The following is a 110,476-nucleotide window of genomic DNA, read 5'->3' on the forward strand; positions in this document are numbered from 1 at the left end:
AAAGGCGTCCCTCAGCCCGCTGAGCCCCGCCTCCGGCGGGGCGTGCGTGTCAAGGCGGCCGACCAACACCGTGCGGTGGTAGTGACGAAAGGCCGCGTCGAAAAGCCCGTGCTTGTCTGCGTAGGCGTTGTAGATGCTGCCGCTCGAGATCCCGGTCGCCACCTCGAGGTCGCGCACGGAGACGCCGCCATACCCGTGACGACGGAATGCCTCCATGGCCCCAGTCAGGACGGTGGCCTCGTCGAAAGCGCGCGTGCGCCCTGCCTGTTTGTAGGACATGCGTTCTAGAATAGTCGTTTTAAAACTTAAGTCAATCCACACGTTCGCGCCGAACCGTCCGTGTGAAGCCGGGCGGCCAGCTCGACGCGGACCGAGAGTTGTGTTCGCCAAGTCCCTCCGGAAGGCTCGGCCGATGGAGTTCTTCTGCTATCACCGCGATCGGCCGGGGTCGACCCCGCTGCGCATCCAGATGTTGGAGGAGCACTGGTCTTACGCGCGTTCGCCTTCGAGGAACCCGGATATCAGGCGGGCGCCTATCGCGACGTCCTGCTGCGTCGGTGGCACAACGTCTTGGGTCGGACCATGTGGGACTTCACCAGCAGCGGTCCCGGAGACAACCGCTACCTGGTCCTTGGGTTCACCCAGGAGCCAGCTGAGGAATCCGCTGAGCCGACGATTCACGACCACATGATCGCCGCCGGGCCGTTGCTGTCCGACGACGGTTCCCTGGTGCTCGGTGTTGCAGTGCTCCTCGAAGCGACCGACGCAGAAGCCGCCCGAAGGGTCCTGCCCACTGATCGGTACGTCGGGATCGAGGCCCACCAATGGCGGTTCGGCGGTCGACCTGACTGACGTCAGTCAGGCGCGGGCTGGGTCTGATGAGCGGCCGCGAGACGGCCGCGGCGTAGCGCTGAACTGCCGAGGCCAGGGTCCGCTCACAAGACACACCCAGCTGGCTGGAGCCCCTGCGCCGTCACGCGGACACTGTCACCATGGAGCACGCACCGCGTCGCGACGACGGACGACCTGGGGATGCTCGAAGCAGTCATGGACGCCGCGATCAGGGAGCTCCAGCAAGGGTTCCTCTCGCCGGCCGAGATCGAGTCCAGCCGAGCCATCATGGGCATTGACACCCAGCTGATCCAGGACGGGACCTACTACGTCGTGCTCGCGGGAGAAGCGGTCGCCGGGTGCGGCGGTTGGAGCCGCCGAGCCACCTTGTACGGCGGGGACCACACTCCGGGCCGCGACGCGGAGCTGCTCGCGCCCGGCGTCGATGCGGCGCGAGTGCGCGCCATGTACACCTACCCCGCACACGCGCGCCGCGGCGTGGGCCGGCTCATCCTGTCCCTGTGCCAGGAGGCCGCGAAGAAGGAGGGGTTCACACGCCTGGAGCTGATGGGGACGATGTCCGGAGAGCCGCTGTACACGGCATACGGCTTCGTGCCGATCGAGCGAGTCACGGACGACCGCGGAGGCGTCTCGGTCCCGCTGGTCCGGATGGCCAAGCCGATCGACTAGGCCGCTTGGGTCCGCTTCCGCACCGCCACCGGAGGTTGCCGGCGTGCAAGGCTGCGTCACGGAAAATACTTCGGCAGGCGATGTCGAAGGTGAGGGACGTCGTTCGACGTACGGGTGAGTCGGCCACCGAGCAGCGGTGGCGCCGAAGCTGAGGAGCAGAGCAATGCCACGGTTCATGGGATTTGTCAGGATGCAAGAGGGCATCGGCGCGCCGCCCCAGGCGTTGTTCGACGCGATGAACACCTACATCGGAGAGCAGGCACAGAAGGGCCACTTCCTCGACGGTGGCGGTCTGTACGGCACCGAGGACTCCGTCAACTTCGTGGTCCGCAAGGGCGACACGACGCGGGTCGACGGCCCGTACGCCGAGGCAAAGGAGGTCGTCGGAGGATGGTCCCTGTTGCAGTACGACAGCCTCGAGGCGGCGGTCGCCGGACAGCAGGAGTTCGCCGAGCTGCACGCGAAGTACTGGCCCGAGTGCGAGATGGTCGCGACGTTGCGCCAGATCTCGGAAGCGCCGTCGGAAACCGATGGGGCCTGAGCTTCCGCTCAGCTGAGGTCGTGCGGCCGGCCATAGGCTGGCCGCATGGCCCAGACCACCCGCGAGACGATCACCGCCACCTGGCGAGATGAGTCCGCTCGGCTGGTCGGGGCCCTGGCCCGGATGACCCGCGATCTCGACCTCGCGGAGGATCTGGCCCAGGACGCCCTGGTCAGCGCGCTCGAGAGCTGGCCCGCGCAGGGCATCCCCGACAACCCTGGCGCGTGGTTGATGACGGTCGCCAAGCGACGAGCAGTCGACAGCTTCCGGCGCGCCGACAAGCTGCGTCGCAGGACCGAAGAGCTCGGCCACGGCTTGAGGGAGGAGGACAGCATGTCCGACCCCACGACACAGGTGGACTTCATCGAGGACGACGTCCTGCGACTGATCTTCCTGTCCTGTCACCCCAAGCTCACCGCCGAGTCGCGGGCGGCGTTGACCCTACGCCTGGTGGGGGGCCTGACGACCGCGGAGATCGCTCGCGGCTTCCTGGTGGGCGAGACCGCGGTGGGGCAGCGGATCTCTCGGGCGAAGAAGACTCTCAGCGAGGCCGGCGTCGACTTCGAGCTCCCGACCGGCGCGGAGCGCACCGAGCGGCTCGACGACGTGCTGGCCGTCGTCTACCTGATCTTCAACGAGGGCTACACCGCGACCGCGGGCAGCAACTGGATGCGGCCCGAGCTGACGAACGAGGCGATTCGGCTGGCCAGGATGCTCGCCGAGCTGGTTCCGGACGAGCCGGAGGTGCATGGCCTGCAGGCACTGCTCGAGCTGCAGGCATCGCGTGCCTCCGCCCGGGTCGACGCAGCGGGTGCCCCGGTGCTGCTCGATGACCAGGACCGGAGCAGGTGGGACGAGCTCCTCATCCGCCGCGGACTGGCTGCGTTGCATCGTGCGGAAGGCCTCGCCGTACGTGGAAAGCCCGTCGGCCGGTACTACCTGCAGGCCGCGATCGCCTCCCAGCACGCCTGCGCTTCGGAAGCCGCAACGACCGACTGGAGTGCCATCGCGAGGTTGTACGACGTGCTCGCCGAAGCTGCCCCCGGTCCGATCGTGGAGGTCAACCGCGCGGTTGCGCATGGACGCGCTTTCGGCGCTGACTCAGGGCTCGCCATCCTCGAACGCCTCCCCGGAAGCGCGCTGGCCGGGTCGCACCTCCTGCCCAGTGTTCGAGCCGACCTGCTCGTTCGCGCCGGTCGCCATGTCGAAGCAGCCTCGGCATTCCGCGAGGCAGCGTCGCTCACCTCCAACGATCGCGAGCAGTCGCTGCTGCTCGGTCGCGCCGCAGATGCGGAGCATGCGGTCGCGCTCCCGCCCCAGGGGTGAAGCCGGCGGTCACCACTGCGCCTGACGCAAGAATTTCCGGCGCGCAACCCTTCCCCCTGAACAAACCGCGGGTTACGTTCACCCTCCACTTGTCCAGAGAGGCTTTCCTCCATGCGTAATTCTCGGGTTGCCCGGTTCGCCGCGCTCACCACCATCAGTTTCTGTCTCGTCGGCTTGACCGGCGTGGCTCCCGCCCAGGCGCGGGTCGTCGCCGACGTCCAGTGCGTCGACTCCCAGGAGTCCGACTCCGCCCGCGGCGGCCGCGGGCCAGACCACCGCGACGTCTCGGCCGAGGAGCAGAAGCAGATCACCGCGCGCGCCAAGGAGCTCGCCGCGGCAAACACCACGGCCGCCGCGGTCGCTCCAGTCGTCCCGGTCTACGTGCACGTCATGGCCGCGAAGAACGGGATCACCGGCAACGTGAGCGACGCCGCGATCGCCGCGCAGATCGACGTCCTGAACAAGACGTTCGGCGGCACCGAGTCCAGCTCGGCGAGCAACACCGGCTTCACCTTCACCCTCGCCGGCATCGACCGCTTCTTCAACGACTCCTGGCACAAGGACAAGCAGAGCTCCAGCTACCGGAAGCAGACCCGCCAGGGCGGCGCCAACGCCCTCAACATCTGGCTCGTCGACTTCTCCTACCTCGGCATCGCCACCTTCCCGTGGGACTACGCGCGCTCGGGTGCGATCGATGGCGTCCGCGTCAACTACGCCTCGCTGCCCGGCGGCTCCATCGCCAACTACAACCTCGGCGAGACCGGCACCCACGAGGTCGGCCACTGGCTCGGGCTCTACCACACGTTCCAGGGCGGCTGCACCACCACGAACGACGAGGTGAGCGACACCCCGGCCCAGGGCGGTTCGACCAACGGCTGCCCCGAGGGTGCGGACACCTGCAACCTCCCCGGCTTCGACCCGATCCACAACTACATGGACTACAGCTACGACACCTGCTACACGATGTTCACGGCTGGACAGACCTCCCGCATGCAGACGATGTGGACGGCCTACCGCGCCTGACCGCTTGATCACCGGTCCCCCTGACCGGACGTACGAGGAGCCCCGACCGCACGCGGTCGGGGCTCTTCGTCTCGGTCGGCATCAGACGGTCATCCAGTAGCGATTCACCGGGCCACGCTCGGTGTCGCGGACACCTTCGAGGACGCCGCCGCAGCGTTCGAGCGTGCGGGCTGAAGCAACATTGTGCGCGAGACACACGGCCAGGACCCTGTCCACGCTGAGCGCGCCACGCGCCTCGGCGAGCATCTCGCCCAGCGCCCACGTCGCCAGGCCACGACGTCGCGCCGACGGGCGGATGCCATACCCGATCTGGCCGAGGTCGTCGTCGAAGTGGTGCCGCAGGACGATGCCTCCCAGCACGTCCCCGTCCTCCACGATCCATCGGGACGAGCCGTGCGGTTGCTCGGGACACGGGGTGCCAGCGAGATGAGCGAGGCGCGTCCGGTGGTCCACCCACGCCGCGAACCCCTGGGACGAGATCAGGTCGCAGTCCTCGCCGACGCCGAAGCCGTCCTCCTGGGGACCGGGCCCCCACTCGTCCCGACACTCCAGGAAGCGAGCGTGGAGCCTGACCGTCGGCAAGATCAGTTCGGGCACGGGTCATCGTGACAGACAATCCGCGGGCCGCGGCCGCGTGCGGGCTAGTCTGCCCGCCATGACCAGTTCCGACGGCGTACAGATCCGACCCGCCGTACCGGACGACGCCGAGCCCTTGGCCCAGCTTCAGATAGAGGTCTGGGAAGACGCGTACGGCGGCCTGATGCCGGCCTCGGTGTTCGAGCACCGGCGGGCAACCCTCGACGACCGCGTCGACCGCTGGCGACAGATCCTGGACGGGGCCCCATCGAGAACGACCGTCGCAGAGGTCGCGGGGGCGCTGGTCGGGTTCGCCAGCATCGGCCCCCCACGTGACGATGACGTCATTGTCGACGAGGAGCTCTGGGCGTTGTACGTCCTCGCCTCGTGGTGGGGCAAGCGAGTCGGGCACTCACTCTTGGCGGCGACGCTTGCGGACCGCGCCTCGTACCTATGGGTCCTGTGCGGCAACGATCGCGCCATCGAGTTCTATCGGAAGCACGGGTTCACCCCGGACGGCGTGACCCGGCGCGACGATCACGGCGACGAGCTCCGCATGACCCGGCAGCTCTGACAGCGCACCTCGCAGCCGCAGGTGTTCGCACGCCGGTGATTGCATCTGCGTGTGCCCACGCCCGAGGAGATCACCCGAAACCACTCAGAGGGCGAGGTGGTCTACGTCGCCGTGTGCACCTGCACGTCTTCGGGCCCGACTGCCCCGAGCTGGTCCGGCACCGGATGTTGCAGGCTGCCGGCCTCCTCGACTGAGGCTGCGTGAGTCCTAGAGGGAGCGGCGAGCCCACGAGGCGCGGCGCGACTTCGGCGACAGACGCCCTTGGGCCCGCGATGGGTGGTGCGAGGTCTCTACGGGCTAGTCCATATTGGGATGCACGAAGACGCGGCAGACAGTGCCGTCATATTCCTCGCGCCCGACCTCGTCAAAGCCGACCTTTTCCAGCACCCTGGAGCTCGCGTCGTTGCCCACCGCGGCCAGCGCCCGGAGCGGGACGCCCACGGCATGCTCTCGGTGCCAGCCCACAAGAGCTTCGGCGATCTCTGTCGCAAGGCCGAGTCCCCAGTGGCTTCGGCGAACGAGATAGGCAATTCCCCGGCTGTCGGAAGACCCCCCAAACCCTGCCCTGCCCACCAACTGGTCATCGACGTCGGCGAGTCGCCACTTGGTCCATCCACGGGCAGCGTGCTCATCCATGTACTGGTCGATCAGTCGCTCGACCTCCCCGCGCGACTCGGGACGTCCATTGCGGACGAACTCCATGGTCGCTGGATCAGAGTGCACCTCATGCAATGCCGCGACGTCCTCGACGAGCCAGGAAGTCAAAGTCAACCGCGGCGTACTCAAGACGACGTCGCGCTGGGCTCCCGTCGGCATGACCCCGTTCGACATGGCGCCATGCTCGCACGCCGTCAGGTGAGTAGCCGCCCCAGCGAGCACTGTCTGCGGCACGTGGTGCCTTCGGGTGGCAGGCTCTGGCCTCATGTCGGGTCGTTGGTTCAGGCGGCGCTGGGGAGAGTCACCCTCGCGAACGGTGACGTCCGATCTTCGGCATGTGCAGAAAACAAGGTGCTTCGTCGCCCATGGCCCGCAATAGTGACGCGCATGGACTTGGATGCGGCCAGGGAATCCTGGGTCGAAGACGGCTTCGTGATCCTGCCGGGGTATCTCCCAACCGATGACCTTGCCCCGGCCCTGGCCGAGCTTGAGGTCATGTTTCCCTCGGCGAAGGACTTCCACGCCGGCGTGGACCCAGACCGCAATGCGAGGTATGTCGGCGACGAGTTCAACGGCATCGACAGTTACCCGTTTGCGAGCCTCGCGCTCAATCGCATCCCGGTCTCCGACGCACTTGTCTCGCTCGCCGCAACACTGCTCGGCTCTCGCGACATCCGTCTCTACTCGGCCGAAGCCTGGGCGAAGTACGAGGGAGCCGCCGACTACGACCAAGACCTGCACCGCGACTACCTCAACCACACCATTCTTGCGCCTTCCAACGCCCCGGCGTTCCGCCAGGTCGAGGTCTTCGTCTTCCTGTCCGACGTGACCGTTGAACTGGGTGCGCCTCGGATGGTTCCGCGATCCAGCGTCACGGACGACCTGCCCGCGAAGCCCAACTTCTTCCCCCGTACTGACCCGGCCGACGATGACGAAGGATTCGTCGCATCTCCTGGCCGCCCAGACCTGTACGAGACGGAGATCCCGGCGACTGGACCGGCAGGGACCGTCGTTGCGTTCCAGCCCCAGACGGTGCATCGCGGCTCCGGCATCACTGAACCTCGCGGATCGCGGTTCACCATGCACCTCAACTACAGACCTACAGCAGCCGAGTGGGCCCACCGTCATGCCTGGGCTGACCGCAGCCACGATCCGCACTGGTACAGGTTCGTCGAACAGGCCACTCCTCGGCAGCTCGAGCTCTTCGGATTTCCTGCACCGGGCCATCCCTACTGGACCTCGGAGACCCTCACGGGAGTGGCCCAGCGGTATCCCTCCCTCGACATGACTCCTTGGGAACAGGCCCTCTAACTCCACGTTCGACTGATCCGCGGATGGGGAGGCCCGGAGGGCGACCGCGTAGCGGACACCACACAACCCGCCCAGCACTGCGTTGTCCTGCGGGTGGTCACCAGATCACCCCACACGCGGTCGCGCTACCGAACAGTCCGGGGGTCGAAGGACTGCCTTCACCCCGCAACTGTTCGGTAGCGCCGCCACATCGTCAGGCTTGCCCCGAAATCAGACCACACCGTGGCGCGGGCTGACCTCTTCGAAGCGCTCGAGCCGCCGCTGCGCGTCGTCCCCACCCGCGGCCAGCACGCCGGCGACCGGCGCCTCCATCAGCGTCGGGGCCGGGACCAGGCTGTCGTAGACCGATGGCATCCACTCGCACCGGTATCCCGACGTCGGCGACCGAGGAGATCGGCGAGCCAGCGGTCGGTGACCAGAACGATCTCGACATCCCAGGTTTCAGGAGACCCGTGTCAACCGTACGGCTCTGGGCGGTGTCTTTCAGTCATGCGGATCTGGCTGGGTGCAGCGACCTCGATGCTCGTGATCCTTGTCGGTTGCACCAGCGGGGCCAAGGCCGAGCCGACTCGCTCGGCGGCGTTGCCGCACTCGACGTCGAGGCTCAGCGAGAGCCCGCCGACCATTCCTGGCTCCGGGGAAGTGACGATCGCCTTCGCCGGAGACGTCCACTTCGAGCGCCACCTCGCGGACCTGCTTGAGCATCCCGACGACGCGCTCCAGGACATTGCCGGGGTCCTGGGAGCTGCCGATGTCACGATGGTCAACCTGGAGACCGCGATCACCGAGCGTGGTCGACCGGAGCCCAAGGAGTTCCAGTTCCGCACCGGCGCCGGGGCCCTCGATCTCCTCGACGCCGCCGGGGTGGACGTGGTCACCGTGGCCAACAACCACGGCGCCGACTACGGCCCGGTGGGTCTGCGCGACACGCTCGCGGCCAAGCGGGCAAGCCCGATCCCGATCGTCGGGGTCGGCCGCAACAGGCGATCGGCCTTCCAGCCGTTCCGCACGACGGTGAACGGCACCAGGCTCGCGTTCCTCGCCGCGGACACGTTCGCGCTGCAGTCCCACTCGTCGGTGTGGACTGCCGGGAAGAACTCACCTGGGCTGGCAGCCGCGCGCGGTCGAGATGCCACAGCGTTGCGCCGGGCTGTCGAGCGGGCGAGTGCCCGTGGCGAGACCGTCATCGTGTACCTCCACTGGGGCGAGGAGCTGGTGGCCTGCCCGACGCCTCGCCAGGTCGAGCTGTCCCAGCTGCTCGCGGAGGCCGGGGCAGACGTCGTGGTGGGCAGTCACAGTCACCTGTTGATGGGCTCCGGGTGGCTGGGTGATACCTACGTCAACTACGGGCTCGGGAACTTCGTCTGGTACCACGATGCCAGCCCGGAGACCGGGGTGCTCCGGCTCACGCTGCGCGACGGCGCCGTCGTCAGCGACCAGTTCCGGCCAGCTCGGATCCCGCCCGGAGGGGTCCCCCGACCGGTGCTCGGCCATGCTGGCGCGGATGCTGAACAAGCCTGGCGCAGCCTGCGCGGGTGCACCGCACTGAGTGAGCACCCGCCCGGACAGACGCCGACGCAACCGCCGGCGCTTGCGCCGTACGCCGTGTCCATCCAGCGTCTGGGTGCTGCGCGGACGGCCCGTCTCAGCGAGGCCAGCGTCGCCGGGTGCCCGGTCCCGGTCCGCGAGCTGCGCTCACTCCGGCTCTCCTACCTCGGATTCGATGGTCGCGAGCATCGTGGCGAGCTCATCGTCCACCGCCGCTACGCCCGCGACGTCGCGTCGGTCTTCAAGGAGTTGTACGACGCCCGCCGACCCCTGCACCGGATGCGTCCGGTCGAGGCGTACGACGGCGACAACGACCGTTCGCTCGCCGCGAACAACACCTCGGGATTCAACTGCAGACGCGTCAAGGGCACCGACCATTGGTCCGACCATGCCTACGGGGCGGCCGTGGACGTCAATCCCGTCCAGAACCCCTACGTGTTCCCTGACGAGACCCGCCCTCCCGGTGGCTCCGGGTTTGCAGCGCTCGACCGGAGTGCAGGAGCCGTCATGCCCGATGGCGCCATCGCCGAAGGGGATGCGGTGGTCAAGGCCTTCGCCCGGATCGGCTGGGCTTGGGGCGGGCGTTTCAGCGATCCCGATTTTCAGCATTTCTACGCGGACTGAGGCGTGACGTCTGACTCGGAAAAAGGACGGGCTCACGCGCCACGTCCTCGTGTGCCCAGACGCCGCAGAAGCACCAGGCGACGACACCGATCAGTTTCGCGAAGTCCTCCACCGCTGCCCGGTTGACGACGACATCGACCAGGACGGACACGGCCATCATGACCATCCCCGACACGAAGGCGATCTCGACCGGAGTCCAGCGGCGGGCCCGTGACCACATCACTGCCAGCCCGAGACCGGCCACGGCGTACAGGACGAGGAACGGAGTCTCCGGCAGGCCCATGGACGGCAGCACCTCCTCGTGCAGCATCAGGCTGTCGTCAAGGGCGCTGACGCCGCACAGTCCGCCCAGGAAGAGCAGCCGCGACCGTTGCTCGGTCGGTGCGTGCCGACCTGCGTCGACGGCTGCGACGGCGGCGACGACCCACCCCAGCGCCGTCAACCTGCTGATCACGCCGGTCCACCACGGGACCCCGACCACGGCGGTCGCATCACGGGTGAGATCCGAGACGTGCGTGACGTCGACCGACACGAGATCCGCGAAGAGGGCCGCGCCGATCACCAGGACGACGAGGGACGCTGCCACGAGAACCTGCACGCCTCTGCTCACCTAGCTCGGGCCTCCATGGTCAACCCCGTGATCATCTCGCGATGGGGTGGTAGCTGCGGTCATGCCGGCATCCCCCGGCACGGGGACGGTCAGGGTCAGGTGCCAACCCGCGACGGTACCCGGTTGGACTGATCGGTTGGCCACGGACGGGTGCCGGCCGGCCGCAGGGTGGGTGGCACGGAGTTGTCAGCACGGTTTGGGTAGCCGCGCTCGGAGAGCGGCGTCAGGACTCGCTGCGAACCTGACTGCGCTCGTCGGCCACGCGGATCGTCCAGCGGACATCTCGAGCTTCCTACTCGCATCCGGACAGGATGGCGCCATGACGAAGCGACAGTTGGTGAGCTCTGGGGCCCTGTGGGAGCCCGTGGTCGGCTATTCCCGGGCAGTGCGAGTAGGTCAGTGGGTATCGGTGGCCGGCACCACGGCAGCCGGTGACGGCGGCGCTGTGGGTGGTGATGACATCGGCGCCCAGGCGCGCGAGGCGCTGCGTCGCGTGGTGGCTGCGCTGGAGCAGGTCGGCGCTGGACCCGAGCACGTCGTCCGGACCCGCATGTTTGTGACCGACATCAGCCGTTGGGAGGAAGTCGGTCGGGCCCACGGGGAGGTCTTTGGCGAGATCCGTCCTGCCACGTCGATGGTGGAGGTGAGCAGGCTCATCGACCCGGCGCTGCTCGTCGAGATCGAGGCCGACGCGGTCGTCCCGTAGACGACACGGTCGGGCCGATCAAGTGAGGTAGAGCTTGCCGCGCCTGATCTTGAAGGACCGCTGCGGCAACGGCGCCTCGGCCGGACCAGCCACGGCCGAACCGTCGGAGATCGCGAACTTGCTGCCGTGGCAGGGACAGTTGATCCGACGAGCGACCACTGATGCGACCGTGCAACCCGCGTGGGTGCAGGTCGCCGAGAAGACCCGGAATCGGCCACGCCGCGGCTGAGTGACCACGACGCCGCGCCGTGTCACGACGACGCCACCTCCCACCGGGACATCCGCGACGGCGATGACCGCGCGACCGGCAGCCGACGCAGCATCGTCGATGACGAGGGGCCCGACAACCCCCACCGAGGCGGCACAGATCAGGTTGCGACGCGACACGTTGCTCATCGGGTCATGGTAGTGCGCGGAGCCGTCCCGGACGTTCCACTACCGGCAGACGATCGCGGTGCGTTGACCCCCTGGGACCGCCATCGTTCCCCTTGACCGGGGGAGCCCAGCCAAAGTCGGCCGCAGGCGAATCGATGCGGCACCGACGCCTGGCGTAGGGCTACGGGCCGTTTCGAGGTTGACGTGGACTCCCGCGTCCCGGCAGTCTTCGGCCCATGAAGTGAGTGAGGCATGGGACATGCGCGGCCCTACTAACCGGACTGCGCGCCCACAGGGAGTACGCGCTCGACCGCAGATGGCGGTCATGGGTCTTGTTGACCCGTCCATATGCAGCTCACCCTTGAAATGAGGCACTTCGCATGTCTACCAGCACGCCCGCACGCACGCCTGCCCTGCTCCTGATTGGCGCCATGGGAACAGGCAAGAGCGACACGTCTTACCACGTCTTCTCGCGGTTGTATCGAGCCGGCATCCCCACTGCCCGCCTCGACCTCGATGACATAGGGATGTGCCACCCGTCGCCCGAGGACGACCCCGACAACTTCGCCGTGAAGGCGGAGGCCATGGGCGCTGCATGGCGTGTGTTCCGGGACCACGGGGCCAGATGTCTGGTGGTCTCAGGGGGCATCGACAGCCCCGAAGTCATTGACCGCCACAAGGAGCAACTCCCGGACGCGGACTGGACCGTCGTGCGACTGCGCATCGGCACGCAAGAACGTCGTCGTCGCGTCCTCACTCGTGGCCTCCTCCTCGGCTACTCCGAAGAGGAGATGGAGCCGACGGTGGAGGCGGGAGACGCCGATGAGCGCACTGTGGAGAGCCTGAGCCTTCCCGGTCAAGTTGTCGATACGGACGGCCTGACATCGCAGCAAGTCACGGACCTTGTCCTTGCTCGTGCTCAGTGGCCGTCCGCAGCCGAAGCCGCTGAACTGACTCTGGACCGCCAGCCGTGACAACGCGAGGGACACCGGCGACGGACGACACGGAACGGTCCGCACCAGGCGCCCCCACCAGCGCCGGCTCCAAGCGTCCGGTCGCGACCTCCGCGATCAGGCACGTGCTGTTTGACGCCGACGGCGTGCTGCAAGTCATCCCCGGTGGTTGGTACGCCGCGATGGAGCCCTACCTCGGTAGCAGGGCGCGAGAGTTCCTCCACCAGACCTGGAAGGACGAGCTCCCTACGTTGGCTGGACAAGGTGACTACCTGCCGATGCTTGCGTCCACGCTTCTTGAGTATGGCGTGACCGCGCCGGTGGAGGTCGTCCATCGCGACGTATGGCATCGCATCGAGCGGATCGAGGAGTCGTTCACCATCGTTGAGGCTCTGCGTCGCAACGGCTACGGCGTTCATCTGGGCACCAACCAGGAGCAGCATCGAGGCAGCTACATGCGCACCGCGCTCGGCTACGACGACGTCTTTGACACCAGCTGCTACTCCTACGACCTCAGAATCGCCAAACCCGACCCCGCCTTCTTCACCGAGGCCGCTCGCCGGATGGGTGCCGCGCCGTCGACGATCCTGTTCGTCGACGACAGCGTCAGGAACGTCCAGGGCGCGCTGGTGGCAGGCCTCCAGGCCGTGGTCTGGGACATCGAACAGGGTCACGACGCCCTCGTCGAACTGCTCGCAGGCCATGGAGTCGACGCTCGACTGACGGCCTGAGCCCGGCGGTGATGGAACCCACGAGGCGCGCGCTTCGTCTCATACGACCGATGCCGACTTCGGGGGGAACCACGTGGGAAACACCATTGGACGACTCTGTCTGCTGCCAGTTCTTGCAGGTCTCGTCGCGGTCTCGGCCGCCCCGACGGCCCCGACGGCCCAGACGGCCCAGACTGCCCAGACGGCTCCGGGCGTCTTGAGCTGCGAGGGACGGGTCGCCACGATCGTGGCCGACCAGGATCCTGCGACTGAGCTGCACATCGTCAAGGGGACGCCCGGGGACGACGTCATCCTCGGCAGCGACGGGGACGATCTGATCGACGGTGGGACGGGCAACGACGTCATCTGTGGTCTCGGTGGCGCCGACGAAATCATTGGCGGCGAGGGAGACGACCGGTTGTTCGGGGGGACCGACGGTGAAAGGCACGTCGAGGGACACCGGTTCATCGTCGGCGACACGCTGATCCCAGACAACGGCAATGACCACCTCGATGCAGGTTGGGACGCAGAACAGAATTTGTACCGGGGCGGGGAGGAGCCCGACACGATCAACTATTCCAGCGCCACCACCGGCATCGACGCAGACCTGGCTGCCGGCGTTGTCACCGGGCAGGGCTTCGACACGGTCGTCGCCCTTCCGCGCCAGCAGATCATCGCGACTTCCCACGCCGACCGGATCACTGGTAGCGCGAGCAACGAGTCGATCTACGCAGGCGGCGGCGCGGACGTCGTCGACGGCGGTGCGGGCAACGACTCCATCTACCTGGACCGCCGAGGACCTGAATGGACCTACAGCGAAATTGCGACCGACACGGCGACCGACACGGCGACCGACACGGCGATCGGTGGCGACGGCCCCGACGGAGTCTTCACCGACGGCGGCGACGACACGATCAGCACCGGAGCCGGAAACGACGGGGTCAACGCCGTGAGGTCGGCCGGCGAGATGAGGATCGATACCGGCGCGGGCAACGACAGCGTGTACGCCCACAGTGGTGTGCGCATCAAGGGTGGCGCCGGCAGGGACAGCTTCACCTTCGACCGCAGGAGGCTCCGCGGCCAGGTGACGCTCAACGCCCGAGCCGGGACACTCGTCGATGAAGGGCACCTCGCGCTCAGGCTGTCCGGCTGGGAAGCCTATTGGTTCGACACCGTGAGAAGTCCATGGCGTTTCTACGGGAGTCGCCGTGATGAGAGGTTCGAGGCGTACGGCGCCACGCGGGTCATCGCCTTCGGGCGCGGTGGCGACGACGTGCTCCATGGCAGCGACGGCCCTGACCGTCTCGTCGGCGGGACAGGGACTGACCGGGCGTCCGCAGAGGACGGGCGTGATCTGTGCGTCGGCATCGAGGCAGCTCGCGGCTGCGAGATCGTGCGGCCTCATCCAGCTCTGACCAGCTGAGTCTCGGCCTGACGAGAACCGTGTGGTACCACTCACGACATGTCTGAACGCCCTGCCGAGAGCCCCTTGACCGGCACGACGCCGCCGATCGCCACCTTGGTGACCGCCCGGCTCATGCTGCGCGGCTATGAGCCGGGCGACGCGACTCGCGTCCTCGACATCCACCGTCGTCCGGAGGTCATTCGCTGGCTTGGGAATCCCCCGTATGTGCCCATGGCTGAGGTCGACGAAGCGCTGTGCTGGATCGACGACCGACGCCAGCGAGAGACACGCGACCCGCTCGACATCACCCGGGCCATCGTCGTCCGGGATTCAGGCATCGTCGCTGGGACTGTGTCCGTGGCAAGGGCCTACCGGCGCGACGGGGACTTCGTTGGCGAATACGAGGTCGGTTGGCACCTGCACCCCGACTCAGTCGGGTCCGGCTACGCAACAGAGGCTGCGCACGCCTTGCTCGACCACGCATTCAATGGGGGTCTGCCCGAGGTCTGGTGCGGCATGTTCCTCGACAACGAGCCCTCTCGCAGGGTTGCGGAACGGTTGGGACTTCAGTTCATCGGAGTAGGTCCTGACCCCTGGTACGAGGGTGACAGCCGGCTGTACAGACTCGAGCGTGGTCAATGGCTGGGGCGTCGCGGCCTTGAATCATCTCCGGCCGGTGATGCAGAGAGGGACGCGCGGAACTGACTCTGTGTGGGGCCGGCGCATGCATCAAACCGTTGGAGAACCACTACCGCCGCGTGATGAAGTATCCGACATGGCCGTATCAGCGAAGGAAGTCAGAGAGGAGAGTCGTCGTGGACCCGGCGGTCCTGGCTTCTTGCCGTTGCCGCCGCTCTTCCTGCCGCGTGAGGACCAGCCCAGGTCCGAATAGATCTTCCAGGCAGTCCGCTCAGCCATCGTCACGCGGAGCGTGACCGTGCGGGGATCGTCACGCGGAGCGTGACCGTGCGGGGATCGGCTACCTGGACCCACTCGAAACGCGGCTATGACCGGATGGCAGCAGCGCACGCCAAGCGGCTGTTGCTGCCTACGGCTCCCACACGTCGAGCGTGACGGCCGCGATGCTCCCTTCCTTGTTCAAGAAGAGGTCGACAGTGAACCAAGACAGGCAACTGTCGATGGACGACTCTGACGGCTGAACCGACACCCGCCGATGGCGTTCGAAGCCCTGTGGTGCAGGCACAGGTGGACTTGCGCAGTGCGGGTGGTCGCCGGCGGAGACGTGCAAAGCGCCTCCACGGGTTCGGAACGACATGGAGCGAGCCTCGTCAGCGTGACGCTGGATGAGTTCCAAGGCGCTGAAGGGTCCTGTGTAGGCGCGGAAGGAATTGGCGTTGAGCACCCATGCGGACGCTTGAGGGGCATCGGGCGCGTTGAGAGCAGTCCTGAGGTCACGGCTGAGTCCGAGTTGAACCTCCCCAGCGAATGGCAGCCTCCCAGCCGTCTCGGCTGACGGTTGGACGGCGAAGGCGACGAAGTCGCGCATCAGCCTCAGGTCCTCTGCCTTCACTGTGGACTGCGCGGGGGTGGTGCTGGTCTGCCCGGTCGGCTCGGCAGAAGGTGACGCTGAGGATATGCCCGTAGGCGATGGTGCCGACACGGACGGTGTCTGTTGGTCGCTCTCCTCGACATCGGCTGTCCGCGAGTTGCCGCTGCAAGCCGCCAGGAGCAGGAGACTCACACCAAGGACGGCCCTTGTGACCAGTCTCGACATGTATGGCCTCCATCCCCGTAGGGGTGTTGACTGAGCAACAGATAGCAGACGCCCGGTAGCGTGACTCGGTTGTCATCACAAGTACAGGTGGCTAGATCCAACCGACCGATCACCCGCTTCACAAGCATGTCTTGTGCGCTCGCCGCGCTCGCCGCGCTCTCCCGGTGAGCTGTCGGTGTCCGGTAAGGGATCCCTTACTGGGACGCTTACGGAGCTGAGTCGCTTTGGGACGACGACGGTCTGGTCGTCGGCCAATCAGCGTTCCGCGTACGGCCGACTACCGCCGCGTCCAGCCCAGACGCCCGGCGGCACGACCACGGCAGCTGGGGCTGGTGCCGGGGCTGGTAGCCAACGGCGCTGGCTACGCCCGGACGGTCCTCCGGACTCGGTCGTCAAGCAAGGCACAGGCGGCCACCGCGACCATCGCGTTCTCGCAGCGGCCGGGCGCTCGGACGAGGATGGTCTCGCGGTCCTCCCGCACGACCTCGCTGACCCCGGGTGCAAGTGCGACCACGTCGTCCAGGCTCATCGGGGCGTCGTCGTCGTAGTGGGCGCGGGTCTCGTCGCCGAACCACAGCATCCACCTGCCGGGCTCGTCCTCAACTTCCTCCGCCCCCAAGGCTTCGGCCGCCACCAGGTCGGCCACGCCCACCGGTGAGTCGCCCGAGTCCTTGGCCTCGCCTGACGCGGCGAACGGCACGACCTGTTCGGCGACGTCCACGAGGTGCTCACCACACGTGCACCCGTCGACCGCCGGAGAAGCAGGTTCCGGCGACTTCTGAGGGGTGGGGACTCCTGTCTCAGCCGGCGCTTGGGCGGCGATTTCCACGTCGAGGGGCCACGGCGAGGTGTCACCACTCTTGTACACGCCTTCGAGCGTTCTGGAAGCAAGGACGGCCACCAGTCCGAGAGGGTTCACGTCCGCGGTCTCAGGGGCAGTGATGACGGGCCTGTTCTGGTACACGTAGGCGCGGATGCGGTGGTGGCCGACGCTCCACTGACTTGGCGGCACACTGGCGACCATCACGTTGCCCAGGTGTCGACCCACGCCGTCGATGATCCAGATCGTTGACGGCGAGAACTCAATGGGACCACCGACGGTTGATACCCAGCTCGGCAGTGCGTCGAGGTCGCCCAGAGCCGCCATGGTGGGCCTCGGCAAACCCGAGGGGGTGGGCGTCCAGCCGTCCTGCCAGGCCAGCAGCGGTGAGAGCGCCCACCAGATCGGGTCCAGCGACTGAGGGGTCGGGTCGTACGCCAGCCCCGGGTCCGCGCCTTGCTCGCGGAGGGTGTTGGCGAGCCGTTCGCGGCTGGCGTCCATCTCGGACATGAACTGCTCGAAGTACGCCCGCGCCTGAGCGGTCGTCATCTCGTGATAGCTCTGCACCCGCTCAGCCAATCACGAGGTGGGTAGGTGGATGGTGTACGGGATCTTGTTGTAGTCGAGCAGGTCCAGGATGCGTGGGTCGGCCCCGACGGTGTTACTGCGGCCGCTGGGCATGAAGTGCCAGTGCGCGCCGTTCACGTCCACGTTGGTGGCGCGAACGAGCAGCCCGTCCTTGCTGATTTGCGTCGCGAGGCTTGGGGTGTAGCGGACCCAGCCGGTCTTGGCCTCGCGGGCGACATTGCCGGGTAGGACGTCGATGTAGCGTCCGACGCCGATGCTGAGAGTCTGGGAGATGGGGCCGTCGTTCACACGCAGATTGCGGGTGGACCGCCAGACCTGCTTGTCGATGCCCTTGGTGGTGACTTCGAACAAGTCCTCGAGGAAGGTCTCTCCGGCGCGCCACGAGGCGTGGATCGGGGATACCACGCTCTCGACGTGGCCCGCTCGTCGCGTGGCTGCGAGGAGAGCGTCAAGGTCGGTGCCACCTCCGGCCATCCTGATGAGGCCTGCCTCGTCGGCCCCGGCCGTGATCAAGTCGTCCCAACTCTTCTTGAAGACGGTTTGAAGCGCTTTAACCTGCACTCCGCGAGGGACCGCCGACGTGGTCCGGAGCGCGTCGACCCTCAGGGCGCCGGGGGCACCAGATTTGGCGAGATAGACGGCGACGTCGCGCTGCATGCTCAGGTGCTTGGCAACGAACTTCGCGATCTTGCCCACCGCCGCCGTTACGTCACCCCCGATCGGGATGAGTCCCAAGGCGCTGAGCCCGGCTCCGATCCATTCGCCCCGGAGAGCGTTGCCGAGGAGGTCACGTAGATCTACAAGCGGGATTGCCGTGGAGCAGAGGTACCCGGTGAGCCAGGCGAGGGACGCCTTGGACTCGACGAGGTCACCTGCAGCGAACCCCAGGAGGAAGTGCCCTACATAGGTCCACTTGCTGACCTTCTGGTTGTAGTAGAGCGGGTTCAGGCCGTCGCTGAGATGCCAGAACTCGTACTCGTCGCTGAACTCGTCGCCGTCGCTGTTGGCCAGCCACGGGTTGGTACCGATCTCGCGCTCCGCGCCGTCCCCGAGCCCGTCGTTCTCGCTGTCCTTGTCGAACACCAAGGTTTCGTCGTCACGCTCAACGGGGTCGATGATGCCGTCGAAGTCGCTGTCGGCCAGAACCGGATCGGCGCGCAACGCGTGCACCCGCGCCCCGGCCTCGCCAAGACGCCTCAGCGCTCGGATACCGGTCTGGGCCCCGAGCCGGGCGAAGTCAACGAGCTGGCCCACTTCCTCGCCGTCGCTGAGGTCGTCGCCGTCGGTGTCGGCGCTGTGCGGGTCGGTGCGGTACACCCGCCCGTCGGAGGCGAGAATGCCGCTGGTCTCCCGGCAGTCGGTGAGGCCGTCGGCGTCGGAGTCGACGAGGTTCGCCCCTCCGGTGGAGTCCGCGAGCCGTCGGTACACCTCGGGCAGGTTCTCTGCCCGCTTGACGCGGGCGAAGGTTCCGCCGGTGCCGTCCGCGATGTCTCGTAGGACAGCGAAATCCGAGTCGTTTCCAAGGCCAACGGTGTGCACCACGATGCCGGCGTCTCGCGCCTCGCGGGTGAAGTCCACGTTGTAGCTCCCGGCGCCGTCGGCGATCAGGATGGCCCCGCGAACAGCGCCGGTACGACCTCGTGCTCCCAGCTCGTCCAGGGCGACACGAACGCCGGCACCGATCCGAGTCGGCGAACCTTCCGCGTCGACAGTCCGGATGGCCCGCCGCAGGGCGACCCGGTCGCCGGTGAGCTCGGCGAGCAGCGTGCCGTCAGCGTCGAACTCGACCACGGCAGCGCGGTCGCCTGGCACCAGTGAGTCCACGACGCCCCTGGCGGCATCGAGACGCCTGTCGTCGGGGTCGTTCTTCGCCATCGAACCCGAGCTGTCCAGAATCAGTGCGATGTCCAGCTTGCTGGTGCCCCGAGCTAGGCAGGAGTCCGGCTCAGCCCACCTCCTCTCCCAGGCGGCGGTGTCGAAAACGGCGTAGGTCGAGAAGTGCTCGACCGCCACCGACACGGTGCCTGCGGCGGGGTCCACCGTCTGGGCCTCCGCTGCCGGTCGCCACAGGCTCTCGTCCTGGTCGAGGTAGAAGACCCGCGCGTCGTCGCTCGCGACCTGTGCGGGGTCGTACGGCAAGGTGATCACGCCGCCGGTCATCCCCGCAGCGGCCTGCTCGGTGAGCTGGAAGTCGTACGCGGGACCCGCCTGACCGGGGATGCCCGCGGTGGCGGCGGTGGGCGGCACCTCGACGATCCGCGCGTCGTCCACAAGGTCGCCGGTGCCGGTGACAGTCGCCGACACGCCGGCGGGACCCTCGAGGGTCGCCGACACCGTCTCGGCGTCATCACGGATCCCGTCACCGTCGGTGTCCGCCCGGACCGGGGACAGGCCCTGGCGAGGCTCGACGCCATCGACGAGGGTGTCGCCGTCGGAGTCGGCCGTCCGCGGGTCGGTGCCGAGCCGCTGCTCGTCGGCGTCGTCCAGCCCGTCACCGTCCCCGTCGGCGTCAAGCGGGGAGCTGCCGAACCGCTGCTCCTCCAGATGGGTCAGCCCGTCGGAGTCGAAGTCCTCGTCCGCATCGCCCGTGCCATCGGCGTCGGAGTCGGCCATCACCGACGAGGTGAAGCCAAACAGCTCCTCCACCTCGAAAAGGTCGCCAAGACCGTCACGGTCGGTGTCCGCCGAAAACACGTTGCTGCCGACGATGAACTCCACGTGGTCGACCAACCCGTCGGCGTCCGAGTCGCCCGACAACTCGATCCCCAGACCGGCGAACCCGTCCATCAGCTTGCGCCAGCCCGTGGTCAGGTGCGCCAGCGCGGACTGGTCGTTGCCGCGGACCGACTGGGCCTGCTCGTGTGCCTTCGTCGCCTGCGACAGCAGCTGCCCTGCGCGCTCCGCCCGTGGGGCCGGCACGCCGATCGGCTCGGACAGCGCGAGGCGCAGATCGACGAGCGCTGTCGCGACCAGCAGCTCAGCCCCGGCACGCAGCTTCGCCGTCACCGCGCCGCGTTGCTCGGCCGGCACTCCCGACGCGTTGCCCTGGAGGTGCCGGACCAAGGCGCCGGTCGTCACGACCAGACGCGTCCCTGCCGCGAAGCTGTCGCCGCGGACGCCGTCGTGGCTGATCGCCTCGCGCGCCTCCTCCCACGACTGTCGGAACTGCTCACCGCGCGGGTCCATGCCAAGCGCGCCGAGCAGCGCTGCGGCCTCACCGAAGTGGTCGGTCACCCGAACCGTGGGAAGAGCCGGCAGGACGTCAGGTGTCGACGCGACCGACCCAGAGGAGCCGACAGCCGGCGCCACCCCCTGGCCACCCAGAACCGCTGCTGCGACCACCGCAGCCACCGCCAGCCGTGCCGTCGCACCGCGCCGCTTGACCATCAACCTGACCACTCCCCGTCATCCCATTGGACACTGCGTGGCAGGGGATTGGGACTGCGGAGCCGCCCCGCAGACGAATCGAGTACGACGGCGGCTGCGTCTAGACCAGTCGGTTGTGGCACCCGTCGGTTGTCTATGGTTCACGCATGATTTCCCGCATGGTGCGCCCCGGATGAGGCGCCCATCCCATTCGTTTCGAGCACGCACCGCTGCCGCGGTCCTGGCCGCGTCCATGTTCGTGCCCGCCGCTGCCGCTCACGGGGAGACCGTGACGGTCCATGACGCCGTCGGCGATGTCGAGTCGTCCTATCTCAACGACAACGAAGACATCGTTCCGGCACCGCAGTACGCGGCGACAGACATCACCCGGACCGTGGCCTCCTATGGCACGGCGCGGCTGAAGGTCACCGTTCATCTCCGCGACTTGCGCAACGCCTCGGCGCTCCAGGCGTACGTCTGGATCCGGACGCCTCGAGCCCGTTTCGCCGCGTCACTGGTGCGTGGTGGCCCTCGCGTGGTGAAGACCGCCTTCGGCCGTCGGCGCACGGGCGAGGTCGAGTGCGAGGGGTTCTCCGGCACCTACGAAGGCAGGAAGGACCGTGTCACGCTGGTCGTCCCGGCCGCGTGCGTCGACTCACCTCGATGGTTGCAGGTCGGCGTGACAGCCACCGGCTTCGAGGTCGAGGACGCCGAGACGGACGAGTTCGCGCTCCAGCTCGACGACGCCAATCGCGACGGCGACGGTGAGAAGAACATCCGCCTAGGACAGCGCATCCGACGCGGTTGACGGTCAGGCTCTGGCGGACCCAGGCGGCCCAACCCCTCCTGACGGCACCTACCTAAAGCCTCTTGTCGTGGGTGAGAGACAGCGTCACCCGCCCTCCGAAATCGTTCGGAGCACTCACGCTGGCAACGTCTCAGATCGAGAGCAGGGGTCACGCGCTCAGGCGGAACCGATCGTCTCGTAACCCGAATCCTCAGCGGGACCTAGTCTGGTCGGCGATCCGACAGTCGATGCGCTGCCCGTATAGCCCATCCGGACGAATGTCCGGTGAGGGAGCGTGAACTGGAGCTCGGCAAGCGACTGACAGAGGCCCACCGAAACTCGCGACCAACCTCGCGCGGTATGGCGGACCTGCCGACAGACGGATGCCACGGGGACAGGACGGCGGGCAACCATCGCTCGGCTCGTGCGTGGTTCACCATGCGCACGACGAATTCCGCCTTGCGCTTGGTTGGTCACTCCCCGCTGAGGCCCGGGACGGACGTCGAACCGACGAGCTCGAACGTCCAGTCCTGACCAATCACGGCCTTCAGAGTCCGGCTGAGTTCGCCACTTGCCCCCATCCGCTCGTCGTCCGGGCGTGGAGAGGTCAGGAGGGCTTTCGTGCGGTCCAGAGCGTTGCTGATCGGCGCAGGGTGAATCCGGGGAGGTCGTTCATCCGAGCCATGAGGAGCGAGTGCATCTCGGCTCGCCGCTCGGGGGACAACCCGTCGATGAATCGGCCCGATCCGTGGCTGCGACTCCAGCGCCAATAGGTGTCGCCGTCCGCGACCGGTATGGCGACCTCCAGAGTCGTTGCCACGACATCGGTCAGTGGCGAGTCGGCCAGCAGCTCTGCTTCGTCAGCGTCGTTGCCGTGACGACCGACCCCGTCCGACTGGTACTTCCGGAACTCGGCATAGAGATCCACCAACGGGTCCTCCCACGGGTCGGGCGAGCCGTCAGCTCGACCGGGAACAGTGAGCGCGACTTCACCCCCCGGCTTGAGCACCCTGCTGATCTCGCTCATCGCGGCCCAGGGGTCAGCCACGATGTGAAGCGCGAACCCACACGCCACCAGATCGAACGCCTCGTCAGGGAAGTCCAGCCGGCTGGCATCCATGACCGCGGCGTTGATGCTGGGGAAGTCCCGCTCCAGCAGCGCGACCATGCGGGGCGCCCCGTCCACGGCGACGACGTCCGCTCCGTGCTCGAGCAGCGCGGCAGTGAATGCTCCTCGGCCGGCAGCTACGTCAAGGGCACGTGCGCCAGGGTCGACGTGCGTTCGAGCAACTGCCTCTCGGGCGAACGACACGAAGAAGGGCAACACCTCGTCGTACGCATCGGCGACCCCGTCGAAGTGGGCGAGGACCGGGTCTGATGTGTGGTTGTCCATGGTGGACGGGAGCATGTCACTCCGCAGGGTCGGGACGACGAGAAGTGCTGCGCGCGACGTCGAGGTGGTGCGCCATGACCTCGCCCAGCGAGACGGTGTCCACCGAGACGGTCACGATCCTCGCGCCCTCCGCGGCGTAGCGGGCGGCATCCGACCCGTTGTAGGCGTGTACGCCGACGGGCACCCCTGCGGCGACGGCGCGGGCGATGATCGAGGACAGCACGCCGCGCAGGTCGGTCGAGCGATCCTCCCCGGCGAGGTCCAGTGACAAGGAGAGGTCCCCCGGACCCACGTAGATCCCGTCCAGCCCCGGCACGCCCAGGATCGCGTCGAGGTCGTCGAGCGCGGTCGCGGTCTCGACCATGACGATCACCAGCGGCTCGTCGGCTCCGCCGGACAGGCGCCCGATCGACCGCCCACCGGCGGGGGCGTAGCGGGTGGCGGCGACGATCTCGCGAGCGTGCTCGGCATCGCGCACGTTCGGCACGATCACCCCGCAGGCGCCGAGGTCGAGTGGTCGGCCGAGGTCGGCGAACAACGGGCTCCTGGTCCGGACCAGCGGCAGCGCGCCGGCTGCCCTGATCGCCGCGGCGACGCCGGGGAGGTCCGCCTCCGTGGCGGCACCGTGCTGCAGGTCGACGACGACGTAGTCGGCGCCGGTCCGCGCGAGGACTTCAGCGGTCACGACTCCCGGCAGCAGGCTCCACAGTCCATGGCACGGCTGGCCCTCGGACCACCTTCGTCGCAGATCAGCCTCGTTCATCGGGCCACCTTAGGTCGCCGTACGGGCCAGCAGGCCGACCAGGATCCCGTGGAGCTCCTCGACGGCGCGGGGGACGGCGCCGCTCCGGTGGACGAAGGAGGTCCTGCGGATGCCCAGGCCTTGGGTCGTGGGACGGGTGACGACCGGGAACCGAGTATCCACCGCCGCCTGGGTCGCCAGGGTGCAGCCAAGCCCTTCCGCGACGAGGCCGTGGATCATGTTGAGGTCGTCGGTCCTCATCACGATCTTGGGCTCGAAGCCCGCGAGGTGACAGGCGCGACGCAGGACCCGGTCGGACGCCTCGTTCTCGTCGCGACTGGAGATCCAGTCCGCGTCCACGAGGTCGGCGAGGTCGATCTCCGCGCGACTGGCGTAGCTGCTCTCACTCGCCACCAGCACGCGGTAGTGCTCCTCGAGCAGCACCGTGAACGTGAGGTCAGGGGAGGTGAACCCGGGCTCCTCGGCGGAGTCGTAGATCAGCCCCCCGTGGAGGTCACCCGCGTGCAGCTGCTCGACCACGTCGGTGGGTTCGGCCTCGACCACCTCGACCTGGACGGGCATCAGCGATCGCAGCTGGCGGATGGCACGCGGCAACAGCTGCGACCCGACCGAGGCGAAGGTCCCGATCCGGACCGTGGCCAGTCCAAGGTCGCGCTGCGTCGTCACCAGCCGCTCTGCCAGCTCCAGGCGCGCCAGGATCTCCTCGGCCTCGGTGACGAACACGATTCCCAGTGGGGTGAGCCGCGCGCCGCGCGGGTCCCGCACGACCAATCGCGCCTTGAAGTGGCGTTCGAGGGACGCGAGGTGGTGCGCGATGGTCGGGACGCCGTAGCCCAGCGCCTGCGCGGCTCGGGTCAACGACCCGGCGTCGCGGATGGCGACGAGGACCCGGAGCTGCTGGGGCTGGATCACTCATACAGCCTATGTGGGTCCGTCCGATTTCCTGCTATTCCGTAGGAGTTGAGCTGTCCCTAGATTCACGTCGTGACCACCATCGACATCGCGACGTCCGACCTGACTCGTCCCGAAGCCCGCGTCCTCGAAGCGCTCGACGAGCAGCGCCTGGTCGACGAGCTGGTGACCCTGATCCGGATCCCGAGCGTGACGGGCACCGACGCCGAGTCCGAGCTGCAGCACTGGCACGCCCGGGAGCTGTCGAGCCTGGGATTCGACGTCGACGCGTGGAAGCTCGACCTGGCCGAGCTGGCCGCCCACCCCGATCACCCGGGGACGGAGGCGCCCCGGCTCGAGGGGTACGGCGCCGTCGGCGTCCTGGGCCCGGCAGGAATCCCCGAGCTCGTCCTGCAAGGTCACGTCGACGTCGTCCCCACCGGAGACCTGGACAACTGGGACGACCGCAATCCGTGGAGCGGCGCGATCAAGGACGGCGCCGTCCACGGCCGCGGGGCATGCGACATGAAGGCCGGCGTGGCGACCAACCTGGCCGTCGCCCGCGCGCTGGTCACCTCCGGGGTGACGCTCGAGCGGCCGTTCGCCGTCCACACGGTCATCAGCGAGGAGGACGGAGGGCTGGGCGCCTTCGCCACGATGCTGCGCGGTCACCGCGGCCGGGCCGCCGTGATCACTGAGCCCACCAGCGGCAAACTCGTCGTCGCCAACGCCGGAGCCCTGTCCTTTGAGCTGCGCGTCCACGGCCTGGCCACCCACGGGAGCTCACGGCTCGCCGGACACAGCGCCATCGACGCGTTCCTGCCGGTGTACGCCGCACTCCTGGTGCTCGAGCGCGAGCGCAACGCGCACCCCGACCCGCTCTTCGACGGCAACGCATTGCCATACCCGATCTCCATCGGCACCCTCCGCGCCGGCGACTGGGCCAGCAGCGTGCCTGATCTGCTCGTCGCCCACGGACGTCTCGGAGTGCTGTTGGACGAACCACCGAGCAGCGCACGGCACGCCTTCGAACGAGCCGTCGCCGACGCCTGCGCTGCAGACCCCTGGTTGCGCGACCACCCGGTCGAGGTGAGCTGGCCCGGCGGGCAGTTCGCCAGCGGCCGCATCGACTCCCTCCATCCGTTGGTCCACGAGGTTGCGGGCGCCATCCACGCGACCGAGCGACGCGACGTCGCCCTCAGCGCAGCGCCGTACGGCAGCGACCTGCGCCTCTACGCCGGGATGGGCGGCATCCCCACGCTCCACTACGGACCCGGCGACGTCCGCCTCGCCCACGGCCCCCGCGAACACGTCGACATCACCGAGCTCCTCCGAGTGGCGCGCACGCTCGCCCTGCTTGCCGCCCGCCGCTGCGGCGCCCATGTCTGAGCCTGCCTGAGCCACTGGTTCGTCCGCAGCTCCGCCTGGGTCCACAATGACGGTCGTGAAGAAGTTCCTCGACCACGACGCGGCCCTGATCGTGATGGCCGACAAGATGGCTGAGCTCAAGCCGCGTCTCCGTGGCCGGATCCACGCGTGGTCGGTCCCGGTCGTGGTGGCCGCGGGCGCGGTGCTGATCATCCTGTCCCCCTCGGTCGGGACGAAGGTCGGCTCGGGCGTCTTCATCGCCTCCGCGCTGCTGCTGTTCGGCATCTCGGCGATCTATCACCTCGGCACGTGGCAGCCGGCGGTGTGGGCCCTGCTGCGACGGCTCGACCACTCCAACATCTTCATCCTGATCGCCGGCACCTACACCGCCTTCGCCATGCTGCTGCTCGACGGGTCCGCCCGCGTCTGGCTGCTCGCGGGCATCTGGAGCGGCGCCCTTCTCGGGGTGCTCTTCCGGGTCTTCTGGACCAGCGCCCCGCGGTGGCTCTACACGCCGATCTACATCGGCCTCGGCTGGTTCGCCGTCTTCTTCATCCCCGACTTCATCGACGGCGCCGAGCGTCTGAGCACCCCGGTCGCGGTCGCGACGCTGAGCCTGGTCGTGGCCGGCGGCGTGCTCTACACCCTCGGCGGCGTGGTCTATGCGCTGAAGAAGCCCAACCCCAAACCGGGGTGGTTCGGCTTCCACGAGGTCTTCCACACCTTCACGATCCTGGCCTTCATCGCGCACTACGTCGGTGTCTCGTTGGCGACCTACGCGCTGCGCTGACTCGGTAGGTTGGCGTCATGATCCGTGACCTGACCGACGAGGAAGCCCGCGCGGCGCTCGTCCTCAAGTGGGGCATGACCGACCCCGAGATCCTGCCCGCCTGGGTGGCGGAGATGGACTACGCCGTCGCCGACGTCGTCACCGAGGCGGTGGTCGACGCCGTGCGGGTCGGGAAGACCGGCTACCCCGCGTTCGAGTTCGGCAGCGAGCTGGGCCGGTCGTACGCCGACTGGGCCGGTCGGCACCTCGACCAGTCGGTCGACCCCGACCATGTCCTGCCCGTGGTCGACGTGACGGCCGGGATGCGGCTCGCCCTCGACGTACTCTGCGAGGACGCCCCCGTCGTGATGCCGATCCCGGCCTACTCGCCGCAGCTGGAGATCGCGCAGGTCACCGGTCGCCGGCGCGTCAACCTCGTGGTGGACGTCGATGACGAGCGAAGTGGCATCGACCTGGACGCGCTCGACCGGCACTTCGCAGCGGGCGCCCGCACGCTGCTCCTCACCCAGCCGCACAACCCGTGGGGGCGGGTCTTCACCCGCTCGGAGCTCGAGGGGATCCGGGACGTCGTCGCCCTGCACGGCGCCCGCGTCATCAGCGACGAGATCTGGGCGCCGCTGGTCCTGCCGGGGGCCGAGCACATCTCCTACCTCGCCGTCGACGGGACCGCCGAGCACGCTGTCGCGCTGGTGGCCGCCTCGAAGGCGTTCAACATCGCCGGGCTCAAGTGCGCCCAGATCGTCACCGGGGACGACGAGACCCGCGACAAGCTGTTCGCGGTGCCGATGGCTCGCAACGACTCGTGGTCGACGCTCGGGGTGGTGGCCGCGATTGCGGCGTACGGCCAGGGAGACCCGTGGCTGGCGGCGCTCGTGCAGCGCCTCGACGAGCAGCGCACGCTGTTGGGACAGCTCCTCGCCGCCGAGCTGCCTGAGGCCCGGATGCGGCCGGTCGAGGGGACCTACCTCGCGTGGATCGACCTGCGCGCCTACCACCACCGCAACCCTGCACGCGTCTGCCTCGAGCGCGGCCTCGTCCGCCTCTCACCCGGGCACGAGTTCCACCCCGGGGCGGCCGGGCACGTGCGGCTCAACTTCGCGACGTCGCCGGATCGGCTGAGGGACATTGTTCACCGGATGACGACCGCGCTGTCTGCCTGACCCGTGCCACGAACGGGCACAATGGCGGCGTGACCACCAAGATCGCCGTCGTCGGCCTCGGATATGTCGGACTGTCCATGGCGTGCCTGCTCGCGCGCCACAACGAGGTCGTGGCGTTCGACCTCGACGAGGACAGGGTCGAGATGCTGCGCGCGGGTCGGAGCCCGATCCACGACGAGGACGTCAGCCGCTTCCTGGCCGACGAGGACCTCACTCTGACCTTCACGACCGATCCCGCCGAGGCCTACGCGGGCGTGGAGTTCGTCATCATCGCGACACCGACCAACTACGACGAGGTGACGAACTACTTCAACACCCGCAGCGTCGAGCAGGTCATCGGCGACGTCATGCGCCTCGCCCCCGAGGCCACGATGGTCATCAAGTCGACGATCCCGGTGGGCTACGTCGACGACGTGCGCAAGCGGCTCGGCACCGACCAGGTCATCTTCAGTCCCGAGTTCCTGCGCGAGGGTCGCGCGTTGTACGACAATCTGCACCCGGCACGGATCGTGGTGGGCGAGGACAGCTCGCGGGCCCGCCGGTTCGCCGAGCTGCTCCTGAAGGGCGCCGACGCCGACGACGTACCTCTCCTCTTCACCGAACCCACCGAGGCCGAGGCGATCAAGCTCTTCGCCAACACCTACCTCGCCATGCGCGTCGCGTTCTTCAACGAGCTCGACTCCTTCGCCCTCGCGCGCGGCCTCTCGTCGCGGCAGATCATCGACGGTGTCGGCCTCGACCCGCGCATCGGTTCGCACTACAACAACCCGTCCTTCGGCTACGGCGGCTACTGCCTGCCCAAGGACACGCGCCAGCTGCTCGCCAACTACTCCGAGGTCCCGCAGACGCTGATCTCCGCGATCGTCGAGGCCAACACCACCCGCAAGGACTTCGTCGCCTTCGACATCCTCGACCGCCAGCCGAAGGTCGTCGGCATCCATCGGCTGCTGATGAAGGCCGGCTCGGACAACTTCCGCGAGTCCTCGGTGCAGGGGATCATGAAGCGCATCAAGGCCAAGGGCGTGCAGGTCGTCGTCTACGAGCCCGAGCTCACTGCTGACCAGCTCGCCACCGACGGGACGTTCTTCGGCTCCCCCGTGATGGCCGACCTCGACGGGTTCAAGGCCCTCGCCGACGTCATCGTCGCCAACCGGATGGCACCCGAGCTCGACGACGTCCGCGACAAGGTCTACACGCGCGACCTCTTCGGCTCGGACTGACGCCGCTGCCTTTTTGTCGCTCGGGCGGTGCGTGAGCCACATTCCCAGTCCACCAAATGTGGGTGACGCACCGCTGGCGAGGATCAGCGTCGTCGCCCGAACAACCCCGGACGCCGCTCGGGATCGGGAACGGGCCGGTCGACCGGGGGCTTCATCTTCCCCTCGTAGCGCGCGACCTCCCGCTCGGTGACCGGGACCCAGCCGGCCTCCTCGCTGGCAAGCCGGACCAGGCCGTACGCCGCATCGAGACCCTCGTCCGAGAGGGTGCCGTGGACCCGGAGCACCCGCGAGACCGCCGCCGTCCGGTCGACCCGGCCGACGCCCTCGATGACCGCCGCGCCGTCGTGGTGCCGCTCCAGGTCGTCGAGCAGCGCCTCGATCGCGTCCTCCAGCGGCGCCACCGACACCCCGTCGAGCGACAACCGCCAGGGCGACCTGCGTGCGGCGGGCACCTCGGCCCGCAGCTCGACCCGTTGGTCGCTGCCATAGGTCCGGTGCACGATCCGCTGATCGATGTGCGGATCTCCCAGCGGTGACTGCCGTGCGTCCGTGAGCGTCCAGTCGCCGAGCACCACGACCCGGAGGTCGTCGAGCGAGGAGTCGAGGACCGAGTCGACGACCCCGATCACGTCCTGGGCGAGTGCGCCGCGGGCGTCGACGACGACCTCGAGGTACGGCACGTCGTAGCGCCGTCCGCGGCGGTTGCGCTTGGCCCGCATCGTCGGCACGAGGTTGGCCAGGAACGAGTCGTTGTAGCGGTTGATCTGGTCGCGGTGCTCCATCACGTGGGTGCGCCCGAGGTGCCACGCGCGGGACGCGTGCTCCGGGATCAGCGCCCCGCCGGCCTCGGCGAGCCGGTGGCCGAGCTCCATGTCCTCGCCGAGGCGCAGGTCCGTCGCCATACCGCCTGCCGCCGTGTAGAGCGCACGGGTGAGCGAGCCGGTCGCGCCGACGTGTGCGCGGAAGGCACGGGGTCCGGCGAGCGTGAGGTCGTCGGTCCGACGCCACATCCCTTCGACCCACTTGTGGGTCTCCTCGGCGTCCCAGTCCCACGTCGTCGCGATCTCGCCGCTGGCCACGTCGTCGCGGACCATGGTCGTCGGCCGGCCCGCGAGGGGCGCCGGGTCGACGAAGCGCTTGGTCCCCAGCACCACGGCGTAGTCAACCTCGTGGTGCCAACGCAGCTGCGCCTCGAGATGCTCGCGGAAGGCGAGCATGTCGGCATCGAGCCACGCGATCACGTCGCCCTCGCTGGCCAGGGCACCGGTGTGGCAGGCGTTCGCGCGACCCCAGCCCTCGGTCACCCGCACGATGCGGGTGTTCTCCGGGCGTACCTCCGGCAGCTCGACCGGGGCCGGGTTGCCGTCATCGACGACGACCACCTCGAGCAGGTGGGCGGGATAGGTCTGCGCCGCGAGGCCGGCCAGCACGAACGGCAGCGTGGCCTCCGCACTCCAGGTCGGGATCACCACGCTGACGGACTTCGTGGGCGTCCATCCGCCGAGCTCGGTCGCGGGCAGCGAGCGCCACTCGTTGCGGCGTACCAATGGCTGTTTCATGGCAGGTCCGCCGGGTCCAGCTCGAGGTCACTGCTGGCGTGGAAGCCGGGCCACTCGCGCTCGAGGATCTCGGGTCGGCGGAAGGACTCGGGGTCCGACTGCCAGGTGTGTCCCGCAGCCGTGCGTCGCAGGACGTAGCCGAGGCCGTGTGTGCGGTAGATGCGACCGCCGCTGGCTTCGACGGCGTTGAGGAGCTGGGCGTCGACGAAGCGGCGGACGCGCCGGAAGCCGCCCACGCTCCGCAGGACGTGCCGGTCGACCATGATCGTGCCGCCGGCCACGAACCGGTTGTAGATCTCGGTCGGGTGGTTGCGTCGGGCGGTGACGCCGAGCTCCTCGAGGTAGACGAACTCGCTGGGCATCCCCACCACCTCGGCGCCGGTGTAGCGGCGCGCCCGGAGGAGGTCACCGATGGCGTACGGCGAATACCAGTCGTCGTCGTCGACCTTGAGCATCACGTCACCGTCGGCGACGCTCGCTGCGTCGTTGAGCACGTCGCCGAAGAACTCGCCCTTGTCGTGCGCGCGGACGATCACGTCGTGCCCGCCCAACCGGGCGCGGACCTCGTCCTCGGTGACGCTCCACCCGTGGGTCCCGAGGACGACCTGCAGCTCGACCCCTCGCTGGCGGGCGAGCTGACGCATCGCGAAGTCGAGCTGATGGGGACGCACCGTCGCGAGCAGCACGCTCACGCGGGGCTGGGCCACGAACCGGACCCCCGCGCGCTCCGCGAGGCCGGACCGCCAGGCGAGCGTCGAGTGGGTGTCCAACGCGGCCCGTCGGATGGCGACGCTGTGCTCCTCGCGCGCCAGGGCGTCGTCGAGGTCGACGGTCCTGCTCAGTGCTCGAGCCAACGGCTCGCTCAGGTGAGGGTTGGTGCCGGTCGCGACGAGCGGGACCCCTGCCATCGCCAGCCCGGCGACGGTGCGCGGCTCGGCAACCGACAGGTCGATCCGCAGACCCTGGACGTCGCGGAGGTCCGCGATCGCGCTCTCGGTGAGCGCCTGTCCAGGGGCGAGGGCGCGCACCGGCTCGGTCCAGTCCTTGCGCCAGCCGCGCGGGTTGACGACGCGCTCGTCGACCGGTTCCAGCTGGGGGGCCACGACCACCATCGGTGCCCGGTCGATGACGGGGTGGACGTCTGGTTCCGCAGGCGTGGTCGAGAGCACGACGTCGGGCGGGACGTCCCGCTCGGCGTCGGAAGAGGATGCCGGGTCGTCGAAGAACGGGGCTCGTACGTCGAGGCCGTCGGCCGCCTCTCGGCCCGCGTAGCCGACCACCAGCCCGCCGTGCCCGCTGTGCCCGCTGTCGGCGTCGACCGCCTGCCGGGCGCACTCGACGAGCACCTGGTGGGCCGGGACCGGTGCGGCGAACCGCAGCACCGTCAGCACTCCGCGCTCGGCCTCGCGTGCCATGGCGCTGGTGATGGCTGGCCACTCGGGACGAGGCCGCACCACCAGCGGGGCGGTCGAGTCGGTCAGCCAGACCGCGACGACGCGGACCTGACCCAGCCGCGGGACGGCCGATGCCAGGCGACGCAGCGAGGAGCGGTCGGCGGTCATCCACAGGACCGACTTCCAGCCGCGGCCGATGTCGGTGGTCCCCGCCAAGGTGAGGAACGTGGCGCCGTCCGGGGCCAGGTCGGCACTCGACTCGTCGTCGCCGATCACCAGCAGCGGCGGAGGCGAGGTGAAGCCATCGAGGGGATGAGTCACGAAGGAGCTCCCGGCCGCCGAAGACTGTTCGACCTGTCCCGTTCCCGCAGCGACGCGGGTAGTGAGTGCTTGACGAGTGGCCGAGGCTGCTGGCGCAGCCAGGTGCGGGTGACGAAGTCGATGATGTGGACGCCGGGCGGGGCGTCGACACGGACGAGTCCCCCCAGCTCCTCGGGGCGACCCGAGCGGATGGCCTCGTCCACCTCGAACTCGCGCAGCTTGCGGTAGAGCCGGGTGTTCGTGAAGTCCACGCCGTCCTTGCGCCAGTGGGCGTATTCGTCGGCGTCGAGCCACTTGACCTCCACGCAGAGGCCCTGCTGGAGGACGAGGCGCTCGGTGGCGGCCGGATATTCGCGCAGCTCCCAGTCGAAGGCCTTCACGAACGTGAAGTCCGGGCCCATCGGATAGACCCACGGCTCCAGGAAGCGCAGCGAGAGGTCGAGCCAGCCCGTCGACTCGTCGACCACGGTCAGCGGGTGGCGCGGCATCGCCACGATCGTCTGGGTCGACTCGAGCTGCCAGGACAGGTCGCGCAGGATGCCAGACCCCTCGGGGGTGAGGACCATGTCGCCGTCCCACTTCATCGAGTAGCTCGTGCGCACCTGGCTGAAGCACCAGTTGTAGAAGTGTGTCAGCGAGTGGACGCTGGTGGCGGGCGTGGCGAGGTGTTCGCCGCCGGCCCGCGCGACCTGATGGGGATAGCTGAGCCCGGTGAAGCGCTCCGCCGCCCCGCACTGCTCGGCGATCCCCCTCGCCACCTCGAGGGTGCCGTCGTCGGAGCCGTTGTCGACCAGCAGGACGTGCTGGACCGCATCCAGGATCGGCGGCAGCACCCAGGGGAGGTTGCGCGCCTCGTTCTTCACCCGGAAGACGCAGGTGAGTCCCGCAGCGAGCCGCTGGCCGTTGCTCCACGGCCAGGTCACGTCGTAGTCGCTGAGACCCTCGAGCGAGGCGATGTCCGGACGGGACATCAGTCCTCCCGGGTGCGTTGTCTGTTGAGGGCCTTGCGGAGACCACGACGGGCACCTTCGGGCACCAGTGCACGGACAGCGTGGGGCACGCGCTCCACGCCGCGCCCCGGGCCCGCGACCCCGCCCTGTTCCGATGCCTCAAGCTCGCGCCGGGTGGCGATGGCGCCCTCGCGTCGGGCCGCCAACGAGGTGGAGTGGGCGAAGGCTTCGGCGTCGGCGTACATCTCGTCGTAGGCCACGCGGAGCCGGTCGCTGGCCTCGTGCGCATCGGGGGTGTCCCCGCCGTCGGTCGCCAGCCCGTCGAGCACCTGCCACGTCTCCTCCGCCAGGTCCCGCAACGCAGTGGGCACCTCGACGTCGTCCCAGGTCATGCTCACCCGACGCAGGGACGGATCGATGAACGTGTGGACCTGGGCGATGTCGTTGGCCATGGCCGTCTTGACTGCCTGGAGGTCGAAGGCCTCACCCAGGGCGTAGACCGGCTGCGTCCAGTCGGTCAGCAGGTCGGCATACCGCACGAAGCGTCGCGCCTGTCCCCGCGTGGCGCGCTCGGTGTGGAGCATCATGTTGATCCACGCCGCGGTGCGGGTGACATCGCCCTGGCGCTGGTCGTAGTACTTCTTCTTGGAGCCGACCACCTCGGTGACCGGGCGGAGCATGGTGACGTAGGACGAGGTCGCGTCGCACCGGTCGGCGCACGCGCGCCAGAGGCCCATGAACCACGCGGCCCGCGGGTCCTTGATCACCAGCTCGTCGCCGCCGGCGAGGAACTGCGACTCCAGCCACTCCGTCACCCGCTCGCGGGTGGCGTGGTCGGCGCTGAGCCTCCCCGCCTCGAGCCAGGCACGAGGGCGGGCGTCGGACACCTGGACCCCCGAGCGGGCGAGCAGCTCGTGGTGCAGGTCGACGACCCACTGCGGCTCCCCGAAGCCCTTGGGGTTGGTGGCGTCGGCCTCGACCTCGGGCTGCGGCACGTGCAGACCCAGCGTCTGGAGGGCGCCGCTCATGGTGCTGGTGCCGCTGCGGCCCGAGCCGACGACAAACACGACCCGGCGATTCGACATGCGCGGCAGCCTATCGGCCGACGTGGGCACAGCCGCCCCACCCGGACGCAGTACGTTGCCGCTCATGGTCCGACCAAGCGACGCAGAGCTCGAGGAACTGATCGACAGCGTGCGCACCCTCGCGCGAGGACGGTTCCCGGAGGGCGACGAGGGTGCGGCGGGGATGCTGCTGGCCGACGGGGCGATCCTCACCAGCACCGCGCCTGCCGCGTTCAACCCCAGCGTGGAGGTCTGCCACGAGGTCGGGGCCTACTGCGAGGCATACAAGCGAGATGTGAAGGTCGTTGCTTCGGTGTGCCTGCACCGCCAGCCCGACGATCGATTCCTGGTCCTGAGCCCGTGCGGGGTGTGCTTGGAGCGCTTGGCCGTTCACGGGCCGGGCGTGCTGGTCGGCGTCCCTGCGGGCGACGACTCATCGATGGTGTCGTGGGTCGAGCTGCGGGACGCCCATCCGTACTACTGGCGCAGGGTCTTTGCCGACGACACGTCCGGCTTCTGACGGACAATCCGCGCCAGTCGCCTGGCGGGCGGACCAGATCGGGGTATGTATCGCACACTCAGCCCGATCTCGCTCGCCACGGGTCGCCGTCCCAGCAAGCCATCGGCTGACTCAAAGCTGAGTCAATCCGCGGACGACCGCCTCGCACTGTGCGGCCTGGCTCGGGCCCCCCAACTGGCGGCGTACGACAGGGAACCGCCGGGCAGGGACGTCGGCCGCCGCCAGTTCGTCGGCGCGGCCCGTCCGGAGTGGCTCAGCTGGCGGCCGCGGGAGCCTGGGCGGCGATGAGGGCGGCGTACCACTCGAAGGATTTCTTCGGGGTGCGCTCGAGGGTCTCGAAGTCGACGTGGACGAGTCCGTAGCGCTGGGTCAGCCCTTCGGACCACTCGAAGGCGTCCAGGAGCGACCAGCAGTAGTAGCCGCGCACGTCCACTCCGCGCATGACCGCCTCCTGCACGGCCCGCAGGTGGACGGCGAGGTAGTCGATGCGCGGCTGGTCGTCGATCACGCCGTCCTCGCCGGGCTCCACGTTGTAGGCGGCGCCCGACTCGGTGATCACGATCGGCGGCAGGGCAGCGCGGTAGCGGGCGCGGAACATGATCAGCCATTCACGTAGGGCATCAGGCACGACCGGCCAGCCCCGGTCGGTGTGCGGATAGCCGAGGACCTCGCGGAACTCCCACGGCATGTCGGCGTCCTCGTCGGCCGCAGCGACGCGCATGGGGTTGTAGTAGTTGACGCCGTAGAAGTCGAGGGGCTGACGGATCGTGGCCATGTCGCCAGGCTCGGCCAGTCCCTCCAGGAGCGGCATCAGGTCGGCGGGATAACGCCCGAGCAGCATCGGCTCGAGGAACATCCCGTTCCACAGGGCGTCGAAGATCTTGCTCGCGCCGACGTCGGCGTCGGAGTCGCTGGCGGGCCAGACCGGGGCGTGGTTGTTGGCGCAGCCCACGCTCTTCGCCCCGTGCCGGCGCAGCTCGATGACCGCGCGGCCGTGTCCGATCAACATGTGGTGGGAGACCCACAGGGAGTCGAACATCAGCGTCCGTCCGGGCGCCTGCTCGCCGATGCCGTAGCCGAGGAAGGAGGCGACGTTGGGCTCATTGATCGGGATCCAGTGCTCCACCCGGTCGGCGAAGCGCTCGCCGACGATCGAGGCGTAGGCGGCGAAGGCGTCGACCGTGGCACGGTTGAGCCAGCCCCCGTCGTCCTCGAGGGCCTGGGGCAGGTCGCCGTGGTAGAGCGTCACCATCGGGGCGATGCCGTTCTCGAGCAGCATGTCGATCAGCTGGTCGTAGAAGGCCAGCCCCCGCTCGTTGACCTCACCAGTGCCTGTCGGTTGGATCCGCGACCAGCTCAGCGAGAGGCGGTAGTCCTTGGTCCCCAGCAGCTTCATCAGGGCGACGTCCTCGGCGAACCGGTGGTAGTGGTCGCTCGCCACGGCACCACTGCTGCCGTCGATCACCTTCCCCGACTGCGCCGCGAAGGTGTCCCAGATGCACGGTCCGCGACCGTCAGCAGCCGCAGCACCCTCGACCTGATAGGCGGACGTGCTGGTCCCGAACCGGAAGTGGGGAGGGAACGACGGAAAGATTCCGACATCGGGGGAGGTCACCTTGTGACGATATCGGCAATGGCGCCCGCTGTACGGCGGTTCGAGCAGGTCACCCCCGGCCCACGTGGCTTTGGCAGTATGGCGACATGCCCATGTCCACCCACCCGGGTCGCGACAGGTTCTCCTCCTCGGCGCCGGGCCGCGTCACCCACCACTCGTTCTCCTTCGGCCCCCACTACGACCCGGCGAACTTCGGCTTCGGGCCGATGGTCTGCCACAACGACGACCGGCTCGAGCCCGGCGGCGGCTATCCCGACCATCCGCACACAGACCTGGAGATCGTCACCTGGGTGTTGGAGGGGGTGCTGCTCCACAGCGACGACCACGGCAACACCGAGGTGCTGCAGGCGGGGGACGTGCAGGTGATGAGCGCCGGGTCGGGTGTGCGGCACTCCGAGATGGCCGACGCAGCCAGCGGTCCGACGCGTTTCCTGCAGACCTGGATCACCCCGGACGAGCCGGGGACGCCGCCGACCTGGCGCACCGAGCACGTGGAGCCGGGTCCGGGGCCCACGGCCGTCGTCGGCGACGGAGGCCTGCCGGTCGGCACCCGCGGAGCGTCGCTGCACATCGCTCGCCTGACGGCCGGGACCACGATCGACCTGCCTGAGGTGGGACGGCAGCACCTCTTCGTCGCCGTCGGCGGCGGGTGCGTCCACGGCCAGGCGCTGGGAGCCGGCGACGCCGTACGCCTGACCGATCAGCCCGGCGTCACCTTCGAGTCAACCACCGACACCGAGCTGCTCGTCTGGACGTTCACGGAGTCCTTCAGGCGATGACGGTGAGCGCGCCGGGCATCACCGAGATGGTGGCCGGCTCCGCAGGCGGGGCAGGCAGCACGCCGAGACCCTCCCCGTCACCACCGACGGGCACCGGTCGTCGCGACGTGGCAGCCAGCGTGACGGTGCGCCCGGTGAAGACGTGCACCGCGTCCCGGTCGACGTGCCCGCCGTCGTACACACTCGGCAAGGCGCGCAGCAGGGCGAGCTTCGAGGCCGCCTCGATCACGATGACGTCGAGGAGGCCGTCGTCGAGCAGCGCGGCCGGCGCGATCTTCATTCCCTTGCCGTAGTAGCCCGAGTTGGCCACGACCACCGTCGCCCCCTCGATCTCGTGGGGGGTCCCGTCGATCGTCAGGTGATAGCGAGCCGGGGTGTACGTCGCAAGCGACCGCACGGCGGCGAGGGGGTACTGCGCGAGCTTGGGCACGAACCGCGCCCGGTCGACGATCTCCGCAGCGCGCGCGTCCACGCCGGCATACACCGACCCGGCCAGGATCCGAGCGCCATAGGAGATCAGGTCGACCGTGCGGCACTGGCCGGCGAGCAGGACGTCGGCCTGGGCCAACGGGTCGTCCGGCAGGCCCAGCATGCGGGCGAAGTCGTTGCCCCGCCCTGCAGGCACGATGCCCAGCGTGCCGCCAAGGCGCGCCACCTCACCGGCGAGCGAGGAGAGCATCCCGTCACCGCCGACCGAGACCACGACGTCACCACGACCGACCGCCTCGGAGACGAGGGCGGCCGCGGCGTGCGGCCCGGGTGAGTAGGTGACGTCGACGCTGGCGCCGCGGTCGCGGAGCCGACGGGCGATCGGGACGACCGCCTCGGGCGCGGCACCGCCACCGGAGGCGGGGTTGACCAGGAAGGAGAAGGAGGGCGTCGACACTCAGATCAGCACTCCCGGGTTGAGGATCCCTGCCGGGTCGAGCGAGTCCTTGATCGCCCGCAGGGTCTGGACACCGACGGGACCGATCTCCCGCTCGAACCATGGCTTGTGGTCGGTGCCGACCGCGTGGTGGTGGGTGATGGTCGCGCCGGCCGCGATCATCGCCTCCGACGCGGCAGCCTTCGCTGCCGCCCACTGGGCGAGTGGGTCGTGGGCTTCCTTGGCCGCGATCGTGAAGTAGAGCGAGCACCCGGTCTCGTAGACGTGGGAGATGTGGCACAGGACGATCGCCTTCTTGCCGAGCGACGTCTCGAGGGCGGTCTTCACGTCGGCGTACAACCGCGACCGGTTGGACCAGAAGGTCGCCGTCTCCAGGGTCTCGACCAGCACCCCGACGTCCAGCATCGCGTCGCGGAGGTATGGCGCATTGAAGCGCCCGTGTTCCCAGGCCTCTCCGGGCTGCTCCCCGAGGTCGGTGCCGCCGAGCTCGGTGAGCACCGACGTCACGGCTGCGCGCTTGGCGACCACCGCCGGCGGCGTCCCCTCGAAACCGGTGATCATCAGGCACCCGGGGTCGTCGGCGCTGCCGATCGATGACGGGTCGGCCAGGTTGATGGCGGTCTCGGCCTCGTCGGAGAGGCGGATCACCTCTGGCAACAGGCCGGCCTGTGCGAGCGCGCGCATGGCGTCGGCGCCGGCCTCGAAGGAGGGCCAGCGCCAGCCGAGGTAGAGCTTCTCCGCGGGGAGGCGCCGCACTCGGACGGTCACCGCCGTGATCACACCGAAGGCGCCCTCGGAGCCGAGGAAGACCTGACGCAGGTCGGGGCCGGCGGCGCTGGCGGGCGCGGAGCCGACGGTGAGGGTGCCGGAGGGCGTCACTACGGTGAGCCCCATGACGAGGGAGTCGAAGCGGCCGTAGCCCGCGCTGGACTGACCACTGGAGCGGGTCGCCGCGTAGCCGCCGATGGTGGCGTATTCGAAGGACTGGGGGAAGTGCCCCAACGTCAGGCCGTGCTCCGCGAGCAGGGCCTCCGCCTCGGGACCGCGCAGGCCGGGCTCCAGCGTCGCGGTCATCGACTCGGTGTCCACCGCGAGGAGGGACTTCATCCGGACGAGGTCGAGGCTCACGACACCCGCGAACCGCGCGCGGTCCGCGACGAGCCCGCCGGTGACCGAGGTGCCACCGCCGAAGGGGACCACCGCCAGCCGGTGCGTGGCCGCCACGGCCAGCAGTGCCTCGACCTCAGCCTGTCCACTCGGGCGGACGACGACATCGGGCGCGTCGCTCAGGTCACCGGCGCGCGCCTTCAGCAGGTCGAGCGTCGACTTGCCCCGCGTGCGCAGCGTCCGGGTCGCGTCGTCGGTCAGGACGTGGTCGACGCCGACGACCTCCACCAGGGCGGCCAGTGCGTCCCGTGCGGTCTTGCCGGGGGGCGGGGTCGCGCCCGCGACCGGCGGACAGTCGGTCAGACCGAAGGCCAGTTCGATCAGCCCTCGAGCCGAATCGGGAAGGGTGGTGGCGGCGGCCGGGTCTCCCCAGCGCTGCGGATGCATCTCGGACTGCATGATCATGTGTTACAGTGTGACACATGACGTCACTTCGTCACAATAGTGATCTGGCCCAACTCCGCGACGTCATGATCGTCGCTCGTCCGGACGCACAGTTCTCATGACGTCCGCTGAGGGTGCGGCCCGCGGACCCGTGGCGGCCGATGCCTACCTCGACGCGGCGCGCGACTGCATCCTCGACGTGGGTTGGCGGCGGACGACGCTGACCGAGGTGGCCCGCCGCGCCGGTGTCTCCCGGATGACGATCTACCGGTCCTGGCCCGACATGCCCCAGCTGCTGAGCGACCTGATGACGCGCGAGGGGACCGCCATCGTCACGGCCAGCGAGCCGCAGGCGCCGCTCATCGACCGGATCATCGGGGCGGTCCGGGCGATCCGCGACAACGAGCTGTTCGTCCGCATCGTCGAGCTCGATCCTGAGCTGCTCCTGCCCTATCTCCTCAACCGGCGCGGACGCTCGCAGGACCTGATCATCGAGCTCATCGAGGGCACCGTACGAGAAGGGCAGGCCGAGGGCACCGTCCGGCCCGGCAACCCGACCGCGATGGCGCGCGCGCTGGTGCTGGCCGCCCACGGCTTCGTGATCAGCGGCCACACGATGGTCGACGACGAGGTGAGTGAGGACGACCTCTACGACGAGGCGCGACTGCTGATCTCCCGGGTCCTCGCGCCGTGACCGCGCGTCTCATCGGCCACGGAGCTGCGGGCCTTCCCGACCATGTCGACGTGCTGGTCATCGGCCTCGGCATCACCGGGACGGGCGTTGCCCTCGACACGACCACGCGGGGCCTGACCACCCTGGCCGTGGACGCCCACGACCTCGCCTACGGGACCTCGCGCTGGTCCTCCAAGCTCGTCCACGGCGGCCTGCGCTACCTCGCCAACGGCCAGATCGGGGTCGCGCACGAGAGCGCCTTCGAGCGCGGCATCCTGATGGAGGTCACGGCCCCCCACCTGACGCACGCCATGCCCATGCTCGTTCCCTTGATGTCGAGCGTCTCCCCCGTCGCGGGCGGTCTCACCCGCGCCGGACTCGTCGCCGGCGACCTGCTGCGACGCTCGGCGCGCACCTCGCGCGAGACCCTGCCCGGGCCTCGCCGGGTCTCGGCCACCGAGACCCTCCGGATCGCTCCCGGGCTTCGCCCCGAGGGCCTGCGCGGCGGGTTGCTCTCCTGGGACGGGCAGCTCGAGGACGACGCCCGGCTCGTGGCCAACGTCGCGCGCACCGCTGCGGCGTACGGCGCCCACGTCCGCACCCGGGCACGGGTGATGACCGCCACCGGCACCGACGTCGAGCTCCGCGACGAGCTCACCGGGGAGACGCGGACCATCACCGCGAAGGCCGTCATCAACGCGACCGGCGTCTGGGCCGGCGAGCTCGTCGACGAGATCACCCTGCGTCCCAGCCGCGGGACCCACCTCGTGCTCCGGTCGGGCACCTTCCCCGACCTGCGAGCCACGGTCGCGGCCCCGGTCCCGGGCTCGACCAGTCGCTTCGTCCTGGTCATGCCCCAACCCGACAAGACGATCTACGTCGGCCTGACCGACGAGCCGGTGGAGGGCGAGATCCCGGACGTGCCGACCCCGTCGGAGGCGGAGATCGGCTTCCTCCTCGACGTCGTCTCGGCCGCCTTCACCCGGTCGCTGCGGCGCAGCGACGTCGTCGGCGCGTTCGCCGGTCTCCGACCGCTCATCGACGCCGGTGACGGGTCCACCGCCGACATCTCCCGCAAGCACGCCGTCCTCACGAGCCGGACGGGCGTCATCACCATCGTCGGTGGCAAGCTGACGACCTACCGCCGGATGGCCCAGGACGCCGTCGACTGCGCCGTGGCGACGGCTGGCCTCGACGCCGGCCCCTGTGTCACGGCGACGAGGCCGCTGCTGGGGGCGGCACCTCGCGACCAGCTGGCGCGCCTCGAGCACCCCGAACGTCTCGTCCGCCGCTTCGGCACCGACGCCGCCCTGGTCCTCGACAACGCGCGCGCGGTGAGCGGACTGGGCGACGACGAGCTCCTGGCGCCGGTGTCGGACGACATCCCGGTCACGCTGGCCGAGCTCATCTTCGGCGTCACCCACGAGGGGGCCGTCGACGTCGACGACCTGCTCGACCGGCGGACCCGCATCGGCCTGGTCGCGGCCGATCGCGAGGTGGCGCTACCCCTGGCCCGCCGCGCCCTCGACCTCACCCGCAGGGTCGCGCACTAGTCCGACGACGACCGCGACCAGCGCCAGACCGAGCAGCACGATCGGCGGGGGCGGCAGCAGGAGCACGCTGATCAGCATCGCCGGCACCAGCACGAGCCCCAGCAGGACGAGGACGCCGCGCGTCCCGTGCGCCAGGTCGGGAGCGGTGTGCCGGACGAGCAGGGTCAGCGACCCGAGGCCGACCAGCATCAGCGCCATCATCAGGCTGAACCCCATGAACAGCTCCCAGTGACTCCGTTCGATCCCTGCGATGGGGACGGACGTCGCAGCCATGACGTCGCGGACCGGGCGTTCCGCCGCGGGCACGCCGGCGGCCATGCTGACCGCGACCAGCGTGGCGTGCCCTCCGCCCGTGGTGACGAGGAGCCATCCGACCGCCGTCAGGGCCGTTCCGCGAGCGGTGCGTGCTCGCGGGGTCTGACTGGTCATCGGGCCTCCTGGTGCTCTGGGTGTGCGGACAGCGGTGGCCGCCAGTCGACGGCGGCACTGGTCCCCCGCCGGGCGAGACGGTCGGGGGTGGCCCTCATCGCGATGTCGCGCAAAGCCAGGGCGGAGGGCCGCTTGAGCCGGACCACCTGTCCGACTCGCCGCGACTGGCGCGCGAGCGCAACCACGCGTGGTCTGCGTCTGGTCGAGTAGGCAAGGAGTGCGGCCTCCACCGACGACTCGGAGGCCAGGGCATGGTCGAGGACGACCGCGTCCTCCAGCGCCAGACCGGCGCCCTGCCCGAGGTTGGGCTCCATCGCGTGCGCCGCGTCCCCGACGAGCACCCGACGACCTCGGTGCAGGGGCGTTCGACCGGGCGGCAGGTCGTAGATGTCGTGCCGGAGCACCTGGACGGACTCCATGGCCGCGAGCAGTGCCGGGACGGGCTCGTGCCAGTGGCCGAAGCGCTGGCGCAGACCGGGCAGCTCATCGGTGCTGCTCTGCCCCGCGGGGGAGGGAGCCGCTGCGTAGACATAGGTGGACGTCGGCCCCGCGGGCACCATCCCGAACCGCAGTCCGTCGCCGCCCCAGGTCTCGCAGAGCTCGGCCCGGCCGCCCCACGACTCGACGCTCAGCGGGATCAGCGCCCGCCAGACGGTGTAGCCGCGGTGCTCCGGCTCCACGGTTGAGTCGAGCGACCGCCGGACGGCCGAGCGCAGGCCGTCGGCGCCCACGACGAGGTCGGCGTCGAGGGTCGTGTGATCACGCACCTCGTCGCCGAACCGCAGTACGCCCGGCCCGAGGGAGGCGGCGAGCGCCTCGACGAGATCGGCCCGCACCATGCCCAGCGGCCGGTCCGCGGATCGAGGGTCCGGGCCGATGGTCGACAACCGCCGACCGTCGGCTCGCAGGATCGCCGAGCCGGTCATCGGCGTCGCGCGGGCACGGACTGCGTCGTCGACACCCAGCGCGGCCAAGCAGCGCAGGGCATTGGGCCACAGCACCAGGCCGGCGCCACCGCGATCCAGTCCGAGGCTGCGCTCCCGCACGGTGACCTGCCAGCCGCTCCGTTGCAGGGCCAGCGCCGTGGCCAACCCGCCGATCCCGCCGCCGGCCACCACGGCGGTCCGTCCTGCCACTGCGCTCATGCCGGTGACTCTACAGACGTAGAGTCCTGTTGACAACTCTACGTCGGTAGAGTGCTCGACATGGAGCCGGACCGTCGACAGTTCATCGCGCGTACGGCGCTGAAGGTGCTCGCCGCCGAGGGGTCCAGAGGGCTCACCCACCGAGCGGTGGACACCGCGGCGGGCGTACCTGCCGGCTCCACCTCCTACTACTTCCGCACGCGGGCCGCGCTGCTCAGTGCCTGCCTCGACGACCTCGTCGCCCAGGACCACGACGAGCTCGACGTGATGTATCCCCTCGTCACCTCCGCCGACCCCGACGCGATGTCGAAGGCCCTCGCGGACCTGCTCGTGAGCTGGCTGACGACGGGGCGAGAGCGCCACACTGCGCGCTACGAGCTGTTCATGGAGGCGATCCGTCGCCCCGACCTGTCGGCAGTGCTCCATCGCGGCGGCATGGGCATCAGGGCTCGGGTCGCCGACGTGCTCGCCGGACTCGGGGCGGACGACGCCGAGGCGCGGGCGCACTGGCTGGTGGCGACCCTCGACGGGGTCGTCTTCGACCGACTGGCCGGGGCCAACGCAGCGGCCCCCGTGGATCGCGCCGACCTCCTGGTGGTCGCGCAACGCCTCACGGCGGGCGCACTGGCGCCCTGATCGCAGGCCTCAGCCGGCCGGCAGGGCGACATACGTCGTGTCCAGGTATTCCTCGATGCCCTCGAAGCCACCCTCGCGCCCGAAGCCGCTGGCCTTGACGCCCCCGAAGGGCGCGGCCGGGTTGGAGACGAGCCCGGTGTTGATCCCGAGCATGCCGAACTCCAGCTTCTCGGCCAGGCGCAGCGTCCGGGCCAGGTCGCGGGTGTAGGCGTAGGAGGCCAGGCCGTATTCGGTGTCGTTGGCTGCGGCGATCGCCTCGTCCTCGGTCGTGAAGGTGGTGATCGGGGCGACCGGCCCGAAGACCTCGACGGCGTTGATCTCGGCAGTCGGGGGTACGTCGAGCAGGACGGTCGGCGGGTAGAAGTGGCCCTTGCCCTCGGCCCGCTCCCCCCCGGTCACCACCCGGGCGCCGTCGTCGACCGCGTCGCTCACCAGCTTGCTGACGGAGTCCACGGCGGCCGCGTCGATGAGCGGCCCCACCTGCACGCCGTCGTCCTGGCCGCGGCCGACCCGGAGGGCTCCCATCCGCTCGCCGAGCGCGGCGGCGAACCCGCCCGCGACGTCGGCGTGGACCAGGAAGCGGTTGGCCGAGGTGCACGCCTCACCCATGTTGCGCATCTTGGCCACCATCGCGCCGTCGACGGCCGCCGGGATGTCGGCGTCCTCGAAGACGAGGAACGGCGCGTTGCCGCCCAGCTCCATGCTCACGCGCTGGAGGTTGTCCGCCGACTGCTTGACCAGCACCTTGCCGACGCCGGTGGAACCGGTGAAGCTGACCTTGCGCAGCCGGACGTCGGCCATCAGGGCCGAGACGACGGGGCCGGCACTGGTGGTCGGGAGGACGTTGAGGACACCCGCCGGGAGACCGACCTCGGACAACAGCTCAGCGAGCTTGAGCATCGTCAGCGGCGTCTGCTGCGCCGGCTTGACCACCATGGTGCAGCCGGCGGCGATGGCAGGTCCGATCTTGCGAGTGCCCATCGCCAGCGGGAAGTTCCACGGCGTGACGAACAGGCACGGCCCCACCGGTCGCTTCGCGGTGAGCAGCCTGCTCTTCCCGTCGGGTGCGGACATCCAGCGCCCGTGGACGCGCACCGCCTCCTCGGAGAACCAGCGGAAGAACTCAGCGCCATAGGTCACCTCGCCCGCCGCCTCGGCCAGCGGCTTGCCCATCTCGAGGCTGATCACCTGGGCGAACTCGTCGCGCCGCTCGGTCAGGAGCTCGAACGCCGAGCGCAGAAGCTCACCTCGCTCGCGGGGGGCGGTGGCGCCCCAGGCGGCCTGCGCAGCCACCGCCGCGTCGAGCGCAGCCGCGGCGTCGCCCTCCCCGGCGTCGGCGACCTCGGCGAGGGCGCTGCCGTCGGCAGGATCCTCCACGGTGAAGCGGGCACCGTCCTTGGCGTCGCGCCACTCACCGGCGATGAACAGCAGCTCAGGCACTGATTCCATCGGGCCATCCTGCCACCGCCGAGTGCCCCGTCGCCTGCCGAAGATGACCCTGTCCACGTCCGCTCCACAGCTGGGCAAAACAATCGTGATCTGGCGGACACCGCGCCTGCCGGGATGAGAAGGTTCTCGTCGCGAACCCCTTGCTGACCCCATGCGGCAAGGGGTTCGTCTCCTCCTCGTGCCGGACGCCGTACTCAGCCACGGTCGGCAGTTCGGCCCTTCGGCGTACGCCCTGAAGGTGCCGCAGGAGCCCCAGAACCTCAGCTACTTCGTCGAGTGCAGGACCGGACCGCTGCGCCCGACATTGCAGCGAGCCATGACCCCGTGGGCCATGGCTCGTCGGGCTGGTGGGACTGCGCTCAGGCAGCGTTCGCAGCGTCCGCGGCAGCGAGAGCGGCGGGAGCGGCGGGCTCCCAGCACGCCTCCATGTGGGAGCGACCATCGGCGTCAGTCACTTTGCGCCACGTGCAGGTAAGCCCGTTGGTCATCGCGTGTTCCCTCATGTGATGTCTCCTGTTCACGTTCCGTTCACCTAAGGTACATCACCTCCACCTGATTGCCAACACGCGGTCAAAATGGGTCATCGAACTCCACCTGGGGGTCCAGGAGCGGTCCAGATCCGCCTCGTCCCTCCCCAGCCCTGTCAGCGCGCGACGAGAGTCTTGCGAGACACCGGAATACCTGTGTGCCAGGATGGTTGAAGTTTGTACTACCCGCACCACGAGACCCAGGAGAACCCCATGACGCAGCAGTTCGACCTTCCGACCAACGCCATCGACGACATCCCCGGCGACTACACGATCGACCCCTCCCACTCGCGCCTCGGGTTCGTGGCGCGGCACGCGATGGTCACCAAGGTGCGCGGCCAGTTCGGCTCCTTCGAGGGCAATGCCAAGATCGACGCCGCCAGCCCGGCCAACTCCTTCGTCGAGCTGACCATCGATGTGACCTCCGTCGACACCGGCAGCGCCGACCGCGACGGCCACCTGAAGTCCGGCGACTTCTTCGACGTCGAGAGCTTCCCCTCGATGCGCTTCGTCTCGACCGACGTCACGCGGGACGGCGGCGACTGGGCCGTCACCGGCGACCTGACGATCAAGGACACCACTCTGCCCGTCACGATCAACTTCGAGCAGACCGGCTCCGCAGTGGACCCCTTCGGCAACACGCGAGTCGGCTTCGAGGGCGAGACGGTCGTCAACCGCAAGGACTTCGGCCTGACCTGGAACGCCGCCCTCGAGACCGGCGGCGTGCTCGTCTCGGACAAGATCAAGCTCGAGTTCGACGTCTCGGCGATCCAGTCTGCCTGAGCCATGAGCGAAGGGCCTCAGCTCCGACGCAGTCGGAACTGAGGGCCGCGCGAGCCCCGCAGTCGCTTGCGACAAGGGGAAGAGGGGTTCCGACGCAGTCGGAACTGAGGGCCGCGCGAGCCCCGCAGTCGCTCGCGACAAGGGGGAACAGCCCGCACAGAAGCCCCGTCACCTCGTGGTGGCGGGGATTCTTCGTGTCCGAGTCGCCTTCGCCGTACGGCGGGGCGGAGCGCTCAGCTCTTGTGGCGCGGCTTCTTCGTGCGGTCGCTGTCGGCGTACGACGACGTGCGGGACTGGCTGCGCGCGGCCGGTGCGCCGTTGTCCTGGCGGATCTCGATCAGCTTGCCGGAGATGCGGGTGGACGCCAGCCGGTCCAGGGTGCCCGGGGGCAGGTCCCGGGGGAGCTCGACGAGGGAGAAGTCGGGGCGGATGTCGATGTGCCCGAAGTCTCCGCGCGAGAGACCACCCTCGTTGGCGAGCGCGCCCACGATCTGGCGGGGCTCGACCTTGTGGCGCTTGCCGACCGAGAGCCGGTAGGAGGTCATCTCGACGTCCGTCCGTCCGCGCGGTCGACGCTCGGGCTTGCGCCCGCCACCGCTCTCGGGACGCTGGTCGCGGGTGTCGAAGGACCGCTTGGCCGGCTCCGGGGTGGCTTCCATCAGCAGCGGCTGGTCACCGTGCATGACCGAGGCCAGTGCGGCCGCCACGTCGGCCTGGGGCACGTCGTGCTCGGAGATGTAGTGAGCCACGACGCCCCGGAAGAAATCGAGCTTGTCCTGGTCGCCGGAGAGCGCCTGGGTGATGGCGTCGTCGAAGCGCGAGAGCCGGGTCGAGTTGATGTCCTCGATCGTCGGGATCTGCATCTGTGTGAGCGGCTGGCGCGTGGCCCGCTCGATCGCCTTGAGGAGGTGCCGCTCGCGGGGGGTGACGAAGGCGATCGAGTCGCCCTTGCGGCCGGCGCGGCCCGTGCGGCCGATGCGGTGGACGTAGGACTCGGTGTCGGTGGGGATGTCGTAGTTGATGACGTGGCTGACCCGCTCGACATCGAGGCCGCGGGCGGCGACGTCGGTGGCGACGAGGATGTCGAGCTTGCCGGACTTCAGCTGGTTGACCGTGCGCTCACGCTGCACCTGCGGCACGTCACCGTTGATCGCCATGGCTGAGAACCCGCGGGCCCGCAGCTTCTCGGCCAGAAGCTCGGTCTCGTTCTTGGTGCGGACGAAGACGATCATCCCCTCGAAGTTCTCGACCTCGAGGATGCGGGTGAGGGCGTCGACCTTCTGCGGGTAGGAGCAGATGAGGTAGCGCTGGGTGGTGTTGGCGCTGGTCGTCGTCTTGTTCTTGACCGTGATCTCGACGGGGTCGTGGAGGTACTTCTTCGAGATTCGGCGGATCTGGCTGGGCATGGTGGCGGAGAACAGCGCGACGTGCTTGTCCGCGGGGGTGTCCGCCAGGATCGTCTCGACGTCCTCGGCGAAGCCCATCTTGAGCATCTCGTCGGCCTCGTCGAGCACCAGGAAGCGCAGCTCGGACAGGTCGAGGGTGCCCTTCTCCAGGTGGTCCATGATGCGACCGGGTGTGCCGACCACGACGTGGACGCCGCGGCGCAGGGCCGAGAGCTGGACGCCGTACCCCTGGCCACCGTAGATCGGCAGGACGCGCACGCCCTTCATGTGCGCGCCGTACCTCTCGAACGCCTCGGAGACCTGCAGCGCCAGCTCGCGCGTGGGCGCCAGCACGAGGGCCTGGGGCGTCTTCTGCGCCATGTCGAGCTGGGAGAGGATCGGGAGGGCGAAGGCGGCCGTCTTGCCCGTGCCGGTCTGTGCGAGGCCGACGACGTGGCGGCCCTCGAGCAGCGGCGGGATGGTCTGCGCCTGGACCGCGGAGGGCGACTCGTAGCCCACGTCCGCGAGCGCCTTCATCACCTGCGGGGACAGCCCGAGGTCGGCGAACATCACCTGGGGGGCGTCAGAAGAGTCGGGGCTGTCGGTCTGGGGAAGGTCACTCACGGTGCCAAGATAGTGCGTACGGCGCCCGGCCGCCGCTTCGTCACGGGCGCGATCCCTGTCACCTCGCGGAAAAGCGGGCGACAACGGAGCCGCGGGCGCCACACAATCGGACCCATGTCTCCCGAAGCTGCCACCCTGCCCCCAGGTCTCACCACCCGCCCGCTCAAGACGTCGGAGTCTCGGGCGCTCTTCGAGCTCATTGCCGCTCAGGAGCTGGAGGACACCGGGAAGGTCGACATCGAGGAGGCCGACCTCATCAGCGACTGGGCCAAGCCGAGCCACGACCTGGCCGCCTCGTCGATCGGTGTCTTCGACGGAGACCGGCTCGTGGCGTACGCCGAGCTGATGGGTCAGGACCGTGCCGACGCGGCGGTCCTCCCCGCCTACCGCGGGCGCGGGCTCGGCACCTGGCTGGCGAGCTGGCTCCGAGACCTCGGACGTTCGCGCGGCACCTCGGTGGTCGGCATGCCGGTGCCGGAGGGCTCGGCGGGCGACCGGCTGCTGGCTGCCCTCGGCTACCGCATCCGCTGGACGAGCTGGGTCCTGGCCCTGCCGGAGGGCAAGCAGATCCCGTCGCGCGACCTGCCCGCCGACTACGCCGTCCGCGAGGCGACGGAAGCCGACCTGAGGCCCGCGCACGACGTGCTCGAGGACGCCTTCCTCGAGTGGTCCGAGCGCGAGCGCGAGTCCTACGAGGACTTCGCAGCGTCCACCTTCGGTCGCCCGGGCTACGAGCCGTGGAACTTCCGTGTCGCCGTCGATCCGGCGGGTGAGGTGGTCGGGGTGTCACTGGTCTTCATCTCGACCGAGAGCCCGACGGCCTACATCGCGCGCCTCGCCGTACGCCCCGACCAACGCAACAAGGGGATCGCCCAAGCACTCCTCGTCGACTCCTTCGAGGTGGCCCGTCAGCACGGCGCGACGACCTCCGAGCTGAACACCGACTCGCGCACTGGCGCGCTGTCGCTCTACGAGAAGGTCGGCATGGCCACGCGCAGCGTCTGGGTCAACCGCGCCGTCGACCTCTGAGCCCGCTCAGCCCAGCTGTCCCCGTCGGCGCGCGAGGTAGGCCCGCTCGGCGGAATTGTCGGTGGCCGCGATGGCGTCGTCGTACGCCGCAGCCGCCTCCACGCTGCGCCCGAGCCGGCGAAGCAGGTCAGCGCGAGTGGCGTGCCAGGCGTGGTACGTCGTCAGGGCCAGCCGGTCGACGATGGCCAGCGCCACGACGGGGCCGTCCAGCTCCGCGTGCGCGACAGCGCGGTTGAGCGCGACCACTGGCGTCGGGGTCACGGCGTACAGTTGGTCGTACAGGGCGGTGATCTGGCCCCAGTCGGTGTCGCTCGCGGCGAGGGCGTCGGTGTGGACCGCGTTGATCGCGGCGAGCAGCTGGTAGTGCCCGGGCCGGTTGAAGGCGAGGCACTCGCGCACGAGGGTGTGCCCCTCCTCGATGAGATCGCGGTCCCAGCGGCCGCGGTCCTGCTCGCCGAGAGTGACGAGCTCGCCGCCCGCGACCCGGGCTGGGCGACGGGCCTCGGTGAGCAGCATCAGGGCGAGCAGGCCGGTGACCTCCGGCTCGGTCGGGATCAGCTCGAGCAGTAGCCGGGCCAGCCGGATCGCCTCGCGGCAGAGGTCCTCGCGGATCGGGGCGGCGCCGGACGCGGAGAGATAGCCCTCGTTGAAGACCAGGTAGACGACGGACAGCACGGCGCTCAGTCGGGCAGGGAGGTCGGCTGCCTGCGGGACGCGGTAGGGGATGTGCGCGGCCGCGATCTTGCGCTTGGCGCGGGTGATCCGCTGGGCCATCGTCGTGGGCGGGACGAGGAAGCCTGCCGCGATCTCCTCGACGGTAAGGCCGCCGATCAGCTTCAGGGTCAGGGCGACCCGCGCCTCGGGGGCCAACGCCGGGTGGCAGCAGGTGAAGAGCAGCCGCAACCGGTCGTCGTCCACCACGCCTGGGTCGGACGGTGGTGTGGGGTCGATGATCATGGCCGCCTGCCGGTGCTTGGGGTCGCGGTGCGACTCGCGGCGGATCCGGTCCAGCGCCTTGCGTGTCGCGGTGGTGGTGAGCCACCCGCCGGGGTTCGGTGGAATCCCGGACGTCGCCCAGTGCTCGAGCGCCACCACGAGAGCCTCGCTCGCGGCGTCCTCGGCGAGGTCGATGTCGCCGAAGCGCCGCACGAGCGAGGCCACCACGGCGGCGTACTCCTCGCGATGGATGCGGGTGAGCGCCTCCTCGAAGTCGCTCACTCCGACTGGAAGGGCCGGACCTCGACCTTGCCGCCGCACGCAGCCGAGCCCGCGGACGCCCACGTCAGGGCCTCGTCGAGGTCGGCCGCCTCGATCACCCAGAAGCCGCCCAGGTATTCCTTCGACTCAGCAAACGGACCGTCGGTGACGACCGGCTCCGAGCCGGTTGCGTCGACGGTGGTGGCCGACTCGACGCCTTCCAGCCCGCCGGCGAAGACCCACTTCCCGGCGTCGCGGACCTTGTCGTTGAAGGCGCCGACCGCGGCGAACATCTGCTGGATCTCCTCCTCCGGCGGCATCGGGTCGTCGACACCGTGGTGGACCGAGAGCAAGAACTGGGCCATGACATTTCCTCCTGGTGATCGGCCCCCCGTCGGGGCCGGCTTCATCATCCCCACGAACGGCGATGACCAGATACGACAGCTCCGCGAAAAACTTCTTCCCGGGCCCGCGGCGGGGTGCCGGTGGTCGGACTTCATGACGAAGTCCTGCACTTCCGTACCGTTGCAAAGGCCATGGAGTGCAGGAGTCCCCGGTTAACCGGGGACTCCTGCAGCATCCTGCAGCACCCGGCAGACTCAGCGGGCCGACTCACGCAACGTCGAGCCCCGGGCCCCCCGCACCGTGAGCGCGGCGGAGAACCAGGCGGCGACTCCGAGGACGACGACGGCAACGAGCGCCAGCACGATGAGTCGCAGCGGGGAGATCGCGGCCACCAGATCGGGAGTGGAGCTCGCCTCGATGGTGCCCAGGGTGATGGTCCGCAGGACGACGTACTGCGCGAGTGAGCCGGCCAGGATGCCGGCCACGGCTGCCCCACCGAGCACGACGAGGAACTCGCGGGCGACCGCCGACATCACCGAGGTCCGCGCCACACCGACGACGCGGAGGGCCGCGGCGTCACGTCGACGGGCCGGCAGCTGGACGGCGGTCGAGACGAAGAGGCCGGCCAGGGCCATCAGCAGGACCAGCGCCGCGACGACGGCGTAGAGCCGCAGCGCCAGGGCGTAGGCGCTCTGGTCGAGGACCCGCCTCTCTGCGGCCAGGGTCGTCTCCACGGTCAGCCCGGCCTCGGTGAGGGCCGTCGACATGGAAGCCGGCGCCCCCTCGCGCATCAGCACCCTGGTGTCGAAGAGGTTGTCGTAGACCGGGCGGTCGGACACGAACGAGGCGTAGTCGACGAGGAGGCCAGCCGGTCCGACGAACGGCATCCCCTCCACCGTCGACCGCGGATCGACCGGTACGGCGCCGGAGGTGTCGGTGTTGCCGAGCTCGCCGATCACCCGGGCAGGAACATCGGCCCCGCGTGCCGCCGGGCGCTCCGACGGGATTCCCGCGGCCGTCAGGCGGGCCATGGAGAGACCGACCGAGCCATCGAGGGTGAGGTCGATGGTGTCGCCGGAGCTGTCGATGGCCGAGATGGAGGAACGCGCGCCGCTGTCGGCCGAGGGCCCCCACGCGGCACCCTCGATCGCGTCGTCCACGACGGCACCGTCCACCGAGATCGCCAGCACCCGCGCCGAGCCCGACATCTCCATCGTCGTCCCGGCTCCTCCGCCCAAGGTGAGTCCCTCGAGGGGGCAGCCGACTTGGCACGAGGCCGGCAGCTTGGTGCTCTGAGTGCTCTCGCCGGCAGGGAAGGGGCCGAGGTAGGCACGCTCGGGGATGCCGCCGAGGCGCCCGAACCTCGCCTCGATGTCGAGCTCCTTGGACGTCTGCGCCTGGTTGTCCACGGTGATGCTGAGTCGCTGGCCGACGAGCTGGGGTACGGCGCCCGGCAGCGAGATGTCGTCAGCGACCTGCTCGACGCTGCGCCCTGGGCTCCAGGTCTCCGGCCAGGTCGCGACGGCGGGCAGTCGTTCGCCGTCGACCACGGCGAAGCTCGCACCCGGGTTGAGCACCGACGCGGCCGCCATCAACCACTCGCCGTCGGGGTCCACGGTGTGGGTCAGGTCGCGGGTCTCGCGCATCGACAGCGGGGAGGTCCAGGTGGTCGCCGCAGGGGAGACCGTCGCGGCGACGCTGGTGCGCCACGTCGCGGCCGAGTCGTAGACACCGACGCCGAACACTGCCACCGCGACGGCCGCGGTGATCGGGAGGATCACGAGCGTGCCCTCCTGTCGGCGCGAGATGGCCCGGGCAGCCACGAACCCGCTCAGCGACTTCGTCAAGCCACGCCGGCGCGTCCACCACGTCGCCGCCGCTGCTGTCAGTCGCGTCGCGGCGAGTCCTGCGACGACCGCGAGGAGCACGGGCAGCACCATGTCGGTGAGGTCGGGGTCGCTCTGGCCGGAGGCTGACAGCTTGGACATGAGTACGGCGAGGGCGAGCGCCACCAATGTCAGCTGGGCGATGACCGCCCAGCGGCGCGACTGCTGCGGGCGGCGTACGCCCGAGAGCTGGGAGGCGAGCGTGTCGCGCACGACCGTCCCGACCGCCGCGCACGCGACTGCGATCGCGGCGAGCAGGACCAGGGACGCGGCCACCCAGGTCTGCCACGGCATCGGGAGTGGCAGGCCGGGCACGAGCCACTGGTTCGTCAGCACAGCCGCAAGCCCCACGCCGAACGCGATGCCGAGCGGAACTGCGGCAGCCAGCACGACCAGGGGCTCCGCCAGCCCCAGCAGCCAGAGGCGACCAGAGGAGACGCCTCGCAACGAGGCAAGGGCGAGCTCCGGCACGCGGATCTCGCTCGCCGCCGTCAGCAGCCGCATCAGCAGGGCGAGCGCCACGAGCACCAAGGACAGCACCGCCGGCGCGATGGACTTCCGCGCGGTCGACTGCTGCGTGCGGACCTCGTCGTCGACGGTCTTGAGGTTGTTGATGATCGGTTCGCCCCCGGCCAAGGTCCCGCCCTCGACGTCTTGCGTCCTCGCCAGGGTCTTGGCGGTGGCGACTGCTTCCGCCAGGTCGGCGGGGGTCGCGTCGGCGGGCACGTCGAGCGGAGTGTCCACTCGCACGGTCCACGCCTCAGGGCCCAGCGACTGCATCGTCTCGGTCGTCGTGAGCAGCGGCGCCGGCTGGTAGGGCGTGTAGCCACCGGTTATCCTGGACTGCTCGTTGGTCGCGCGCAGCTGGAGCGGGTACTGCCACACGTCGTCCTCGATCGGGGTGGCGTAGGACCCCACGACAACGACCTCGACCAACGGCGAGCGGGGATAGCGACCCTGGATCTCCGGCGGCTCGAAGATGTTCATCTCGAGCGGCCGGCCGATCTTCGCGCCGGTCTTGACGACGTCGCCGGCCAGCATCAGCACCTCACCCGGCGCCGACGGGCAGCGACCCTCGATCACCAGGCCGGCGCAGACGTCGTCCCGGGACCAGAACGTCACGGCACCGCGCAGGGCGCTGTACTGCTCGGACTGGAGCGTGGTGCTCGCGCGACCCCACGGACCCCGGTTGAGTGCGTCGGAGGCCGTGATCGCGCGCTCGACGGCGACGCCCGGCTCGGTGGGACCGTCGGGGACGAACACCCGGGCCAGTCCCGTCGAGGCGGCGGGGGCCTCCTGCAGCCGGGTCACGACGTAGGAGTTGGTGACGGCTTCGGAGAAGATCGGTCCGAGCACGGCCGAGCCCAGCGCGAGCGCCGCCAGCACGACCGAGCCGGCACTGAGCAGGGCGCGCGAGCGCACCCCGCGGACGATGGTGCCGAGCAGTGAGATCATCGGCCCTCCTCCTCGCGCAGCGTCGAGGGCCGGGTCGCGTCAGGGCGTACGGCGCGAGCCCGCCCACCGATCGCGAGCATGGCGATCGCCGCGAGCACCGCCGGCACGAGCACGGTCATCAACGTCGCTTCGTTGTCGAGCGGCAACGACGCCGGCGTCACGGTCACCAGCGGCAACCCGTCCAGCAGCAGCTCCACCGCCAGCAGGCCGCCGGCCCCGACGGCGAGCAGCACCACCACGGCCAGCGCGATCAGCTCGACGCGACCGGCCCGACGAGCCGCGCCGAGGCCGACTCCGAGCAACCGGAGCGAGGCGACGTCATGGCGGTAGCTCCGCAGGTGGCGGGCGACTCCGGCAGCGAGGGCGATCACGGCGATCAGCGCGCAGAAGGAGGCCATCAACGCGTACGCACGCGCCTGGTCCACGCCCGTCGCGGCACCGAGCGTTCGGCGTACGTCCTCGAGGGACCGCGCCTCGGTGCCGGTGGCCCTGGTCAGCTCGTCGACCATCGAGTCAGGAGTGTCGGCGGCCAGCACGATCGAGGTCTCCACGTTGGGAACGGTCGCACCGGAGCCGACCATGCTGGTCGGCAGGTCGGTGAGCTGGCCGATCGTGCCGAGGAACGGCAGCGCGTCCAGCCGTGTCACCTCGCCCAACACCCGGTCATCGCCCGAGACGTCGAGCGGCGTCGTCGGCTCTGCGCCCGCGACGAGGACCGGCGTGGGGCTCGACGCCGCGTCGAGCGTGAGCGGCAGGTCGGAGGTGGGAAGGGGCTCGACCTCGAGGCCGTCGAGCCGGTTGGCGAGCGCCCGTCGATCGAGGTCGAGCGAGCCGGGAGCAAAGCGGAAGTCCTGGGCCCGCTCGATGGCGCCGGGCTCGGGCCGCCAACCCGCTGTCGCCAGGTCCCGGTCGCCGACCTGGATGCCGGTGAGGAGCACGCGGAAGGGACTGGGATCGAAGCCGAAGACGTTGCCCCTGTCGTCGTTCAGGAGGCGGGTGACGGACAGCCCGGTGATCTGGCAACCGCCCGCGCAGCCACGCAGGGGGACCGATGCGCTCGTCGCCGCACCGACCGTGCGCAGCCGCAGGTCGACCTCGGCCGACGAGCCGTTGTCGTCGGCGGTGACGTAGTCCATCCGGACCGTGAGGCCGACGGTGAACCGTTCCTGCGACTCGAGCAGGCGCGCGGACACGGTCAGGCGGTTGGCGGTGGTGGCCATGTCGGGGGTGACGCTCGCCAGGCCGGGCACGGCTCTCGCGCCCGCCGCAGCGGGCGTGTCGGCGTAGAACTCGCCTGCCACCGACTCGAACCGTGCCGCGTCGACATACGCCCGGCGCTCCCCCAGTCGCTGCTCGTTGGGCACGACGGCGACCGCCATCAGGTGCTTGCCCTCCGGGTCGAGCGCGCGGGTCAGGGCCATGGCTTGTACGGCGCCGTTCTCGACCGGCACCGCCATCGGGCCCCCGGCCGCGATCCTGGCCTCGCCGTCGATCCAGTCGGTCACCGATGACGCGCCCGTCAGCGCGAGCACTCCCACGACAGCCGCCGCCACCAGCAGGCGCATCGGCGTGACGAGGTCTTCTGCGCGCGAGAGTCGACGCGTGGCCAGGAAGCCCGCCAACCCGGACCTGGCCGACGCCCCGGTCGCTGCCCGGGCCAGCACGCGGAGCACCCAGGCGGCGACCTGGCCGAGGGCGAGACCGACGAGCGCAGGGCCGATGAGCACCAGGGCGTCCGGCTGCCCGTCGACGCCCGCGATGCTGGCGTATGCCGACACCACTGCACCGACGATGACGAGCACGCTCGCGAAGACCACGAGGGTCGTCGCTCGCCGCGGTCGGGTGCGCATCGCCACCTGGGTCGACAGCGGTTCGCCGACCGTCGCCCAGCTCGAGAGGAGGACGATGACCAGACTGCCCGCTGCCGTGCCGAGCGCGACGTAGACGGCCGTCGCTCCGAGCTCCGGGGTGTCGGCGTCGAGCCACGCGCCACCCGCAGTCCGTGCGACCAGCCAGCCGAGACCGAGGCCGAGGGCGGTGCCCACCACGATCGTCGCCAGGGGTTCGAAGAGCAGCACCGAGCCCAGGCGCAGGCCCCGGATCCCCCGGAGGCGTGCGAGCCCGATCTCTGCGCGGCGCGCGGCGGCCAGCTCGCGACCGATGCTCGGGATCGCGACGGCGCCCAGCAGCAGGAGCGGCGACATCAGCCAGGCCGACGTGTTCGCGGCCTCCGCGAAGCCGAGCACGCCGACGGCGCCACCCACCACGACCGTGGTCATGGCGAGGAGCGTCAGCAGGGCGCCGCGGCGACTCCACGCCCCCCGGAGGGTGCGGGTCATCCCTGGACCAGCGGAGGCTGGGCCGTCGGACTCTGGACCGGGGAGTGATGGACCAGCGCGCTCGGGACCAGCCTGCCCTCGTCGAGCGCGAAGTGGAGGTCGCACGCCTCGACGACCGAGGGGTCGTGGGTCGCAACGACGACGACGGAGCCCCGGGCCGCTTCGGCGCGGAGCTCGGCCAGCACCACGCCGCGGTTGCCCTCGTCGAGCTCGGAGGTGGGTTCGTCGGCGAGCAGGATGCCGGCGCCGACGACGAAGCCACGGGCGCATGCGACGCGCTGCATCTGGCCGCCGGAGAGCTCCTCGACCTGACGGTCGCCGAGGTCGGCGATGTGGAACCGGCCGAGCGCTGCCTCGGCCTCCTCGTCGGCGGCACGGGGGTCGACGCCGCGGGCGCGCAGCGCGATCGAGACGTTCTCGCGGGCGGAGAGGATCGGCACCAGGCCGTAGACCTGCAGCACGAAGGCCACGTCGGGACGCGGGTCGCCGCTGCCCTGCCACATCGACGCATCGGCGTACGACGTGGTGCCCTGGGTCGGCTCGAGGAGACCGCCCGCGATCGACAGGAGCGTCGTCTTTCCCGAGCCGCTGGGTCCCGACAGTGCGGTGACCTTGCCGGCGGGGAAGGTCAGCGACACCTGGTCGAGCAGGGTGCGACCAGCGACATACGTGATGTCGCTCAGGATCAGGTCACTCACAGCCCCTATGGTTTCGCTCGGTCGCTCGCTCGTTCCTCGCTCGGCTCTGTCGCTCACAGCGGGTTCGCACCTTCTCCGCTCGAACGGCTGATGACGAGGCGGCCCTGGTCATCGTCCTCGAACTTCACCAGGGTGCCGGGCGGCCACTCGGCGGCGACGTGGCCCGGGAGGTGGAGGACGCCGTCCTCACCGACCACGGCGTATTCAGAGCCGTCGCGCCCCTCGGCGCCGACCCGGCCGCCCTTCATGGTGACGGTGCGCGGGAAGGTGGCCGCCACCTCGGGCTGGTGGGTGACGACGACGATGGTGGTGCCGAAGTCGTCGCCGAGGGAGTGGATGAGGTGCAGCACGTGGTCGCGGTCCTCGTGGCTGAGCTGGCTGGTCGGCTCGTCGGCCAGCAGCAAGCGGGGAGCGGTCGCGACCGAGCAGGCGAGTGCGAGCCGCTGGCGCTGACCCCCCGACATCGTCGAGACGACCTGGTCGGCCTGGTCCCGGAGTCCGACCCGGGAGAGCAGCTCGGCGTCGAGCATGGCGCCGCGGCGTTCGGAAGCGCTGAGGGCGAGCCGGGCGAAGGAGATGTTCTGCCGGGCGGTGGCGTAGGGCAGCAGGTTGCGGGTGGCGCCCTGGAGCATGGTGGAGACCGACCGTGAGCGGATCCGCGCGAGGTAGCGCTCGCCCATCCGGGAGATCTCCTCGTCGCCGAGGAAGATGCGGCCGGCGCTCGGCTTCTGGATCCCGCCGAGCAGGGTCAGCAGGGTCGACTTCCCGGAGCCGGAGGGGCCGAGGAAGGCGACGCGCTCACCGGGAGCGATGGCGAGGTCGACACCGCGCAGCGCCACGACGTCGTGACCGCCGAAGGTGCGGTAGAGGTGCACCACGCCCTCGCAGCGGACGCCGAGCCCGCCCTCGGCGACAGGTGCACCCACGCGCTGCGACGGCGTCGCCGTGTCCTGCATGTCATCTCCCCCTGGTGGCCAAGGCTCGTCAAGATACCCGCCCGTCAGATCGGGGGACTAAGGTGTCGCCATGCCGATCCATGTCGCCCTCGTGAACGATGACGAGATCATTGTGCGCGGTCTCGACGCCATGCTGCGCAACTACGGCGACCGAGTCCAGATCGTCGAGCTCAGCGCGTCCAAGCCTGTGGCCTCCAGCGTCGACATCGCGCTCTACGACACGTTCGGCATGGGACAGACCAATGGTCCCAGCGTGGCGCGGCTGATCGCCAACCCGCGCGTCTCCAAGGTCGTCGTCTACACCTCGAACTTCCAGCCCTGGTTGGCCCGCGAGACCATGAGCCTGGGTGTCCACGGCTACCTCTCCAAGAGCCTCTCGGCAGCCCAGCTCGTCGAGGCCCTCCAGATGGTGCACGCCGGCCAGAAGGTGCTGTCCCCCTCCCCGGGTCGCCGTGGCCAGGTCGGTGGCGACTGGCCCGGTCGCGAGGAGGGGCTCACCGCACGCGAGGCTGAGGTCCTCTCGCTCATCACCATGGGGCTGAGCAACATCGAGATCGCCGAACGCACGTCGCTCTCCGTCAACTCGATCAAGTCCTACATCCGGTCCTGCTACCGCAAGATCGACGTCGACAGCCGCTCCAAGGCAGTCCTGTGGGGCGTCGCGCACGGCCTGCGACCCGATCGCATCCGTATCCAGGGTTCGCCCGCCCAGGACGCCGCAGACGCCGGCGCCCGCCGCGCGCACCTGACTGCCTGACCCGACAGTCCTCACGGCGACGAATCATGGGTGCGTCGCACGTCGCCGTACCATCCTTCGGTGACTGACGCGCCCGGCATCGACCCCGAGGACCTGGCAGCCACCCTCCGGGTGCTGGAGCAGCTCCACGAGCTGCCGGGAGACCACCCCGATCACGTGCGGGTCAAGCGCGCCGCGTCGCACATGTACAAGTCGATTAAGGCCGAGCGCAAGCTCCTCAAGCGCGCCGAGGAGCTCGCCCACGACCGGGCGATCACCGAGCTGACGGGCACGGGGTCCCCGGTCCGCATCGACGACGAGACGTCGGGCATCCCCCTCGTGTCCACGGCCCCCGGCGCCTTCGCCGGCGAGCTGCTGAACCCGCGCGGCTGCTACATCTGCAAGACCGACTACACGCTGGTCGACGCGTTCTACCACTGGTTGTGCCCCACCTGTGCGGCCTTCAGCCATGCCAAGCGCGACCAGCGCACCGACCTCAGCGGCAAGCGCGCGCTGCTCACGGGTGGCCGCGCCAAGATCGGGATGTACATCGCCCTCCGACTTCTCCGCGACGGCGCCCACACCACCATCACGACCCGCTTCCCCAAGGACGCGGTGCGTCGCTTCTCCTCGCTGGAGGACAGCAACGAGTGGCTGCACCGACTCAAGATCGTCGGCATCGACCTGCGCGACCCCACGCAGGTGATCTCGCTGGCGGACGACGTCGCGGCGGCCGGACCGCTCGACATCCTGATCAACAACGCGTGCCAGACCGTACGCCGCACACCGGGCTCCTATGCCCCGCTGGTCGACGCCGAGGCGATCGACCTCCCCACCGACCGCGAGCTCCCCGAGATGGTCACCTTCGACCGCATCTCCGAGGCGCACCCGGCAGCCATTGCCGGCGCCTTGGCCGACACTGCTGTCGCACACCACGAGGGCGAGTCGGCAGCCGCCGCCCTCGCTGCCCACAACGCCGCCTCGATGACTGCGCTGGCCCTCTCGGCCGGTCACGCCTCCCTGGAGGCACACCTCGCCGGGACCGCCGTCGACGCAGGCGGGCTGTTGCCCGACGTCCAGATCAACAACTCCTGGACCCAGACCGTGGCGGAGGTCAATCCGCTGGAGCTGCTCGAGGTGCAGCTCTGCAACTCGATCGCTCCCTTCCTGTTGGTCTCCCGCCTCCGACCCGCCCTGGCGGCGGCCGCGTCCTCCGCACGATCGGGCCGTGCGTACGTCGTCAACGTCTCGGCGATGGAAGGGCAGTTCTCGCGGCGCTACAAGGGCGCCGGGCACCCCCACACCAACATGGCCAAGGCCGCCCTCAACATGTTGACGCGGACGTCGTCGGGCGAGATGTTCGAGACCGACAAGATCCTGATGACGGCCGTCGACACCGGGTGGATCACCGACGAGCGGCCGCACCACGAGAAGCTGCGCATCGCTGCCGAGGGATGGCACGCGCCGCTCGACCTCGTCGACGGCGCCGCCCGGGTCTACGACCCGGTGGTGCTCGGCGAGGCCGGCGAGGATCTCCATGGCTGCTTCGTGAAGGACTTCAAGCCCTCACCCTGGTGAGCTCGTCGAACAGATCGGTCTCCAGAGGCCGCTCCCCTAGACTCCCGCCTCATGCGCTCCATCGCCCTCACCTCGGCCATTCTCGGTGTGTCACTGCTGGTCCCGATCACCTCCGCCGCCACCGCGGGTGACGCGCCCGAGGCAAGGGATTGGCGAGCGACGGCGTGCATCGAGGAGCCGGGTCTGGACGTCACCGTCTCCGGCGCCCACACGGTGGTGACCAGACAGGTCACCCCCGTCGCCGAGGTGCCAGGGATGACGCTCCGCGTCGATCGCCTCGACTTCTCGGGCGTGACGTGCGAGCTGTTCTACGTGAGGGGTGCGATTCCGGCGGGCGCCGCAGTCTCGTTGGCGAGGAACTCCTTCTGCACCTACACCCGGTGGGTGTTGAACGGCGTGGACGAGGGCGAAGGTGCGTCGTGCACGTCGTTCGCCGGGCCGACCTCGCTCTACCCTTCTACCTCCTACGTAGACGTGCCGAACAACGTCATGCTCGCCGCGGCTGTGACCTATCGTCCGCACGAGTCGGGCGTCCTGACCGCAGAGCCCGGCATGCCCCCCGAGCTGGTGGATGCTCCCTATTCGGTGACCTACGTGCGCTCAGAGTGGTTCGCCACCCTCGCAGGGAAGACCCTGGTGAAGCGCCCGTTCGAGCGCACCAACGCCACTGACAAGGCAGCGCAGGCCTCATACGAGAAGAGGGCCGCGCGAGCCGCGCGAATCCATGCTGTGCGTGTGGCTGACATCAGGGCCAGTGACCGGCCGGAGGTGTGGAAGCGGCGACAGCTGGTCAAGGCAGCAGCTGTCCGAAGCGAGTCGATGTCGCTCGCGCGTCGGACCTACCGCCTGGCAGAGCAAGGCGTGCGGTTGGTCAAGAAGCGCTTCAGCGGGACCTACACCGGCACCGTGCACCCGGCGCATTGAGGTCCTCGGCCCTGTTGCCTGTCGACCTCGTCGATCCTGCTGGTTGACTGCTGTGCATGACATCGCTGGAGAGTGCTGAGGAGTTCCACGCGCGCGTCGCCGCGGCTACCGACGACGAGGGTCGCCTGCCCGTCGCAATCGAGGCGATGCCGGGCTGGGACATCTTCCCTTTCGAGCTGGACGGGCTGCGCATCAAGCCGCTGGAGCCGCTGGCCGACTCCGAACCGCCGCGCGAGGGCGAGAACCCCGCCGACTGCGGCTGCCGGATGCCTCTCACTGACGAGCAGGCCCTCCGGATCGCCTGGAGCAACGAGCGATGGGTCCTGAAGCTCCTCCTCGACATGCGCCTGCCGGTGGCGCTGATGCTCACGCCTCGCGATCACTTCGACCTCGCCGACCTGCCCGACGACCTGGCCTCGGAGATGGGTCGGCTGATGGTGGCCATCACCGCGGCTGTCGAGGAGCTGCCGAGCGTCGGCCGCTGCCACGGGGCCCGCATCGGTGACGGTGGCGCGCACCTGCACCCCTTCTTCTTCGGCCGGCCGGCGCGCATGCTGCAGCTGCGCGGCTCCACCCTGCTGGACTGGGAGGAGAACCTGCCGCCGGTGCCCGAGGAGGTGCGCCGTGCGAACGGCGCACACGTCGGCAGTCGTCTCCTTGCGAGGTTCGGGGGGAACGGTCCGGCCTGGTGAGCTCGGGCAAACGCACCGGCACCCTGGTTCCCTGAGGCCTTGCCGGGCGTCAGGACCCGGTGGCGGCCTGGTCGAGCTTGGTGAGGCTGTCCTCGAGCTGGGACTGCGAGACCAGCGGGAAGCTGATCTTCTGCAGCAGCTCGGCATCGGTGACATTGCTCCAGTCGTAGGAGTGGCGGACCTTGGTCGCCTGTGAGCCTTCGGCCTCGAGCTCCCACACCCATTGCCACCCGGGGGGCTCCTGGCCGGCCGGCGCGGTCTGCCACGCCAGCAGCTGGTTGGCGGAGTAGCCCGTGACGTGGTTCTCGGTCTGGTAGTCGCCGCCCATGTGGTCGCCGGACATGTTCATGGTGAAGACGTCACCCACCGCCTGGATGCGGTTGCTGCGGTCGTCGCTCTGCACGAACCCCGAGCCGTCGAGCTCGACGTGCCGCTGCGGATTGCTGAGTACGTCGAACACCTCGGCGGTCGATGCCTGGATGGTCCGTTCCACGGTGATCTTGTTTTCGGTCATGGACCCAACATGCCTCGGGGCCCGCAACCGACACCACCTCACAAGGGGTGGCACCTCCGCCCACCACCCCGACGAATTCACAGGACGGCAGCGGTCGCTTCGCCTAGCCTGCGCTCCGTGGACATCGTCCTGCGCACCGCGACCGAGGACGACGTGGAGTTCCTGACCGACGTGGTCGTCGAGGCGACCCGTGCCCAGCAGCGTCTCCCGGCCGACTTCGACGAGGCGGAGTTCCGTGCAGGGTTCGCCGACTGGACGCGCGAGCAGGTCCGTGGGGACCTGGCGGGATCGTCGACGTCCGTGATCGAGATCGACGGTGTGCCTGTGGGCCGGCTCCGCGTCGTACGCACCGAAGAACTGGTCGAGCTGGCCGGCGTCCAGCTCCTGCCTGATCACCAGTCCCGCGGCATCGGGGCCAGGATCGTCGTGACCCTGGCAGAGGAAGCACGCGGCCGAGGCGTCCCCCTCAGCCGCGGTCGCCGGCGATGTTGACGAGCCAGCTGATGCCGAACGTGTCGACGAGCATGCCGAACTCGTCGCCCCAGGGGGCGGGCTCGAGGGCCTGCGTGACCTGCCCGCCTTCGGCCAGACCAGCGAAGTGGGCACGCAGCGTCTCGGCGTCCTCCGCGGCGCCGGACAGGCTGATCGAGATGTTGGTCCCGACCGTCACCGACATCATCTCGGCCGGCGCGTCCGCGACCATCAGCGTGTAGCCGTCGGGGGTCTCCAGCTGGCCGTGCATGACCTGGGTGGCGAACGAGCCCTCGGTGCCCAGGTCGCCGAAGGTCATGATGTTGAGGTCGCCCCCCAGGACGGACTGGTAGAACTCCAGCGCCTCGCGAGCCCGGCCGTCGAGGACGTCGGGTTGAGCCTGCTGGCCATGGGGCGCTCCTCGGGACGGTCGGTGACGCGGTCACCGACCAATCTAGGAGCCGGTGCCGGGCTGGTCGAGAGGATCTGCCGGGTCGTCGGCCGGCGAGTCCACCGGCGTGGTCGGAGCCGGAGTGGGGGTGGTCTCGATCTCGTCGACCGGCCAGACGGGGTCCGTGTCGGCCGGACGTTGCTCGGCGAGCTTGCAGACACCGGTCAGGACGGTCTCGCGCACCTTGTCGACGTGCGAGGCGTACCTGCCCTCGGTGCGCTCGTCGATCGTCGTCCCCATCTTGTCGAGCAGGCGCTCCACCTCGTCGCCGCGCTCAGCGGCCAGGGTCGCGATCTTGTCGCGGGCCGTGGTGAAGGCGGACTCGACCTGGATGACGAAGTCGTTGACATGGCGGTCGATGTCGAGCTCGTCGATCGTCTGCTTGAGCTTGTCGCTGATGTTCTTGGGCTCGTGCTCGGACATGGCGTTCCTCCGGCGTGCGGTCAGAGTGAGGTCAGCGGGCGATGACGTTGAGCAGGACGGTCAGTATGACCGACGCCGCGATCGAGATGAGGATCATGATGAGGCACCCGGGGCCGCCCCCAAGGGGTCTGATCTGCACAGGACTCATGCTCCGACCCTCGCACGGACGTGACAACCCCGGCTTCCCCCCAAGGGGCCAAGCCGGGTGAGCATGAGAACAGGGCCCCGGAGCGTATCCAGGGCCCTGTTGACTCGCCCTAGACGCTAGGGCACAACCCAGAGGGCCGCTACACCCCTAAGAGGTGCATCTCGCTTCTCGCCCTGCCGGGGCGCGAGGTTGTGCGAGATACCCCCTAGGGGTATGTTGTCGGTATGGCACACAGCTATGTCGCGCATGGCACCAAGGACGCCCACCTCAAGCGCTTGAAGCGGATCGAGGGGCAGGTGCGTGGCATCGCCCGGATGGTCGACGAGGAGCAGTACTGCATCGACATCCTCACCCAGGTCGCCGCGGTCACCAAGGCGCTCCAGTCGCTCTCCCTCGGTCTCCTCGACGAGCACATGGAGCACTGTGTGGTCGAGGCCGTCCGCGCAGGCGGCGACGAGCAGGAGACCAAGCTCAAGGAAGCCAGCGCGGCCATCGCGCGGCTCGTGAAGTCCTAGCTCCCAGGAGAGACATGAACACCATGACCATCACCGTGACCGGCATGACCTGCGGCCACTGCGTCGCGAGCGTCACCGAGGAGATCACCGAGCTCGCGGGCGTCGAGGGTGTCGAGGTCGACCTCCCCACCGGTTCGGTCACCATCACCAGCAGCGAGCCCCTCGACCCGACCGCGGTCGCCGGCGCTGTCGAGGAAGCCGGCTATGCCGTCGCCTAGGTCCCCGTTACGAGCCCCGTCGCCAGCGCCGTCGTGAGCACTCCTGCCCGCCTGGCGGCCTTCGCCGTCGGACTCGTCGTCGCCTTCGGCGCAGCCTGGGGCGTCGGGGACGCAGTCGTTCCCATCCTCGACGAGCCGGCGCCGGCGCAGGACCACCGGCAGGACCAACGGAACGACGACGGGCACGACGAGAGTGACGGCGGGGGGACCGAGCATGACCAGTGACGTCGAGCTGACCAGCATCGAGCTGGGCATCAGCGGCATGACCTGCTCCTCGTGCGCCAACCGGATCGAGCGCAAGCTCAACAAGCTGGACGGCGTCAGCGCGTCGGTCAACTACGCGACAGAGAAGGCGCACGTCACGTATCCCCACTCCGTCACCACCGACGATCTCGTCTCGACGGTCGAGGCCGCGGGGTATGCCGCACGCCTCCCCACCGCGGAGGCCGAGGAGGCTCCCGAGCGCGACGAGGCTCATCTACGACTGGTCGTGTCGGCGCTGCTCACCCTCCCCGTCGTGGCGATGGCGATGGTCCCCGCCTTCCAGTTCACCTCTTGGCAGTGGCTGTCGCTCACTCTCGCTGCTCCGGTCGTCGTCTGGGGCGGCTGGCCGTTCCACCGTGCGGCGTGGACCAACCTGCGCCACGGCGCCGCGACGATGGACACCCTGGTCAGCCTCGGCACCCTCGCTGCCTTCGGCTGGTCGGTCTACGCGCTCTTCCTCGGGACCGCCGGCGAGCCGGGGATGACCCATCCCTTCGAGCTCACCATCCAGCGCAGCGAGGGCGCGGGCAACATCTACCTCGAGGCGGCGACCGGGGTCACGACCTTCCTGCTCGCCGGACGCTGGTTCGAGCACCGCGCCAAGCGCGCGTCCGGGGCGGCGCTGAAGGGCTTGCTGGAGCTCGGCGCCAAGGACGTCGCCGTCGTCCGTGACGGCGCGGACGGTGTCCAAACCGAGGCAAGGGTGCCGATCGACTCCCTCCGTGTCGGCGACACCTTCGTGGTCCGCCCGGGCGAGCGCATCGCCACCGACGGCGTGGTGGAGTCCGGCAGCAGCGCCGTGGACCTCAGCCTGCTCACCGGCGAGCCCGTCCCGGTCGAGGTGGGGGTCGGCGACTCCGTGGTGGGGGCGAGCGTCAACGCGGGCGGGCTGCTCGTCGTCCGCGCCACCCGGGTGGGGGCCGACACGCAGCTGGCGCGCCTGGCCCGGCTGGTCGAGGACGCGCAGAGCGGCAAGGCCCCGGTGCAGCGGCTGGCCGACCGGATCTCCGGGGTCTTCGTCCCGGTCGTGCTCGTGCTCGCCGTTGCCACGCTCGGCTTCTGGCTCGGCAACGGAGCCGGTGCGCCAGCCGCTTTCACGGCCGCGGTCGCCGTACTCATCGTGGCGTGCCCCTGCGCCCTCGGGCTCGCGACCCCCACCGCGCTCCTGGTCGGGACTGGTCGCGGCGCTCAGCTCGGCATCGTGATCCGCGGACCCGAGGTGCTCGAGTCCACCCGAGCCGTCGACACGATCGTGCTCGACAAGACCGGCACCGTCACCACCGGCCAGATGAGCGTCGTGTCGCTGGCAACCGCAGCGGGAGTGGAGGCAGAGGACGTACGCCGCCTGGTCGGCGCGCTGGAGCACGCGTCCGAGCACCCCATCGCCCGCGCGATCGCGACGTACGCCGCCTCGGACCTCAGCGTCATCGACTTCGTCGCCACCGGCGGGGTCGGGGTCACCGGCACCGTTGACGATCGGCGGGTCTTTGCGCGCCGCCCGGACTCCGTTGATGGGCCCCGCTCCGCTGGCGGGCCTCAACTGGCGGCGGACGTCAACCGATTCGCCGATTCAGATGTCGTACGCCGCCAGTTGCCGGCGCCGCCCCAGGACAACGCCCTCCGGAACGCCATCGAACAGGCGTACGCCGACGGGGCGACGCCGATCGAGGTCGGCTGGGACGACCGCACGACCGCGATCGTCGTCGTGGCGGATGCGGTGAAGCCGACATCCGCGCAGGCCATCGAGGAGCTCAAGGCCCTCGGGTTGAGGCCGATCCTGCTCACGGGTGACAACCGGGCGGCCGCGGAGAAGGTCGCGGCCGACGTGGGCATCGACACCGTCATCGCCGAGGTCCTGCCGGAAGGCAAGGTCGTGGCCATCAAGGAGCTCCAGGCCGCCGGGCGCGTTGTCGCCATGGTCGGCGACGGGGTCAACGATGCGGCAGCGCTGGCGCAGGCCAACCTCGGGCTGGCCATGGGCACCGGGACCGACGTCGCGATCGAGGCCAGCGACCTGACGCTGATGCGAGGCGACCTCCGCGTCGCCGGCGACGCGATCCGGCTGTCGCGCCGCACCCTGGCGGTGATCAAGGGCAACCTGTTCTGGGCCTTCGCCTACAACGTCGCCGCCATCCCGCTGGCCGTCGCCGGATTGCTGAACCCGATGCTCGCCGGAGCCGCAATGGCCTTCTCCAGCGTGTTCGTGGTGACCAACAGCCTGCGACTGCGCAGCTTCCGCTAGGCCGTCAGGCCGACATCACGTCGCGCATCGACCCGACGGCGACAACGGCGCCCACGCTCAGCATGAGCAGCCCCAGGACGCCGCTACCTACGGCGGCATTGAATCTCGTCGAGCTGGCCGAGTAGCACTCGGCGGCGACCTCGTTGGAGTAGGCCCCCGTGTGCTCACCGCCCGGTGCATCGCGGTTGTCGTTGAGACCCGCGTCCCACGGGGCGATGCTGCAGCCGACCCGACCCGCCGGTCCACTGTCACCAAAGTCGGAGGCGCTGACGTCCACCCCGACGTTGTCGAACCACAGGAACGACGCCCCGAGGAGCAGCAGGTAGCCGACGCGGAGGCACGCACCGGAGACGCGACGAGACCGCACAGCCGGACCGCACGTCGTCAGGGCGCCCGGCGGTAAGGCCGCTCGTCCCGGACGTACCAAGCGGCCCAGGTGATGGGGAAAAGATCCCCGTGACGAGAGCGACGCTGATGCCGTGGCCCCTGCGCCGTTCCCCCGTCGCCGTGAGAGCCATCAGGGCAAGCACAGCGGATCCCAGCACCAGCACGACTGCAGCGACCCCTGGGTCCATCGAGCCAGTCTGCCACCAATCACCGGAGGAAATCTCGTGCGACCGCGCGGCCGTCAGCCGCCGGTGGACAGGCAGAACGGGTGCCCAGCGGGGTCGAGCATGATCCTGCGTTCGTCCGGATGGGGCTGGAACGGAGCCAGCACGGCGCCGAGGCTGAGCATCCTGGCCTGGGCACGGTCGAGGTCGTCCACACCGAGCTCGAGGTGGGCCTGCTTCCCATGCGCAGGATCGGGCCAGGTCGGGGCGCGGTAGTCGGCGACCCGGACGAAGCCGAGGCCGGGGGCGCCGTCGTGGCCGAGGAGGACGAAACCGTCGGTGGAGTAGATCGTGGGCAGGTCGAGCGCCTCTCGATAGAAGCTGGACAGCTCGACGGGGTCGAGGCAGTCGAAGTCGACGGACAACATCCGGATCGCCGGTGCGGTGGGGGTGCTCATGCGTGGAGGCTAGGAGCGAACCAGGACAGTTTCGGTCCGCGTCGCACGTCCCCGGGTTGAATGCGTCAAGTCAATGGTCGCGGCGCACCCCGTCGGTCGCCCCAAGGGCCAACCTTCTGGCGGTTGCCAAGTCCGGAACCACGAGAACGCGTCTGTACCGAACAGTCACGGGGTCCATCGCGCCGTTCGACCCCCTGACTGTTCGGTAGCGGAGGCTGATCCCTGCGATGCGGTCAGGCGCGACGCACTCTGCGGTAAGGCCGCTCGTCCCGGACGTACCAAGCGACCCAGGTGATGGGGAAGAAGATCCCCGCGACGAGAGCGACGCCGAGGCCGTGACCCCGCCGCCGTTCGCCGGTCGCGGTGAGAGCCGCCAGGGCCAGCACGGCGGATCCCATCACCAGCGCGACTGCAGCGACCCCTTGGTCCATGGAGTGAGTCTTGCACTCCGGCTGACTCATCACCCCCCCGCTGGATGGGTTCGCGGCAGATCCTCCGTGGCAGGATCGCCAGCAAGCAGCACGGCGCCAGCCGGCATACCCAGCCGCCATACCCAGGGAGCACACATGGGCCTGACCGACTTCTTCAAGCCGAAGCGCGACCAGGTCGCCCGGACGAGGTCCGCCCTCGAGGCGGCCAGCGACCCGGCCGCCGACGAGGGCGCCGCCAGCCAGGCGATCAACAAGGTCGTCACCATGATCCTCGACATCGGCCTCGACGGCCGCGGCCCCTTCGATTCGGCCGCACAGGTCGCGGAGGAAGCGCTGCGCGAGAAGGGAACGGCGGAGGAGGCGATCAACGCGGTCGCGCGCGGCACCATGCTCCGCGGCGGCATCGGCGGCTTCGTCACCGGCCTCGGCGGGTTCGTCACCATGCCGATCGCCTTGCCCGCCAACGTGTTCGAGTTCTACGTCCAGGCCACTCGGATGGTCGGCGCGGTCGCGACGCTCCGCGGCTACGACGTCGAGGACGAGCGCATCCGGACGGCCGTCCTGCTCACGCTGGTCGGCTCCAAGTCCGAAGACGTGCTCAAGAAGGCCGGGATGGCCACCGGAGGCGGCCGCCTCGCCACCTTCGCGTTGCGGGGCATGCCGCCGGCTGCCCTGATGGTGGTGAACAAGGCCGTCGGGTTCAACCTGATGCGCGGCGTCGGCACGAAGGCGTTGGGCAAGCTCGGCCGAGGCGTGCCGATCGCGGGTGGCTTCGTCGGCGGGGGCATCGACGCCTACATGATGAAGCGGATCGCCGACCACGCGATGAAGGAGTTCCCGGCGATCACCGCGACGCCCGGGTCCTGATCAGCCAGGCCAACCCCAGGAACGGCAGCACCAGCGGCAGGTACCCATAGCCCTGCCCGTACGCCGACCAGACGGTCGCGTCCGGGAAGAGCTCCGGGTCCAGCACGGTCAGGGTCCCGACGGTGAGGACGCCGACGAGCTCGAACCCGACGGCCGCCCAGGCGAGTCGACGGGGTGCCGGACCCACCTCGGCCAGGCCGAGCGTCGCCGCGACGTAGACCAGCGCAGCCACGGCCGACAACGAGTAGGCGACCGGCGCCTGGTCGGCCTTCGTCGCCAACTGGACGAGCGAACGGGCGCTGGCCGAGAGCGCGAACACCGCATAGATCGCGACCAGGGCCCGACCGAGGCCGCTCGAGGTCGACCGGACGTCAGGCCGCTGCACTGAGCTGCACCAGTCTCAGGACGAGGAAGGCGACCGTCAGCAGCGAGACGAGCAGCACCGCCGTGGCTCCTCGGCTGCGCTCCCCCAGCGACCAGAGCAGGCCAGCCGGCAGCACGAGCAGGATCGCGAGCAGGTAGCCGACGAACGTGATCCCCCCACCCACGTCGTCACTGCCACGCGCGAACTGGACGATCGCGACGACGGCCTGGACGACCAGCGCGAGCTCGAGCACGGCCAGCAGGGCGACCAGCACCTTGTCCGGGCTGCGGTCGAGTGCGATGTACCCACCTGTCACCGCAGCCAGGAGCAGCGCGGCGGCGATGAGGATCGTCTGGAGGGGGTCGATCACCGCGCCAGTCTGTCAGGGGCCGGTCAGTTGCTCAGGGCCGGTCAGTCGCTCAGGGACGGTAGGACGTGCTCGCCGAAGGCGTCGATGAAGGGCGCCTGGTCCTGCCCGACGAAGTGCAGGTAGAGGTCGTCGAAGCCCAGGTCGGCGTACTCCGCCAGCCAGTCGCGGTGCCGCCCCAGGTCGGCCGAGACCCGCACGGCCTTGCGCACCGCCTCGAGACCGACGTGCTCGCCCATCAGGTCAAAGGCCTGAGGCGTCTCGGTGTCCCAGTTGACCGGCTCGCTGAAGACGTTGGTGCGCCACTGGTCGTGCGCGATCGACTCCGCCTCGTCCTCGGTGGACGCCCACGACAGGTGGATCTGGATCGAGGCCTGGCCCCGTCCACCCGCGTCGCGGTAGGCCGCCAGCAGGTCGCGCAGCACGTCGGCGGGCTGGTTGATCGTCACGAGCCCGTCCGCCCAGGTAGCGACACGCGCCGCGGACGCCGCCGACACCGCGGGACCGATCAGCAGCGGCCGCGGGTCAGGGATCTCCCAGAGCCGCGCCCGGTCGACGGTCACCAAGCCACGGTGGGTCACCTCCTCGCCGTCGAGCATCCGCCCGATCACGTCGACGCACTCCTCGAGGCGCTGGGTCCGCTGCTCCTTGTCCGGCCAGCGGTCCCCGGTGATGTGCTCGTTGGACGCCTCACCGCTGCCGAGCGCCACCCAGAACCGTCCGGGGAACATCTGGCCGAGAGTGGCGATCCGCTGCGCGTGCACGGCGGGGTGGTAGCGCTGGCCGGGGGCCGACACGCACCCGAGAGCCAGCTCCGTCGTCGCGAGCGCGGCACCGAGCCAGGACCAGGTGTAGCCGGAGTGTCCGTGCCGCGTGCTCCAGGGCGAGAAGTGATCGGAGCACATCGCCATGTCAAAGCCGGCGCGCTCGGCGTGCTGGACGTCCACCAGCAGCTGCCGGGGCGAGATCTGCTCGTGGGAGGCGTGGAAGCCGATGCGGGTCACGGGTGTCCTCTCGATCGTGGGTGCCGACTGCTCAGTGGTCGATGCGGCGATCGCCCTCGGGGACGACCCGCCACCAGCGGTGCCCGTACGCGGGCAAGGTCATGGTGATCCGACCGCGCGGACCGGTCTTCATTCGCTCGGGTCGGCCCGGCGTCAGCAGGTCGACCAGGATGGTCCCGCGCGTGAGCCCGGGGACGTCCACGCTGACCTCGACCGGCTCGCCGGCGAAGTTGTGCAGTGCCACGAGGGCCCAGTCGTCCTTGCGGCACACGTGAGCCAGGACCCGGTGGTCGGCGTGGTCGAGCACTTCAGCGGTCGACCAGCCGATCTCCGGTGACTGCCGGTAGCGGGAGATGAGTCGCTGCACGAAGGACCACAAGGAGTCCGGGTCGCTGCGCTGCTCACCCACGTTGACGTCGTCCGGCCCGTAGGCGCCCTCGGTGACGGGGCGGACCAGGCGCCGCTTGCCCGCGATGGAGAACCCGGCGTTGTCACCGGGCTGCCACTGCATGGGAGTCCGCACGGAGAGCCGACCCGGGACGTCGAGGTTCTCCCCCATCCCGATCTCCTCCCCGTAGAACAGCACCGGCGTGCCCGGCAGCGAGAACATCAGCGAGTAGGCCATGCGGATGCGGCGCTCGTCCCCGCCGAGCATGGGTGGCAGCCGTCGGCGCAGGCCGCGGTCGAAGAGCTGCATGTCCTTCTCGGGCCCGAACGCGTCGAAGACCTCCTGGCGCTCGGACTTGCTCAGCTTGTCGAGCGTGAGCTCGTCGTGGTTGCGCAGGAAGTTGGCCCACTGGCTCCCCACGTCGACGGCCGGGCGGTCCCGCATCGCCGTGGCCAGCGGACGGGCGTCACCCCTGGCCAGTGCCAGGTAGATCGCCTGCATGCCAATGAAGTCGAACTGCATCGACAGCTCGTCAGCGTCGCCGCTGCCGAAGAACTTCGCCATGTCGGCATAGGGCAGGTTGACCTCGCCGAGGAACATCGCCTGGCCGTTGAGCCGTCCGGCGTACGCCTTGAGGTTGCGGAGATATTCGTGGGGGTCGAAGCTCGGGAACTTCTGCTCACGCTTGGGGAGCTGGTCCTCGGCAAACAGGAAGGGCACCGCGTCGATCCGGAATCCGTCGACGCCGAGCTGGAGCCAGTAGCTCATGGTGCGGATGACCTCTTCGCGCACGGCGGGGTTGGCGAGGTTGAGGTCCGGCTGGGTCTTGTAGAAGTTGTGGAGGTACCACTGACCCGAGGCGGGGTCCTTGTCCCACAGGGCATCCTCCTTGTCGGGGAACACCACCTGCTTGCTGGTGTCGGGCGGGGTCGAGGACCGCCACACATACCAGTCGCGGCGGGGGTCGTCCTTGCTCCGCACTGCGCTCTTCCACCACGGGTGCTTGTCCGAGGTGTGATTCATGACGAAGTCGATGATCACCCGGATCCCGCGGGAGTGGCAGGTCCGCACCAGCTCGACGAAGTCGCCGGCGCTGCCGAGCCTCGGGTCGACCCCGTAGAAGTCGGTGATGTCGTAGCCGTCGTCGCGGCCCGCGGTCGGGTAGAACGGCATCAACCACAGGCAGGTGACGCCGAGGTCGGCGAGGTAGTCGACACGATTCAGCATCCCCCGAAGGTCCCCCCGGCCGTCACCGTCGAGGTCGAGGAACGTCTCCACGTCCGCGCAGTAGAGCACCGCGCTCTTCCACCACATCTCTGCCGTGTCGGCGAGGTTCATGCACCGCTCCTTCGGGTCAGCGTGCAGCCCACCGCACCAGAGAAGGACCCCGGGGCGCAAGGGAAGGCCATCTTGTGGGGTGACCACGCTGGTAGTCTGGAAGGGTGCCGCACGCGATCATTACGCAAACGCGCGGAGACGCTCATCGCTTGGCCGAGTGGATCGCATATCACTCCGCGATAGGGTTCGATGAGTTTCATGTCCTGTTGGACGGCGTCATCGACGATTCCCCACAAATACTCCGGTCGCTTGATATTCCGGGACGGGTCGAAACGTACGTGTACCCCGAAGAGGGCGAATACTTCGACGGCCTTGGAGTGAAAGAACGGCTACAGCGCGTTCAGGACTGGCGCGAGATTCATCGAGACGAGTTGGCCGAGCTTCCGTATGCAGCGACCGACCCGCAGTCGATGCGGCAGTTTCGCCGCATCAGGGACCTACTCCCGCGAATCGTCGATGGCCGCCGCGGCTGGCTGGCCCACATCGACTGCGATGAATTCATCAATATTCCGACCGGCGCATCAATACAGTCACTGACCGCCCCCGCGGAAGTGCCTCGCCTCCAATTGCTCAGCTTCAACGTGGACACGACTGGCTACGACCCTGAATTACCGGTGCTAGCACAGCAGGGAGCGCGCTGGTCGCGCGGAGACCTGTTGGTCCACCCTGATCAGCGCTGGGCCACACGAGTGAAATCGATCGTCCGATTCCGCGCAGCAACGCCATTCAGAAGTATCCACCGAATGAGTTTTGGGCGACACGAGGTCCTCGACCCGGACATTGCTCGATTGCACCATTTTCGAGTGCCTCTTCAACCGATGACTCCGCCCCTGCCCTACACCGTCCAGGACTTCGTCGCACCGCGATCACCAGTGCGACGCTGAGTTGGACCAGCTCCGCGGGCTGCCTCAGCGCTGGGTGCTCCACGTCGACATGGACCAGTTCCTCGTCGCCGTCGAGCTCCTGCGTCGCCCCGAGCTGGCGGGCCGGCCGGTCATCGTGGGTGGTCGCGGCGACGCGACCGAACGCGCCGTCGTCTCGACCGCGTCCTACGAGGCCCGCGAGCGAGGGGTGCGCTCGGGGCTGGCTCTCAAGATCGCCGTACGCCGCTGTCCCGAGGCCGTCCTGCTGCCGGTCGACTTCCCGGTCTACGAGGCCGCCTCGGCCGAGGTGATGGCCACCCTGCGGCAACACCCGGGCGCCGTCGTCGAGGTGCTCGGCTGGGACGAGGCGTTCGTCGGCGTCGAGACCGAGGACCCCCTCCGGACAGCGCTGGAGATCCAGGCCGCTGTGCTGGCGAGGACCCGGCTGCACTGCTCGGTCGGGATCGGCGACACCTTGGTCCGCGCCAAGATCGCGACCGACTTCGGCAAGCCGCAGGGCACCTACTTCCTGCACCGGGACAACTGGCTCGACGTCATGGGCCACCGGCCGACCACGGCCCTGTGGGGGGTGGGCAACAAGATCGGTCAGCGGCTGGCGGCGATCGGGCTCGACACGGTCGCCCAGCTGGCCGCGAGTCCCGACGAGCCGTTGGTCGAGGCCTTCGGGCCCAACACCGGGCCCCACTTCGGCCGGCTCGGACGGGGCGAGGGCCGGTCGTGGCCCGACGACACGCCCTGGGTCGCCCGGGCGCACGGACGGGAGACGACCTATCAGGTGGACCTCGCCACCCGCGACGAGGTTGCTGCAGCTCTGCGCGAGCTGGCGGGGCGGGTGATCGATGACCTCGCCAAGGAGGGCCGGGCTGCCACCCGGGTGCACCTGAAGGTGCGTTTCGCCCCGTTCTTCACCCACACCAAGGTCCGCAAGCTGGCCGGCCCGACGATGGACCCCGCCGTCGTCGCGGACACCGCCCTGGCCCTCTTCGACGCGCTCGCCGACGACCGGCCGGTGCGGCTGCTCGGTGTCCGCGCCGAGATGGTCGAGCCCGAGGGCGGCTACTGAGGGTTGTCCACACGTGCAGTCCGGACGGATTGTGGCCGGCGCCTGAGGGAAAGCGTGCGAGCACCACACCACGACGACGAACGGAGCACTTCCGATGACCGACGCCCTCTCCGAGCCCTGGCTCGTCGACCTCCGCGACCAGGCCGCCCGCAGGCTCGAGCAGGTCGCCCAGCTGCAGGACGAGCTCACCACGTTGTACGCCGAAGCGCGCACCGCCGAGGGTCGCGTGCGGGTCCGCGTCAATGCCGCCGGCCGGCCGATCGCGCTCACCCTGGAGCCGACCGCGACCTCGATGCCGGCGACCGACCTCGCCGACGCGATCCTGCGCGCGGTCGAGGACGCGACGACGCAGGCGGGTGAGCGGGCCGCCGCCCTCGTGGGCTCGCTCATGCCGTCAGCCGAGCTCGACGCGATGCTGAGTGGACGCCCGACGGAGGCCGACCGGGTCGGCGTACGGGAGGGGCTGGACGCTCTCCGTGCCACGAGCAGAGGTGAGTGAGCCACATTCCCCGGCCGAGGAATGTGGCTGCCACCCCTGCGGCCCGGCATCGATATCCTCCGCACATGCGTCGACCAAGCATCCGGACAGCCACCGCCACACTCGCCTCTGTGCTGCTTGCCGCCCTGGCTTCACCGGTCCTTCCTGCCGGGGCCGCCGCGGTGACCGCTCCCGCGACCAGCCGCGAGCCGGTTCACCAGACCTGGGACTCAGGCACCGACTGGGAGTCAGGCACGTCGCGCGGTCTCGACCGCAAGGGCGGCAGGCTCGTCGTCGCTGACACTGCCCCGATACGTTCGATCGACGGCTTCGACCAACGGGTCGGCACCTGGACGTCGCCGTGGCGGCGCACGCGCCTGGTGGAGCTGACGCCGTCCTGGCAGGCGTACACCGGCCGGGGGTCACTCACGATCCAGGTGCGCGTCCGATCAGCCTCGGGCGAGAAGAGCTCCTGGGACCCGGTCGCGGTCTGGGGCACCAGTGGCAGGGACCGACGCACCATCCGTGGCCACGGTGACGACGTCGGCCTCGTCCACGAGGGCACCTGGCTCGCGCACGACGCAGCTGCGCGTCTGGACGCGTGGCAGATCCGGGTCAGGCTGACCGACCTCGCACACGACGCGTCGATCTCGAATCTGTGGCGCATCGACGCCGTGACCCGAGCCAGCACCGTGTCCACGCCGGTCCCCTCGGCTCCGGGACCGGTCGCGGGCCGGGCAGAGCTGGACGCACCCGAGCACTCCGTCGCCGACGAGCCAGGTGGACAGCGCTGGGCAACGGCGGCCGCCTTCACGATGGCCCTCACGGGCGCAGGGTCGACGAGTGAGGCTCAACGAGGACCGGTGGCCTACACCGCCAGCAAGTCCTTCGACAACGGCACCGACGCCATCGACACGTTCACCTTCCTCACTGCCTTCACCAGCGACACCGGCCTGTCCGACAGCTGGGTGACGCGGCTGTCCGGAGTCGCGGCCCTGGAGACGCACCTGCGCTCAGGCGACTACGTGGTGGTGCCTCTCGCCCACGGGGATCGACCGGTCCTCGTCGTGGGCATCGAGGTCGATGGCGATGTGATCGTGCACGACCCCACTGCACCCCGCGATGAGGAGGTGCGTGTCGTCATCGACCGCTCGGCCTTCGAGTCGGACTGGCTGGCCTCCGGTGCGCTGGCCGGCATCGTGACGGAGCAGATCATCGACTGAAGAAGGCTGCCAACCGCGACGCGGGTCGACCGGCCGACGGGATCGCCGTGCTGACCGGGCGCGCGCACCGACATCCCTCACGTTCATTTACGTCGATGAACGTCGCCGGGCGGGGTCGCGTTGTCCGCTCGTCACTCCTGCTCGTGGATCGGGTTCTTCGGCAGACGCTTGACCTTGCGGACCCGCTTGCGACGGGCCGGGATCATCGAGCGCATCTCCTCGAGCTTGCCGAAGCACAGCAGCCGGTCCTCGGGCTCCAGCACCATGTCGCCCCGCGGGTTGGGGATGACGGCGGTCCCGCGGTGCAGGGTCAGCACGCTGATGTCGCGCTCGCGCAGGCCGGAGCCACCGAGGGTCTTGCCGACGATGTCGGCGTCGCCGTGGACGAGCAGCTCTGCGACGCCGTACCCGGTGGAAACGCTGAGTCGCTGGCGGACATCGATCTGGGGGAAGGCGACCTGGTTGTCGATGTGGTCGATGATCGCGCCGGCGACGTCGAGCTTGGTGGCGGTCTCGATGCCCTCGAGCCCGGGTGAGGAGTTGACCTCCATCACGAGCGGGCCGTCGTTGCCCTCGAGCATGTCGACCCCGGCCACGCGCAGGCCCATGATCTGCGCGGAGCGGACGGCTGCCTCCTCGAAGGCCTGGTCGAGCTCGACCGGCTCGACGGTGCCGCCGCGGTGGACGTTGGAGCGGAACTCGTCGCCCTTGGCCACCCGGCGCATCGCGGCCACGACTTGGTCACCGACGACGAGCGCCCGGATGTCGCGGCCCTTCGACTCCTTGACGAAGCGCTGGATCAGGACGTTCTGCCGGGTGCTCTGCAGCGTCTCGATGATCGCCTCGGCGACCTTGATGTCCGGCGCCAGGATGACGCCGATGCCCTGGGTGCCCTCCAACAGCTTGATCACCACGGGCGCCCCGCCGACGCGCTCGATCGCCGGGATCACGTCGGCGCGGTCGCGGACGAACGTCGTGGCCGGCATCGCGATCTGGTGCTTGGAGAGGATCTGGGAGGCCCGCAGCTTGTCGCGGGAGTTCGAGATCCCGTAGGCCGTGTTGGGGGTGTAGACGTCCATCTGCTCGAACTGCCTGACCACTGCGGTGCCGAAGTAGGTGATCGAGTTGCCGATGCGCGGCAGGATCGCGTCGTAGTCGGAAAGCTGCTTGCCGCGGAACTGCAGGTCGGGATGGTCGCCCGACAGGTCGATGCCGAACCGCAGCGTGTTCAGCACCTTCACCTCGTGGCCGCGGTCCTGGGCTGCGGTGCGCAGCCGCTGCGTGCTGTAGGAGCGGGGTGCGCGGGACAAGATCGCGAGCTTCACTGTTCACACCTGATTGGATAGGGGGGTGGCAGCTCCCCATCCAACCAGCACCGATGCGGCGACTGCCGGGTGGCGTGAGTGGGTGAGCCTCCCGGGGCTCGAGGTCGAGTGGATCAAGGCCAAGCTGGACACCGGCGCCAGGTCGAGCGCCCTCCACGCCTTCGGCGTCACCGAGTTCGAGCGTGACGGGCAGGCGTGGGTCCGCTTCTCGATCCAGCCGTGGCAGCGGTCCACCGATGACTCCGTCGACGTCGAGCTCCCGGTCCACGACAAGCGACAGGTCCGCTCCTCGACCGGGCACGTCCAGGAGCGCTATGTCGTACTGATGGAGCTGACGCTGATGGACCGCACGGTCACCGCCGAGGTGACGCTGTCGAGCCGCGACCGGATGGGTTTCCGGATGTTGATCGGGCGCGAGGCGCTGCGGCAGGGCTACCTCGTCGATGCCCGGCGCTCCTATCTCGGTGGCCGGCCCAAGCGAGCCGTACGCCGCCGCAACCGCGGGATCTGAGCCGATCCCACCCCTCCACTTGTGGAGTTGTCCTTTCGCGGCTACGGTCAGCCTTACATTGTATGACTTACGCTGTAAGGGGAACGAGATGAAGGCAGCTGTCCATCGGGAGTACGGCGCACCGCAGGTCGTGCACATCGAGGAGCGCCCGGATCCGGTGCCGAGCGCGAAGCAGGTGCTCATCCGCGTCCACGCGAGCGCTGTGACGGCCGCCGACTCCCGGATCCGGGGCGCCCGCTTCCCGCGCGGCTACGGCGTGCTTGCACGGATGATCTTCGGTCTCCGCCGACCTCGCAGCCAGGTCCGCGGGGTGGTCGTCAGTGGAGTCGTCGAGGCCGTCGGCGCCCAGGTGAAGGGCTTCGCGGTCGGTGACGAGGTCTGCGGCTCGACCGGCATGGGCGGCGCTCACGCCGAGCTCGCTACTGCTTCGACCAAGCGTCTCGTGCACAAACCGGCGGCTGTCTCGCACGAGCAGGCCGCAGGGATGCTCTTCGGCGGTTCGACCGCGCTGCACTTCGTCCGCGACGTCGGCCATGTCAGCGCAGGACAGACGGTCCTCGTCAACGGTGCCTCCGGTGCGGTCGGGACCAACGCGGTGCAGCTGGCCAAGCACTTCGGCGCCGAAGTCACGGCCGTGACCAGCGCAGCGAATGCCGCCCTCCTCAAGGAGCTGGGCGCGGACCACGTCGTCGACTACGCCATCACCCCGGTCGCCGGACTCACCGAGCGGTTCGACGTCGTCATGGACACCGTGGGCAACATCGGGATCGAGGCCGGGCGGCGGCTGCTGACCGACGACGGGGTGATGCTGCTGGTGGCCGGGACGCTCGGCGAGGCGTTGCGGGCTCGCGGCAACGTCAAGGGCGGCACCACCGCAGAGCGCGCCGAGAACTACGCCACCCTGCTCGACCTGGTCGCCGACGGGACGCTCACCGTCGTCAACCAGCACGTGCTGGAGCTGGAGGACATCGTGCGCGCCTACGAGATCGCCGACTCGGGACGCAAGGTGGGCAACGTCGTCGTCCGGCCCTGACGGTCGGCTCATCGGCGAGGGTTCGCTGCTGGTCTGAGTGACCGCGACCCACGGATATCCTCACGACCGTGACCAGCGCCCCCATCCACCCCGCGCGGGACGCGTAGTGGCGCGCGAGTCCTTCGCCATCGGCACCGTGCGCATCCGCCCGGGGACGATCCGCAACCTCGAGCTGCCGATCACCCGGCTGGTGACCGGCTCCGACGTCAGCCTCCCGGTGCGGGTCGTGCACGGGCGTGAGGACGGTCCGACGGTGTGGCTCGACGCGGCCATCCACGGCGACGAGGTCGTCGGCATCGAGGTCATCCGCCAGGTGCTCGCGGGGCTGGATCCTCGGACGTTCCGGGGCACGCTCGTCGCCGTACCGATCGTCAACGTCCTGGGCTTCATGGCCAGCGACCGCTACCTACCCGACCGCCGCGACCTGAACCGGTCGTTCCCCGGTTCGGCCCGTGGCTCGCTCGCCGGCCGGATCGCCCACCTCTTCATGACCGAGGTGGTCGCCAAGTGCGAGGTGGGCCTGGACCTGCACACGGGCTCCGACCGGCGCTCCAACCTGCCGCAGATCCGCGCCGACCTCGACGACCCCCTGACCCGTGAGCTGGCCGAGGCCTTCGCCGCGCCGGTGATGCTGCATGCCGGGATCCGCGACGGCTCGCTCCGGCACGCCGCGCGGGAGCGGGGTGCCAAGGTGCTGCTCTACGAGGCGGGCGAGTCGCTGCGCTTCGACCGCTATGCCATCGATGCGGGTGTCATCGGCGTACGCCGCGTGCTGGCTGCGCTCCGGATGACGGACCCGGTCGAGGAGCCGCCGCCCACCCCGTCCGTGGAGTCGCGCGCGAGCGGGTGGGTGCGGGCGCGGCGGACAGGCATCCTCGACCTCGACGCCACGCTGGGCCAGCGCGTCACCGAGGGCGACCGGCTCGGCGCGCTCGTCGACTCCTTCGGCAAGACCCTGCGACTCGTGCACGCCAGCCGGACCGGCATCGTGATCGGGCGCACCGAGCAGGTCCTGGTCAACTCCGGGGACGCGCTCGTGCACATCGCGGACGTCCTCGCCGGCGCCACCTGATCACCAGCGCGGCCCGTGGGTGGGCTCCTCGAAGCAGCGCTCGGGCGCCACGCGGATGCGCGCGAGATCGACCGCGGGTGGCTGCCAGCTCGCGTCCAGGCCGGACAGCTGCCCGACCGCGACGCGTTCGGCCACGCTGATGAGCCGACGCTGGACGAAGGTCAGGCTCTTGACCCAGGTCTGGTAGACCCCGAGCACCAGCTGGATCCTGCGCAGCTCGAGAGCGAGCCTGCCGAGCTGCGCCGCGATCCTCGCCCCGACCACCCCCGCCCTCGCTGCGGCCGCGGCAGCCCCGGCAGCAGCGGACGCCCCGAGGGTGACGACCGCCCCGGCCGCGCTGATCACGAGCGAGACGGCTGCCCACTCGATCAGCTCCCGGATCAGGTCGCCCACGATCCGCTCCGTCTCGCGGACCGCGACCGCCGCCTGGTCGAGGAGATCGGCCACGTCGCCGGTGCGCACCGCCACCTCCTTCAGGTCACGGACCACCTCGTCCACCGCGTCGTCGAAGGCTTGGTACGCCCATCCCTCCCACTCGCCAGCGACCCGGTCGGACGCGACCCGTTGGCCGTCGGCGACCTGCGTCACGGCATCCGACATCATTCGCCAACGGTGCGCTGTCTCGTGCACCTGCTCGTCGTCGCCCGTGACCCACTCCCACTTCTCCAGCAGGGGCGCGAGCAGGGGCCGCATCACGGCCGCGATCTCACCTCCCAGTGCTCCCAGGTGCATCTCGATGTCACCGGTCGGGACGGCCCGGGCGCTCATCGGACCTCCCCGTGAAGGGCCTCGAAGCGCTCCGCCGCAGCCTCGTCGACGGACCGGTAGAGGTTGCGGACCTCACGCACTGCGTCGCTGAGGTCCTCGCAGCGTTGAGCCGCGTCCCAGATCCCCGCGCGGGTCGCGCGGTCGACGTGGCGGAACGTCGCGACGAGCTCGTGGGCGGGGAGGATCTTGCCCAGCGCGTCGGGGTCGAGGCCCGCCTCGCGCCGGGCGTCCTGGATCCGGATCAACGTGTTGCGCGCGTGGCGCTGGTCGGCGGCGGCGCGCGTCATGGCGCCGTACTCCGCAAAGAGTCGGGTGGTCATGGTGTCTCCTCCACTGCGTTGGCGGGCTGGTGGAGGGAAGGTTCCGCGTTCGGGGCACGCGGAAACCGGCACCGACCTCAGCTGTGGATGACCGCGTCAGCGCCAGCGGTGCCGCGCACTCGGGACCGGCTTGCCGGACGGCTCGCCGACCTGGACCTCGAGGCCGTAGTCCCACCCCTTCGTCAGGGGCAGGTAGTCACCCGACCAGAAGGTGCCGGGGTCGAACCACTGCGCGCGGCGGTCGAGGGCCAGCACGCCCATGTCCTGCAGCGTGGTCGCGACCACCTCGGCGCAGTACGCCTGTTCAGGGCGGATCTTGCGGCCCCGCTTCTTCTTCGCCACGTAGGCGTCCCGCCCCCGGAACCACCTGGCGGCGAGCCGGGCCGTGCTGGGGAAGGAGACCCCGTCGAGTCGCGCGATGGTGGTCATCAGCGCGTCCTCCTCCCGCCGGCCAACCTCGGGGGTGAGCTGCCTCAGCCACGCCTGCTGCCCGTAAGTGTCCGCCCACCGGTCGACCGCCCCACGCAGGTCGTGCAGTTGTACGCCGCGGTGGTTGCCGCCCGTCCACACGTCGGTCAGCACCCGCGAGAGCTCGGCGTGCCACATCAGCGGCGGGAGGTCGTCGATCACCACGGCCATCCCGACGTGGTTGACCGGCGAGTTGGTCAGCGTGCGGATGGCGCGGTCGGCCGCGGTCCGCCCCCGGAAGAGCCACAGGTCGCCGGTGCGGGTGAGGTCGACCGCTTGATCGAGGGTCAGGTGGTCGCTCATGGGCCACAGTGTGCACCGATTCCTCGTCCCGGCGGGTGAGCGCCTCGAGACGCCCTATGCTCCGACCCATGGCGAAGAGGTTCGCGTTGTGGAAGCTGCTCGGCCTGGCCGGCATCGTCGGCACGGTCGTGACCGGTGCTGCCATCGCGCGCCACGAGCGTGAGCGGCGGGCCTACTCGCCCGACGAAGTCCGCGAGCGGCTCCACCGCCGACTCGCCGAGGTCAAGGAGCACTCGTGAAGTTTGCAGTTCTGGGCACGGGCATGGTCGGGCGGGCCGTCAGCGCCGGCTTGCTGGGGTTGGGCCACGAGGTGGTCATCGGCAGCCGCGATCCCGCCGAAGGCCGGGCAAAGATGGCAACCGATGACTTCGGTGAGGGGTCGGCGATCCACGGGCAGGTCGTCGTCGCCACCTACGCCGAGGCGTGCCAGGACGCCGACCTCGTCGTCAACGCTCTCCACGGGCGCGGCGCGATCGCCGGCATCTGGTCCGCCGCGATCGCCGACGACACGGTGCTGCTCGACGTCGCCAACCCACTGGACCTGACCGGCGAGCTGCCCGTCCTGTTCGTCGGCAACGACGACTCGCTCGGCGAACAGATCCAGCGCGAGTTCCCGTCGCTTCGGGTGGTGAAGTCGCTGAACACGATGACTGCCGAAGCGATGGTCGACCCGACGGTGATCAACGGCGGCGACTTCACGACCTTCGTCTCCGGCAACGACGACGCCGCCAAGGCGCAAGTGATGTCACTGCTCGTGGCACTCGGTCACCAGGACGTCATCGACGTCGGTGACATCACGACCGCGCGAGGCACCGAGGCGCTGATGCTCGCCTGGGTCCGGCTGATGGGTCCGATCGAGTCGCCGTACTTCACGTGGAAGGTCGCGCGCTGATCCCGATCACCCAGGGGCTCACTACTCCAGGTGCATCGCGGCGGCCTCCGGGCCGCCCTCGTCGTCGAGGTTGACGCGTTCCGCGTCCACGTCGCCCAGCACGTCGTCGTCAGGGTCGATGGCGTCGGGGTCGTCGCTCGCGGGCGTCGGCTCGGCGCCGTACTCGATCGTCGCGATCGGGTCGGACTCCTCCTGCATGATGCGCATGCTGAGCGTCTCGTCCTCGACCTCGGCCATCTCTGCGCCGCGGGGCTGGCGGTCCGGCGGGCTCCAGGGCACGTCGTCGGTCGCGCTCGGCTCCTCGAGGTTGATCTCGGCGGTCGCCCGCTCCGCCGCGTCGCGGTCGCTCTGGCCGAAGTCACCTTCGTTGTGGTTGCTCATGCCGCCACCCTGTCCCCGATGCCGGCCACGGACAAGGGCGATCCACCCTCAAGGGCGCGGCGAGCGCGGTCCTGCGGGCGATGGAACTCCACGCTGGGAATCGCTGAGCCGACCATCACGGCATCCCTCAGCCAGCCATCGTTCCCCCGGGGTCACGGAGCTCCAGAAGCCCGTCGCGCATCCGCAGGCGCGCAGTCCCGGCAGGCAGATCGGTGAGTTCCTCGACCTCGGTGTGGGTATATCCCCCGAAGTAGGCCAGCTCGACGGCCTGGCGCTGGTTCGGGGGGTCGTCGACCAGCCCGCAGGCCGCACCGTCAGCTGTCTGGACACTGGGACCACCAGACGCAAGGGGCGCCGCCATCGACCTGGCTCGGCGCACGATGCACTGGTGAACGTTCATCAGGATCCACGAGATCGGGCTGCTGTCCGCGGACTTGAAGCATGCCGCGTGCATCCACAAGTGAAGATAGGCCTCCTGGACATACTCTGCCGCCTGGACAGGGTCGTGGACGAGGCGCAGTCCCAGGCCATAGGCCCGAGCGCACGTGGCGTCATACACCGCAGAGAACGCCGCTTCGTCACCCTCGGCTGCCTGCTTCAACAGCGACAGCAAGGCGTCGGGCGGGAGCGACTCGTCGACCGCATCGGTGGCTGCTTCCCCCGACTGGGCGCCCACGCCCGACACGGTGGCGCGCCGCCACTCGGGGAGGTGGGGCAGACGCTCTGTCCTTGGCGTTGTCATGGCACTCCGGAATCCCACTGGGTTACCGGGGTCCGGGGCAACGGTGACGGCTCGAACAACAGCCAGTTTACAAGGTAAGGGCGGCGAGGCCCCGAAGTCCAGCATCGGGTCACCCCGAGGGACTACGGGGCAGCCGCGCGCGCCATCCTGGCAGCCACCTCGGCCACGGCCGCGCGGAGCTCCGGCCCGCCCTCCACGGTGATCTCGAACGGCAGGCCCGCCAGCCACTCCCCGGCATACATCTGCGGGTTGCTCGTGCTGCCCGTCACCACGCAGCGCTGCTCGTCGAGGGCCTCGAGGCGACCCATCGTGGGGCGCAGGTACGGCGCAACGTCGGCCATCGGCGCGTGGATGACGACCCGCGCCTCGTGGGCCCACCCGGACGCGAGGTTCTCCTCCAGCACCGCAACCGGATCGAGCCCCTCGGGTGCCTCGAAGGTCCGCGTGCCGTCGCCCACTGCCGTCACCCGGTCGATGCGATAGGTCCGGACGGCGTCGGCGTGGTGGGCGAAGCACAAGAGGTACCACCGTCCATAGCGCACGACGACCGACCACGGGTCGACCTCGAAGGCGTGGCTGTGCCCGGCGGCGCTGCGATAGCCGATGCGCACCTGCCGCTGGGCCGCCACGGCCTCGACGAGTGCACTCGTCAGGACGGGGTCGGGACGCGACCATCGATCCGGTACGGCGCGGGCGTGCTCGCGCATCGTCGCGGCCTGGCCCCCGACGTTGCGGGGCAGAGCGCGGATGATCTTCCCCAGGGCCGAACCCACGGGGTCGTCGTTGTCGGCGGCCGCATGCCGGCCGTCCAGGACCGCCATCACCAGACCGAGCGCCTCGGTGGCGCTGAACACGAGCGGAGGCAGCCGCAGCCCGCGGCCGAGCCGGTAGCCGCCGTACGGCCCTCGCACCGACTCGACCGGGATCCCCGCCTCGCGCAGGATGGCGACGTAGCGGCGGGCCGCGCGTTCGCTGACCCCGAGACGCTCTCCGAGCTCGTCGGCCGTGCAGCCCGGCCGGCTCTGCAGGATGTCCAACGTGCGCAGCGCCCGCGCGGTGGGGCTCGTCTCTCGCATGGACCCACTCTCACATCCGCCCGGTTCGATCCGGAAGCAGACCGTCCGGAACCAGACCTACGGTGACTTCATCACCACTCGAGACTTCTGGAGGAACGACATGGACATCGTGCTCATCGCAGGCATGTGGCTCGACGGATCGGCATGGGACCTCGTGGTGCCGGAGCTGGAGAAGCTCGGCCACCGGCCGGTCCCGCTGACCCTCCCCGGTCAGGGCGACGGCGACGTCACGGCCAGCTACGACGACCAGGTGGCGGCGGTGCTGGTGGCCGTCGACGACGCCGACGGCCCGGTCGTCGTGGTCGGTCACTCCGCGGCGTGTGTGCTCGCTTGGGTGGCTGGGGACGCGCGGCCGGACAAGGTGGCCGCACTGGCCCTGGTCGGCGGGATGCCCAGCGCCGACGGCAAGACCTACTTCGGCTTCTTCGAACCCGTCGACGGGGTGGTGCCCTTCCCCGGGTGGGAGCCCTTCGAGGGACCGGACTCCGACGACATGTCGGCCGAGCTCAAGGCCGACGTCGCGGCCGGCGCGATCGCCGTACCAGCCGCTGTGACACAGGGCGTGATCCGGCTCAGCGACGAGCGTCGCTACGACGTCCCGGTCACGATGGTGTGTCCTGAGTACTCCCCGGCCGACGCCCAGGAGTGGGTCGCGGCCGGCGACATCCCGGAGCTCGCGAAGGCGAGCCGCGTGGACTATGTGGACATCGACTCCGGACACTGGCCGATGTTCACCAGGCCGACCGAGCTGGCCGCGATCCTGGCCGACTGCGCGACCGACTGAGGCCGGGACCCGAGTCGGAGCGACACAGGTCAGCGGTGGCTGCACCAGGCCTGCCAGTCGACGACCACCCAGAGGTATTTGCCGTCGCCCGTCGCGCGGGCAGCCGTGAGTCGTCCCCTGGGAAGCGGCTCGACGGTCCAGGGGCGCCCTCCCCCGCCGGTCCACAGCTGGGGTCCGGCCTCGGCACTCTGGAGAGCCAGCACGACCTGGGTGGCGGAAGCTCTGGAACTCGAAGCGGGGGTTCCGGGCTTCAGGACGCAGACCATGGGGTGGTCGGGTTGCAGGGGCACTTCCGGGGTCTCCAGGGGGGTGCCGTAGTCGTCGAAGAGGAGCGGCAGACCGCCACGGTGGCCCGCGACAGCCCCGTACATCCCTGAGTAGATGTCAGTGAAGGCGTCGGGTGCCGGTTCCAGGTCGGCGCGGATCCAGCCGTCGTCCGGGTCGCCGACCCAGAGCTGATGGCCCGGCTCCTGCCCGTCGCCTCTGAGCAGACCTGCGACGTACACCGAGACGGCACCCTGTCCTACCAGCAGCGACGCCGACCGCGGGTCGTCCTCCGCCGCCCACAGGCCGGGGTCGTCGGGGAACTCGCCGCACGCGACGTCGACGACCCTCAGCCGGCCGTCCTGGTCAAGCGTGACGAGATACGAGTCCTCGTCACCGCAGACCGGCCACAGCCGGACGAGGTCGCTGGTGTCCGCGTCGTCGCAGACCATGAACGCCTCCTGCGGGCCCCCTGGCCAGTCGGGGTGGCGATTTTCGAGCAGGTGGAGCGGCGGCGGCCCGTCGATCGCCAGCTGGATCTGCTCCGAGACGGCGGCGAACGACACCGGGTCCGAGCCGACAACCTCGAGGACCTTCACTCCGCTCTCGGGGTCGACGGAGGCCACGAAGGGTCCCCCGGCGAGGTGGCCGTACATCACCGCCGTGTCGTAGTGCCCACGCTCGAGGCCGGTGATGACAGCGTCGCCCAGCGCGATGCGCTGCCAGTCGTCCACCACCCTCAGGTCTCCTCGGGCCGGTCGTGCGCTCGGGAGTCGATCTCGTCGGTGTCGACCATGTCGCCGATCTCGGCGTTGCCGGCCGGCTCGGCCTCGAGTGCGGCCTGTCGTTCGTCCTCGTCGACGCGGTGTCCGGCGCCGGGGAAGATCGACGGCGGACACTCCTCGTCGTCACTGCGGTCGGGGTCTGGCCACTCGTCGGTGGGGTTCGTGTCCACCTCGCCGACACTACGACACCGCTTGCCCGCACGGGTCCCGACTGGACTGGACAACCTTGCGCATTCGTCGACGCGTTCGGTCGTTGACTGCCATGCTGGCAAGAACCTCTTGACGGACGGGCACCGACCGCGCTGTCAGCCGGTCCTCAATCGTCCTCTCGGAGAGCGTGTCCGTGCCACATCGCCTGATCCCTGCACAGCCCGTCGAGGCCTCGACGGACCTCGACGCGTCCCCGGGGCTGTTCTCCCGGCGCGGCCTGTCGTGGCGGGCTGCTGCCGGACTGGCGGCCGCGGTGGGCGCCGCTCCTCTCCTGGCCGGCAGCCCCGCCGACGCCGCTGAGGCTGCATGGGGTCCCAAGCACGCCAAGGTGTGCCAGCACAAGCACCGGTGCGAGAAGCACCGCAAGCACACGTGCCGGCACAAGCACAGGTGCAAGCACCGGCACCACAAGCGCCCGACGACCCAGACACCTGCGCCCGCCCCGACGCCGACGCCGACACCAGTGGCGACGCCGACGCCCACCCCGACCAGTCCGGACCCGTCCCCACCGCCCCCCGTGCCCGGCGACGACCCGGACTTCGTCGCCTCCCCCCTGCCCACCGCGTGGTCCCTCCACCTGGGCAACCGTTTCTCCTACGGCGTGACCCCCGGCCTGCACCAGTCGATGCGCGAGGCCGGCAGCCCCGACGCGTGGTTCGAGCGGCAGCTCGACCCCGCCTCGGTCGCGGACACCGACACGGACGCCATGCAGGGGTGGTGGGTCTCGATCGACGCCGACCACACCACCATCGCGCAGCGCGACAAGGACGGGATCGAGGGCGGCTGGTCGGCCATGGCCAACTACGCGCGCTGGTGCCTGCTCCGTCGGATCTCCTCGCAGCGCCAGGTCCTCGAGGTGATGACCGAGTTCTGGGAGAACCACCTGCACGTCCCGGTCCATGACGACGGCGTGTGGACCTACCGCGCCGCCTACGGGAAGCTGCTCCGCAGCCACGCGCTGGGTCGCTTCGACCAGATGCTGGTCGCCGCCATCACCCACCCCGCCATGGGCATCTCGCTGGACAACGCGTCCTCGACCAAGCGGGCCCCCAACGAGAACCTCGGACGCGAGCTCCTCGAGCTGCACACCGTCGGTCGCGGCAACTTCACCGAGGACGACGTGAAGTCCTCCGCGCGCATCCTCACCGGATATCGGGTGGACATGTGGCGCACGTGGAACGCGACGTACAACGAGACAAGCCACTGGATCGGGCCGGTCCAGGTCATGGGCTTCGCGCACGCCAACTCGGTCCCCGACGGTCGCCCGGTGGCGGAGGCCTACCTCACCTACCTGGCCCACCACCCCCTGACGGCAGCCCGGATCGCCCGCAAGCTGGCCGTCCGCTTCGTCTCCGACCAGCCGTCCGAGCAGCTCGTCGCCGAGCTCGCCCAGGTCTACCTCGCCAGCGGGACCGCGATCGACCCCGTGCTCCGCGCACTCGTGGCTCACCCGGACTTCCGCTCGGCCGCCCGCCTCAAGGTCCGCACGCCCACCGATGACGTCGTGGCGACATACCGCGCGCTCGGCGCCCAGGTCGTCCGCCCGACGGCGAGCTCGTCCGCGGCCAACGCGATCCTCTGGCAGGCCGACTCGATCGGGCAGTCGCCCTTCAGCTGGGGCCGCCCCGACGGCCAGCCGCAGGACAACCGTTCCTGGTCGTCCGCCACGCGTGTGCTGGCCTCGTTCCAGTTCCACTACCAGGTGTCCGGACGTTGGTGGCCGAAGCAGGACGTCGTCTACCGCGCCCCGATCGACTGGGTGCCGACCCCCGGCATGCGCTTCGACGCGCTGGTCGACCACCTGTGCAGACAGCTGCTCGGGACACCTGCCCCGGCACGCCTGGTGCAGGCTGCCTGCCAGGCCACCCAGACCACGGCGGACGCCGCCATCACCGCCACGCACCCCATCGTGGGCTGGAAGATGCCGATGCTGCTGACGACGCTGCTCGACAGCCCCGACCACCTTCACCGCTGACTCGGAGCTGATGATGATCGAACAACTGCCCTGTTGCGAGGACTACCTGCGCACCTCGAGGCGCGGCTTCCTGCGCGGCTCCCTCGCCCTCGGTGGCGCCGCCGCGCTGACGGTCGCGCACGGGTCGACGCTGGTGCAGACGGCGTACGCCGCAACGCCGGCCGAGCGGGTGCTGGTCGTGCTCTCCATGCGTGGTGCTGCCGACGGCCTCAGCCTGGTCGTCCCGCACGCCGACCCCGTCTACTACCAGGCGCGGCCCTCGATCAACGTCCCCAGTGACCGGTTGCTGGCCAAGGACGGAATGTTCGGGCTGCACCCGTCGCTCGCCCCGCTCATGCCCCTGTGGGCCGGCAACAAGATCGCGGCGATCCATGCGACCGGTCTGCCGGTGGCCAACCGGTCGCACTTCGCGGCGATGGAGGAGGTCGAGGACGCCGATCCTGGTTCTCCCGAGCGGGTCGGGTGGCTCAACCGACTCGTCGGCCGCGACGGCCCCGGCTCGCCGATCGAGGCGATCCAGCTGGGCGGCGGGGTCCCGAACGCCGCCATGGTCGGGCCCCAACCGGTCCTGGTCACCACCGGAGTGGACGGGGTCAGCCTCGCCGGCGCCTCCGACGCTGCCTCGGAGGCAGCACGCAGGGCGGCGCTGCTGTCCGCGTGGAGCGAGTCCAGCGGCGAGCTGGCGACCGGCGTCGACACCGCGCTGGACGTGGTCGCTGACTTCGCCCCGGTCCGGGCCAGCTCGACCACCCCGGCCAACGGAACGGTCTACCCGAGCAACGACCTCGGCCGGGCCCTGCACGCGTGCGCTCGGACCATCCGCGCCGACGTGGGAGCGGAGATCATCACCGTCGACCACGGCTCCTGGGACCACCACACGTGGATCGGGCAGCCCGACAACGGGAACCTCAAGCGGATGGCCGACGCCTTCGCCGGCTCGGTCGGCGCCTTCTTCGCCGACCTCGGCCCACTGGCCGACAAGGTCACGTTGGTGACCATCAGCGAGTTCGGGCGCCGGGTCGTCGAGAACGCCAACCAGGGTCTCGACCACGGACACGGCAACGTGATGTTCGTGATGGGCGCCGGGGTCAAGGGTGGCTACTACGGCAACTGGCCGGGCCTGACGAACACCTCGGACGCCGACCTGCTGGTCACCACCGACTACCGCAGCGTGCTCAACGAGGTCGTCACCCGGCGGCTCAACGCCTCCACTGCCCAGGTCTTCCCCGGGCTCGCCCCTCAGGACCTCGGCTTCATCACCGGCTTCTGAGGCTCACCGACCTGACTGTTCACCATGGGATGTAGGTGAATAGGCACTTCCCTGGGTCAATTGACCACAGGAAGTGCCCATTGACGAACATCCCATGGTGGAGCGACAGCAGCGGGCGTGTACGTCCGCGATTCGACCACGGCGGACGTCGTCCGGCCCAGGCCAAGTCCGACCTACGAGCCCGCGTCGAGGTCGGTGCTCCGGGTCAACCAGGCCCAGGCGGCGCTCCGCCCGTCCTGGCCGACCCGGGTGGTGGGCAGAAGGTTGATCGGACGCGCGCGCCGGTCGTGCCAGAACAGGCCGGCCGGCGGGACCGGCTCCACTGCGACGAGCCAGACGCTGGTGTCGGCGCCCTGGGCGTCGTCACGCAGCACCGGTCGGGTGATCGCCCGGAAGCGAGGGAGCGAGTCCTGCACACCCGGGGTGTCCGCCCACCCGGGGTGCATGGCCGACAGGTGGATGCCGTCGAGCGACCACCGGTCGGCCAGGATGGGCAGCATCTCGACCTGCATCCGCTTGGACCGTGCGTAGGCCGTCGTGGGTGAGTAGTCGCCATCCAGGAATCCGGGGTCGTCGGCGCGAAGCACCTGGCCGTAGAGGCCGCCGCTGCTCACCAGCACGACTCGTCCCCCGGCGAGCTGCGGGCGCAGCGCCTCGGTCATGACCACCGGGCCGACCAGGTGCACGGCCATGCTCAGCTCGTGGCCCTGGGCCGACTCGGTGCGCTCGGGGGGCATCACCCCGGCGTTGTGGATGACCGCGTGGATCGTCGACAGCTCGTCGCCGATCACGCCAGCAAAGCGGCGTACGTCGTCGAGGTCGCCCACGTCGCACCGCCAGACCCGCAGCTGGGCGTCCGGCCTCCGCTGCGCGATCTCGGCACGCACGCGTTCGCCCTTGGCCTCGTCGCGCACCACGAGGTGCACGGTCGCACCGAGGGCGGCCAGTGCCTCGACGGTCGCGACCCCGAGGCCGGAGCTGGCGCCGGTGACGAGCACGTCCTTGCCCTCGAGAGCGTCCGCCGACGGGTCGGCGGGCCACCCGGGCAGGGCACGGCGCACGCGCAGGCCGATCGTGGTGTAGCCGAGCACCATCGACCGGTCCATCGCCGTGTCGAGCGCTCGCGCCACCAGCGGCGGGCGGCGGCCGTGTTGGTAGGGGGTCACGCTGAACTGGGGAGCCGGTCGAGGCAGGTCTTGAGCTGGTCGACGGTCTTGTTCGCCAGACGGGGGAGATACGCCTTGACGAGGGGTACGGCGAGGCGCGCGACCCCGTTGAAGGCGAACTCGGCGGTGTAGGTGACCTCCGAGCCCTGGCCGTGCGCGCGGATCCCCAGCACGTCGTGGCCGTCGAACTGCTCGTTGTGGCCGGTGAAGTGGATGCGGGTGGGGCGCTCGAGCTCGGCGGTGCTGTAGGCGATCTGGGTCTCGCGTCCCATGAACGACGAGACGTTGCGATAGATGGTGCCCACCTCCCCGCCGCCGTACGTGCGCTCGCACGACACGGTGCCGGGGTCCCACTCCTCCGCGTTGGTGAAGTCGGCGAGATAGTCGAAGACGGCCTCGGGTGCTGCGGTCGTCGTGAAGGTACGAGTCACGGTCGGTTTCATGAGGAGCTCTCCTGGCGTCGCGGTCTCTCCTCACGTTACGGGGGTCGACCTCACCGAAAACCCACCCAAGAGGAGAGAAGACTTGACAACATACAACCAGTTGGTTGTATGTTTGTCTCATGACCGACAGCGAGGACAAGGCAGACGCCATGTTCCACGCGCTCGCCGACCGCACCAGACGCGACATCCTGCGTCGGGTGCTTGCCGGGGAGCACTCGGTCTCGACGCTCGCCGCGTCCTACGACATGAGCTTCGCGGCGGTGCAGAAGCACGTGGCCGTCCTGGAGCGCGCCGGCCTGATCACCAAGCGACGCAGCGGTCGCGAGGCACTGGCCAGCGGCGACGTCGAGGCCGTCCGCTCGGTGGGCTCGATGCTCACCGAGCTGGAGACCGTCTGGCGCGGACGCATCGCCCGCATCGACGACCTGATCGCCATTCCTGACCCTGAGCCCAACCCCACCGAGAGGAACGACTGACATGCCCGTCACCGACGTCACGCACGACCTGGACAACCTGACCCTCACCATCGAGGCCGAGTTCGCCGCCCCTGTCGAGCGCATCTGGGAGGTGTACGCCGACGCGCGCCAGCTCGAGCGCGTCTGGGGTCCGCCGCTCTACCCCGCCACGTTCGTCGACCACTCCCTGACGCCCGGGTCGCGTTCGACGTACTTCATGACGAGTCCCGAGGGCGAGAAGTACGCCGGCTTCTGGGACATCACCGGCGTCACCGAGCCGACGGAGTTCACCTTCGACGACGGCTTCGCCGACCAGGAGTTCAACCCCGTGCCCGAGATGCCGCTCTCGCACGCCGTCTACACGTTTGCCGACCACGACGGCAAGACACGCGCCACCTACCTCGCGACCTACGAGTCGGCCGAGGGCCTTAAGAAGGTGCTCGACATGGGTGTCGTCGAGGGCGCCACGTCGGCGATCAACCAGATCGACGACCTCGTCGCCGGAGGTTGAGCTGACCGGCCCCCGTGGTTGACTCGGCCCCTCGCACGACTCGAGAGCGACCACGGGGGATCCGATGACTGGACGATGGAGCGCGGCCCTGCTCGTGCTGGCCCTGACTGCGGGTGGCTGCACTACCGACGACGGCGGGACCGGCGAGAGCCCGAACGCATCACCGAGCGGATCCCCGTCGAGCGCGGAGCCTGACTCGTCGGTGGGACCTGCCGCGGACGCCGCGGCGGCGGCATACCTGAGCGATCTCGAGCGCTACCAACGCGCGGTCGCGCGAGTGGCGGCCCGGACCGAGGCGTTGGCGGTGGACGACCCGCCCAGCAAGTACCGCGCCGCCGACAGCGCGTTTGTCTCGACCCTCGACGAGGCGCCCGAGCTCGGGGTCGTCGAGGGGGGCGCCGAGGCCAGTGAGTCCTACGCGCGGGTGGGCGAAGTCGCCGAGCATGCGCAGGGGTTCATCGACGAGCACGAATGGATGGCACGTTGGGACGTACGGAACTACTTCGGCCTCAGCCTGGACATGTTCGGGATCACCTTCGATCAGTACAAGCAGGCGTACCGCGAGAGAGGGGACTTCGAACGCATCATGGCCGGCCCCGGTGAGTCATCGGTCAAGTTGAAGGAGGCCCTCCAATTCCAGGTCGCGGCCAACCTCAGGAGCCTGGTGACCGTACGCCGCAGGATCAAGGGCATCGCCGGAAAGGACTCCTTCACGCCCTCGCTGCGCGATCACCTGCTGTCCGAGATCGACCGCAATGCCGCACTGGGCGAGCGCTACGCCGAATACGTCAAGACGGTGCCGGCGGCAGCCATCAGACGCCAAATCTTCACCGACGGATTCTCGTCCGGGGCCGCGATGCCCAGCGACGGGGTGGCCCAAGCCCCACCCAAGAGAACGGTGGACGTTCGCAACCATTTGGCCAACGCCTTGTCACGACTCCTCGCTGCGGGCAGGAGCGGGCAGGGAGAGCTCCCCGTCGCCGGCGACATCTATCGCCAGCTCGTGACTGGGCTCTTCGTGCCCCCCAGCTTCGGCAACTACGACGAGCGCAAGAGGCGGGTGGACGAGCAGCTCTACTGGCTGTGGCGCATCCGGGAGATCGAGGACACCCCGGACGATGTCTTCGAGAACGCTCGGCAGACGATCAAGCTGCAGAACCAGGTTCGACCGAGCATCTTTGACTACAACGTCGACAACCCTTTCGACGAGCTCTCGGCCATCACCGCAGTGATGGGCGCTCTCGTCTACGACCCCGAGGCTACGACGGCGAACAAACCGTGGCTCATCGAGCTGCTCGCCCGTCCCTACCCCGACGCGCTCGGCGAGGCCGTCGTGCTGGCACGTGAGGCAGCCGAACTGATGCCCGATGACGGCTCGCCCGCCTCGCCCGAGCTCATCGAGATCGGTCCCCGGTTGACGAAGGCGATGCAGCGGGCTGCGCGCGACCTCGACCTCACGGACCGGCACCGCAAGCTCTTCCGTACGGCGATCGCCGGCACCCGCCCGTCCAGCACCGCCTGAGCCGGGTAACGCCTCCACGCGCACTCCCGTCCCACTGATGGGGGCGGGAGTGCTTTGTTGGTGGCGGGGCCTGCGGCGCCCCTCAGGCGACCCGCGCCTGAGGGGACGTCTCCTTCGTCTTGCCGGGGTCGCGCTCGATGACCTCGCCCAGGGCGGAATCGATTGCGGCGAGCGCGTCGGCGTCGAGCTTCACACCGGCTGCCTTGACGTTCTCGGTGACCTGCTCGGGGCGCGAGGCGCCCACCAGGGCGGAGGCGACGTTGTCGTTCTGCAGCACCCAGGCGATCGCCAGCTGAGCCATCGTCAGGCCGGCATCGTCCGCGATCGGCTTGAGCTTCTGGACCTGGGTCAGGACGTCATCGCGCATGAAGCGCTTGATCATGTCGGCACCGCCCTTCTCGTCCGTGGCCCGCGAGCCCTCGGGGAGCGGCTGGCCGGGGACGTACTTGCCGGACAGCACGCCCTGGGCGATGGGGCTCCAGACGATCTGCGAGACACCGAGCTCCGCGCTGGTCCGCACGACCTCGTCCTCGATCACGCGCCAGAGCATGGAGTACTGCGGCTGGCTGGAGATGAGCTGCACGTTGAGCTCACGCGCGAGCTCGACGCCCGAGCGGATCTGCTCGGCAGTCCACTCCGAGACCCCGATGTAGAGCGCCTTGCCTTGGCGAACGACGTCGGCGAACGCCTGCATCGTCTCCTCGAGCGGCGTCTCCGTGTCGAAGCGGTGAGCCTGGTAGAGGTCGACATAGTCGGTCTGGAGTCGCTGCAACGAGCCGTTGATCGACTCCATGATGTGCTTGCGCGAGAGGCCGGTGTCGTTCTTCCCACCGGGCCCGGTCGGCCAGTAGACCTTGGTGAAGATCTCGAGCGACTCGCGTCGCTCACCCTTGAGCGCCTCGCCGAGCACGGTCTCGGCCAACGTGTTGGCGTAGACGTCGGCGGTGTCGAACGTCGAGATCCCCTCGTCGAGGGCCGCGCGCACACACTGGGCGGCCATGTCGTTCTCCACCTGCGACCCGTGGGTCAGCCAGTTGCCATACGTGATCTCCGAGATCTTGAGCCCGCTGTTGCCGAGGTATCTAAAGTCCATGTCCTCCAACCTACGGACCCTTCCCTGACGCGATCACCCCCTATGGGAGGGCTGGCGTCTGGTGCACACTTCGGTCAGGAGGTCAGATGAGCGAGCACGAAAACCCGCACAGCCAGGACTGGGACGAGCGCTACGGCGACGACCAGCTGTGGAGCGGGCATGCCAACGAGCAGCTCGTGGTGGAGGCGAGCAACCTCGAGCCCGGTACGGCGCTGGACGTCGGTGCGGGCGAGGGCGCGGACGCCATCTGGCTGGCCGAACGAGGCTGGCAGGTCACCGCCATCGACGTCTCCGCCAAGGCACTCGACCGGGCCGCGCGGGCGGCCGCAGCGGCCGACCTCGCGGTGGACTGGCGGCCCATCGGGCTGGAGGACCTGGAGAATTTGGAGGACGCATCGACGTACGACCTCGTCAGCGTCTTCTACCCCGCGCTGCTGCGTGGCGACGGGACGATCATCGAGACGCTGCTGGCGTGCGTTGCTCGGGGCGGGCTGCTGCTCGCGGTCCACCATGCCCACGTCGATCGGGACCGCGCGCGCGAGCACGGCTTCGACCCGGACGACTACGTCCGGCACGAGGACCTCGTCGCCGCCCTCACCGACCGCGACGGGTGGGACATCGACGTGGTCGAGGAACGCGGCCGGACCGCTCCGGAGGGCCCGGGGGCACACCACCACTCCGACCACGTGCTGCGGGCGCGGCGCTCAGGCTGACTCAGCGGCCACCGCTCGCGCGGCGGAAGGTGTTGTCGTAGGTCTCCAGCAGACCGACGGGACCGTGTCGCTTCAATAGGCCCGGCGCGGGGTCGGTCATCGTCACCTGCTCACCCAGCGGACGAGGACCGAGCCGCAGCCACTGCACGACGTTGAGTGGCTCGCCGGTCGTCGAGTAGTTGCGGATCTGCCCGGACGCGTTGATCTCGCGGCGGACGGCCGCGTGCGGGTCGTAGAGGAAGGCCAGGGGGCTCAGCGGCAGGGTCTGGGCCGTCCTCAGCTTGGCGATCACGCCCGGCACGTTGCCGTCGCGGCCGCTCGCGATGAGGGCCCGGGCGAAGTCGGCGTCGCCGAGTCTCGCCGAGTTGAAGGTGACGGCTCGAGCGCCGGTCGCCACGGCCCCGGCTGCCGCGAGGTGCCCGCCGAGGGAGTGACCCGTGAAGGTCAGGTTGCCCGCGCCGACCCCAGCGGCCACGCGCTGGGCCAGGGCGATGGCCTGCCCGCCCTGGGGCGAGGGGAGGTTGAGCCCGTTGGGGATGTTGGTGCCGCCGAAGTCCTTGAGGTCGATCCCGTCGGAGCCGCGGAACGAGAGCACGGTGCGGCCGTCCTCGGCGCGATAGATGCGCGCCGCGAAGCCGGTGCGTTCGTCGACGAGCATGCGCTCCGTGACCCCGAGCTGGCGCAGCTCGTCGGCCGTGAGCTCGCGGTAGCGGCTGGCCGCATCGGCCAGCCGGCCGTCGGGGTAGACGGCCGTCGCCAGCTCGAGCAGGTCCCGGTCCGCACGGTTGCCGGGTGCGAGGGTCCCGACCGGCGTGGGCGTCCCGAGCGGCGTGGTCGCCGTGGGGACACCGACAGCCGGGGTGGTCGGCGGGGTGCCCGTCAGCGTGCTGGGCAGGGCGCTCAGCAGGCTGCCCGAGGTGGTGGTCGTGACCCCGCTTGCGCGCTCCTGCTCGGCGACCTCGACGAGGGCCTGTTGGCCGAGCTCGCGCAGCTTGGTGGCGAGCGCGACGAGGGCCGGGTCGTGGGCCTGCTGCCAGGTCTGGGAGAACTCGACGCAGTCGCGACCCCACCAGGCGCGGCTCGACAGCTCGCCGACCACGCCTCGCAGCTGACGGGCGACACCATCCATCCGGTCGGCGTCGGCGAGCAGGCCGTGCGCGAGGTCGGTCACCAGCTCGGTGTCCATCCCGACCATGGTGGTCATCGCGCCTCCCTCGTCCACTCCTTGACCTGAGTGTGCGGTGGCGTGAGGGGTCCCGGGAAGGCCGACGCGGGCGGAAGGTTCCTCCTAGCGCGCCACCGCGGTCCAGGCCGCGCGGATCTCCTCGAGGACGTCTCCGGCCTGGCGTCGTCCTTCTCGGGCCGCGTCCGGTCGACGCGCAGGATCGAGGACGTTGGACCCGAAGGACGCCAGTGACCGCTTGTCGGGAGTGACCACCACGTGCCGCTCGGCGCGGCAGCGTCCGAGCTGGGTGGAGATGCGGGTGCTGCGGCTGACCGCGTGGGGCAGGGGCGCGAGGACCACCACGACGTCCTCGGCATCGCTGGCCACGTCGGCGTTGGTGGTGGAGCGCATCCCGCCGTCGATGTAGGGCGTGTCGTCGATGGACACCGCTGGCCACACGATGGGTACGGCGCAGCTGGCAGCCACCGCGTGCACGAGGTCGACGCCGCTGTCGCGGGTGAAGGTGACGAACTCCCCCGTCTCCGCGTTGACGGCCGTGATCCGCAGGTCGCGGTCGGGCCACTCGTCCACGCCGATCCGCGACCGGATCACCTCGACCCGCTCGAGGCCGCCAGGGGGATGAGCCCGCAGCGCCACCCCTCCGAGCCGGCGACGCCTGGTGCGCGAGGCCGCCGGGAAGAGCATCCGCGGCACCAGCGGCAGCATCATGCTGCGGCGGTAGTCCGGGGCGCCCAGCTCGCGGCTCGGCGGCTGGACCTGCTCCTCGTAGACCTGGTCCACCGGGCGCGTGGTGAGCAGGGCGCCCACGACCGACCCGGCCGACGTCCCGACGACGACGTCGGCCGTGGACAGGTCGACACCCTCGTCGGCCAACCCCTTGATGATCCCGGCCTCCCAGCCGATGCCGGTCAGGCCGCCGCCACCGAGGACGAGTGCTGTGCGAGGCATGCCGCGACCCTACGACGTCGGACCAGCGCTCCCCCGGGGTCATAGGCTTCTCGTCAGTGGGTGGACACGGACCGACGGGTCCACCCTCAGAAGTCGGCACCTCAAAAATCCGGCGCCGCCGAGGAGGCCCCCGTGTCACGATCAGTCACCCGCATCCGATCCGTCCTGCCCACGTCGGGTCGTACGGCCCTGGGCGCCACCATCGCCGGCACGGTGCTGACCGGGCTGGCCGCTGCGCCCGAGCGGGTGGGTCGTCTCTTCCGTCACCGCTACCCCACCGTCGCGGTCACCGGCATGACCGGTGTCGGCAAGACCCAGCTGGCCGACCGCCTCGCGCGCCGCTCCTCGAGCGACAGCGTCGCCGAGGTGGGCTCCGCGGTGATGGAGCGTCGCACCCGGCGCTCGGCGCGGCTGCACGGCTTCCGCTTCCTGGTCGTCCCGGGCGACAACGCCGCCACCCGGCTCGGTGCCCTCGACGAGGTGTTCCACGACGAGCCTGTCGACGGGGTGATCCACGTCGTCGCCAACGGCCACGCCACCGGCCGGCGTACGGGCGGGACCACCGGTGCCGCGACGGCGACCCGCCAGGAACAACTGGCCGCCGAGCTCGAGGACTGGGCCATCACCTCGCACCGGATCGCCTCGATGGCCGTCCGCCGCGACAAGCCGGTCTGGCTGGTCATCGCGGTGACCAAGGTCGACCTGTACGCCGACGAGCTGGACGACGTCCTGCGCTACTACTCACCGGGCAGCGGGTCCCCCTTCGGCGACAAGGTGGACGAGCTCCGGGCGCTGGCTGGCGGTGCCAAGCTCTCGATCGACGTGCTCCCGGTGTCCAGCCAGGGCGGTGACCGCAAGGCCGCCATCTCGGCCAGGAGGGCAGGCGAGATGGTCGACGCCCTCGCCGGCCGGCTCGCCCAGCTCAGCGGTCACGTGTGAGGCACGCTGGTGGTGAGGGCGAGCCACCTTCGGCGAAGTGACTTGACGTAAGTTCACTTCGCCGGAGGCCGCGCGTTCGTGAGTCGCCCCCAGGCGGCGGTCGCCCAGCCGGTGCTGGCCAGGCCGTCGCTCATGCGGGCCTGCCGCTCAGGTGCGCGCGGAGGAGGTCGCCCAGCCGTTCGACCGAACCACTGAGGCCGTCGAGCTCAGCAGGAAGCACCACGGGTTGCAGGCCCTCCGAGGTCCGGGCGAACACCACCGGCGTGCCGTGAGCGGCCACCGCGTCGGCGACATCGACCGGCAGCTCGTCGAGGTGCAGCAGGTCCATGGGCACATCCAGCCGTGCGACCAGCTGGTCCCACTCCGGTCGGCGTCGGACGCGGTTGTGGGTGAGGTCGCACAGCGCGCAGTGACGGGTGCCGCGCACCTTGCCCCAGAGGTAGGCCACCTCGCCGAGCAGGCTCCCCTTGGCGTCGTAGACGCCGATCAGGCGAGTGGTCTCAGGCACAAATCGGACGGTAGCAAGACGTGTCGAACGATCAGCTGCGGCTAGGTCTTGCCCGTCGTCTCCGCTGTCGTCCGGGAGGTCCCAGCTTCCCATGTAGGGGGGATCCGTCGCGTCGTCAACCAAGCGGGAGACGCGCGTTCCGCCAGACGGTTTCCGAACGATGCTGCTGTGAATCGCGTCCGTGGACAGCAGGAACCTTCGGAATGTGAGCACTCACCCACTCGCCGGGTGCCTGACCACGCCCACACGGTGGCGTCCCTGTGGTGCCACGGACTGACCCTGGGGCACCGCTGTCCTCACACCGCCGCTTGCTCAGCGCCGGCTGGTCAGCAGGTATCTCTCGTCGTCGATGGTCTTGCCCCAGAAGACGTCCTCCGGCAGATGGCGGACCGTGACCTCCGACCGGGCGGTGCGCACGATGGCCTCAGCCTCGTCGGCACGCAGACCCACACCGTTGCCCCAGCGGCCCTCCACGAGGACGACCACGCCGGCGGGGGCGAGGAGCTCGACCCAGGAGGCGAACGCCGCCACCGGGTCCGACATGGCCCACAGCACGTGTCGGCACAGCACCACGTCGTAGGCCCCGGCCTCGAGCCCGGGCGCTGCCGCGTCGCCGACCTTGAAGTCAGCCTCCGGGACCTTGGACCGGGCACGGCGGATCATCTCCGGCGAGATGTCGACGCCGGCAACGGTGTATCCCTCGTCCACCAGCAACCGCGCCAGGGTGCCTGTGCCGCAGCCGAGGTCGGCCACCCGGCCAGGAGCAGGCGGGAGCACGCCGAGCAGCAGCTCGCGCCACGCGGAGCGAACCTCGGGGTCGGCCAGGCCGTGGTCCGGCTCGTCGTCGAACGAGGCCGCTTCGAGGTCCCACATCTCACGAGTCACCGGATGACCGTAGCGGTCCCCGTGCTCGCTCAGCCGTCGAGCCGAGCAAGCTCCTCGGCACTCAGCTCCAGATCGGCTGCCGCGGCGGAGTCCTGCACCGAGCTGGGTCGCTTCGCGCCTGGGATCGGGATGACGCACGGGGACTGGGCGAGCTCCCACGCCAGGGCCACCTGCTGGGCGCTGACCCCGCGTGCCTGAGCCACTTCGGCGAACGCCGGGTGCTTGGCCGCCAGCTCCTTGGCGTCTCCGAGGCCGCCGAGCGGGCTCCAGGGCAGGAACGCCAGGCCCAGCTGTTCGCAGACATCGATCTCCGGTGCGCTGCTGCGGAAGGCGGGGCTGAACTGGTTCTGCACGCTGACCAGGGCGTCGCCCAGCACGGCGTGGGCGGCGCGGATCTGCTCGGGGTTGGCGTTGGAGAGGCCGACCTTGTCGACCTTGCCGGAGTCGGCGATCTCCCGGAGCGTGCTGATGACCTCGTCGTAGGGGACCTTGGCGTCGGGCCGGTGGTGCTGCCACAGCGCGATCTGCTCGACCCCGAGCCGTTGCAGGCTGGCGTCGACCGCGCCGCGGAGGTGGTCGGCCGAGCTGTCGGTGTCCCAGCCGCCACCTTCGGTGCGGACGTGTCCACCCTTGGTGGCGAGCACGACCTGGTCGGCGGCGCCGAGCTCGGCGAGCAGGGAGGCGATCAGCCGCTCGTTCTCGCCCTGGGCGTCGGCACCCTTCTCGTCCCCGGGGCCGTAGGCGTCGGCGGTGTCGAAGAGCGTGACGCCTGCGTCGAGGGCCGCCCGAATGGTGTCGAGGAGCTGCTGGCGTGGCTGTGCGCCGGTCTGGTCGAAGGTCATCAGGCCCAGGCCGATCGCGCCGATCTGGTGGTTGCCGAGGGTGCGTGTCTGCATGTCCTGCACCCTACGACTCGGTCCTAGGAGTCGGCCTCTTGCTCGACCTCGTGCTTGGCGTCCAGCCGGGTCATGACCGGCGTGGCCAGCGCTCCGTGGATGAACACGGAGGCGATCACCGTGAACGACACCGTCGACCACAACCAGTCCTGCCCCAGCTCCGGCGCCTCACCTGCCGCATACGCGAGGTAGTACAACGAGCCGACGCCCCGGACGCCGAAGAAGGCGGTCGCCCATCGGTCGGATCTGTCCATGGACCCCTGCTGCGGCGGCTTCGCCCAGGCGGCGAGCGCGAGGGCGCCCGCAGCGGGACGGACGACGAGGATGAGGGCGAGTCCGATGGCGACACCGCGCCAGTCCAGCGCCTCCAGCAGCCCGCGGGTCACGGCGACGCCGAGGACCAGCAGCACGAAGAGCGTCAGCAGGCGTTCGAGGCGCTCCATCACCTCGTGCATCGCCGCGTGGTAGTCGTGTGACCGCTCGGCCGAGCGGAAGGTCATCGCACACACGAAGACGGACAGGAATCCATACCCGCCGACGACCTCGCCGGCGCCGTACGCCGTGACCAGCGCAGCCAGCGCCATCAGGGACTCGCCCCGCTCGGCGACGCGGAGCGACTCGGTGTTGGAGCGGAACGCGAGGTAGGCCAGGATCCGGCCGACGACGATGCCGGCGACCACCCCGATGACGATCTTGGCGACGAGGTAGAAGCCCAACCACTCCAGCGCCCAGTTGGAGACGGCGCCCTTGGTCGCGAGCAGGATGGCGACGTACACGAACGGGAACGCCAAGCCGTCGTTGAGGCCCGCCTCCGAGGTGAGGGTGAAGCGCAGCTCGTCGGACTCGTCCACCTCGTGGTCGTCGCCGGTCTGGGGTCCCGCGACCTGGACGTCCGAGGCAAGGACCGGGTCGGTGGGTGCGAGCGCTGCTCCGAGCAGGATGGCGGCGGCCGGGGCCAGCCCGGCCACCCAGCCGAGCATGGCCACCGCAGCGATGGTGAGGGGCATCCCGATGAGGAGCAGCCGCCAGGTCGCGCCCCACCGTCGCCAGCTCTGGGGGTTCCGGAGCTCAAGGGGACGGTCCAGTGCCAGTCCGACGCCCATCAGGGCGACAAGCACGACGAGCTCGGTCACGTGCTCGATGGCCGCTCGGTTGGTCTGCGGGTCCAAGGGCATGCCGTCGGGCAACGGCGTCAGGCCGATCAGCATCCCCACCGCGACCAGGACCATCGGCGCGCTGACGGCCCAGCGGCTGAGGACCGCGGGCAGGACGACAGCGAGAAGCAGACTGCCGCCGGCCACGAGGTAGACCAGGTCGGCTGTCACAGGCAAATGTGTACCCGACGTGGTCGTGTTGATCGCCGCGGGGGCACGTGGGGCAGGCTGGACCCATGACCTCGACCGGTGCCGCCCCTCAGGATGCCCGCGCCGGTGACCCCCGTGACGTGGGCGAACGCATCGCCTCCTGGCTCGAGGGCCTGGGCCTGGCGGACCACCTGGCCGAGGCCGGACTACCCGCGTTCGAGCGCGATCAGCGGGGCGTCGCCGTGTGGACGGACCCTGCGACCGGCGACCCCATGACGCGCGACCAGCTCCAAGCCCTCGAGGCGTTGCTGCACGCCGAGGGTGAGGATCCGGCGTACGCCGTGCCTGTCTCGCTCCTCACGGTCGCTCGGCAGGCCCGACTGCGAGCGGACCTGCTCGGGGGGCCGTGGTTCACCTACGAGACGCTCGCCGCGCTGCGCGGCACGTCCCTTGACGCCACGCGCTTCATGATCCACAAGACGGCCTCCCTCCACGGGTTGCTCGTCGTCGACCATCAGGGCAGCGTGCTCGTGCCTGCCTTCCAGATGACCACCGAGGGGGAACCCCGTCCTGAGCTGGGGCCGGTCCTCCGCCCGTTGCTGGCCGCGGGCATGGACCCGTGGAAGGCATGGATCTGGCTGACCCAGCCGGCCGGGCTGCTCGCCGGGTTGGTGCCGGAGCAGGCTGCCGCCAAGCCTGACACCGCGCGCCTCGTCGCGTACGCCGCAGTGCGGCTGGCCGAACGCGTGGCCTCGTCGTCCTGAGGTCCGCGTGAGATCAGGACCGCGGTCCTAGGCACCGCCGGCCGGGAGTGGCTCGAGCATGACGTCCGGCTTGTCCCGGGCCGTCGCGGTCGCCCGCCACTGGTCGGTGAAGATCGCGATGTGGGTGCCGTCCGAGCGCTGCAGCACCTCGACGCCGCGCGCGCCGGCAAGGGCCGCCGCACCGTCCGCGTCGGTCCGCCGCGCCACCTTGTAGTCCAGCGAGGACAACCGGATCGGTGAGTTGAACTCGTTCGCCATACGTTCCTCGACGACCTCGAACTGCATGGGACCGACAGCAGCGAGCACCGGGCTCTGGTCTCCGCGGAGATCGGAGCGCAGCACCTGGACCACGCCTTCCTGGTCGAGCTGTTCGATGCCTCGGCGGAACTGCTTGTAGCGGCCGATGTCCTTGGCGCTGGCCGTCATGAAGTACTCCGGGGCGAAGGTCGGCACCGGGGGGAACTCGATCGGGTCCCCGGCGTAGACGGTGTCTCCCACGCGCAGCGCCTGCGCGTTGACGAAGCCGACGATGTCGCCGGGATAGGCGCGCTCGATCGAGGAGACCTCCCGGCCGAAGACCGCTTGGGCGTACTTCGTGGCGAACGGCTTTCCGGTGGCGGCGTGCGTCACGACCATGCCGCGCTCGAAGTCGCCGGACACGATGCGGGCATAGGCGAGTCGGTCGCGGTGCGAGGCGTTCATCCCGGACTGCACCTTGAAGACGAAGGCGCTGAAGTCGTCGTCGACGTCGCGCGGCGTGCCGTCCACCCCGAGGACCGTGCCGGGCGGCGGAGCGAGGTCGAGCAGCAGGTCGAGCAGCTGCGCGACCCCGAAGTTCTGCAGCGCGCTGGCGAACATGACCGGGGTCGTCTCCCCCGCCAGGAAGCGCTCCTGGTCGTGGTCGGCGTCGTCGGCCGAGAGGAGCTCGTGCTCCTCCACTGCAGCGGCCCACACGTCGGCGTCGGTGTCCTCCACCTCGGAGGCAGGCATCCGGATCTCGGGAGCACGCGTGGCTCCGCCGGCCGTGCGGGTGTACTTCACGAACTCGCCCGTACGCCGGTCCAGCACACCGCGGAAGTCGCCGGCCTCGCCGACCGGCCAGGTCAGCGGGGTGGGGCGCAGCTTGATCTGCTGCTCGATGAGGTCCATCAGCTCGAGGGCCGCGAGTCCCGGCCGGTCCCACTTGTTGATCACCGTGATGACCGGGATCCCTCGCAGGGCGCAGACCTTGAACAGCTTCAGCGTCTGCGGCTCGAGCCCCTTGCCCGCGTCGACCAGCATCACGGCGGAGTCCACGGCCGACAGCACCCGATAGGTGTCCTCGGAGAAGTCACTGTGACCCGGGGTGTCGACCAGGTTGATCACGTGGTCGCGGTAGACGAACTGCAGGGCGGCCGACGTGATCGAGATGCCGCGCGCCTTCTCCATGTCCATCCAGTCCGAGACGGTCGCCCGGCGCCCACCCTTGCCGTGCACTGCTCCGGCCTCGGTGATCACCCGAGCGTGGAGGGCCAGCGCTTCGGTGATCGTGGACTTCCCGGCATCGGGGTGGCTGATCACTGCGAACGTACGGCGGCGGCGTTTGTCGGACACTCCCCGCAAGTTACCCGCGAACGGCGCCCCGGACGGCATCTGCGCGCATGGGGCAGGTCCCACGGTCAACACCCGTGTGGTCCTAGAGTGGATTGACCGTTCCGATTCGCGACAGTGAGGTGACAGATGCAGCTGCAGTCCGCCATCGTCCCTCCTCCGGAGGTGTACGCCGAAGCGTTCGCCGCGGCACAGAACCTTCGACTCGCCCCAGTCGAGGTCGTCGAAGAACAGCCGACCGGCCTCTTCCAGCGCCTCGCTCGCGGCTCCACCAAGCAGGCGCCCTCACCACCCCCTGAAGTCGTGCCGTCCGTGGTCCCCGCTGAGCAGGCGTTCGTGCGGCTCACGCGCTTCGGCAACGTCAGCAACGACGACACCGAGACGCTGGGTCTCGCTCTCGGCGTGGATGCCTGGGACTGGCCGGCGCCGGTCGTCCACGTGAGCGGCCTCGTCCTGGACATCACGGCTCCACGACCCACGATCACCGCCGAGCTCGACGGCGACGTCGACGGCCTCCGCACGATCTTCCGCAGGGTCCTCGCGGTGGCGCAGAGCCAGCGCTTCTTCCTCGACCGGCGGATCTTCCACGCCCAGTTCCCCGTCGCCACCATCGAGGTCGGGGACGACGTGCCACTTCGGGAACGTCTCGAGCTCGACACCGCCGCCTTCGTCGGGATGGAGTGGCAGGTCACGCACTTCTCCCTGCTGGCTCTCTCCTTCGGAGACACCTCGAACACCTTCGAGGAGATCGCGGTCGTCCCGCTCGGCGGAGCCGGGCTCGCCGGCTGAGCCCGTCGGATGCACTCTCGGGCACTGGCCGTCACCGCGACGTCGTACGCGGTCCTGCACCACCTCGGCCTCCTACCGGAGGGCCTCGGCCCAGCCCCGGAAGGCACCCGGTGGACCGACTGGGTGGACCTGGCCGTTCCGTGGCTGGTGCTGGCGCCCGCTGCGGTGACGATGTGGGCCGCTCGGGCTCCGCTGCGTGCGTGGGTCGTCTTCGGAGCGGGTGTCGTCGCGTACACCTCTGGGCACGGCATCCACCTCGCCGCCAACTCGATCGGGAACACCGACCCCGGCCCGACGTCCCACCTGTGGGACGAGGTCGTCGGCCACTACGTCTGGTTCATCGGGGTGGCCCTCGTGCTGGCCGCACTGGCTCTCACCATGGGCGGCAGGCCCCGCCCGCACCCCATCGGCCACCTCCTGGCGGTGGCTGTCGGCCTGACGTGGGCCACCAACGCCGTGGGCGGGGGCACCCTGGTGTTCAGCCTGGTGGTCGCCGTGGTGGCGACAGTGTTCGGCTGGGTACGCCGAGATGGGCTCGGAGTCGTCCTGCTGGTCGGGTTCCTGCCTGCTGTCGTCCTCCTGATCGTCAGCCTCGTGCTCTGAGACCCCTCAGAGCCTCGGGTCGACCGGTTCGGACTCCAGCGCGAGCACGGCGAAGACGGCCTGGTGCACCTTCCACAGCGGCTCGTGTCCCACGAACGCGGCCAGGGCGTCGAGTCCCAGGCCGTGCTCGCGCAGGGCGAGCTGGCGCTTCTTGCCGAGGTGTCGATCACGCAGCAGGCCGAGCGAGTCGGTGTAGTCGGGGCCGTAGATGATGCGGAGATACTCGCGGCCACGGACCTTGATCCCGGGCTGGATGCGCCCCTCGGTCAGGTGGGCGGGCTTCACCACCATCCCCTCCCCGCCGCCGGCGGTCAGGTCGAGCCACCACTGGGTGGCCGCGTCCCGCTCGTCGCGCGACGAGAGGTCGACGAAGCGGTGCCGCGTCGGCGTGATCAGGTCTCCCTCCAGCTTGGCGAGCTCGGCGAGGTGCCACTCGTGCGACTCGGCGAGTGCCAGGACGCGGCCTTCCGAGGCGAGGACCTGGAACGGCGCCAGCGTGACACCCTCCAGCTCGTCGGTCGGACGGACGTACGCCGCATAGGCGTCGCGGAACGCCCGGGCGTTGGTCAGCCGGCGCTGCATCCTGACTGCCAGGTCGCCGACGTCGAGGCCCCGGCCGGCTGCCTGGTCCAGCACGGCCAACGCCTCGGGAAGCACCTGCCGGGCCGCGGCACCGACCGAGGCATACTGCGACTTGATGAGATCGAGCGCCTTGGCCGACCACGGAAGCAGCTCGCAGTCGAGGGCCAGCCAGTCGGTGTCGAGCGACTCGAAGAGCGGTGCTGCCGAGTCGCGGAGCCGGTCGACCAGCGCGGTGGTGTCGGCGAAGAACGGCCGCCCGGTGCGGGTGTAGACCGCACCCGTCGTGCCGTCGCCGACCCCGAAGCGTCGTTCCGCGACGTCCGCGTCGCGGGCGATGACGGCGACCGCCCGGGAACCCATGTGCTTCTCCTCGCAGACGACACGGGTGACGCCCCAGCCTGCGTATTCGTCGAAGGCCTGCTCGGGGTGCTCGAGGAACCCGTCGAGCCGCGAGGCCGCGACCGGCGACATGGTGGGCGGGAGGTAGACGAGCCAGCGCGGGTCCACGGCGAAGCGGCTCATCACCTCGAGGGCGGCGGCGGCGTTCTCCTCGGGGATCTTCACCTTGCCGGCGTGGGTGGTCTCGAGCCAGCGCGTGCCGGCGACGTCGTCGATCTTGAACACCGACGCGTCCCGGTCTGGCGTGGCGGGGACGAGTGGGCGCGCCGGTTCGTACCACTCCTGTTCTGCCGGGAGCGAGATGAGCTCGCGCTCGGGGTAGCGCAGGGCCGTCAACGACCCACCGAAGACGACGCCGGTGTCGAGGCAGATCGTGTTGTTGACCCACTCCGCCTGGGGCACGGGGGTGTGGCCGTAGACGACCATGGCCTGGCCCCTGTAGTCGTTGGCCCACGGGTAGCGGACGGGCAAGCCGTATTCGTCGGTCTCGCCCGAGGTGTCGCCGTAGAGCGCGAAGGCACGGACCCGACCCGAGGACCGGCCGTGGTAGGCCTCCTTGAGTCCGGCGTGCGCCACGACGAGCTTGCCGTCGTCCAGGACGAAGTGGCTGATCAACCCGTCGAGGAACGTCAGCACCTGCGCGCGGAACTCCTCCGACTCGTCCTCGAGCTGCCGCAGCGACTCGGCGAGCCCGTGCGAGACCCGCACCTTCGAACCCCGCATGGCACGCAGCAGCTTGGCCTCGTGGTTGCCCGAGACGCACCGAGCAGTCCCCGCCGCCACCATGCCCATCACCAGCCGAAGCACCCCGGGGGTGTCGGGTCCACGGTCGACGAGGTCGCCGACGAACAGGGCTTGGCGTCCCTCGGGGTGCGAGGCGCCGACCGCCAGCCCGGCGTCGTACTGCAGCTCCCAACCCATGGAGGTGAGCAGGGTACGAAGCTCCGACGCGCAGCCGTGGATGTCGCCGAAGATGTCGAAGGGGCCAGGGACGTCGGTGAGGTCGTTCCAGGGGCGCTCCCGGACGATCTGGACCGACTCGACCTGCTCGGTCCCGCGCAGGACGTGCACCCGGCGGAACCCCTCCTTGCCGAGCCGGCTGAGCGACTTCTTCAGGTCGCGCTGCTGGCGCTGCACGACATGGTCGCCGAAGGTACGGTCGGGGCGCTGCTTGTTGCGCTCGACCGCCACCGTTTCGCCGACATCGATCACGATGGCGTCGACCAGCACGTCGTGGCTCTTGGCCAGCGTGACGAGCGAGGCACGGGCGCCCTGCTGGACGTTCGTGGCGTCGACGACGGTCAGCAAACCTCGGCGCAA

General features: G+C 69.7%; 113 protein-coding genes and 1 pseudogene (2 of these 114 cut by a window edge). 55 read left to right on the forward strand and 59 right to left on the reverse strand.

Annotation, left to right across the window (positions count from 1 at the left end):
* Nucleotides 1-279, reverse strand: partial view of a TetR/AcrR family transcriptional regulator gene (locus VNJ48_RS19370; RefSeq protein ID WP_325605166.1) — the 5' end (the start) only. The gene continues 324 nt to the left of window position 1, outside the view; the window shows 279 of its 603 coding nt (coding positions 1-279); it begins with the start codon at nt 277-279; its stop codon lies off the left edge, out of view.
* Between the two features lie 303 nt (nt 280-582).
* Here VNJ48_RS19370 and VNJ48_RS19375 point away from each other — a divergent pair, with 303 nt between their 5' ends.
* From VNJ48_RS19375 to VNJ48_RS19395, 5 genes are all read left to right on the forward strand, one after another.
* Nucleotides 583-852: a hypothetical protein gene (locus tag VNJ48_RS19375; RefSeq protein ID WP_325605168.1), complete on the forward strand. Its 270-nt coding sequence runs from the start codon at nt 583-585 to the stop codon at nt 850-852.
* Nucleotides 853-1,032: 180 nt separating this feature from the next.
* On the forward strand, nt 1,033-1,521 hold the full coding sequence (locus tag VNJ48_RS19380; protein ID WP_325605170.1) for a GNAT family N-acetyltransferase: 489 nt from the start codon (nt 1,033-1,035) through the stop codon (nt 1,519-1,521).
* A gap of 190 nt (nt 1,522-1,711) precedes the next feature.
* Complete coding sequence (locus tag VNJ48_RS19385; protein WP_325605172.1) at nt 1,712-2,062, forward strand: YciI family protein; 351 nt, start codon at nt 1,712-1,714, stop codon at nt 2,060-2,062.
* 45 nt (nt 2,063-2,107) lie between these two features.
* Complete coding sequence (locus VNJ48_RS19390) at nt 2,108-3,388, forward strand: RNA polymerase sigma factor (RefSeq protein WP_325605174.1); 1,281 nt, start codon at nt 2,108-2,110, stop codon at nt 3,386-3,388.
* 111 nt (nt 3,389-3,499) lie between these two features.
* A complete protein-coding gene (locus tag VNJ48_RS19395) occupies nt 3,500-4,411 on the forward strand; it encodes a zinc metalloprotease (protein ID WP_325605176.1) in 912 nt (303 codons plus the stop codon).
* Between the two features lie 81 nt (nt 4,412-4,492).
* On the opposite strand, the gene VNJ48_RS19400 is transcribed toward VNJ48_RS19395, so the two are convergent.
* Entirely contained in the window at nt 4,493-5,008 is a 516-nt protein-coding gene (locus tag VNJ48_RS19400) for a GNAT family N-acetyltransferase (RefSeq protein ID WP_325605178.1), read from the reverse strand.
* A gap of 58 nt (nt 5,009-5,066) precedes the next feature.
* Here VNJ48_RS19400 and VNJ48_RS19405 point away from each other — a divergent pair, with 58 nt between their 5' ends.
* A complete protein-coding gene (locus VNJ48_RS19405; RefSeq protein WP_325605180.1) occupies nt 5,067-5,561 on the forward strand; it encodes a GNAT family N-acetyltransferase in 495 nt (164 codons plus the stop codon).
* A gap of 297 nt (nt 5,562-5,858) precedes the next feature.
* Here VNJ48_RS19405 and VNJ48_RS19410 read toward each other — a convergent pair whose 3' ends face one another.
* Complete coding sequence (locus VNJ48_RS19410; RefSeq protein ID WP_325605182.1) at nt 5,859-6,392, reverse strand: GNAT family N-acetyltransferase; 534 nt, start codon at nt 6,390-6,392, stop codon at nt 5,859-5,861.
* A gap of 213 nt (nt 6,393-6,605) precedes the next feature.
* Here VNJ48_RS19410 and VNJ48_RS19415 point away from each other — a divergent pair, with 213 nt between their 5' ends.
* Nucleotides 6,606-7,529 carry a phytanoyl-CoA dioxygenase family protein gene (locus VNJ48_RS19415; RefSeq protein ID WP_325605184.1) on the forward strand — a complete coding sequence of 308 codons (924 nt, stop codon included), beginning with the start codon at nt 6,606-6,608 and terminating at the stop codon, nt 7,527-7,529.
* A gap of 210 nt (nt 7,530-7,739) precedes the next feature.
* Here the strand turns inward: VNJ48_RS19415 and VNJ48_RS19420 are convergent, their stop codons facing one another.
* A complete protein-coding gene (locus tag VNJ48_RS19420; protein WP_325605186.1) occupies nt 7,740-7,883 on the reverse strand; it encodes a hypothetical protein in 144 nt (47 codons plus the stop codon).
* 135 nt (nt 7,884-8,018) lie between these two features.
* Here VNJ48_RS19420 and VNJ48_RS19425 point away from each other — a divergent pair, with 135 nt between their 5' ends.
* Complete coding sequence (locus VNJ48_RS19425) at nt 8,019-9,701, forward strand: CapA family protein (RefSeq protein WP_325605188.1); 1,683 nt, start codon at nt 8,019-8,021, stop codon at nt 9,699-9,701.
* Here the strand turns inward: VNJ48_RS19425 and VNJ48_RS19430 are convergent.
* On the reverse strand, nt 9,664-10,299 hold the full coding sequence (locus tag VNJ48_RS19430; RefSeq protein ID WP_325605190.1) for a hypothetical protein: 636 nt from the start codon (nt 10,297-10,299) through the stop codon (nt 9,664-9,666). The two genes, VNJ48_RS19425 and VNJ48_RS19430, sit on opposite strands and share 38 nt — an antisense overlap.
* A 331-nt stretch (nt 10,300-10,630) precedes the next feature.
* Between VNJ48_RS19430 and VNJ48_RS19435 the strand changes: the two genes are divergently transcribed.
* Nucleotides 10,631-11,017 (forward strand): RidA family protein, encoded by a 387-nt coding sequence (locus tag VNJ48_RS19435; RefSeq protein WP_325605192.1) that lies wholly within the window; start codon nt 10,631-10,633, stop codon nt 11,015-11,017.
* 18 nt (nt 11,018-11,035) lie between these two features.
* Here VNJ48_RS19435 and VNJ48_RS19440 read toward each other — a convergent pair whose 3' ends face one another.
* Nucleotides 11,036-11,413, reverse strand: a complete 378-nt coding sequence (locus VNJ48_RS19440; RefSeq protein WP_325605194.1) for a Rieske (2Fe-2S) protein — start codon at nt 11,411-11,413, stop codon at nt 11,036-11,038.
* Nucleotides 11,414-11,772: 359 nt separating this feature from the next.
* Between VNJ48_RS19440 and VNJ48_RS19445 the strand changes: the two genes are divergently transcribed.
* The 4 genes from VNJ48_RS19445 (at nt 11,773) to VNJ48_RS19460 (ending at nt 15,165) form a co-directional block, all read left to right on the forward strand.
* The gene (locus tag VNJ48_RS19445; RefSeq protein ID WP_325605196.1) at nt 11,773-12,366 is read left to right on the forward strand and encodes a hypothetical protein; all 594 of its coding nucleotides are present in this window, start codon (nt 11,773-11,775) and stop codon (nt 12,364-12,366) included.
* A gap of 104 nt (nt 12,367-12,470) precedes the next feature.
* On the forward strand, nt 12,471-13,076 hold the full coding sequence (locus VNJ48_RS19450) for an HAD-IA family hydrolase (RefSeq protein ID WP_325605197.1): 606 nt from the start codon (nt 12,471-12,473) through the stop codon (nt 13,074-13,076).
* 73 nt (nt 13,077-13,149) lie between these two features.
* A complete protein-coding gene (locus VNJ48_RS19455) occupies nt 13,150-14,478 on the forward strand; it encodes a calcium-binding protein (protein WP_325605199.1) in 1,329 nt (442 codons plus the stop codon).
* Nucleotides 14,479-14,544: 66 nt separating this feature from the next.
* Entirely contained in the window at nt 14,545-15,165 is a 621-nt protein-coding gene (locus VNJ48_RS19460; protein ID WP_325605201.1) for a GNAT family N-acetyltransferase, read from the forward strand.
* A 1,391-nt stretch (nt 15,166-16,556) separates the two neighbouring features.
* On the opposite strand, the gene VNJ48_RS19465 is transcribed toward VNJ48_RS19460, so the two are convergent.
* Nucleotides 16,557-17,582: a hypothetical protein gene (locus tag VNJ48_RS19465; RefSeq protein WP_325605203.1), complete on the reverse strand. Its 1,026-nt coding sequence runs from the start codon at nt 17,580-17,582 to the stop codon at nt 16,557-16,559.
* Between the two features lie 12 nt (nt 17,583-17,594).
* Nucleotides 17,595-20,990: a VWA domain-containing protein gene (locus VNJ48_RS19470; RefSeq protein WP_325605205.1), complete on the reverse strand. Its 3,396-nt coding sequence runs from the start codon at nt 20,988-20,990 to the stop codon at nt 17,595-17,597.
* A 172-nt stretch (nt 20,991-21,162) separates the two neighbouring features.
* On the opposite strand from VNJ48_RS19470, the gene VNJ48_RS19475 reads away from it, so the two are divergent.
* Nucleotides 21,163-21,777, forward strand: coding sequence for a hypothetical protein (locus VNJ48_RS19475; RefSeq protein WP_325605207.1), 615 nt, complete (start codon nt 21,163-21,165; stop codon nt 21,775-21,777).
* Between the two features lie 586 nt (nt 21,778-22,363).
* On the opposite strand, the gene VNJ48_RS19480 is transcribed toward VNJ48_RS19475, so the two are convergent.
* Genes VNJ48_RS19480 through VNJ48_RS19490 form a run of 3 tightly spaced genes read right to left on the reverse strand, consistent with a single transcriptional unit; the run spans nt 22,364 to nt 24,824 of the window.
* Nucleotides 22,364-23,149 (reverse strand): class I SAM-dependent methyltransferase, encoded by a 786-nt coding sequence (locus VNJ48_RS19480; RefSeq protein WP_325605209.1) that lies wholly within the window; start codon nt 23,147-23,149, stop codon nt 22,364-22,366.
* A gap of 16 nt (nt 23,150-23,165) precedes the next feature.
* Nucleotides 23,166-23,912: an HpcH/HpaI aldolase family protein gene (locus VNJ48_RS19485; protein WP_325605211.1), complete on the reverse strand. Its 747-nt coding sequence runs from the start codon at nt 23,910-23,912 to the stop codon at nt 23,166-23,168.
* 9 nt (nt 23,913-23,921) lie between these two features.
* Nucleotides 23,922-24,824, reverse strand: a complete 903-nt coding sequence (locus VNJ48_RS19490) for a LysR family transcriptional regulator (protein ID WP_325605213.1) — start codon at nt 24,822-24,824, stop codon at nt 23,922-23,924.
* Between the two features lie 72 nt (nt 24,825-24,896).
* Here VNJ48_RS19490 and VNJ48_RS19495 point away from each other — a divergent pair, with 72 nt between their 5' ends.
* The 4 genes from VNJ48_RS19495 to VNJ48_RS19510 are packed head-to-tail and all read left to right on the forward strand — an operon-like array spanning nt 24,897 to nt 29,341.
* Nucleotides 24,897-26,192, forward strand: a complete 1,296-nt coding sequence (locus tag VNJ48_RS19495; RefSeq protein ID WP_325605215.1) for an ArgE/DapE family deacylase — start codon at nt 24,897-24,899, stop codon at nt 26,190-26,192.
* 46 nt (nt 26,193-26,238) lie between these two features.
* Entirely contained in the window at nt 26,239-26,961 is a 723-nt protein-coding gene (gene trhA, locus VNJ48_RS19500) for a PAQR family membrane homeostasis protein TrhA (RefSeq protein WP_414689969.1), read from the forward strand.
* Nucleotides 26,962-26,978: 17 nt separating this feature from the next.
* Complete coding sequence (locus VNJ48_RS19505) at nt 26,979-28,121, forward strand: MalY/PatB family protein (RefSeq protein WP_325605219.1); 1,143 nt, start codon at nt 26,979-26,981, stop codon at nt 28,119-28,121.
* 29 nt (nt 28,122-28,150) lie between these two features.
* Nucleotides 28,151-29,341, forward strand: coding sequence for a nucleotide sugar dehydrogenase (locus VNJ48_RS19510; protein WP_325605221.1), 1,191 nt, complete (start codon nt 28,151-28,153; stop codon nt 29,339-29,341).
* Between the two features lie 83 nt (nt 29,342-29,424).
* On the opposite strand, the gene VNJ48_RS19515 is transcribed toward VNJ48_RS19510, so the two are convergent.
* Genes VNJ48_RS19515 through VNJ48_RS19530 form a run of 4 tightly spaced genes read right to left on the reverse strand, consistent with a single transcriptional unit; the run spans nt 29,425 to nt 34,650 of the window.
* On the reverse strand, nt 29,425-30,900 hold the full coding sequence (locus VNJ48_RS19515) for a glycosyltransferase (protein WP_325605224.1): 1,476 nt from the start codon (nt 30,898-30,900) through the stop codon (nt 29,425-29,427).
* Nucleotides 30,897-32,615, reverse strand: coding sequence for a glycosyltransferase (locus VNJ48_RS19520; protein WP_325605226.1), 1,719 nt, complete (start codon nt 32,613-32,615; stop codon nt 30,897-30,899). The genes VNJ48_RS19515 and VNJ48_RS19520 overlap by 4 nt, the downstream gene beginning before the upstream one ends.
* Nucleotides 32,612-33,586: a hypothetical protein gene (locus tag VNJ48_RS19525; RefSeq protein ID WP_325605228.1), complete on the reverse strand. Its 975-nt coding sequence runs from the start codon at nt 33,584-33,586 to the stop codon at nt 32,612-32,614. Before VNJ48_RS19525 ends, VNJ48_RS19520 begins: the two co-directional genes overlap by 4 nt.
* Nucleotides 33,586-34,650, reverse strand: a complete 1,065-nt coding sequence (locus VNJ48_RS19530; RefSeq protein ID WP_325605230.1) for a sulfotransferase family protein — start codon at nt 34,648-34,650, stop codon at nt 33,586-33,588. Before VNJ48_RS19530 ends, VNJ48_RS19525 begins: the two co-directional genes overlap by 1 nt.
* A gap of 64 nt (nt 34,651-34,714) precedes the next feature.
* Here VNJ48_RS19530 and VNJ48_RS19535 point away from each other — a divergent pair, with 64 nt between their 5' ends.
* A complete protein-coding gene (locus VNJ48_RS19535; protein WP_325605232.1) occupies nt 34,715-35,149 on the forward strand; it encodes a cytidine deaminase in 435 nt (144 codons plus the stop codon).
* Between the two features lie 253 nt (nt 35,150-35,402).
* On the opposite strand, the gene VNJ48_RS19540 is transcribed toward VNJ48_RS19535, so the two are convergent.
* Nucleotides 35,403-36,764, reverse strand: a complete 1,362-nt coding sequence (locus VNJ48_RS19540; RefSeq protein ID WP_325605234.1) for a GH1 family beta-glucosidase — start codon at nt 36,762-36,764, stop codon at nt 35,403-35,405.
* Between the two features lie 86 nt (nt 36,765-36,850).
* On the opposite strand from VNJ48_RS19540, the gene VNJ48_RS19545 reads away from it, so the two are divergent.
* Complete coding sequence (locus VNJ48_RS19545; protein ID WP_325605236.1) at nt 36,851-37,543, forward strand: pirin family protein; 693 nt, start codon at nt 36,851-36,853, stop codon at nt 37,541-37,543.
* Here the strand turns inward: VNJ48_RS19545 and VNJ48_RS19550 are convergent.
* Nucleotides 37,533-38,429, reverse strand: a complete 897-nt coding sequence (locus tag VNJ48_RS19550) for a diacylglycerol/lipid kinase family protein (protein ID WP_325605237.1) — start codon at nt 38,427-38,429, stop codon at nt 37,533-37,535. The genes VNJ48_RS19545 and VNJ48_RS19550 overlap by 11 nt on opposite strands.
* Nucleotides 38,430-40,001, reverse strand: coding sequence for an FAD-binding oxidoreductase (locus VNJ48_RS19555; RefSeq protein WP_325605239.1), 1,572 nt, complete (start codon nt 39,999-40,001; stop codon nt 38,430-38,432).
* 97 nt (nt 40,002-40,098) lie between these two features.
* Between VNJ48_RS19555 and VNJ48_RS19560 the strand changes: the two genes are divergently transcribed.
* Together VNJ48_RS19560 and VNJ48_RS19565 are read left to right on the forward strand one after the other, a co-directional pair.
* The gene (locus VNJ48_RS19560) at nt 40,099-40,674 is read left to right on the forward strand and encodes a TetR/AcrR family transcriptional regulator (protein ID WP_325605241.1); all 576 of its coding nucleotides are present in this window, start codon (nt 40,099-40,101) and stop codon (nt 40,672-40,674) included.
* Nucleotides 40,671-42,206 carry a glycerol-3-phosphate dehydrogenase/oxidase gene (locus tag VNJ48_RS19565; protein WP_325605243.1) on the forward strand — a complete coding sequence of 512 codons (1,536 nt, stop codon included), beginning with the start codon at nt 40,671-40,673 and terminating at the stop codon, nt 42,204-42,206. The genes VNJ48_RS19560 and VNJ48_RS19565 overlap by 4 nt, the downstream gene beginning before the upstream one ends.
* Here the strand turns inward: VNJ48_RS19565 and VNJ48_RS19570 are convergent.
* Complete coding sequence (locus tag VNJ48_RS19570; protein ID WP_325605246.1) at nt 42,156-42,635, reverse strand: LIC_13387 family protein; 480 nt, start codon at nt 42,633-42,635, stop codon at nt 42,156-42,158. The two genes, VNJ48_RS19565 and VNJ48_RS19570, sit on opposite strands and share 51 nt — an antisense overlap.
* Nucleotides 42,632-43,780: an FAD-dependent monooxygenase gene (locus VNJ48_RS19575; protein WP_325605248.1), complete on the reverse strand. Its 1,149-nt coding sequence runs from the start codon at nt 43,778-43,780 to the stop codon at nt 42,632-42,634. The genes VNJ48_RS19570 and VNJ48_RS19575 overlap by 4 nt, the downstream gene beginning before the upstream one ends.
* Before the next feature lie 60 nt (nt 43,781-43,840).
* On the opposite strand from VNJ48_RS19575, the gene VNJ48_RS19580 reads away from it, so the two are divergent.
* Nucleotides 43,841-44,416 carry a TetR family transcriptional regulator gene (locus VNJ48_RS19580; protein WP_325605252.1) on the forward strand — a complete coding sequence of 192 codons (576 nt, stop codon included), beginning with the start codon at nt 43,841-43,843 and terminating at the stop codon, nt 44,414-44,416.
* 9 nt (nt 44,417-44,425) lie between these two features.
* On the opposite strand, the gene VNJ48_RS19585 is transcribed toward VNJ48_RS19580, so the two are convergent.
* On the reverse strand, nt 44,426-45,865 hold the full coding sequence (locus VNJ48_RS19585; protein ID WP_325605253.1) for an NAD-dependent succinate-semialdehyde dehydrogenase: 1,440 nt from the start codon (nt 45,863-45,865) through the stop codon (nt 44,426-44,428).
* A 740-nt stretch (nt 45,866-46,605) separates the two neighbouring features.
* On the opposite strand from VNJ48_RS19585, the gene VNJ48_RS19590 reads away from it, so the two are divergent.
* On the forward strand, nt 46,606-47,175 hold the full coding sequence (locus VNJ48_RS19590) for a YceI family protein (RefSeq protein ID WP_325605256.1): 570 nt from the start codon (nt 46,606-46,608) through the stop codon (nt 47,173-47,175).
* Nucleotides 47,176-47,408: 233 nt separating this feature from the next.
* Here VNJ48_RS19590 and VNJ48_RS19595 read toward each other — a convergent pair whose 3' ends face one another.
* A complete protein-coding gene (locus VNJ48_RS19595) occupies nt 47,409-49,184 on the reverse strand; it encodes a DEAD/DEAH box helicase (RefSeq protein ID WP_325605257.1) in 1,776 nt (591 codons plus the stop codon).
* 114 nt (nt 49,185-49,298) lie between these two features.
* On the opposite strand from VNJ48_RS19595, the gene VNJ48_RS19600 reads away from it, so the two are divergent.
* Nucleotides 49,299-50,213 carry a GNAT family N-acetyltransferase gene (locus tag VNJ48_RS19600; RefSeq protein ID WP_325605259.1) on the forward strand — a complete coding sequence of 305 codons (915 nt, stop codon included), beginning with the start codon at nt 49,299-49,301 and terminating at the stop codon, nt 50,211-50,213.
* Nucleotides 50,214-50,219: 6 nt separating this feature from the next.
* On the opposite strand, the gene VNJ48_RS19605 is transcribed toward VNJ48_RS19600, so the two are convergent.
* The 6 genes from VNJ48_RS19605 to VNJ48_RS19630 form a co-directional block, all read right to left on the reverse strand.
* On the reverse strand, nt 50,220-51,431 hold the full coding sequence (locus VNJ48_RS19605; protein ID WP_325605261.1) for an RNA polymerase sigma factor: 1,212 nt from the start codon (nt 51,429-51,431) through the stop codon (nt 50,220-50,222).
* Nucleotides 51,428-51,775: a YciI family protein gene (locus tag VNJ48_RS19610; protein WP_325605263.1), complete on the reverse strand. Its 348-nt coding sequence runs from the start codon at nt 51,773-51,775 to the stop codon at nt 51,428-51,430. The genes VNJ48_RS19605 and VNJ48_RS19610 overlap by 4 nt, the downstream gene beginning before the upstream one ends.
* A 234-nt stretch (nt 51,776-52,009) precedes the next feature.
* Nucleotides 52,010-55,096, reverse strand: coding sequence for an FtsX-like permease family protein (locus VNJ48_RS19615; RefSeq protein ID WP_325605265.1), 3,087 nt, complete (start codon nt 55,094-55,096; stop codon nt 52,010-52,012).
* Nucleotides 55,093-57,435 (reverse strand): FtsX-like permease family protein, encoded by a 2,343-nt coding sequence (locus VNJ48_RS19620; RefSeq protein WP_325605267.1) that lies wholly within the window; start codon nt 57,433-57,435, stop codon nt 55,093-55,095. The genes VNJ48_RS19615 and VNJ48_RS19620 overlap by 4 nt, the downstream gene beginning before the upstream one ends.
* Nucleotides 57,432-58,133 carry an ABC transporter ATP-binding protein gene (locus VNJ48_RS19625; RefSeq protein WP_325605269.1) on the reverse strand — a complete coding sequence of 234 codons (702 nt, stop codon included), beginning with the start codon at nt 58,131-58,133 and terminating at the stop codon, nt 57,432-57,434. Before VNJ48_RS19625 ends, VNJ48_RS19620 begins: the two co-directional genes overlap by 4 nt.
* Before the next feature lie 53 nt (nt 58,134-58,186).
* Nucleotides 58,187-59,089, reverse strand: a complete 903-nt coding sequence (locus VNJ48_RS19630; protein ID WP_325605272.1) for an ABC transporter ATP-binding protein — start codon at nt 59,087-59,089, stop codon at nt 58,187-58,189.
* Between the two features lie 70 nt (nt 59,090-59,159).
* On the opposite strand from VNJ48_RS19630, the gene VNJ48_RS19635 reads away from it, so the two are divergent.
* The 4 genes from VNJ48_RS19635 to VNJ48_RS19650 are packed head-to-tail and all read left to right on the forward strand — an operon-like array spanning nt 59,160 to nt 63,019.
* Complete coding sequence (locus VNJ48_RS19635) at nt 59,160-59,846, forward strand: response regulator transcription factor (protein WP_325605273.1); 687 nt, start codon at nt 59,160-59,162, stop codon at nt 59,844-59,846.
* A gap of 60 nt (nt 59,847-59,906) precedes the next feature.
* Nucleotides 59,907-61,403: an SDR family NAD(P)-dependent oxidoreductase gene (locus tag VNJ48_RS19640; protein WP_325605275.1), complete on the forward strand. Its 1,497-nt coding sequence runs from the start codon at nt 59,907-59,909 to the stop codon at nt 61,401-61,403.
* A gap of 51 nt (nt 61,404-61,454) precedes the next feature.
* Nucleotides 61,455-62,327 (forward strand): hypothetical protein, encoded by an 873-nt coding sequence (locus VNJ48_RS19645; protein WP_325605277.1) that lies wholly within the window; start codon nt 61,455-61,457, stop codon nt 62,325-62,327.
* A gap of 56 nt (nt 62,328-62,383) precedes the next feature.
* Nucleotides 62,384-63,019: a hypothetical protein gene (locus tag VNJ48_RS19650; protein WP_325605278.1), complete on the forward strand. Its 636-nt coding sequence runs from the start codon at nt 62,384-62,386 to the stop codon at nt 63,017-63,019.
* A 49-nt stretch (nt 63,020-63,068) separates the two neighbouring features.
* On the opposite strand, the gene VNJ48_RS19655 is transcribed toward VNJ48_RS19650, so the two are convergent.
* Nucleotides 63,069-63,533 (reverse strand): SRPBCC family protein, encoded by a 465-nt coding sequence (locus VNJ48_RS19655; protein ID WP_325605280.1) that lies wholly within the window; start codon nt 63,531-63,533, stop codon nt 63,069-63,071.
* Nucleotides 63,534-63,650: 117 nt separating this feature from the next.
* Here VNJ48_RS19655 and VNJ48_RS19660 point away from each other — a divergent pair, with 117 nt between their 5' ends.
* Nucleotides 63,651-64,025 carry a GNAT family N-acetyltransferase gene (locus VNJ48_RS19660; RefSeq protein ID WP_325605282.1) on the forward strand — a complete coding sequence of 125 codons (375 nt, stop codon included), beginning with the start codon at nt 63,651-63,653 and terminating at the stop codon, nt 64,023-64,025.
* Here the strand turns inward: VNJ48_RS19660 and VNJ48_RS19665 are convergent.
* Entirely contained in the window at nt 64,000-64,365 is a 366-nt protein-coding gene (locus VNJ48_RS19665) for a VOC family protein (RefSeq protein WP_325605406.1), read from the reverse strand. The two genes, VNJ48_RS19660 and VNJ48_RS19665, sit on opposite strands and share 26 nt — an antisense overlap.
* A 93-nt stretch (nt 64,366-64,458) precedes the next feature.
* Nucleotides 64,459-64,878 carry an antitoxin gene (locus VNJ48_RS19670; RefSeq protein ID WP_325605284.1) on the reverse strand — a complete coding sequence of 140 codons (420 nt, stop codon included), beginning with the start codon at nt 64,876-64,878 and terminating at the stop codon, nt 64,459-64,461.
* Nucleotides 64,879-65,250: 372 nt separating this feature from the next.
* Here VNJ48_RS19670 and VNJ48_RS19675 point away from each other — a divergent pair, with 372 nt between their 5' ends.
* From VNJ48_RS19675 to VNJ48_RS19690, 4 genes are read left to right on the forward strand one after another with little or no spacing between them, the layout of a single operon-like run.
* Entirely contained in the window at nt 65,251-65,541 is a 291-nt protein-coding gene (locus VNJ48_RS19675; RefSeq protein ID WP_325605286.1) for a metal-sensitive transcriptional regulator, read from the forward strand.
* Between the two features lie 14 nt (nt 65,542-65,555).
* Complete coding sequence (locus tag VNJ48_RS19680) at nt 65,556-65,759, forward strand: heavy-metal-associated domain-containing protein (protein ID WP_325605288.1); 204 nt, start codon at nt 65,556-65,558, stop codon at nt 65,757-65,759.
* A gap of 33 nt (nt 65,760-65,792) precedes the next feature.
* Nucleotides 65,793-65,984, forward strand: coding sequence for a hypothetical protein (locus VNJ48_RS19685; RefSeq protein WP_325605290.1), 192 nt, complete (start codon nt 65,793-65,795; stop codon nt 65,982-65,984).
* Complete coding sequence (locus VNJ48_RS19690; protein WP_325605291.1) at nt 65,974-68,265, forward strand: heavy metal translocating P-type ATPase; 2,292 nt, start codon at nt 65,974-65,976, stop codon at nt 68,263-68,265. Before VNJ48_RS19685 ends, VNJ48_RS19690 begins: the two co-directional genes overlap by 11 nt.
* Nucleotides 68,266-68,269: 4 nt before the next feature.
* On the opposite strand, the gene VNJ48_RS19695 is transcribed toward VNJ48_RS19690, so the two are convergent.
* The 3 genes from VNJ48_RS19695 to VNJ48_RS19705 form a co-directional block, all read right to left on the reverse strand.
* The gene (locus VNJ48_RS19695; RefSeq protein WP_325605293.1) at nt 68,270-68,632 is read right to left on the reverse strand and encodes a hypothetical protein; all 363 of its coding nucleotides are present in this window, start codon (nt 68,630-68,632) and stop codon (nt 68,270-68,272) included.
* A 261-nt stretch (nt 68,633-68,893) separates the two neighbouring features.
* On the reverse strand, nt 68,894-69,274 hold the full coding sequence (locus VNJ48_RS19700) for a VOC family protein (RefSeq protein WP_325605295.1): 381 nt from the start codon (nt 69,272-69,274) through the stop codon (nt 68,894-68,896).
* A gap of 233 nt (nt 69,275-69,507) precedes the next feature.
* Nucleotides 69,508-69,705 (reverse strand): hypothetical protein, encoded by a 198-nt coding sequence (locus tag VNJ48_RS19705; protein WP_325605297.1) that lies wholly within the window; start codon nt 69,703-69,705, stop codon nt 69,508-69,510.
* A gap of 135 nt (nt 69,706-69,840) precedes the next feature.
* On the opposite strand from VNJ48_RS19705, the gene VNJ48_RS19710 reads away from it, so the two are divergent.
* Nucleotides 69,841-70,572, forward strand: coding sequence for an EcsC family protein (locus tag VNJ48_RS19710; protein ID WP_325605299.1), 732 nt, complete (start codon nt 69,841-69,843; stop codon nt 70,570-70,572).
* Here the strand turns inward: VNJ48_RS19710 and VNJ48_RS19715 are convergent.
* Genes VNJ48_RS19715 through VNJ48_RS19730 form a run of 4 tightly spaced genes read right to left on the reverse strand, consistent with a single transcriptional unit; the run spans nt 70,550 to nt 74,033 of the window.
* Entirely contained in the window at nt 70,550-70,957 is a 408-nt protein-coding gene (locus VNJ48_RS19715) for a hypothetical protein (protein WP_325605300.1), read from the reverse strand. The two genes, VNJ48_RS19710 and VNJ48_RS19715, sit on opposite strands and share 23 nt — an antisense overlap.
* Nucleotides 70,944-71,306, reverse strand: coding sequence for a hypothetical protein (locus tag VNJ48_RS19720; protein ID WP_325605302.1), 363 nt, complete (start codon nt 71,304-71,306; stop codon nt 70,944-70,946). Before VNJ48_RS19720 ends, VNJ48_RS19715 begins: the two co-directional genes overlap by 14 nt.
* A gap of 41 nt (nt 71,307-71,347) precedes the next feature.
* Nucleotides 71,348-72,307 carry a TIGR03885 family FMN-dependent LLM class oxidoreductase gene (locus VNJ48_RS19725; protein WP_325605304.1) on the reverse strand — a complete coding sequence of 320 codons (960 nt, stop codon included), beginning with the start codon at nt 72,305-72,307 and terminating at the stop codon, nt 71,348-71,350.
* A 31-nt stretch (nt 72,308-72,338) separates the two neighbouring features.
* Nucleotides 72,339-74,033, reverse strand: a complete 1,695-nt coding sequence (locus VNJ48_RS19730) for an alpha-amylase family protein (protein WP_325605306.1) — start codon at nt 74,031-74,033, stop codon at nt 72,339-72,341.
* A gap of 149 nt (nt 74,034-74,182) precedes the next feature.
* On the opposite strand from VNJ48_RS19730, the gene VNJ48_RS19735 reads away from it, so the two are divergent.
* The 4 genes from VNJ48_RS19735 to VNJ48_RS19750 all read left to right on the forward strand — a co-directional run bounded on the left by VNJ48_RS19735 (nt 74,183) and on the right by VNJ48_RS19750 (nt 77,681).
* Nucleotides 74,183-74,917 (forward strand): glycosyltransferase family 2 protein, encoded by a 735-nt coding sequence (locus VNJ48_RS19735; RefSeq protein WP_325605308.1) that lies wholly within the window; start codon nt 74,183-74,185, stop codon nt 74,915-74,917.
* Nucleotide 74,918: 1 nt separating this feature from the next.
* Nucleotides 74,919-75,980: a DNA polymerase IV gene (locus VNJ48_RS19740; RefSeq protein WP_325605310.1), complete on the forward strand. Its 1,062-nt coding sequence runs from the start codon at nt 74,919-74,921 to the stop codon at nt 75,978-75,980.
* Nucleotides 75,981-76,074: 94 nt separating this feature from the next.
* Nucleotides 76,075-76,479, forward strand: coding sequence for a YbaB/EbfC family nucleoid-associated protein (locus VNJ48_RS19745; RefSeq protein ID WP_325605312.1), 405 nt, complete (start codon nt 76,075-76,077; stop codon nt 76,477-76,479).
* Between the two features lie 65 nt (nt 76,480-76,544).
* Entirely contained in the window at nt 76,545-77,681 is a 1,137-nt protein-coding gene (locus VNJ48_RS19750) for a hypothetical protein (protein ID WP_325605314.1), read from the forward strand.
* Nucleotides 77,682-77,812: 131 nt separating this feature from the next.
* Here the strand turns inward: VNJ48_RS19750 and VNJ48_RS22605 are convergent, their stop codons facing one another.
* Both VNJ48_RS22605 and VNJ48_RS19755 read right to left on the reverse strand, forming a co-directional pair.
* Complete coding sequence (locus tag VNJ48_RS22605) at nt 77,813-78,163, reverse strand: TrkA C-terminal domain-containing protein (protein ID WP_349255870.1); 351 nt, start codon at nt 78,161-78,163, stop codon at nt 77,813-77,815.
* Nucleotides 78,146-79,006: pseudogene (locus VNJ48_RS19755) on the reverse strand (ATP-grasp domain-containing protein); the annotation flags it as partial. The pseudogene VNJ48_RS19755 and the gene VNJ48_RS22605, both read right to left, overlap by 18 nt.
* A 25-nt stretch (nt 79,007-79,031) precedes the next feature.
* On the opposite strand from VNJ48_RS19755, the gene VNJ48_RS19760 reads away from it, so the two are divergent.
* From VNJ48_RS19760 to VNJ48_RS19770, 3 genes are all read left to right on the forward strand, one after another.
* Nucleotides 79,032-79,517, forward strand: a complete 486-nt coding sequence (locus tag VNJ48_RS19760; RefSeq protein WP_325605318.1) for an ATP-dependent zinc protease — start codon at nt 79,032-79,034, stop codon at nt 79,515-79,517.
* 88 nt (nt 79,518-79,605) lie between these two features.
* Nucleotides 79,606-80,550, forward strand: coding sequence for an NAD(P)-dependent alcohol dehydrogenase (locus VNJ48_RS19765; RefSeq protein WP_325605320.1), 945 nt, complete (start codon nt 79,606-79,608; stop codon nt 80,548-80,550).
* A gap of 106 nt (nt 80,551-80,656) precedes the next feature.
* Nucleotides 80,657-81,622, forward strand: coding sequence for a succinylglutamate desuccinylase/aspartoacylase family protein (locus tag VNJ48_RS19770; protein WP_325605322.1), 966 nt, complete (start codon nt 80,657-80,659; stop codon nt 81,620-81,622).
* Here the strand turns inward: VNJ48_RS19770 and VNJ48_RS19775 are convergent, their stop codons facing one another.
* The 3 genes from VNJ48_RS19775 to VNJ48_RS19785 form a co-directional block, all read right to left on the reverse strand.
* Nucleotides 81,623-82,390, reverse strand: a complete 768-nt coding sequence (locus VNJ48_RS19775) for a WXG100 family type VII secretion target (protein WP_325605324.1) — start codon at nt 82,388-82,390, stop codon at nt 81,623-81,625.
* Complete coding sequence (locus VNJ48_RS19780; protein ID WP_325605326.1) at nt 82,387-82,710, reverse strand: hypothetical protein; 324 nt, start codon at nt 82,708-82,710, stop codon at nt 82,387-82,389. The genes VNJ48_RS19775 and VNJ48_RS19780 overlap by 4 nt, the downstream gene beginning before the upstream one ends.
* Nucleotides 82,711-82,806: 96 nt before the next feature.
* The gene (locus tag VNJ48_RS19785) at nt 82,807-83,481 is read right to left on the reverse strand and encodes a hypothetical protein (protein WP_325605328.1); all 675 of its coding nucleotides are present in this window, start codon (nt 83,479-83,481) and stop codon (nt 82,807-82,809) included.
* 68 nt (nt 83,482-83,549) lie between these two features.
* Here VNJ48_RS19785 and VNJ48_RS19790 point away from each other — a divergent pair, with 68 nt between their 5' ends.
* Together VNJ48_RS19790 and VNJ48_RS19795 are read left to right on the forward strand one after the other, a co-directional pair.
* On the forward strand, nt 83,550-83,720 hold the full coding sequence (locus VNJ48_RS19790) for a hypothetical protein (protein ID WP_325605330.1): 171 nt from the start codon (nt 83,550-83,552) through the stop codon (nt 83,718-83,720).
* Nucleotides 83,717-84,373, forward strand: a complete 657-nt coding sequence (locus VNJ48_RS19795; protein WP_325605332.1) for an NADPH-dependent F420 reductase — start codon at nt 83,717-83,719, stop codon at nt 84,371-84,373. Before VNJ48_RS19790 ends, VNJ48_RS19795 begins: the two co-directional genes overlap by 4 nt.
* Before the next feature lie 21 nt (nt 84,374-84,394).
* On the opposite strand, the gene VNJ48_RS19800 is transcribed toward VNJ48_RS19795, so the two are convergent.
* The 3 genes from VNJ48_RS19800 to VNJ48_RS19810 form a co-directional block, all read right to left on the reverse strand.
* On the reverse strand, nt 84,395-84,754 hold the full coding sequence (locus VNJ48_RS19800; protein ID WP_325605334.1) for a hypothetical protein: 360 nt from the start codon (nt 84,752-84,754) through the stop codon (nt 84,395-84,397).
* Between the two features lie 127 nt (nt 84,755-84,881).
* Nucleotides 84,882-85,496, reverse strand: a complete 615-nt coding sequence (locus VNJ48_RS19805; RefSeq protein ID WP_325605336.1) for a sigma factor — start codon at nt 85,494-85,496, stop codon at nt 84,882-84,884.
* A gap of 122 nt (nt 85,497-85,618) precedes the next feature.
* Nucleotides 85,619-86,572: a helix-turn-helix transcriptional regulator gene (locus VNJ48_RS19810; protein WP_325605338.1), complete on the reverse strand. Its 954-nt coding sequence runs from the start codon at nt 86,570-86,572 to the stop codon at nt 85,619-85,621.
* Between the two features lie 100 nt (nt 86,573-86,672).
* On the opposite strand from VNJ48_RS19810, the gene VNJ48_RS19815 reads away from it, so the two are divergent.
* A complete protein-coding gene (locus tag VNJ48_RS19815; protein ID WP_325605340.1) occupies nt 86,673-87,356 on the forward strand; it encodes an alpha/beta hydrolase in 684 nt (227 codons plus the stop codon).
* A 29-nt stretch (nt 87,357-87,385) separates the two neighbouring features.
* On the opposite strand, the gene VNJ48_RS19820 is transcribed toward VNJ48_RS19815, so the two are convergent.
* Nucleotides 87,386-88,354, reverse strand: a complete 969-nt coding sequence (locus VNJ48_RS19820) for a hypothetical protein (protein ID WP_325605342.1) — start codon at nt 88,352-88,354, stop codon at nt 87,386-87,388.
* Nucleotides 88,355-88,359: 5 nt separating this feature from the next.
* Nucleotides 88,360-88,575: a hypothetical protein gene (locus VNJ48_RS19825; protein ID WP_325605344.1), complete on the reverse strand. Its 216-nt coding sequence runs from the start codon at nt 88,573-88,575 to the stop codon at nt 88,360-88,362.
* Between the two features lie 173 nt (nt 88,576-88,748).
* On the opposite strand from VNJ48_RS19825, the gene VNJ48_RS19830 reads away from it, so the two are divergent.
* Together VNJ48_RS19830 and VNJ48_RS19835 are read left to right on the forward strand one after the other, a co-directional pair.
* On the forward strand, nt 88,749-90,590 hold the full coding sequence (locus tag VNJ48_RS19830; protein ID WP_325605346.1) for a DUF1800 domain-containing protein: 1,842 nt from the start codon (nt 88,749-88,751) through the stop codon (nt 90,588-90,590).
* Between the two features lie 10 nt (nt 90,591-90,600).
* Entirely contained in the window at nt 90,601-91,860 is a 1,260-nt protein-coding gene (locus VNJ48_RS19835; RefSeq protein WP_325605348.1) for a DUF1501 domain-containing protein, read from the forward strand.
* 173 nt (nt 91,861-92,033) lie between these two features.
* Here VNJ48_RS19835 and VNJ48_RS19840 read toward each other — a convergent pair whose 3' ends face one another.
* Together VNJ48_RS19840 and VNJ48_RS19845 are read right to left on the reverse strand one after the other, a co-directional pair.
* Nucleotides 92,034-93,026 carry an SDR family NAD(P)-dependent oxidoreductase gene (locus tag VNJ48_RS19840; protein ID WP_325605350.1) on the reverse strand — a complete coding sequence of 331 codons (993 nt, stop codon included), beginning with the start codon at nt 93,024-93,026 and terminating at the stop codon, nt 92,034-92,036.
* Nucleotides 93,023-93,469, reverse strand: coding sequence for an SRPBCC family protein (locus VNJ48_RS19845; protein WP_325605352.1), 447 nt, complete (start codon nt 93,467-93,469; stop codon nt 93,023-93,025). The genes VNJ48_RS19840 and VNJ48_RS19845 overlap by 4 nt, the downstream gene beginning before the upstream one ends.
* Before the next feature lie 119 nt (nt 93,470-93,588).
* Here VNJ48_RS19845 and VNJ48_RS19850 point away from each other — a divergent pair, with 119 nt between their 5' ends.
* The 3 genes from VNJ48_RS19850 (at nt 93,589) to VNJ48_RS19860 (ending at nt 95,957) form a co-directional block, all read left to right on the forward strand.
* Nucleotides 93,589-93,945 carry a metalloregulator ArsR/SmtB family transcription factor gene (locus VNJ48_RS19850; protein WP_325605354.1) on the forward strand — a complete coding sequence of 119 codons (357 nt, stop codon included), beginning with the start codon at nt 93,589-93,591 and terminating at the stop codon, nt 93,943-93,945.
* A 1-nt stretch (nt 93,946) separates the two neighbouring features.
* Entirely contained in the window at nt 93,947-94,435 is a 489-nt protein-coding gene (locus tag VNJ48_RS19855) for an SRPBCC domain-containing protein (RefSeq protein WP_325605356.1), read from the forward strand.
* 64 nt (nt 94,436-94,499) lie between these two features.
* The gene (locus VNJ48_RS19860) at nt 94,500-95,957 is read left to right on the forward strand and encodes a hypothetical protein (RefSeq protein ID WP_325605357.1); all 1,458 of its coding nucleotides are present in this window, start codon (nt 94,500-94,502) and stop codon (nt 95,955-95,957) included.
* Nucleotides 95,958-96,039: 82 nt separating this feature from the next.
* On the opposite strand, the gene VNJ48_RS19865 is transcribed toward VNJ48_RS19860, so the two are convergent.
* Nucleotides 96,040-97,050 carry an aldo/keto reductase family protein gene (locus VNJ48_RS19865; RefSeq protein WP_325605359.1) on the reverse strand — a complete coding sequence of 337 codons (1,011 nt, stop codon included), beginning with the start codon at nt 97,048-97,050 and terminating at the stop codon, nt 96,040-96,042.
* 86 nt (nt 97,051-97,136) lie between these two features.
* Here VNJ48_RS19865 and VNJ48_RS19870 point away from each other — a divergent pair, with 86 nt between their 5' ends.
* Nucleotides 97,137-97,763: a class I SAM-dependent methyltransferase gene (locus tag VNJ48_RS19870; RefSeq protein ID WP_325605361.1), complete on the forward strand. Its 627-nt coding sequence runs from the start codon at nt 97,137-97,139 to the stop codon at nt 97,761-97,763.
* A gap of 1 nt (nt 97,764) precedes the next feature.
* Here VNJ48_RS19870 and VNJ48_RS19875 read toward each other — a convergent pair whose 3' ends face one another.
* Together VNJ48_RS19875 and VNJ48_RS19880 are read right to left on the reverse strand one after the other, a co-directional pair.
* Complete coding sequence (locus VNJ48_RS19875; RefSeq protein WP_325605363.1) at nt 97,765-98,967, reverse strand: hypothetical protein; 1,203 nt, start codon at nt 98,965-98,967, stop codon at nt 97,765-97,767.
* Nucleotides 98,968-99,051: 84 nt separating this feature from the next.
* Nucleotides 99,052-99,897 carry a patatin-like phospholipase family protein gene (locus VNJ48_RS19880; protein WP_325605365.1) on the reverse strand — a complete coding sequence of 282 codons (846 nt, stop codon included), beginning with the start codon at nt 99,895-99,897 and terminating at the stop codon, nt 99,052-99,054.
* Between the two features lie 132 nt (nt 99,898-100,029).
* On the opposite strand from VNJ48_RS19880, the gene VNJ48_RS19885 reads away from it, so the two are divergent.
* Nucleotides 100,030-100,836 (forward strand): GTPase domain-containing protein, encoded by an 807-nt coding sequence (locus tag VNJ48_RS19885; RefSeq protein ID WP_325605368.1) that lies wholly within the window; start codon nt 100,030-100,032, stop codon nt 100,834-100,836.
* 130 nt (nt 100,837-100,966) lie between these two features.
* On the opposite strand, the gene VNJ48_RS19890 is transcribed toward VNJ48_RS19885, so the two are convergent.
* From VNJ48_RS19890 to VNJ48_RS19905, 4 genes are all read right to left on the reverse strand, one after another.
* Nucleotides 100,967-101,344, reverse strand: coding sequence for a hypothetical protein (locus tag VNJ48_RS19890; protein WP_325605370.1), 378 nt, complete (start codon nt 101,342-101,344; stop codon nt 100,967-100,969).
* 312 nt (nt 101,345-101,656) lie between these two features.
* Nucleotides 101,657-102,229 carry a class I SAM-dependent methyltransferase gene (locus tag VNJ48_RS19895; RefSeq protein WP_325605372.1) on the reverse strand — a complete coding sequence of 191 codons (573 nt, stop codon included), beginning with the start codon at nt 102,227-102,229 and terminating at the stop codon, nt 101,657-101,659.
* A gap of 29 nt (nt 102,230-102,258) precedes the next feature.
* Nucleotides 102,259-103,125: an aldo/keto reductase gene (locus VNJ48_RS19900; RefSeq protein WP_325605374.1), complete on the reverse strand. Its 867-nt coding sequence runs from the start codon at nt 103,123-103,125 to the stop codon at nt 102,259-102,261.
* Nucleotides 103,126-103,148: 23 nt separating this feature from the next.
* The gene (locus tag VNJ48_RS19905; RefSeq protein ID WP_325605376.1) at nt 103,149-104,450 is read right to left on the reverse strand and encodes a cation:proton antiporter; all 1,302 of its coding nucleotides are present in this window, start codon (nt 104,448-104,450) and stop codon (nt 103,149-103,151) included.
* Between the two features lie 65 nt (nt 104,451-104,515).
* Between VNJ48_RS19905 and VNJ48_RS19910 the strand changes: the two genes are divergently transcribed.
* The gene (locus VNJ48_RS19910; RefSeq protein WP_325605378.1) at nt 104,516-105,193 is read left to right on the forward strand and encodes a hypothetical protein; all 678 of its coding nucleotides are present in this window, start codon (nt 104,516-104,518) and stop codon (nt 105,191-105,193) included.
* A gap of 27 nt (nt 105,194-105,220) precedes the next feature.
* On the opposite strand, the gene VNJ48_RS19915 is transcribed toward VNJ48_RS19910, so the two are convergent.
* Nucleotides 105,221-106,786: a peptide chain release factor 3 gene (locus VNJ48_RS19915; RefSeq protein WP_325605380.1), complete on the reverse strand. Its 1,566-nt coding sequence runs from the start codon at nt 106,784-106,786 to the stop codon at nt 105,221-105,223.
* A 126-nt stretch (nt 106,787-106,912) separates the two neighbouring features.
* On the opposite strand from VNJ48_RS19915, the gene VNJ48_RS19920 reads away from it, so the two are divergent.
* Together VNJ48_RS19920 and VNJ48_RS19925 are read left to right on the forward strand one after the other, a co-directional pair.
* The gene (locus tag VNJ48_RS19920) at nt 106,913-107,572 is read left to right on the forward strand and encodes a hypothetical protein (protein ID WP_325605382.1); all 660 of its coding nucleotides are present in this window, start codon (nt 106,913-106,915) and stop codon (nt 107,570-107,572) included.
* Nucleotides 107,573-107,581: 9 nt separating this feature from the next.
* Nucleotides 107,582-108,175: a hypothetical protein gene (locus VNJ48_RS19925; protein ID WP_325605384.1), complete on the forward strand. Its 594-nt coding sequence runs from the start codon at nt 107,582-107,584 to the stop codon at nt 108,173-108,175.
* Between the two features lie 6 nt (nt 108,176-108,181).
* On the opposite strand, the gene VNJ48_RS19930 is transcribed toward VNJ48_RS19925, so the two are convergent.
* On the reverse strand, nt 108,182-110,476 hold the 3' portion of the coding sequence (locus VNJ48_RS19930) for a polynucleotide kinase-phosphatase (protein ID WP_325605386.1). Its footprint extends 225 nt past the window's final position; only the last 2,295 of its 2,520 coding nucleotides appear in the window; its start codon lies beyond the right edge, outside the window; its stop codon occupies nt 108,182-108,184.

The organism is Nocardioides sp. (genome assembly GCF_035576065.1).
Taxonomy (GTDB): domain Bacteria; phylum Actinomycetota; class Actinomycetes; order Propionibacteriales; family Nocardioidaceae; genus Nocardioides.

What these genes read in the sequence shown, in the direction of transcription:
- VNJ48_RS19375 (WP_325605168.1), top strand. Translation starts at nt 583, where the DNA reads ATGTGGGACTTCACCAGCAGCGGTCCCGGAGACAACCGCTACCTGGTC.
- VNJ48_RS19380 (WP_325605170.1), top strand. Translation starts at nt 1,033, where the DNA reads ATGCTCGAAGCAGTCATGGACGCCGCGATCAGGGAGCTCCAGCAAGGG.
- VNJ48_RS19385 (WP_325605172.1), top strand. Translation starts at nt 1,712, where the DNA reads ATGCAAGAGGGCATCGGCGCGCCGCCCCAGGCGTTGTTCGACGCGATG.
- VNJ48_RS19390 (WP_325605174.1), top strand. Translation starts at nt 2,108, where the DNA reads ATGGCCCAGACCACCCGCGAGACGATCACCGCCACCTGGCGAGATGAG.
- VNJ48_RS19395 (WP_325605176.1), top strand. Translation starts at nt 3,500, where the DNA reads ATGCGTAATTCTCGGGTTGCCCGGTTCGCCGCGCTCACCACCATCAGT.
- VNJ48_RS19405 (WP_325605180.1), top strand. Translation starts at nt 5,067, where the DNA reads ATGACCAGTTCCGACGGCGTACAGATCCGACCCGCCGTACCGGACGAC.
- VNJ48_RS19410 (WP_325605182.1), bottom strand. Translation starts at nt 6,392, where the DNA reads ATGTCGAACGGGGTCATGCCGACGGGAGCCCAGCGCGACGTCGTCTTG.
- VNJ48_RS19415 (WP_325605184.1), top strand. Translation starts at nt 6,606, where the DNA reads ATGGACTTGGATGCGGCCAGGGAATCCTGGGTCGAAGACGGCTTCGTG.
- VNJ48_RS19420 (WP_325605186.1), bottom strand. Translation starts at nt 7,883, where the DNA reads ATGCCATCGGTCTACGACAGCCTGGTCCCGGCCCCGACGCTGATGGAG.
- VNJ48_RS19425 (WP_325605188.1), top strand. Translation starts at nt 8,019, where the DNA reads ATGCGGATCTGGCTGGGTGCAGCGACCTCGATGCTCGTGATCCTTGTC.
- VNJ48_RS19435 (WP_325605192.1), top strand. Translation starts at nt 10,631, where the DNA reads ATGACGAAGCGACAGTTGGTGAGCTCTGGGGCCCTGTGGGAGCCCGTG.
- VNJ48_RS19440 (WP_325605194.1), bottom strand. Translation starts at nt 11,413, where the DNA reads ATGAGCAACGTGTCGCGTCGCAACCTGATCTGTGCCGCCTCGGTGGGG.
- VNJ48_RS19445 (WP_325605196.1), top strand. Translation starts at nt 11,773, where the DNA reads ATGTCTACCAGCACGCCCGCACGCACGCCTGCCCTGCTCCTGATTGGC.
- VNJ48_RS19470 (WP_325605205.1), bottom strand. Translation starts at nt 20,990, where the DNA reads ATGGTCAAGCGGCGCGGTGCGACGGCACGGCTGGCGGTGGCTGCGGTG.
- VNJ48_RS19475 (WP_325605207.1), top strand. Translation starts at nt 21,163, where the DNA reads ATGAGGCGCCCATCCCATTCGTTTCGAGCACGCACCGCTGCCGCGGTC.
- VNJ48_RS19480 (WP_325605209.1), bottom strand. Translation starts at nt 23,149, where the DNA reads ATGGACAACCACACATCAGACCCGGTCCTCGCCCACTTCGACGGGGTC.
- VNJ48_RS19485 (WP_325605211.1), bottom strand. Translation starts at nt 23,912, where the DNA reads ATGAACGAGGCTGATCTGCGACGAAGGTGGTCCGAGGGCCAGCCGTGC.
- trhA (WP_414689969.1), top strand. Translation starts at nt 26,239, where the DNA reads ATGACGGTCGTGAAGAAGTTCCTCGACCACGACGCGGCCCTGATCGTG.
- VNJ48_RS19505 (WP_325605219.1), top strand. Translation starts at nt 26,979, where the DNA reads ATGATCCGTGACCTGACCGACGAGGAAGCCCGCGCGGCGCTCGTCCTC.
- VNJ48_RS19515 (WP_325605224.1), bottom strand. Translation starts at nt 30,900, where the DNA reads ATGAAACAGCCATTGGTACGCCGCAACGAGTGGCGCTCGCTGCCCGCG.
- VNJ48_RS19525 (WP_325605228.1), bottom strand. Translation starts at nt 33,586, where the DNA reads ATGTCCCGTCCGGACATCGCCTCGCTCGAGGGTCTCAGCGACTACGAC.
- VNJ48_RS19530 (WP_325605230.1), bottom strand. Translation starts at nt 34,650, where the DNA reads ATGTCGAATCGCCGGGTCGTGTTTGTCGTCGGCTCGGGCCGCAGCGGC.
- VNJ48_RS19535 (WP_325605232.1), top strand. Translation starts at nt 34,715, where the DNA reads ATGGTCCGACCAAGCGACGCAGAGCTCGAGGAACTGATCGACAGCGTG.
- VNJ48_RS19545 (WP_325605236.1), top strand. Translation starts at nt 36,851, where the DNA reads ATGCCCATGTCCACCCACCCGGGTCGCGACAGGTTCTCCTCCTCGGCG.
- VNJ48_RS19555 (WP_325605239.1), bottom strand. Translation starts at nt 40,001, where the DNA reads ATGATCATGCAGTCCGAGATGCATCCGCAGCGCTGGGGAGACCCGGCC.
- VNJ48_RS19560 (WP_325605241.1), top strand. Translation starts at nt 40,099, where the DNA reads ATGACGTCCGCTGAGGGTGCGGCCCGCGGACCCGTGGCGGCCGATGCC.
- VNJ48_RS19570 (WP_325605246.1), bottom strand. Translation starts at nt 42,635, where the DNA reads ATGACCAGTCAGACCCCGCGAGCACGCACCGCTCGCGGAACGGCCCTG.
- VNJ48_RS19575 (WP_325605248.1), bottom strand. Translation starts at nt 43,780, where the DNA reads ATGAGCGCAGTGGCAGGACGGACCGCCGTGGTGGCCGGCGGCGGGATC.
- VNJ48_RS19580 (WP_325605252.1), top strand. Translation starts at nt 43,841, where the DNA reads ATGGAGCCGGACCGTCGACAGTTCATCGCGCGTACGGCGCTGAAGGTG.
- VNJ48_RS19585 (WP_325605253.1), bottom strand. Translation starts at nt 45,865, where the DNA reads ATGGAATCAGTGCCTGAGCTGCTGTTCATCGCCGGTGAGTGGCGCGAC.
- VNJ48_RS19590 (WP_325605256.1), top strand. Translation starts at nt 46,606, where the DNA reads ATGACGCAGCAGTTCGACCTTCCGACCAACGCCATCGACGACATCCCC.
- VNJ48_RS19600 (WP_325605259.1), top strand. Translation starts at nt 49,299, where the DNA reads ATGTCTCCCGAAGCTGCCACCCTGCCCCCAGGTCTCACCACCCGCCCG.
- VNJ48_RS19610 (WP_325605263.1), bottom strand. Translation starts at nt 51,775, where the DNA reads ATGGCCCAGTTCTTGCTCTCGGTCCACCACGGTGTCGACGACCCGATG.
- VNJ48_RS19615 (WP_325605265.1), bottom strand. Translation starts at nt 55,096, where the DNA reads ATGATCTCACTGCTCGGCACCATCGTCCGCGGGGTGCGCTCGCGCGCC.
- VNJ48_RS19620 (WP_325605267.1), bottom strand. Translation starts at nt 57,435, where the DNA reads ATGACCCGCACCCTCCGGGGGGCGTGGAGTCGCCGCGGCGCCCTGCTG.
- VNJ48_RS19630 (WP_325605272.1), bottom strand. Translation starts at nt 59,089, where the DNA reads ATGCAGGACACGGCGACGCCGTCGCAGCGCGTGGGTGCACCTGTCGCC.
- VNJ48_RS19635 (WP_325605273.1), top strand. Translation starts at nt 59,160, where the DNA reads ATGCCGATCCATGTCGCCCTCGTGAACGATGACGAGATCATTGTGCGC.
- VNJ48_RS19645 (WP_325605277.1), top strand. Translation starts at nt 61,455, where the DNA reads ATGCGCTCCATCGCCCTCACCTCGGCCATTCTCGGTGTGTCACTGCTG.
- VNJ48_RS19650 (WP_325605278.1), top strand. Translation starts at nt 62,384, where the DNA reads ATGACATCGCTGGAGAGTGCTGAGGAGTTCCACGCGCGCGTCGCCGCG.
- VNJ48_RS19655 (WP_325605280.1), bottom strand. Translation starts at nt 63,533, where the DNA reads ATGACCGAAAACAAGATCACCGTGGAACGGACCATCCAGGCATCGACC.
- VNJ48_RS19670 (WP_325605284.1), bottom strand. Translation starts at nt 64,878, where the DNA reads ATGTCCGAGCACGAGCCCAAGAACATCAGCGACAAGCTCAAGCAGACG.
- VNJ48_RS19675 (WP_325605286.1), top strand. Translation starts at nt 65,251, where the DNA reads ATGGCACACAGCTATGTCGCGCATGGCACCAAGGACGCCCACCTCAAG.
- VNJ48_RS19680 (WP_325605288.1), top strand. Translation starts at nt 65,556, where the DNA reads ATGAACACCATGACCATCACCGTGACCGGCATGACCTGCGGCCACTGC.
- VNJ48_RS19690 (WP_325605291.1), top strand. Translation starts at nt 65,974, where the DNA reads ATGACCAGTGACGTCGAGCTGACCAGCATCGAGCTGGGCATCAGCGGC.
- VNJ48_RS19700 (WP_325605295.1), bottom strand. Translation starts at nt 69,274, where the DNA reads ATGAGCACCCCCACCGCACCGGCGATCCGGATGTTGTCCGTCGACTTC.
- VNJ48_RS19705 (WP_325605297.1), bottom strand. Translation starts at nt 69,705, where the DNA reads ATGGACCAAGGGGTCGCTGCAGTCGCGCTGGTGATGGGATCCGCCGTG.
- VNJ48_RS19710 (WP_325605299.1), top strand. Translation starts at nt 69,841, where the DNA reads ATGGGCCTGACCGACTTCTTCAAGCCGAAGCGCGACCAGGTCGCCCGG.
- VNJ48_RS19730 (WP_325605306.1), bottom strand. Translation starts at nt 74,033, where the DNA reads ATGAACCTCGCCGACACGGCAGAGATGTGGTGGAAGAGCGCGGTGCTC.
- VNJ48_RS19745 (WP_325605312.1), top strand. Translation starts at nt 76,075, where the DNA reads ATGACCGACGCCCTCTCCGAGCCCTGGCTCGTCGACCTCCGCGACCAG.
- VNJ48_RS19750 (WP_325605314.1), top strand. Translation starts at nt 76,545, where the DNA reads ATGCGTCGACCAAGCATCCGGACAGCCACCGCCACACTCGCCTCTGTG.
- VNJ48_RS19765 (WP_325605320.1), top strand. Translation starts at nt 79,606, where the DNA reads ATGAAGGCAGCTGTCCATCGGGAGTACGGCGCACCGCAGGTCGTGCAC.
- VNJ48_RS19775 (WP_325605324.1), bottom strand. Translation starts at nt 82,390, where the DNA reads ATGAGCGCCCGGGCCGTCCCGACCGGTGACATCGAGATGCACCTGGGA.
- VNJ48_RS19780 (WP_325605326.1), bottom strand. Translation starts at nt 82,710, where the DNA reads ATGACCACCCGACTCTTTGCGGAGTACGGCGCCATGACGCGCGCCGCC.
- VNJ48_RS19785 (WP_325605328.1), bottom strand. Translation starts at nt 83,481, where the DNA reads ATGAGCGACCACCTGACCCTCGATCAAGCGGTCGACCTCACCCGCACC.
- VNJ48_RS19790 (WP_325605330.1), top strand. Translation starts at nt 83,550, where the DNA reads ATGGCGAAGAGGTTCGCGTTGTGGAAGCTGCTCGGCCTGGCCGGCATC.
- VNJ48_RS19800 (WP_325605334.1), bottom strand. Translation starts at nt 84,754, where the DNA reads ATGAGCAACCACAACGAAGGTGACTTCGGCCAGAGCGACCGCGACGCG.
- VNJ48_RS19805 (WP_325605336.1), bottom strand. Translation starts at nt 85,496, where the DNA reads ATGACAACGCCAAGGACAGAGCGTCTGCCCCACCTCCCCGAGTGGCGG.
- VNJ48_RS19810 (WP_325605338.1), bottom strand. Translation starts at nt 86,572, where the DNA reads ATGCGAGAGACGAGCCCCACCGCGCGGGCGCTGCGCACGTTGGACATC.
- VNJ48_RS19815 (WP_325605340.1), top strand. Translation starts at nt 86,673, where the DNA reads ATGGACATCGTGCTCATCGCAGGCATGTGGCTCGACGGATCGGCATGG.
- VNJ48_RS19835 (WP_325605348.1), top strand. Translation starts at nt 90,601, where the DNA reads ATGATGATCGAACAACTGCCCTGTTGCGAGGACTACCTGCGCACCTCG.
- VNJ48_RS19845 (WP_325605352.1), bottom strand. Translation starts at nt 93,469, where the DNA reads ATGAAACCGACCGTGACTCGTACCTTCACGACGACCGCAGCACCCGAG.
- VNJ48_RS19850 (WP_325605354.1), top strand. Translation starts at nt 93,589, where the DNA reads ATGACCGACAGCGAGGACAAGGCAGACGCCATGTTCCACGCGCTCGCC.
- VNJ48_RS19855 (WP_325605356.1), top strand. Translation starts at nt 93,947, where the DNA reads ATGCCCGTCACCGACGTCACGCACGACCTGGACAACCTGACCCTCACC.
- VNJ48_RS19860 (WP_325605357.1), top strand. Translation starts at nt 94,500, where the DNA reads ATGACTGGACGATGGAGCGCGGCCCTGCTCGTGCTGGCCCTGACTGCG.
- VNJ48_RS19865 (WP_325605359.1), bottom strand. Translation starts at nt 97,050, where the DNA reads ATGGACTTTAGATACCTCGGCAACAGCGGGCTCAAGATCTCGGAGATC.
- VNJ48_RS19870 (WP_325605361.1), top strand. Translation starts at nt 97,137, where the DNA reads ATGAGCGAGCACGAAAACCCGCACAGCCAGGACTGGGACGAGCGCTAC.
- VNJ48_RS19875 (WP_325605363.1), bottom strand. Translation starts at nt 98,967, where the DNA reads ATGACCACCATGGTCGGGATGGACACCGAGCTGGTGACCGACCTCGCG.
- VNJ48_RS19880 (WP_325605365.1), bottom strand. Translation starts at nt 99,897, where the DNA reads ATGCCTCGCACAGCACTCGTCCTCGGTGGCGGCGGCCTGACCGGCATC.
- VNJ48_RS19900 (WP_325605374.1), bottom strand. Translation starts at nt 103,125, where the DNA reads ATGCAGACACGCACCCTCGGCAACCACCAGATCGGCGCGATCGGCCTG.
- VNJ48_RS19910 (WP_325605378.1), top strand. Translation starts at nt 104,516, where the DNA reads ATGACCTCGACCGGTGCCGCCCCTCAGGATGCCCGCGCCGGTGACCCC.
- VNJ48_RS19920 (WP_325605382.1), top strand. Translation starts at nt 106,913, where the DNA reads ATGCAGCTGCAGTCCGCCATCGTCCCTCCTCCGGAGGTGTACGCCGAA.
- VNJ48_RS19925 (WP_325605384.1), top strand. Translation starts at nt 107,582, where the DNA reads ATGCACTCTCGGGCACTGGCCGTCACCGCGACGTCGTACGCGGTCCTG.